Consider the following 90006-nt stretch of genomic DNA (forward strand, 5'->3'; position numbering starts at 1 on the left):
GCGGTTGGCGCGCGGTGATATCAAACAGCGTGTACGCCAGGGTCAAATGCTTCACATCCTTGGGCATGTCGCGATCGACAATGAAGCGCACCGGCATTTCGATGCGCTCACCGGGTTGCAGCACTTGCTGGGTAAAGCAAAAACACTCGGTCTTGTGGAAGTACATTGCCGCTTCGGCCGGGGAAATGCTCGGGATCGCCTGGGCAGTCATCGGCTTGTCGCTGGGGTTGTAGGCCACGAAGAGCATCTCGTTGACCGCGCCCGGGTTGACCACGATCTCATCGGCCTTGGAATGGAACTCCCAGACCATGTCGATGGCATTGGTGGACAGGAATTGCACCCGCACCTGGCGCGACGGATCGACGATCTGCTCGCCTTCATATTGCCCGGCCGTCTTGCCGTTGATGCCGAACGCCTTGCACATCACGTCGTAGATCGGCACGAGGGCAAAGCCGAAGGCGAACATCGCCAACACCAGGATCAGCAGGCGGGTGACCAGGCGCTTGAGCGGCACGGAGTCAGCCATGGCGATCACCCGACGGTGTGGGAGGGGGCTTGCTCCCGATGGCGGCCTTACAGCCAATGAAGGTGTCGACTGACACACCGCTATCGGGAGCAAGCGCCCTCACACAGGGGATTTGTGCAAACCGGTTCATTTGATCTCCGGGGGCGTGGTGAAGGTGTGATACGGCGCGGGCGAGGGCACGCTCCACTCCAGGCCTTCGGCCCCGTCCCATGGCTTGGCCGGCGCTGGCGGGCCGCCGCGGATGCACTTGATCACGATAAACAGGAAGAATATCTGCGTGGCGCCGAACATGAAGGCGCCGATGGACGAGACCATGTTGAAGTCGGCGAACTGCAGGTTGTAATCCGGCACCCGGCGCGGCATGCCGGCCAGCCCGACGAAGTGCATCGGGAAGAACGCCATGTTCATGCCCACGAAAGACAGCCAGAAGTGCAGCTTGCCCAGGGTTTCGTCGTACATGTGGCCGGTCCATTTCGGCAGCCAGTAGTAGGCCGAAGCGAAGATGCCGAAGATCGCGCCAGGCACCAGTACGTAATGGAAGTGCGCCACCACGAAATAGGTGTCGTGGTACTGGAAGTCCGCCGGAGCGATGGCCAGCATCAAGCCGGAAAAACCACCGATGGTGAACAGGATCACGAACGCCACCGCGAACAGCATCGGCGTCTCGAACGTCAGCGAGCCTTGCCACATGGTGCTGACCCAGTTGAACACCTTCACCCCCGTCGGTACGGCAATCAGCAGGGTGGCGTACATGAAGAACAGCTCGCCCACCAGCGGAATGCCGACCACGAACATGTGGTGCGCCCACACGATGAACGACAGGAACGCGATGCTCGCCGTGGCGTAGACCATCGAGGTGTAGCCGAACAGCGGCTTGCGCGAAAAGGTCGGGATGATCGAACTGACGGCGCCGAAGGCCGGCAGGATCATGATGTACACCTCGGGATGGCCGAAGAACCAGAACACATGCTGGAACAGCACCGGGTCACCGCCGCCGGCCGCACTGAAGAAGCTGGTGCCGAAGTGGATGTCCATCAACATCATGGTCACGCAACCGGCCAGCACCGGCATCACCGCGATCAGCAGGAAGGCGGTGATCAGCCAGGTCCATACGAACAGCGGCATTTTCATCAGGGTCATGCCCGGTGCGCGCAGGTTGAGGATGGTGGCGACCACGTTGATCGCGCCCATGATCGAACTGATACCCATCAGGTGGATGGCGAAGATGAAGAAGGTCACGCTTTCCGGGGCGTAGGTGGTGGAGAGCGGGGCGTAGAAGGTCCAGCCGAAATTCGGCCCGCCGCCCGGGGTGAACAGGGTCGAGACCAGCAACAGGAACGCCGCCGGCAGCAGCCAGAAGCTGAAGTTGTTCATGCGCGGCAGGGCCATGTCTGGCGCGCCGATCATCAGCGGGATCATCCAGTTGGCCAGGCCGACGAACGCCGGCATCACCGCGCCAAACACCATGATCAAGCCGTGCATGGTGGTCATCTGGTTGAAGAACGCCGGCTCGACGATCTGCAGGCCGGGCTGGAACAGCTCGGCGCGGATCACCATGGCGAACGAACCGCCGAGCAGGAACATGGTGAAGGCAAACCACAGGTACATCGTGCCGATGTCTTTGTGGTTGGTGGTCAGCACCCAGCGCATCAAACCTTTGGCGGGGCCGTGGGCATGGTCACTGGCGTGGCCATGGTCATCGATCACAGCGCTCATGGCCGTTCTCCTGCAAACGAGTGGGCGGGGCGGTTCAGGGCGCAGCCAATGAAGGTTGTCATTTGCTTTGCGCCTGTTTCAGAGCCAGCACGTCTTTGGGCGTGACCATGTCGCCTTTGTTGTTGCCCCAGGCGTTGCGCTCGTAGGTCACCACTGCGGCGATATCCACTTCCGAGAGCTGCTTGCCGAAAGCCGCCATGGCGGTCCCCGGTTTGCCGAAGTAGACGCGGTGCAGGTGGTCTTCCTTGGTGCCGGTGGCGATCGGCGAGCCCTTGAGCGCCGGGAACATCGGCGGCAAGCCCTGGCCTTCGGCCTGGTGACAGGCCACGCAGGTGGTGTGGTAGACCTTGTCGCCACGGGCCACCAGCTCTTCGCGCGTCCACTCTTTGGAGGTCAGCTCCTTGAGCTTGGCGGCCTCGGCCTTGCGCTCGCCGAGCCAGGTGTCGTAATCGGCCTTGGACTTGACCTCGACCACGATAGGCATGAAGCCGTGGTCCTTGCCGCACAGTTCGGCGCACTGGCCCCGGTAGATGCCGGGCTTCTCGACACGGGTCCAGGCCTCGTTTATGAAACCGGGGATCGCGTCGCGCTTGACCGCAAAGGCCGGCACCCACCAGGAGTGGATCACGTCCGCAGCGGTCACCAAAAAACGCACCTTGGCGCCCACCGGCAACACCAGCGGTTGGTCGACTTCCAGCAGGTAATGTTCGCCCTTGGTGGCCTGGTTATGGATTTGCTCGGCAGGCGTGGCCAGGTTGCTGAAGAACTCCACATCCTGGCCGAGGTATTTGTAATGCCACTTCCACTGATAGCCGGTGATCTGGATATCGATATCCGATTCCGTGCTGTCGTAGATGTTGATCAGGGTCTTGGTCGCCGGGATGGCCATGGCCACCAGGATCAGCAAGGGCACTACGGTCCAGAGGATTTCCACGGTGGTGCTTTCGTGGAACTTGGCTGCCACCTGGCCCGTAGACCGGCGGTGAAGGATCATCGACCAGAACATCGCGCCAAATACGACAATGCCGATCACCACACAGATCCAGAAAATGGTCATGTGCAGGTCGAACACAGCGTGACTGACTTCTGTCGCCCCTGGCGCCATATTCGTTGTCCAGGCGGCATGCGCCTGACCGAATACTGACCACAACAGGAGGCCCATCCAAACATGTGGATGTCGCGTCATTGCGGGTTCCCCTTATCGTTCTTGTTATCCCGCCGGTTTGCACCTGCGGCGAAGGGCGCGGCTTCCATACTGCTTACAACCGCTTAGCCTCACCTGCTTATGCAGTCTGGCGTCATCAGCTAATCGCGTACAAAACCGAGTATAGACAGCACCTGCAACCCCGCAATGTGCGGGGGCAAATGAGCTAAAACAGACGGACGGAGCCCATAAAGTCGGGGACGGAATCGTTTATCCGACGAACGATGGCAATTCGATATAACCGCGGTGCATAACCATGAAATAATTATGACAAATGCGTCTTAGACGCTCGTATAAACGAACTACCTTGTCCTTTCCCTTTTCCTACGCCTGCTTCACTGGAGCTTTCATGAACACCGCCGCATTGCGCGAGCAGATTTCCCTTGCCCATCAACACGAAGCCAGCACTGGCCAACTGGCCCAGCAACTCGAGAAACAATTGCCGCACCTGCATCCGGCCATCACCCTGGCGGAAGGGGATCGCAACATCGTCATGACCCGCTTTGTCACTGCCTACGTCGACCTCGTCCCGGACCTACTGGACGCCGCCAACGACGTAGCCCGCGAGGCCGGCATCGAAAGCCAGGTTAAGCCGGTACTGAAGATCGCCGAGCAATTTTTCCTGCAACCGCCAGCGATTCTGGCGGGGCATATTGGCCTCGACGGCCTGCTGGACGAGGCCTACCTGGCCCATCGTCTGGTTGAAGAGGTCAATGACCTGTATATCAAGCATTTCGGCCAACCGTTGATTCCGGCGGATACGACCGTGGCCAACCTGATTGCCCATCAACTGATCGGCGAGACATTTGCCAACCAGTTGGACGAAGCCGTCCACCATGCGGTGGATGAAATGCTCGACGAAGACAGCTTTGCGCTGGAATCGGTCGAGGCGTATCGCGAGCAGCTCAAAAGCGTTGCAACGGAAGCGGCATGGAAGCGCTGGCCGTGCCTGTCACGCAAGCTGGGCGTTGAGTTGGAGCTGGATCAGCCGGCCTGACGCTAAACAAATGTGGGAAGGGGCAAGCCCCCTCCCACATTTTTGCTCCGGTTCCGTCAGTTGGTAACCGGCGCCGAACCGATCCCCGTCGTCGTCCGCACCCGTCCTTCCAGCCGACGCTTCAACCCCCGCGCCTCAATCACCAGCTTCGCGCCCTTGGCCGCATTGGCCCGGCCCCACTCCTCCAGCAACTCCAGGCAAGAGTGGTCGATGTAACTCAAGTTACTCAGCGGTACATGCACGGTGGTTCCCGCAGGCACCGTCGACAGCACCTGGGTTAACGCCGGCACTTTCAGAAAGGTCGCCGCACCGCTCAAACGCAGCTCCATTTCGCCGATCTGAGGCAAATCGATCAGACTGATTTTCAGACGCGAAGCCTTGAACGCCAGTTTCAGCAACGTCAGCCCGAAGCCAACCAGCACGCCGGTCAGCAGGTCGGTAAAGACGATCGCCAGCGCCGTGGCCGCATAGGTAAACATCGGCATCCGCCCGTAGCGGCCCAAGGCCCGGAACGCCTTGACGTCCACCAGTTTGATCCCGGTGTACACCAGCACGCCCGCCAGACTCGCCACCGGAATGCTTTGCAACACGCTCGACAACAACAGCACGAACCCCAGCAGCCACACGCCATGGAACATCGCCGATAAGCGCGTGGTGGCCCCGGCTTGCACGTTGGCCGAGCTGCGCACGATCACGCCGGTCATCGGCAAGGCGCCGACCAGGCCGCAGAGCATGTTGCCGACACCTTGAGCGGACAATTCCTTATCGAAATCGGAACGCTGACCACTGTGCATACGGTCGACCGCTGCGGCGGAAAGCAGGGTTTCGGCACTGGCGATAAACGCCACGGCGAACGCGGCGATCAACAATTGAGGGTCGGCCAGGTTCAGCAGGTCACTGGGACGCAGCCAATCAATGGCGTCGGCGAGGTTTTCCGGAACCTCCACGCGCTTGACCTGCAACGCCAGCACCAGGCTGGTGACCGTTGCCAGGCCCACCCCCAACAAGGCGCCCGGCACAAACCGCAGCGGTTGCGGGCGGAACTTATCCCACAGGTACATCACGAGCATGGTCGACAAACCCAGCAAACCGGCCTGCCAACCAAGGCCGCCGCCCAGGGTAGGAATCGCCTCGGCCAGCGCGGCCGGGAAGTTCGCCAGGTTATCCAGCCCTGATGGCTTGGGCGCACCGTCGAGCATCACATGGACCTGCGACAGCACAATCAGCACGCCGATCCCCGCCAGCATGCCGTAGACCACCGCGGGCGCCGTGACACGGAACCAGCAACCCATACGCAAACGCCCGGCCACCAGTTGCAGGAAGCCGGCCAGCAGCAGGATCGGCCCGAGCATCAGCATGCCGTGCTGGCGCACCAGCTCAAACACCAATACCGCCAAACCCGCCGCCGGCCCGCTGACTTGCAGTGGCGAACCCGCCATCCAGCCCACCACCAGGCCACCGATAATCCCGGTGATCAGGCCCTTGGACGGCGGCATGCCGGACGCGATCGCGATCCCCATGCACAACGGCAGGGCGACCAGAAACACCACCACGGAAGCCAGCAGCTCCCGAGGTAATACAGCTTTTAATTGAGCAGCACGCATGATGACTCTCCCGAGGCATTCGCCGGGCGCGGCAAAGCCTGGCTGCATCCATGGCAGCCACCGCTTTACCCGGCAGGGAAGTGTGTTAGAAGCGCGCTTTAGGCGTCGCGGAGGGGATCGGCTCGGTGCCGTTCAGCGGTCGAAACGCCGCCTTTTCCGCATCGTAGGCGCGGATTTCACTGGTCTCGATGTCGTAGATCCAACCATGGATATACAAATGACCATTGGCCATGCGCGAGGCCACGGAAGGGTGGGTGCGCAAATGCTGCAACTGGGCGATGACGTTTTCTTCGGTCAGCATCTTCATGCTCTCGCCTTCATTGGCGCAATCGCAGTTGTCGTGAACCATGGTCTTGGCGACTTCGGCGTGACGCAGCCAGGCCTTGACCGTCGGCATCTTCTCCAGGCTCGCGGGGTTGAGCACCGCACGCATCGCGCCGCAGTCGGAGTGCCCGCACACAATGATGTGCTGCACGCCCAGGGCAAGGACCGCGTATTCGATGGCGGTGGAAACGCCGCCGTTCATCTGCCCGTAGGGTGGCACCACGTTGCCGACGTTACGGGTCACGAACAGGTCGCCGGGCGAGCTCTGGGTAATCAGCTCGGGCACGATGCGCGAGTCGGCGCAGGTAATGAACATCGCTCGCGGGTTCTGGGCCGTGGCGAGTTTCTTGAAGAGCTCTTCTTGCTGAGGGAAGACGTCGTGATGGAAATGCAAAAAGCCGTCAACGATGTGCTTTAGCGCTGCATCGGCGGACTCCGCCACTTGAGCGGCTGAAGCCGACGCAGCCAACGGCTGTTTATCCTTGTCACTCATGATGCATCCTCTTGATTAATGCAGGGAGGGTTCAGGTCAATTCGACGCCGGGCCGATGAAATAGTTTTGGAACGCCACAAAGCCGGGTTCCGACTCATCAGTCACTCGCTGGACAAAGTAGCCGTCGAAACTTAACTCAAACTGAATGAACCGCTCTAGATCGCGGGTTTCAGTGATATCAAAACGCGACTATTCCTACAGGGCCGGCGCATATTTGCTCGATAGTCTACAACAACGCCATCTGCCTGCCCGGTGGGCAGAACGCCGTGCAATCCAGGTTGAAGCCTTCCCGACCGTCGAGCCCCAGGCGCTTGATTGCCTTGCGAAAGCGCTGCGCCAATAGATCGGCAAACGGCCCCTCTCCGCGCATGCGCACGCCGAAGCGGCTGTCATACACCTCCCCGCCACGCACCTGGCGCACCAGGCTCATCACATGGGCGGCGCGCTGCGGGTAATGCGCGGCCAGCCACTCCTCGAACAGCGGCGCCACCTCCAGCGGCAGGCGCAGCATCATGTACGCCGCACTTTGCGCACCGGCCGCATGGGCTTCGGTGAGCAGGCTCTCCAGTTCGCTGTCGTTGATCATCGGGATCATCGGCGAGCACAGCACCCCCACCGGGATGCCAGCCTCGCGCATCACCCGGATCGCCCGCAATCGCGCCTTGGGCGCCGCCGTGCGTGGCTCCAGGATGCGCTTGAGCTCGTCGTCGAGGCTGGTGAGGCTGATCATCACCGCCACCAGCCGCTGGCGCGCCAGTTCGGTGAGCAGGTCGAGATCGCGCAGGATCAGCGAGCCCTTGGTGATGATGGTCACCGGGTGCCGATAGCGCAGCAGCACTTCGAGGGTCTGCCGGGTGATCGTGTACTCGCGCTCGATCGGCTGGTACGGATCGGTGTTGGACCCCAGGTTGATCGGCGCACACACGTAGCCGGGCTTGGACAGCTGCTGTTCCAGCACGTCGGCGGCGTTGGTCTTGGCGATCAGTTTGGTTTCGAAATCCAGCCCCGGCGACAGGTCCCAATAGGCATGACTGGGCCGCGCATAGCAGTAGATGCAGCCGTGCTAGATTATACGTACCGATAGGTTACTGAGTTTGCCACCGTGCCTCTATGCTTTCCATATGTTCGCTTTTCCAGCCAGAAACAGAAGGATGGTAACTCCGTCGTTCGCCAATCTGAGCGCATTGAATCCTTTGTCAGTAGGCACAACCTCACGGTTGATACCAGGCTTGAGGATCACGGTATCAGTAGCTTCCGTGGAGCTAATGCTAAAAAAGGTCAGCTTTCGGGATTTCTTCAGAAGGTGCGTGATGGGGAGATCCCACGCGGCAGCTACTTTCTAATTGAGAACTGGGATCGGCTTTCACGTCAGGTGCTCGATGCATCTATAGAGATATTTTCTGACCTGATCCGATCCGGTATCAAGATTGCCGTGTTGGACGAAGATACAGTTTATGACGATCTCACCAGCAACAGCTTCATCCGGGCCATTGTCCAGTTTGAAAGGGCTCACTCGGAAAGCTTACGCAAATCGGATATGTCGAAGGCGTCGTGGCGGGATAAACACAAAGCGATGGCTGAAGGCACGATAGCTACAGAGAAATGTCCCCAATGGCTGGTAGTGAAGGATGGGGCGTGGTGCAAGCTCGATTATATTTGCCTACACATTGAAACAATGTTCTCTCTCGCTCAGACCTATGGAGTGGCAGAAACAGGGAGACGCCTCAACGCTCAATTTGGCACCAGCTATAAGACTCACCAGATTCAATACCTGTTACGCAACCGGCGTCTGCTAGGCGAGCACTCCCCGGTGGAGCGGAGCAAGGAGGACGGTAAAAATGTCCCCACCGGGCAAGTGGTGGAACATTACTACCCTCAGGTAATCCCTCCAGCTACGTTTGAAGAAGTACAGACAATTCTCAAGAGTAGAAAGCCGTTCTCAGGCAGGCAGGATGCAACCAATCTCAATATTTTCCGCAACCTTCTAGTCTGTGCGGAATGCGGCGGCAGCACACGGTTCATGCTCAGGAGCGGTAAGGAATTTTACTACTGCACTGCATCAATGACTGGTGGCTGTGTTGACGATCAGATTAGGTCGATTCGGGGGGAATACCTTCGCCGTGTACTATTTAAATTTGAGCATTGGACTGCAATCCGCGACTATATCGCTGCTGGGTCAGATGTGCTGAAGGCTCTGAAGAAAGAAGAAACCGTAGCCCTTGCAAAACTGACCAGATTGGAAACCAAGGCAGACGGCTTGAGGAATAAATACGCTGCTGAAGATGACGAGGACAAAGCTGAAACCTACGTCAGCCTGCTTACTGACACCCGCAATGCAATTACCACCGCTAAAACTGATATTGATCGTATCAAGCAAGAGCTTGCCAGCCTGGATGGGGCATTTGCTCTGACAGACAGCAATGCCGACTCCTTTGAATCAATGCTGACATCTGATAGTGAACAAGCCCGCACAGACCGACAGCGGCTGAACAGATACCTGCGGGGAATATTCCTAAAGCTTGAGCTTCACTTCCCCACACGCAAGCTAGAGACACAGCCAATCCCCGCTTTGGCGAACAGAATCAGCCCGGTTGTGGCCTACATCGAGCAGCCGAAAGATAATCGTACAGGCGACGACTACGGCCATCACACATGGATCAGCAAGGATCAGCAGACGCTGATAATTAAGAGGATCAAAGCACGCCTGCGCAGGGCCGGCATTCCCTCGCCAACCTTTGAGCTAGTGAAACCAATCTACGACGACGTTGCTCTTTCCCTCCTTCCTAAGAGGAAGCCTCAGTGCAAGAATCGTCCAAAGCTGGCTGACCTTCCAGAAGAATTAAAAGATGTAGTTTGGAAGGCTCCAGACCTATTCCTAAAGTAAAAGGCTGTCCCACGAGCTTTGAGGCGGAGAGAATCCGGTATCTATGCGGTATTTTAGGGTATTCCAGCGACGATCTCTGAAAAGAGCTACTCGTGTAGCCCCTGATACCTACACCTCGACTAGATGCAAGAAAAGCTCGTAGCAGGACTGATGCCACGATACTTATTAGTCACTGAAAGAGAGTCTGGGCCTTGTGGGAATTCGTTGTCCCCAAGATCGTGTGTTGAAGAACGCGTAATACGCGGGTTTACAGTAGTGCCTCCAGCTTTTCGAATTTGAGGATCATCTAAATGCTAAGCAAATGGCTTCCCCTCTCCATTTTAACTTGACAGCATCCAGAACTAGTGTAAACTCAGTGTCGCAGGTTTTTTTAAACATCGCTCAGGCAAATGGTGATCACTCGAAAGAAGACAGATATTTACTCAACGACGAAACATCTTCGTTAATGTCACGCTCTCGATTCTCTAAATGCCGCCCAGTGCGGTTTTTTAATGCCTGAAAATTGGTTGACCACCACTGACGGTTATCGCAAGACCATGAGTAAAGCTTATGACTATTGCAAAAATGCAAAAACTAACAAAAGGCACGGTTATGTAAACAGCTGAATTTTTTTAGATTCCTCCCTGCGGAGATAGCTGAGAGCACATGCCGACCTTGTCGGTTTTTTTACGCCCAGAAATCAGCGGAGGAAATATTAAAATGAATGAGTTACAAGAACAGGCTCGACTTCTAAAGCAGCAAGGCTATACCAACCCACAGATTGTTACTGCACTGCCAGGCATCAAGCTTGACTGGCTGAAACGTAATCTTCCTAACGTAGCTAAGGTAAGCAATGAGGCTGCTGACGAGGCAATATGCATGAAGGTTGCAGGTAGCTCCTACAAGGAAATTGTGCAGGCCCTGTCAGGCACAGGAATTACAGAATACTGGTGCAAAATTAATCTTAAAGATGTACAAAAAAATAAAGCTGAAGCTGATCTAATTCAGTCAATTATTCAGGAAGCTACGAAGCCTGAAGGAGTGACAAACTACGCCCTAAAAGGACTGGTGCTGAATTCAAGTAAAGCTGATAAGGCCACTGACTTCAAATACATTTCATCACTCAAAAGCAAAGCCAAGCGACTTGATGAAAAATGTCTATTTCGACCTTCATGGCTGGCACCCAACCAAGCCTTGGCGAGTAGGGATTCAATGTACGACAAAGCGAACATTGCCTTTGAAAGATTGCAGGAGTTGGCGTTGGAGCATGCAATTCAGTTTGGTGTCACCCAACAGTCCGCCTTGATGGAAATTGTAAACCTGTCCAATTCATGGCTGTACGACGAGTCTATTGAACGACGACTTGAAAGGCACAATACCGCAATAGAGGTGCTAACCCGCCAAGTGGTGCAGATTGAAAGCGCAGAGATCATACCACACGGATCACTCTGCGTCAGTTGGTTAGAGCAAGATGGCGGTGCTGATAGATTTTACGATACGCACTGCATCTAAAAGTGGTACCTGCACTTTTCACCAAAAATACCCATTAGTACTTATGGAGAGAAAAGTGCAATTAGCACTACTACAACAAAAAACAAATCATAATAGGAAAGGAGGGCTGTAAAATGAAATAACTAATACGGCTGTATCAAAAAAAGTAAAAATGTTCACGTAAACCAAAGACCCAATAAGCACTGAATGAATTCAGGGCCTCATGCTGTCAGCATACAAAGGGCGTTGTAGGTTTAAGAGGAACGCAATATGACAAATTAATTTATGATGATAAAGGTATATGAAATGAAAAACCTAACACTGAACGTATATACATACGAAGTAACCCCGCCACATAAAACAACTATCTCATTGCCAGATTACTTGTTCGAACTCTTCGCAATCAGTAAAGGTGGAGCCGCACCAGCTCTAGATTGGATTCAAGACGAGCTAGAGCATAATCCAAAGAAGTACGAAGTAGATACGAGTCAGCAAGTACGTAAAACAATTACCTTATTGCTTACGATTCCATCACTTGCCGCATAAAACTTAAGCTTAGCAAAGAGAGGGGTTCGCCCCTCCTTTTTATGCACTAAACCGAGATCAATTTTTAATTTACCACGTAAAGAGTATAAGTTATGATTTGTTTTACTGATTCATCCTAAAGCTCAACACCCCTGTGGATTGTTTGAGGGGCTTACGGCAAAGCGGTTGAGGACGAACGGCTGGCCCACTGAACAGCAGGTTGTAAAATGTTACAAAGCACAGATTCTGCTATGCTAATCATTGAGCGAAATTTCACACTACAAGAGCTCTGATATAACACCGAATGTAATGATGGGGGATGAAGATGGCCAAGTTTAAACCTGAAGTACTGGGGGTCTTCGGTGAGGATATTGCAATCCGATATCTACAGAGCAAAGGGTTCGAATTAGTTTCTTTCGGAGGGGATAGAAAGTCTGGAGCCTCTGAACTAATGAAGAGCATACCTTCGGTAAATGGATATTGGATCGGCTCATCGAGAGTCGACTTGGCTACGCTCCAATTCTCCAATGACAATGTTTGGGTAAGTGGTACGGTACCATCTTGGGCTGACCTGACAGATGACGACATTGCACTGCTTGCATCAGTTTGTAAGAATACTTCGAAGTGCGATATGCGTGACGACAGTGCCAAGAGGTGTCCATGTGGAAGTGGAGTTGGGTTGTTCAGCCAAGACAATCTTGAGAGAGTATTCCCGAAAGGAGTTTCTGTCTTATATAAGGACGGCGTAAAGCAAAGAAGAAGTGCGATGCACTTTGCCTACGAGTGTTCAAATCGGTTCTCCGAGTTGATTGCCTCGGATCATCGAGGGGATGTACTTCCGTTAGGAGGCTTCATGCGGGATAACCAACTCATTTCCGGTTACATCAGGAAGCTGTGGGAGAAGTATGCAGCAACGGACTTAAGACTCCCCTACAGCGGTGCTGATATTAGAAATGCGGGTATGACAACTCCTGAAGCTGAGGCGATGAAGAACGCCAATCGAGCACGGTTAGCTGCGTTTCCTGCGGGTCATCCGGGCAGGTTTGACTATATAGCAAAAGATGACACGGGGCTTGTTGCCGTCGAGGTTAAGGTAAACACATCAAAGATGTCGTACTGGCAGGAGCTTCGTTTCATGCTGCTGAATAAACTGGGGCACAGAACAATGCTTGTTAACGTCAAGGGCACACACGAAAGTCTTGAAAGGAGTTATTTGAATACCGATTTTGGTGGAGTGACGGTTGAGGTTAGCAATAATCCAGCAGTAGCAGCTAAGGAGCTAGATGGGTACTCGTTCCTAGAGGTTATGGAGACTGTCCCGCGTAACTGGATATACTTCTGAGGGAAAGCAGATCGGTCCCTTCTTTTGTGGCGGGCTACAGCCTCACATATGCTCATACAATATTGATTGCTCTATGAGTCACAATGAGGCAGTCAAAAGTTTACTTTCTGCCGCACAAGTAGGACACTGAAATCGCTATTTATCGTCTTTTTTGATGGCCTTCATTTCTGTTGTAGGCCTTTAAATACAGGTGGTACAGCCTGTCTCAAGGTTCGAAGTGGTGTGAGTTTTTCTAGGTTCTAGTATAGGAAGAGATGTCCGATAAAAAAGGAGTATTACTTTGAGTGAAACCAGCATAGATAAGACAAGAAGAAGGCTTTGTTCTCTGTTCGATCTTTACGATTTCAAATACCAATATTCTTTCTTTTTTCCAGATGGGATAGAGCCTGATTATTTCCTTGAGCAATATTCAAAAATCAAAAGATCACTAGGGAGGAAGTACAGTCAACCAATTTTGTTGAAAGTAAATCTAAGCGCAAAGAGAGAGTTGCACGCCTACATCACTATGTATGCTGAACAGCCGCTTGAGGAGTTTAAAACATTCATGGAGTCCAGATTTCCTGGGGTGGCAAAGAGCAGGGTGTTAACATCAGAAAAAATTGAGTCTACTTTGCGCACAATAAATAATCAAAAGCCGCACAATCTAAACAGCTACTTTAAAAAAAATAAGGTTAATCGATACTCGATGCTTAATGGTGTTTGATTTGTGAAAAAATGCGTCTAAATAAAAGGCGCATTTTTGAGAGGTTCGTCTGTTTTCTTATTTCTTGCTATATCTTTTTGAAAGAAGATCCCCTAGCTTTTTACCTACATCGTCTTTTAGTTTTTCTATGTCCCTATTGGTTACTTTTTGCCCGCATCTCCTGCAGGGGGAATCAATAAAACCTTCTAAGTCTGTAATCTCACACTGAAGCTCGAATTCCTCAGAGCCACAAGCCACACACTTTAATCTAATATCTAATTCCATTTATCGCCTCCGGATGCATGTGTGATGTATCGTTATTCCTAATGGTTGCCTTAAAATAAATAGAGCTTTAGTCACTTTGTTCAAGTCTGTGGGTTGCCTGGGGAGGTGGTTTTCTTAGATTTTTGGAAGAATGAACGTGCACCAAAGTCTCTTCTTGCCTACGTTTCTTCCAGGCTCCCACAGCACCTCACCGCTAATATCTGTTGGAATTCGATATACAATTTTGGTAGGCATAGTGACGAGCGGATTTATGGACTTGAAATAGATGCCATAGCCGCGCTGCATGACGCTTTCAGTCGTATCATATCGAAGCTCTCGTCCATCGCTGGTTTGAATGATCAGACTTCCTTCGCTTGGCAGGCGACCTTCAGTGTCGAGATTTTTAAATCTTGCATCGATTACAACGAATTGTGAGCCATCCCAACGCTCAGGCTCTGAGTGAGGGTTCGAAGTTCCTACAGATGCGCCCACCTTGCAGCTTTCACGCCTAATCTGAAAATTTCCGAATTTAGCATCTTCAACTGATGTCAAAGCATTTACGAACTTCTCAATCATCTCTACTTGAGAAGTGTCAGAAGATTTATACAATGATTGAAGTGAGCAGATAGACCCTGTTCCAGTAAATTTTTTGTATTCTGATGCTTTGCTCAAGTACTTCTGCATCTGTCCCCTGTTGAGCGACTCTTGATAACTGAGATAGCCACGAAGGTAGTCAACTTGTGCGACTTCTAATTTTTTCTTTACGGTGTCTAACTTAGTAATGAACGGGGTATCACCAAAGCTATTTCTCATATCTGCAATGATGGAGTCTTTGCCTAGCAGATAACGCAATGACGATGACATTGCTAGGTGAACGCTCAGATTGTTTATAGCCTTTTTATCTTCAGCGGTGGCTGACGATGGCAGGTAGCTGAGATACGATAAACATGCTTCGTCTGACAAGGGTGTGAATTTTGTATCACTTGCCTCTGTCTCATAGCTTCCAAGCAAAGCCAAAGAGGCAATTGTGTAAGCTTGGAGCTTGTTAGCGAACCGCATCTTATAGCCCCTTAGCGGCAGTAACCTTTCTAATCTCATCGTATATTCCGCTCAGAACGAGCCAGAAGCCTGCAATCACTGATCCTGCGACAAACCCACCCAGCCCACCTAAAGCGCCATAAACTGAGTATCCAGCGAAAGCTATGACCGCGATGGCTAGGTAGCACAGGTAGTCATTGAGCCTAATAATTCCATCCTTCATTCCCGCCCTTCCTTTTATGTGTCGATGTCACGATTAGTGTGTTCACGATTAGAGCACATCAGCACACGATGCGTGAATGCCTTCACCCTCCCTACGTCACCGCTTTGGCCATCGAATTCGTGAGCTTCGTCTTGCTACCGGCATGACTCAAGAAGCCTTTGCGGATAGGTGCGGGTTCGCCCGGACGTACATGAGTCGTATAGAAACCGGTGGGGCCAATCCCAGCTTAGACGCGATCAAGGTTCTTGCTGACGCCTTGAAGGTTGATCTATCGGTCTTGTTTACCGATATCTAAGTCCACGCCTTTACCTCGCTCGATTCAACTCAAATCAGTATCAAAGGACTCTAGTACTCCGGTAGTTCGTAGACCGTCTGTCGCCACCCCAAATTGGCTATCAATAAACTATTCCATAGAGACTAACGATAGTTTATCATTGAGCTATCAAATAGAGACTCTAAAGGATAGCCAGCCATGAACGCCCACCTCTACCTGCGAGCCAGTACCAAGGATCAAGATGCCAATCGTGCAAAAGCTTTGCTTGAAGCGTTCGCGGCAGAAAAGGGGTTGGTCATCGTTGGCATTTATTCAGAGAACATCAGTGGCACCAAACTCAACCGACCTGAACTGCTTGCCTTGCTCGATAATGCCGAGAGTGGAGACGTGCTGTTGGTTGAGTCTGTAGACCGCCTCAGTCGCCTGTCACATGTTGACTGGGACATTCTCAAGGCCACGATCAAAGCAAAAGGGTTGCGTCTGGTAATCGCTGACCTTCCAACAAGCTGGCAAATGGCTACAGATGGTATTGCTGGTGAAGTGATGCGGGTTATTAATGACATGCTCATCGACCTGATGGCTACGATGGCACGACTGGATCAAGACAAACGTGTTGAACGTATAAAGCAAGGATTGGAGAACAAGAAGATTGATGAACCTGAGTGGAAGCCAGCAGGCAAATCCAAGAATGCGGACTTGTGGGCGAAGGTACAAACACTGATGGTCAAGCATCCGACCATGTCAGCCGAACAGGTATCCAAGCTTGCTGACTGTGGTGTTGCCACCGTCTACCGCATCAAGCGTGAGATGAACGCCGCCCAGTGACGACCGCCGAAGCATAAGGTAGAACCCTCTAGAACCGTCTTCTGTGGGCGGTTTCAGGCCCTCTGAGGCGTCCTAGCCCTACTTCCCTCTCCGAGTCAGGGGTAGCCAGTGAGCCACCCCAACGAGCATATTTTAAATTTAACCTTCCTCCACCGCTCATGCTCCAGCTACCTTGCTTGAAAGCACTGAGCCTTCGCTGGTTTAGCAGCGTTTTTCCTACTTCTTCAACCACGCTTTAAACGTGTAGAAAGCCTTCCCGCTGGGTGAAAGGAAGTTGGCAGCGTAGTCGTTCTCCTGGAACACCCTCACCTTCATTCCCGAGCTGATACGGCATTTACCGTCACTGACCATCTTGTTTGCACCGTCCTCGTCCCCGTCTTGAGCAAAGGCCCCGAATTCGTCTAGCGACTTTTGGCTACCGCAGTATATGTATTCCTTTTTCAACGTGGCGTTGTATTCCACGTTGCCCCACTGTGCCAAAGCGATTCCTGAGAAAACAAGCATCCCAACCGCGACAATATTCCGAATCATTCCCTACTCCATATTTCCCACTGTGGCCGCTTGCCACTACGAAGGTATAGCAGTCGAATTTCTAGGGGTGGGAGTAATTTCTGCTTAGTGAATCAATTGCCTCACAGGTATATGCAGGTTCTGTATCGGTTCGAATCACTTACCATAGCCAGCCATGCTCACACCCGCGATAAGGATTGATCGAGCGATCGAACGGCAAGTCCGGCGAGTTGTTGCGCGTGATGATGGTCTTGGCCGTTTCGATACGCACTTCGGTGCCCTGGGTCGGCGGCACTTCCTGATACCAGCCGTCGTCCTCGGCCACGCTGACGGTGGGCGCGAAACGATTGTGCAGGTTGGTCGCCGTGCCCCGGCCACGGGGCGGCAGAGGTGCAGACATGAAAATGCCCCTATACTGTTTTTATATACAGTATAGGGGCGCAAGCGGGAAGACCAGTGCCGTTTGGCGGTCAATGCTTTTGCGTCGCCTGCCCCAGGACGTCGCCCGACAGCGATTCACGATTCTTTGACGCGCCCCTCACACCCCATTGACCCCGCATGACCGACTCTGGACATCACCCACCAACCCACTATCGGTTACGTCGCCCATGTTCAAGCATCAATGGCTACCGGCCCTCAGCCTCGCGTTCCTGGCACTGTTCACCAGCGCGCACGCCTGGGCAGACGACACCGCATCCCTTCGCTCATCCGAATGGGCGCAGCCGGTTGGCAATCAATACAACCTGCACCAGATGACGCCCACGCTCTATCGCAGCGCGCTGCCAGACAGCAACGCGGTACCTCTGCTGGAAAAACTCAAGATCGGCACCGTAATCAACTTTCTGCCAGAGTCCGACAGCGATTGGCTGAAAACTCCTGATATCCGACAGGTCCAGTTGGTTTATCGCACCAACCATGTCGATGACGCTGACGTGCTCGCCGCGCTGAGGGCGATTCGCGAGGCCGAAGCCAACGGTGCAGTGCTGATGCACTGCAAACACGGCACAGACCGCACCGGCCTGATGGCGGCGATGTATCGCGTGGTGGTTCAGGGTTGGAGCAAGGAAGAGGCGTTGAACGAAATGACCTTGGGCGGCTTCGGCAGCAGCAAGGGCCTCAAGGACGGTGTTCGCTACATGATGAAGGCCGATATCGACAAGTTGCGCACAGCCTTGGCGAATGGCGATTGCAGCACCAGCGAGTTTGCCCTGTGCTCAATGAAAAGTTGGTTCAACACGGCTGGTACCACCAGCCCTGTTGAACCCACCAAAGACCCCAGAGCGCTGATTACGCCCTGACAGGATCTCAGTCTTTCTTCAGCTTCGGGTTAGGAAAGAACTGCACCGACTGCACCTTCGGGTCCGGCGCTTTGAGCGCCGAGGTATTGACCCGCGTACCCAGCTCCTTGGGCACCGACAAGCCCTGATCATTCAGCGTGTCGGTATAACCGCAGGCCACGCATTCGCGATGCGGCACGTTGTCCTCGGTCCACATCTTCAACTTGTCCGGCTCGCTGCACGCCGGGCAAACAGCCCCGGCAATAAACTGCTTTTTGGTAATCACTGGCACGTCACTCATGCTGCTGCGTCCTCACTCAGGCCGCTGTGGCGCAAGAGTGCGTCAATGGACGGCGCACGCCCGCGGAAATCGACAAACAACACCATCGGCGCCTGGGAACCGCCACGGGCCAGGATCGCCTCGCGGAAAGCACGTCCGGTTTCGGCATTGAGCACGCCGTCTTCTTCGAACTTGGAGAAAGCATCGGCGGACAGCACTTCAGCCCACTTGTAGCTGTAATAACCCGCAGCGTAACCACCGGCGAAGATATGCGCGAAGCTGTTGGGGAAGCGGTTGTAGGCCGGCGGACGCATCACCGACACCTCGTCGCGCACGCCCTCGAGTACCTGCGCCACACTGCGGCCGTCACCATGGGTGGCATGCAACTCAAAGTCGAACAGCGAAAACTCCAACTGGCGCACCATCATCAGGCCGGACTGGAAGTTTTTCGCCGCGAGCATTTTTTCCAGCAGGTCCTGGGGCAGCGGCTCGCCGGTTTCGTAGTGGCCGGAGATCAGCGCCAGGCCTTCCGGCTCCCAGCACCAGTTCTCCATGAACTGGCTCGGCAACTCCACCGCATCCCAGGCCACGCCGTTGATGCCGGACACGCCGGCATGCTCGACACGGGTCAGCAGGTGATGCAGGCCGTGGCCGAATTCGTGGAACAGCGTCGTCACTTCGTCGTGGGTCAGCAGGGCAGGCTTGCCGCTGTCGGCCGGGGTGAAGTTGCACACCAAGTTGGCCACCGGGCTTTGCAACACACCTTCGACGGTGCGGCGACGGTCGCGGGCGCCGTCCATCCAGGCACCGCCACGCTTGTTGGCGCGGGCGTACAGGTCGAAGAAGAAACGGCCGACGTGCTGGCCGTTTTCCTTGATTTCGAACAGGCGCACGTCCGGGTGCCAGGTGTCGAAGCCTTTCTGCTCGGCGATCTCGATGCCGTACAGACGCTGCACGATGGCAAACAAGCCGCCGAGCACCTTGTCGATCGGGAAGTACGCGCGCAGGGCTTCCTGGGACACGCTGTAGCGCTGTTCACGCAGTTTTTCACCGTAGAAACCGCTGTCCCAGCTTTGCAGGTCGGCGCAGCCTTGTTCGGCGGCGTAGGCCTTGAGCTGTTGCAGGTCCTGGGCGGCAAACGGCTTGCTGCGCTTGGCCAGGTCGCGCAGGAAGCTCAGCACCTGGTCGCTGGAGTCGGCCATTTTGGTGGCCAGGCTCAATTCGGAGAAGGACGCATAGCCCAGCAGCCGGGCCAGTTCCTGACGCAGGTCGAGGATCTGTTGCATGATCGGGCCGTTATCGTTCTGACCGGCATTCGGGCCTTGGTCCGACGCACGGGTGCAATAGGCGGCGTAGATTTCTTCGCGCAGAGCGCGGTCCTGGGCGTAGGTCATCACCGCGTAGTAGCTGGGAAATTCCAGGGTGATCAACCAACCGTCGAGGTCTTTGGCCTGGGCGGCGGCGGCCATTTGTGCCTTGGCCGAGTCGGTCAGGCCGGCGAGGGTGGCTTCATCGGTAACGTGTTTGGTCCAGGCCTGGGTGGCGTCCAACAGTTGGTTGGAGAATTTGCTGCCCAGCTCGGAGAGTTTGCTTTGCACTTCGGCGTAGCGTTTTTGCTGCTCGGGCGGCAGATCGATACCCGACAAGCGGAAATCGCGCAGCGAATGTTCCAGGATGGTTTTTTGCGCCACATCGAAACCGGCAGCTTGCGGGCTGTTGGCCAAAGCCTCGAACGCCTGGAACAGTTCGCGGTTCTGGCCCATCTCGGTGGAGTAGGCGCTCAACGCCGGCAGGCAGCTTTCATACGCCTCACGCAACTCGGCGCTGTTGCACACGGCGTTGAGGTGGCTGACCGGGCTCCAGGCGGCGCCCAGACGATCATTCAGTTCATCCATGGCAAGGACCAGACCGGCCCATGTCGGATTTTTCCCCTGGCTTTGCAGGATGCCTTCGATGGCAAGCCGGTTGTCGGCGAGGATCTGTTCGATGGCCGGCTGTACGTGCTCGGCACGTATCGCCGAGAACGGCGGCAGGTCGTAGGGCTGCAGAAGAGGGTTGTTCGCGCTCACGGTTGGCACCTTGGCTGAAGAAACATGTAAGAACAAAGATGGGGCCATCTTAATTACAATCAACGTCCACCGCAGCTATCAGCAGAAGAGAGAGAGGCTATCGTGACCCTTCGCACCTATCAGAACCACACGCCAACCCTGGGCGCCGGGGCTTTTGTCGATATTTCGGCGGTGGTGATCGGCGATGTAGAAATCGGCGACGACAGCTCGGTTTGGCCGCTCACCGTGATCCGCGGCGACATGCACCGCATCCGCATCGGCGCGCGCACCAGCGTGCAGGACGGCTGCGTGCTGCACATTACCCATGCCGGGCCGTTCAATCCCGATGGTTTTCCACTGCTGATCGGCGACGATGTGACCATCGCCCACAAAGTCATGCTGCACGGCTGCACCGTGGGCAATCGCATCCTGATCGGCATGGGCAGCATCGTGATGGACGGCGCCGTGGTCGAAGACGAGGTGATCATCGGCGCCGGCAGCCTGGTGCCGCCGGGCAAGAAACTTGAAAGCGGCTTCTTGTACGTCGGCAGCCCGGTTAAACAGATCCGCGAACTGACTGACAAGGAACGCGCGTTTTTCACCTACAGCGCCGCGAACTACGTGAAGCTCAAAGACCTGCACCTGGCGCAAGGATTCGATCAATGACCCTGCACTATCCAACCGTACTGTTCGACCTGGACGGCACCCTGACCGACCCCCGCGAGGGCATCACCCGTTCGATCCAGTACGCCCTGGGCAAACTCGGTATCGACGAGCCCGACATCACCACACTCGAACACTTCATCGGCCCGCCGTTGCTGCAAGCCTTTATGCAGTTCTACGGCTTCGACGAAGCCAAGGCCTGGGAAGCGGTGAACTTCTACCGTGAACGCTTCAAGGTCATCGGTTTGTATGAAAACCGCGTGTTCGACGGGGTGATGCCGCTGCTAGAAGCCCTCAACAGCCAGGGTCGCCAGTTGTATGTAGCCACCTCCAAGCCGTGGGAATTTGCCCGCGAGATCGCCCGCCATTTCGATTTTGCCAAGCACTTCAAGGTGATCTACGGCAGCGAGCTGGACGGCACGCGCACCAACAAGGTCGAGCTGATTGCCCACTTGATGCGCGAAGAACGCCTGGACTTGGCCACCACCTTGATGATCGGCGACCGCAAGCACGACTTGATCGGGGCGCGCAGCAATGGGCTGGATTCGGCGGCGGTCGGGTATGGGTTCGGCAGTTTCGAAGAGTTGAATGCTGAAGCGCCGACCTGGCATTTCCAGACGTTGGCGCAGATGCATCAGGCGTTTTTGCAGCGGCCTTGAGGGCGCTATCGGGAGCAAGCCCCCTCCCACATTTGGCCTGCGTACACGGATCAAAATGTGGGAGGGGGCTTGCTCCCGATGAGGCCCTACCGGCCAGCACCTTCCAACTGCCTCAACGCCGCCTTACGCTGTGCCACCGGCAAATGGCCCATCCGCTCCACTGCCGCATAGAACTTCAGCCAATTCCCACCGTCCTGTCGGAACAACGCCGCAAACGCCGGCACCCACTGGTCATACAGCCCGAACGGTAGAAGCCGCGCATTGTTCATCGGCAGATTCACCCAGGCGTCATAACGTTTGTCGCCACCCCACTGACTGTCCCGCACCCGCCGGTATTCGCTGCGCAGGCGCTCGAATTCGGCCGCCTTGGCCCGCCGCATCGCATCGGCTGCCAAGGGCTGGGCGTAGAGTGTTTCCAGACGTTTGCGGGTATCGAGGACCAACCGGGTAAATTGGTCACGCTGCTGCAGCGCCGCGCTGCCGATCGGCGCCAGGCCCCGGGCGACGCGCCATTGGCGCGTGCCTTCCTGTTCGACGAAGGTGGCAAAGGACTCATTGAACTCGGTGTCGTCCTTCACGTAAAAGCGCTGGTGCGCCAGCTCGTGAAAAATCAACGTGGCCAGGCGCTCATCGCCCCAGCTCAGCATCGAACTCATGATCGGGTCATTGAACCAACCCAGGGTGGAATAGGCCTCGACGCCGCCAATCGACACATCCATGCCTTGCTGCTTGAGCAACGCGGCCTCACCCCGCGCCGCACCCTGGCTGTAATAGCCGCGATAGGCGACGCAGCCGGCGATGGGGAAGCAGTGATTTTGCGCCGCCAGGGAAAACTCCTGCGTGGCAAAAACATTCCAGACCACATATGGCCGGCCAATATCGGCGTACAGCCGGTAACTCTGGTTATCCGGCAAGTGCAGTTGCGCGCTGGCGAACGTGCGCGCCTTTTGCGCTTGCACCAAGTGATCACGTAACGGCTGCGGTCGCGCGCGGTCGGCAATCACCTTGGCCACCGGCTCCCTGGCCTGCAGCAACTGCCACTGGCCGCTGGCCAATTGGCCGTAATAACCGACGCTGGAACACCCGCTGAGCAGCACAACCCACAACCCTGGAAGAAAACGCCTGACCATGCCGCGACTGCTCCTTGGGTAATTGGCTCGCCAGCCTATCGTGACTGCCCGGCGTTTTTCCATGGCGTAGCGTGTTTATACTCAAACCTCTCCTTGTGTTGAGTGCCCGCCATGCGCCAGCTAGTGCTTCCCATCGCCGCCCTGTTGCTCAGCGCCTGTGCTTCGCCGCCCATCCCGCCGGTGGACCCGCAACAGGCCTGGGTCGATTTCGCCACCCCGACACCGGGGGCCAAGCTGGTGATGGCCCAACGTCTGGATGGGAAGAACCTCAACGACGGACGCTTCTTCCAGGTCCCGCCGGGCAGTCACGAGCTGATGGTGCGCTTTGATTTCGAAGTGCCGGCCGGCGGCAGCTTTGGCGGATTGGCACAAACCCAGGACCGGACCTGCTTCATGACCTTGCAGTACGACCACTTCGAGGCCGGCCAGCGTTATCGCCTGGAGGGGCGCTCGTTGGCCTACACACCGAGTATCCGGCTGTACAACGCCGCGCGTCAGTTATTGGCGCAAGAGCGCAGCGTGAACTGCATCTGATCAGTCGTTGTTCTTCTGGTAGATGATCGCCTTGGTACCGTTTTCGCAGGAACCGACAATCATCGCGCGGTCGTGGTTCTTGGCTTCTTCGGTAGTGATGACTTCCAGGGTGTAGGACGGAATCGCCTTGGCCTGGATTTTGATCTCGATCTCTTTCCTGAGCTCTTCGCAGTCTTTGGGTGCGGCCACGGCCGATGTGGCCAACACACCGCAGATGATCGCCAAAGCAAAACGTTTCATGTGTGAAGCTCCCTGAATGCATGCGCACGGGTGTGCGCCTAAGGCTGCATAGGCTATAGGACCACATCGGGGAAACACGAGTTCTGATTTAACGCACAACTAAATGTGGAAGGGGGATTGCCCCCGATAGCGGTATTCAGTCGGCTCATCCGATACTGACAGATCGCAATCGGGGGCAAGCCCCCTCCCACATTTTTAAGGCGGTGTCAGTTGACGAGTGTGGCGTCCAGGCTGATTTTCGCGTTCAGCACCTTCGACACCGGGCACCCTTCCTTGGCCTTTTTGCTCAGTTCTTCGAACTGCGCCTGGCTCGCGCCGGGAATCTTGGCCTTGAGCACCAGGTGTACAGCGGTGATCGCAAAACCACCGTCGACCTGGTCCAAAGTCACTTCGGCCTGGGTGTCGATGCTGTCAGCCTTGAGCCCGGCGTCGCCGAGAATCATGGAAAACGCCATGGAGAAACAGCCGGCGTGGGCCGCACCGATCAATTCTTCAGGGTTGGTGCCCTTGCCTCCCTCGAAACGGGCCTTGAAGCCGTAGGGCGCTTCGCGCAGCACGCCGGTTTCCGTGGAAATGGAACCCAGACCTGTCTTCAGATCACCTTCCCAATGCGCGGATGCTTTTTTCACGATACTCATAGCGGTCTCCTCGAACGGTGGTTTTGCTTCAGTAAGGGTTCTGAGGATAGAAGCTTTGCCAAAGTTCACTTGTAAGAAAAACCTAGCGCTAAGGTAGGAAATTTCTCGCGCGCTATTGAATCTCGGGTATATGCCCTCATTGCATAGAACATGCACATGAAGCGGCAGGTTTTGGTTCGTCTAAGAAGCCTGCGCCCTTATTGGAGAAGCAGGCTTATGAAATCGCTGTCCGACGTGAAGTTCTCGACCCTCGACCTGGTGCCCGTGCGGGCCAACGGCAGTCCCGCACAGTCGCTGCGCAATTCCCTGGACCTGGCCCAGCATGTGGAAAAGTTTGGCTACAACCGCTTCTGGGTAGCTGAACACCACAATATGGATGGCATCGCCAGCTCGGCCACCTCGGTATTACTCGGTTACCTGGCCGGCGGCACCTCGACCCTCCGCGTCGGTTCCGGCGGCGTGATGCTGCCCAACCATGCGCCGTTGGTGATCGCCGAACAATTCGGCACCCTGGAATGCCTGTACCCCGGCCGGATCGACCTGGGCCTGGGGCGTGCGCCCGGTTCCGATCAGATGACCGCCCGCGCCCTACGCCGCGAACGCTCCGGCAGCGCGGACGACTTCCCCGACGACGTGGCCGAACTGATGGCCTACCTCGGCCCGCGCACGCCCGACCAACGGGTGATCGCGGTTCCCGGCACCGGCACCAACGTCCCGGTGTGGCTGCTCGGTTCCAGCCTGTTCAGCGCACAACTGGCCGGTGAGCGCGGCTTGCCCTACGCCTTCGCCTCCCATTTCGCACCGCGCTTGATGCATGAGGCGATTCGCGTGTACCGCAATCACTTCAAGCCTTCGGCCGTTCTGGACAAGCCCTACGTGATGCTTGGCATTCCGTTGGTCGCGGCGGATACCGATGAACAGGCCGATTACCTGGCCACGTCGGTCTACCAACGCATCCTGGCGCTGATGCGCGGGCAGAGCCTGGTGCAGCGCCCACCAGTGAACAGCATGGACGGCCTGTGGCTGCCCCATGAAAAAGACGCCGTAGGCAGCTTCCTCGGCCTGGCGATGGTCGGCAGCCCGGCGAAGATCCGCGCCAAACTGGAGGTGCTGATCGAACAGACCGGCGCCGATGAGCTGATCTTTACCTGCGACCTGTACGAACACGCCGACCGGATTCATTCCTACGAACTGCTCGCGCAGTTGATGAAGGGCTAAACCTCGCAGGCGAAAAAAAACCGACGCACCTGCGTCGGTTTTTTATGTCTGCAACGCAGGATTAACCGCGCTTGTAGACAATTTCCTTGGTGCCGCCTTCGCAACTGCCAACTACCTTACCGTCGGCCGCAGCGCCTTTAGCCACCACTTGCAGCGAATAACCCGAAGCGCCCTTGGCGTCGATTTTCGCGGCAATTTCGCTTTTCAGCTCTTCACACGGCTTGCCCGCCGCCAGCACGGTGCCCGCCATGCTCAACAAACCTACCGCTAACAGGAACTTCTTCATCCGTCACTTTCCTTGCGCTGATCGAAACGAGCGTGCCGACGCAGGTCGCATCGGCCCCCATTGGTTGTAGCGCAGGTTATGGCAATCGGCCAGCCGGCAAGTTCAACCGTTTCGATCAACTACTGGCAATTCGGAACCCCACCTTCAACGTAACCTGGAAGTGCGCGGCCTTGCCGTCCTTGATATGGCCTCGGGTTTCGATCACCTCGAACCACTCCAAGTGCTTGATGCTTTTGCTGGCTTCGGCCAAGGCGTTGTTGATCGCCTCTTCGATGCTGGTGGCGGACGAGCCCACCAATTCGACTTTCTTGTAGGTGTGATGATCAGACATGGCGTTTCTCCTGAGGGTCGTCAATAAAGCCTAGCAGTGAAAGTTCATACTGCTTCTGGCGACCATTCCTATTCGAAAGTTCAGATTTACTGCACTTTCTGAAACGGCCGTAGTCGGTATCTACACACGCCACTCAATCATTTCAGGAGAGTCCACATGGCCAACACTTCTTTACGCAAAGCGTCGCTGGAAAGCATGGAAGCCGAGATTTCGAGCCTGCTCAAGTCCCTTGAGGACCTCAAGGACGATGCTTCCGATGAGTCGCGCAAGACCCTGAAGGCCCTGAAAAGCAATGCCGAGAACGCACTCAAGCATTCCCGTCACCTGATCAGCGACGCCTACGAAGAAAGCAAAGTAAAAATCCGCGAAACCGGTGTGGCGACCCGGGACTACGCACAAGAGCACCCATGGACCACAGCCGGCGTTGCCGTTGGCGCACTGGGCCTGCTGGCGGCTTACCTGCTGTGCAAACGCGGTAACTGATTTGCCGGCTATACCGGCTGGCGCAACAGCTCAGCCTTGAGCCATTGCGCCAGTTGCCGAGCGCGCCCATCTGCGGCGCGCTTGGGCAGCCACAACGCCAGGTGCGCCGGGGTTTGCGTGAAGCCCCACGGCGCCACCAGGCGACCGGCGCGCACGTCCTCCGCCACCAGCGGCTCCGGCGCGATCGCCACGCCCAGCCCTGCAACCGCCGCTTCCAGCAAGTAGTACAAATGCTCAAAACCCTGGCCGTGTTTCAACGCGCCGGGCTCGATCCCGTGTTGCTGCGCCCAACTGGGCCAGGCCTGCGGGCGTGACGTGGTGTGCAACAGCGCTTCGCCACACAGCGCCGCAGCCGGTGCGTCGCGCAAGCGCTCGTAACCGGCGAAACGCGGGCTCATGACCGGGCCGATACGCTCGCTGGCCAGCTCGTACACCTGCATATCCGCTGGCCACGGGGGTTCGGCGAACAGCAGCAGCGCGTCCAGACCGGGGCGGCGGGGGTCCAGGTCACCTTCGCCTGCCGACAGGTGCAGGCGCAGATCGGGCAGGTCGGCATTCAAGCGGCCCAGGCGCGGAATAAACCAGCGCGCCAGCAAACTGCCCGAACAGCCGAGGACGAACGGTGCATCGGCGCTGCTTTGGGTGATTTCTGCGCACACGTCGCGCAAGCGCTCGAACGCCTCGGTACTCGCATCGCGCAGACGCACGCCGGCATCTGTGAGTTTGAGGCCGCGTCCTTCCTTGACGAACAGGCTGACACCCAAATGTTCTTCCAGCACTTTAAGCTGGCGGCTCACAGCGCCATGGGTGACGTGCAACTGCTCAGCCGCCTGGCTCACGCTGTTGAGGCGCGCCGTGGCTTCGAATGCGCGTAGGGCGTTAAGGGGCGGAAGGTCTCGGCTCATCTGTGAGTTTTCCTGACAGGTTACGGCGATCTTATCGGTTTTCAGCACCGAACGTCAGGGGTAGAGTGACCGTCATTGCTTCCCACCCGAATTCTTTTCCTGGAGCGTCCCATGACTCAGTCCCAGACCGATCTACGCAACGGCCCTGACGCCAACGGCCTGTTTGGCGCATTCGGCGGCCGCTACGTCGCCGAAACCCTGATGCCGTTGGTCCTCGAACTGGCCCGCGAATACGAAGCGGCCAAGATTGATCCTGCGTTCAACGAAGAATTGGCTTACTTCCAGCGCGACTACGTCGGTCGACCAAGCCCGCTGTATTTCGCTGAGCGGCTGACGGAGTTCTGCGGCGGCGCCAAGATTTACCTCAAGCGCGAAGAGCTGAACCACACCGGCGCGCACAAGATCAACAACTGCATCGGCCAGATCCTGCTCGCGCGGCGCATGGGCAAGAAACGCATCATCGCCGAGACCGGCGCCGGCATGCACGGTGTGGCCACCGCCACCGTGGCTGCGCGCTTCGGCCTCGACTGCGTGATCTACATGGGCACCACCGACATCGAGCGCCAACAGGCCAACGTGTTCCGCATGAAGCTGTTGGGCGCCAAAGTGATCCCGGTAGTGTCCGGCACCGGCACGCTCAAAGACGCGATGAACGAAGCCCTGCGCGACTGGGTGACCAACGTTGATGACACCTTCTACCTGATCGGCACCGTGGCTGGCCCGCACCCGTACCCTGCAATGGTGCGCGACTTCCAGGCAGTGATCGGCAAGGAAACCCGTGACCAGATGCAAGCCCAGGAAGGTCGCCTGCCGGACAGCCTGGTGGCGTGTATCGGCGGTGGCTCGAACGCCATGGGCCTGTTCCACCCGTTCCTGAATGACACCAGCGTCGAAATCATCGGCGTTGAAGCGGCAGGCTATGGCATCGAAACCGGCAAGCATGCCGCCAGCCTCAACGGCGGCGTACCAGGTGTGCTGCACGGCAACCGTACCTTCCTGCTGCAGGACGACGACGGCCAGATCATCGACGCCCACTCGATTTCCGCCGGCCTCGACTACCCCGGCATCGGCCCGGAACACGCCTGGTTGCATGACATCGGCCGCGCCCAGTACACGTCGGTGACTGACCACGAAGCCCTGGAAGCGTTCCACAAATGCTGCCGCCTGGAAGGGATTATTCCCGCACTGGAAACTGCCCACGCCCTTGCCGAAGTATTCAAACGCGCACCGGCCCTGCCGAAAGATCACCTGATGGTGGTGAACTTGTCCGGCCGTGGCGACAAAGACATGCAGACCGTGATGCACCACATGGAACAGTCCCAGCAGGAGAAACACTAAATGAGCCGCCTGCAAACCCGCTTTGCGCAACTCAAGGAACAAAACCGCGCCGCCCTGGTGACCTTCGTCACCGCCGGCGACCCAGGCTATGACACCTCGCTGGCGATCCTCAAGGGCTTGCCCGCTGCCGGCGCCGATGTGATCGAGTTGGGCATGCCCTTCACCGACCCGATGGCCGACGGCCCAGCCATTCAACTGGCCAACATCCGTGCGTTGGAAGCCAAGCAGAACCTGGCCAAAACCCTGCAAATGGTTCGCGAGTTCCGCCAAGACAACAACGACACGCCACTGGTGTTGATGGGCTACTTCAACCCCATCCACAAATACGGCGTGCCGCAGTTCATCGCTGACGCCAAAGAAGCCGGCGTCGACGGCCTGATCGTGGTCGACCTGCCGCCCGAGCATAACGGCGAGCTGTGCGACCCGGCCCAGGCCGCCGGTATCGACTTTATCCGCCTGACCACGCCAACCACCGACGACGTGCGCCTGCCGACCGTGCTCAATGGCAGTTCGGGTTTTGTGTACTACGTGTCGGTGGCCGGTGTGACCGGTGCCGGTGCCGCCACCCTGGAACACGTCGAAGAAGCCGTGACCCGCCTGCGTCGCCATACCGACCTGCCGATCAGCATCGGTTTTGGTATCCGCACGCCGGAGCAAGCGGCCGCCATCGCACGTTTGGCCGATGGTGTGGTGGTGGGTTCGGCGCTGATCGATCAAATCGCCAACGCCAGCAATGACCAGCAAGCCATCGACGGCGTGCTGAGCCTATGTGCAGCGCTGTCAGCAGGTGTCCGTAACGCACGTAAGTAAGCGCCTCGTATACGGTAGGTAAAGTTCCTGATACAGAGGAATCAACCCGCAAAACCGTGGCCTAAACAGCAAGACCAAGGGATTTCGAACCGTGTTCGAAATCCCTTTTTTGTATGCGTGCCCTGAGGAATTCCCGATGAAAATGCCCAAGTCCGTGATTGCTGGTTGTGGCGCGCTGGTGCTTGCCGCCAGCGCCCTGGCGCACGCCGCGCCGCCTGACCAGCGCGACGACGACCGTGGCGGCCCACCAGGCCAGCACGAACAACGTGGCGACGACCATCGCGGCCCGCAGGACGACCGTCGCGGCGGCCCACCCCGGGACTTCGGCCCGGTGCGCCAGATCATCCGCGACAATCACGGCCAATTCGGCCGTGGCGCGCCACCGCCGCCGGATATGCGCCTGGTCCGTGGCCGGCCGATGCCCCACGGCTACTATGGCGAACGCCTCGACAACCGCGCCCTGGCGCGCCTGCCGTACTACGAGGGCTATGAATGGCGCCGTTCGGGCCCGGATGTGGTGTTGATCGCAGTGGGCACGGGCATTGTCTATGAGATTCTGGAAGGCGTATTGAACTGATGCGTCGGTGCCGTAATCCGAAAAAAAGCGCCACCCCAGGGTCGTAATGCCAGTCAATTAAGGAAGAACACTGTCACTGTGGCGAGGGAGCTTGCTCCCGCTGGGACGCGAAGCGGCCCCAACAGAGGGGACTGCTACGCAGTCCAACGGGAGCAAGCTCCCTCGCCACCGGTTACCCGCTCTATCGCTTAACTGACCGGCATTAACCCCGGGGTCGCCGGTTTTTTACAACTCGATCCGCTCGACCTTGCCCACCAACAAAATGTAGGAAAGCGCCCCGAGCAATGCCAGCACCGCGATATAGGTGATTGCCGGCGCGAACGAATCGCCGCTGGCCAGGAAGCCAATCACGATCGGCGTGGTAATCGCCGCCAGGTTGCCGATGAAGTTGAACACACCGCCGGTCAACCCGAGCAAACGGGCGGGCGCCAAGGTCGACACCAGCGACCACGTGATCGACGCCAAGCCATTGCCGAAGAACGCCACCGCCAGGAACGCAATCACCCACGCCGTCGAATCCACGTAGTTGGCGCCAATGATCGCGGTGGAGATCAACAGCCCCCCAATGATCGGCAACTTGCGCGCAAAGCCCACCGACGCGCCACGGCGAATCAGCCAGTCGGAAAAAATCCCGGAACACAGCACGCCGACAAACGCCGCGAGGAAGGGCAGGGAAGCAAGCAGGCCGGATTTGATGAAGTCCATCCCGCGATATTTCACCAGATAGGTCGGGAACCACGTCAGGAAGAACCACAGCGTGGAGTTCAGGCAGAACTGGCCCAGGTAGATGCCCCAGAGTTTGCGCTTGCTCAGCACGATGCCCAGGTCGACCCAACTGAACGGTGCCTTGGTGGTTTGCGCCTGCATGTCCACCAGCCCGCCGCCGGCACGGATCAGTTCGATTTCAGCCGCGTTGGCGCCTTTGAAGTCCTTCGGCTCGCGGTACACCGCGTACCAGATCAGCGCCCAGAGGACGCCGACGCCGCCCGTGGTGACAAACACCATGTGCCAGCCGTACTGGTGCTGCAACCAGGCCAGCACCGGGGTGAGAAACGCCAGCCCGACGAACTGCCCGGAGGTGTAGAAACCAATCGCCGTGGCGCGCTCACGCTCGGGGAACCAGGTGGTGACCACACGGCTGTTGATCGGATAGGCCGGGGCTTCCAGGGCGCCCACCGCCATGCGCAGGACAAACAGCGCGATGAAGCTGGCCGCAAAGCCGAGCATCACGGTGGCGATGGACCACAGCAGCAATGCGACGGTGTAGAGAATGCGCGGTGGCACCCGGTCCACCAGCCAGCCGCCGGGGATTTGCATGGCGGCGTAGGTCCAGCCGAACGCCGAGAAAATCAGCCCGACATGCACCGGGTCGATGCCCAAATCACTGGTCAGGGCCGGCGCTGCAATCGACAGGTTGCTGCGGTCGAGGTAGTTGATCACCACAGTGATAAACAGCAGCACCATGATGAAGTAGCGCTTTCTGCTAGGCGTGACTAAAGAAGCCTGCCCGGTGAGGGATTCAGGGTGCATGGGGTTGTCTCTTCTTATGTTTATTGAGGACGGACTTACTGAATAAACCGGATCAAATGTGGGAGGGAGCTTGCCCCCGATAGGTGAGTGTCAGTCGACATCTTCGGCGGCGGGTTCGCCGCTATCGGGGGCAAGCCCCCTCCCACATTTTTTGCCACATTTTTTCAGGCAGACATCACCACTCGGCAAAACTGCCGTCGGCGTGGCGCCAGATCGGGTTGCGCCAGCGGTGGCCGATGGCCGCGCGTTCGATCACGTATTCCTCGTTGATCTCGATGCCCAGGCCCGGCCCGTTGGGGATCTTCACGAAGCCCTGGTCATAGTCGAACACGCCCGGATCGCGCACGTAGTCGAGCAGGTCGTTGCTCTCGTTGTAGTGAATGCCCAGGCTTTGCTCCTGGATAAACGCGTTGTAGCAGACCGCGTCCAGTTGCAGGCAGGCGGCCAGCGCGATTGGGCCCAGCGGGCAGTGCAGCGCCAGGGCCACGTCGTAGGCTTCGGCCATGTTGGCGATCTTGCGGGTTTCGGTGATGCCACCAGCGTGGGAAGCGTCCGGCTGGATGATGTCGACGTAGCCTTCGCTGAGCACGCGCTTGAAGTCCCAGCGCGAGAACAGGCGCTCGCCCAAGGCAATCGGCGTGCTGGTCAGCGGTGCGAGTTCTTTCAAGGCTTCGTAGTTTTCGCTGAGCACCGGCTCTTCGATAAACATCAGCTTATACGGGTCCAGCTCTTTCATCAGCACCTTGGCCATGGGCTTGTGTACGCGGCCATGGAAGTCGACGCCGATGCCCACGTTAGGGCCGACGGCATCGCGCACGGCGGCGACGTTGGCCAGGGCCAGGTCGACTTTTTCGAAGCTGTCGACGAACTGCAACTCTTCGGTGCCGTTCATTTTCACCGCAGTGAAACCACGCGCTACGGCTTCTTTGGCGGCGCGGGCGGTGTCGGCGGGGCGGTCGCCGCCGATCCACGAATACACGCGAATCTTGTCGCGCACCTGGCCGCCCAGCAGGTCGCTGACCGACACGCCCAGGGCTTTGCCCTTGATGTCCCACAGCGCCTGGTCGATGCCGGCCAGCGCGCTCATATGCACGGCGCCGCCGCGATAGAAGCCGCCGCGATAGAGCACGGTCCAGATGTCTTCGATATTGCGTGGGTCTTTGCCGATCAGATAGTCGGACAGTTCCTCAACCGCAGCCGCCACCGTGTGGGCGCGGCCTTCGACCACGGGTTCGCCCCAGCCGGTGACGCCCTGGTCGGTTTCCACTTTGAGGAAGCACCAGCGCGGTGGGACGATGAAGGTCGTCAGTTTGGTGATTTTCATCTTCTTATCTCTCTTGTCGATGCAGCGCCCAAGGCGCAAAACTTGCGATCAGTTCAGAGCGTTCCAGGCTGCGACATACGCCTGGGCATTGCTCGCCACCTGGGCCACGGACATGCCCGGTTTGAACAACCCGGAACCCAGGCCGAAACCCCTGGCGCCGGCGTCGAAATACACCTGCATGTTGTCCGGGCTCACGCCGCCGACCGGCAGTAACAACGTGCCCGCCGGCAACACCGCCAGCCACGCTTTGATCACCGCCGGGCCCATTTGCTCGGCGGGGAACAGCTTCAATACGTCGGCGCCTTCGGCCAGCGCGGCGAACGCCTCGGTCGGGGTGGCAACCCCCGGCGACAGGTACAGACCGGCAGCTTTCGCGGCGCGCAAGACCTTGGCATCGCTGTGGGGCATCACGATCACCTGGCCACCAGCGGCTTTGACCTGCTCGACCTGCGCAGGCAGCAACACCGTGCCGGCGCCGATCAGGCAATCGGCGGGCAGGCTGTCACGCAGGGTGCGGATGCTGGTGTAAGGGTCCGGCGAATTGAGCGGGACTTCGATCACGCGAAAACCGGCGCGGTACAGCACCTGGCCAATCGCCTCGGCTTCGTCCGGTCGCACACCGCGCAGGATCGCGATCAAACCGTTTTGCGTGAGTGCTTGCTTGAGCATGTCAGGCCTCCATTGCAGGTTGAATGAGCCCGGCGGCCTGGGCCAACTGCCAGAGGCCGCGTTCGGTGGCCTCTTGCGCCAGGCTGACGTGGGCGAAGCCGCAGAGGTCGAGGGCGCGTTGATAACGGGCACAGAGCGGCGCGGCGCCGACCAGAATGATCGGCTGGTGTTTGGCGGCGGCAGGCAAGCCGGCGAGTTCATGGCCGATCAGCAGGCCGGAGAGGTAGTCGGGCTGCTCGTCGGGGGCGAGTTTGCCGGTCAAGCCCAGGGTGCGTGCGCTGAACAGCGTCGACAGCACGCCGCGCTCGCCGTCTACCGACAGCGCCACCTGCACGCCAAGGTCGAAGGCTGCCGCCTGGAAGTGTTCGGCGGGTTGTTGGGTGCGCCCGAGCAGGCTGTGCTTGCTCAACACCGCGAACAGCTCGCCGGTCATGAAGGTGTCGAAATGGGTGATACAGCCGTCGACCACCTCGACCCATTTGGAATGGCTGCCGGGCAGGCCGATCAACACCTCGGCCGCGAGGCCCTGCAGCACGCCGAGCACCTGGGTTTCTTCGCCGCGCATCACGTTGGGCAAACCGACCTGCTCGATCACGCCAGGCACGATATGCACATCGACGCCGCGCACACTGCGCACGCGGTGCAGCGCCTGGCCGAGGCTGGCGACGTCGACCGGGGTGTTGCGGTAGGCCGCTTCGCTCCAGCCCTGGGCGCTGCCGACCATGCCGCAGGCGATCACCGGCAAGCCCGGCTGGGCGTCGAGCCAATCGCCGCAGGCTGCGTCGAACGCCAACTCGAAGCCATCGCTGCAGCGCACGCCAGCAATCTCCCGGGGTTGGCTGGGCAGATGCATGATCCCCAACGCCAGCGCACGTTGTTCGAGCACCACGCCTGCGGGGCCGAGTTTATAAGCACGAAGGGAACTGGTTCCCCAATCGAGCGCGATCAATTGCGCCGGCATCGCTTCACCTGAAATGAGTGGGTGCTGAAAAAAGCAGATGGGCGAATATAAACCTATGCTCGGCGATATCTCAATATATAAATATCAATCCCATATAATGAGACGACGCGAAATAGATCCTACGACCTTCCCGCCTTTTACTGCGGGAATGGCCAGGCTGTATTTGACGAGGGAGGCTAAAAAACCGACAGATCCAGCTCGCGCATCGCACCCATCCAGATCGCGTACTCGGTGTGATCCTTTAGGTCGTTGCCGGTATCAGGGTGCAGAAACACCACCAGACCATTGCGATGCAACGCCAGCCAGGGCAGCACCGCGCCAATGTATTCGGGGTCGAACGCCAACTGGCAGCTCCAGTCCGGGTGCGGGCCCACGGGGCGTTCATGCACGCGGCCCATGTGCAGCGGAAACAGGGTTGCCGCGTCTTCGCACAAGGTGCGCGCCTGGTCGATGGTGTGGGCATCGAAGTAGATGTGGGCGTGATAACCCTTGATACGCTGCATGACAAGATCCAGAACCGCTGTGCGACAAATCCTAGACCGCAATCGACGGCAGAGCCAGGCCGGTCAGTGACTGTGCGCTGCGCGCCTGCTCCGCCACCAGCCAATCGACGAACCGCTCGACCAACTGCCCCCGGCGTTTGCGCTGCGGTTGCACCACGTAGTAGCCCAAGCGTGAGATCACCGTGTCGCTGATCGGCCGGCACAGCCACTTCTGTTCCAGCAGGTTGTCCACCAGGTGGCGCCAGCCGATGGCCACGCCCTGGCCGGCAATCGCGGCCTGGATCAGCAGGGTGTAGTTATCGAAGCGCAGTTGGCCGGGGGTCGGCGCGGTGGTAATGCCCAGCTCGCGGAACACGCCGCTCCAGTCGAACCACTGGCTGTTGTGTTCCTGGCGCAGGTGCAGCAACGGGCAGTCGGGCAAGGTCTGCACGGTCAGCGGCGTGGCTTGGTCCTTGAGCCACTGCGGGCTGCACACCGGGAACACTTCTTCATTGAACAGCCACAGGCTGTCGCCCTGCTTGAAACGGCCGTCGCCAAACAGCACCGCCACGTCGATATCGCTGCGCAACGTGGCGTGATTGCGTTCGCTGGTCACCAGGCTGACGTCGACCTCAGGGTTGGCTGCATGGAAGCGATGCAGGCGCGGCATCAGCCAGTAGGCGGCGAAGGCGAAGTCGGTGGCCACTTGCAGCACTTCGTGCTGGTCCTGCTGGGTGATCGCGCTCAGGCCTTGGTTGATGGTCTGCAAACCGCCCTGGACATGTTCGAACAGCAAGGCACCGGCATCGGTCAACTCGATGCCACGGTAGATGCGATCAAACAGGCGGATCGCCAATTGCTCTTCGAGGCGCTTGATCTGCTGGCTGATGGCCGGCTGGGTGGTGCCCAACTCCATCGCCGCCGCCGTAAAGCTGCGGTGGCGCGCCGCCGCTTCGAAGGCGCGGAGCAAATCGAGGGATACATCGCCGAGGGCTTCATACATAAGCTGTGCTTATCCTAGACATTGCTTTTCATGGGCTTTACCCCATTTTCCATGGGCCGCATGCTCATTCGCATAAACAACGCCTATGGAATGCCGAAGACTCATGAAGCGCAAGAACATTCTTTTCATCATGGCCGATCAAATGGCCGCGCCGATGCTTCCGTTCTACGGACCTTCCCCGATCAAGTTGCCAAACCTCAGTCGCCTCGCCGAACAAGGCGTGGTGTTCGACGCCGCCTACTGCAACAGCCCGCTGTGCGCACCGTCGCGCTTTACCCTGGTCAGCGGCCAGTTGCCGAGCAAGATCGGCGCCTACGACAACGCGGCGGATTTCCCCGCCGATGTGCCGACGTATGCCCACTACCTGCGTCGCCTCGGCTACCGCACCGCGCTGTCGGGCAAGATGCACTTCTGCGGGCCGGACCAATTGCACGGTTACGAAGAGCGCCTGACCAGCGACATCTACCCCGCCGACTATGGCTGGGCGGTGAACTGGGACGAGCCGGGCGTACGCCCCACCTGGTACCACAACATGTCCTCGGTGCTGCAAGCCGGGCCGTGCGTGCGCACCAACCAGCTGGATTTCGACGAAGAGGTGGTGTTCAAGGCCCAGCAGTACCTGTTCGACCATATTCGCGAGGACGGCGACCAGCCGTTCTGCCTGACCGTGTCGATGACCCATCCCCACGACCCGTACACCATTCCCAAACCGTTCTGGGATCTGTACGACGACAGCGACATCCCTTTGCCCACAACGCCGGCCCAGGGCGACCTCGACCCGCACTCCCAGCGCCTGCTCAAGGTCTACGACCTGTGGGACAAGCCGCTGCCGCTGGAGAAGATCCGCGATGCGCGCCGCGCCTACTTCGGCGCGTGCAGTTACATCGACAGCAATGTCGGCAAGCTGCTGCAAACCCTGGAAGACACCGGCCTGGCCGACGACACCATCATCATCTTCTCCGGCGACCACGGCGACATGCTCGGCGAGCGCGGCCTCTGGTACAAAATGCACTGGTTCGAAATGGCCGCCCGCGTGCCGCTGCTGGTCAGCGCGCCGGGGCAGTTCGCGGCGCGCCGTGTGACCCAGGCCGTCTCCACCGCCGACCTGTTGCCAACCCTGGTGGAACTGGCCGGCGGCGCACTCGAACCGCACTTGCCCCTGGACGGCCGCTCGCTGGTCCCGCACTTGCAAGGCCAGGGCGGGCACGACGAAGTGTTCGGCGAATACATGGCCGAAGGCACCGTCAGCCCGCTGATGATGATTCGCCGTGGCGCCTACAAATTCATCTACAGCGAAGACGATCCCTGCCTACTGTTCGATGTACACAATGACCCACGGGAACAGGAAGAACTCAGCCAGTCGCCGCAACACCGGGCGCTGTTTGCAGCCTTTCTGACTGAAGCGCGGGCCAAATGGGACATCCCGGCGATCCACCAGCAGGTGCTCGCCAGCCAACGCCGTCGGCGCCTGGTGTTTGAGGCACTGAGCCAAGGCAAGCTGAAGAGCTGGGATCACCAGCCACTGGTGGACGCCAGTCAGCAATACATGCGCAACCATATCGACCTCGACGACCTGGAGCGCAAGGCACGTTATCCACAACCCTGCCAACACCCATAAAACAGAGGGAAGGCCATGCAAAAGTTGACTGTGGTGCTGGGCGTAGCGGGCATGGTGGCGTTGAGCAGCGCCGCCGTGTACGCAGACGCCCGTTGTGAGACGGTGAAGATGGCCGATCCAGGCTGGAGCGATATCGCCGCCACCAATGCCGTCGCCGGTTTTCTGCTGACAGGCATGGGCTACAAGGCCAAGGTCGACACCCTGGCGGTGCCGATCACCTTCGGCGGGCTCAAGGACGGCCAGGTGGATGTGTTCCTGGGTAACTGGATGCCGGCGCAGCAAGGTTTCTACGACAAGTTCGTGGCCAACGGCGATGTGGTGCAGTTGGCGAAAAACCTCGACGGCACCGAATTCACCCTCGCCGTGCCGGACTATGTGTGGGACGCCGGGGTGCATGACTTTGCTGATCTGAGTAAATTCGCCGACAAGTTCGACAAGAAGATCTACGGCATCGGCTCCGGCGCGCCGGCAAACCTCTCGCTGCAGGAGATCATCAAGAAGAACGACTTCGACCTGGGCAAATGGAAGCTGATCGAGTCCAGCGAACAGGCGATGCTCGCCGAAGTCTCACGGGCGGTGAAGAAACAGCGCTTCATCACCTTCCTCGGCTGGACCCCGCACCCGATGAACGTGCAGTTGAAAATGCATTATCTCAAGGGCGGCGAAAAGTACTTCGGCGACACCGGCAGCGTGTATACCTTGACCCGCAAGGGTTATGCACAGGCCTGCCCGAACGTAGGAAAACTGCTGACCAACCTGAGTTTCACCCAGGCGATGGAGAACAGCATCATGGCCGAGGTGGCCAACAATAAGGTCAGCAATGCGGATGCGGCAAAAGCGTGGATCAAGGCCAACCCGGCAGTGTTGGACAAGTGGCTCGACGGCGTAAAAACCGTGGACGGCCAGGATGCATTGGCGGCTGTAAAAGCCAAACTCTAAAGCCGGCCACTGTCCAAATGTGGGAGGGGGCTTGCTCCCGATAACGGTGGATCAGTCACTACATCATTGACTGTCCGTCCGCGATCGGGAGCAAGCCCCCTCCCACAAAAGCCGGCGTGTACTGATACCCTGAGCCAAACCTTTCTATCCGAGTTTGCGATGCGCCGGCCCAACCGCCACACACTCTTTCCCTTCCTCAGTTGGCTGCCGCGCCAAACCCGCGCCAGCGTCGGTCGGGATGCAATCGTCGGCCTCAGCGGCGCGGTGCTGGCCTTGCCGCAGTCGATTGCCTACGCGCTCATCGCCGGTCTCCCACCGGAATACGGGCTGTACGCCGCGATCATCCCGGTGTTGATCGCTTGCCTCTGGGGTTCGTCCTGGCACCTGATCTGCGGCCCCACGGCGGCGATTTCCATCGTGCTCTACGCCAGCATCAGCCCCCTGGCCGTGCCGGGCTCACAGGACTACATCACCTTGATCCTGCTGCTGACCTTCCTCGCCGGAGTGTTCCAGTGGTTGCTCGGCCTGCTGCGCTTCGGCGCGTTGGTGAATTTCATCTCCCATTCAGTGGTGCTGGGGTTCACCCTCGGCGCCGCCGTGGTGATTGCCCTCGGCCAACTGCCCAACCTGCTGGGCCTGGATTTGCCGAGCCAGGCCACGGCGATCAACAGCTTGCTGGAACTGATCGACCATGGTGCCGAGTGGGACCACGCCTCACTCCTGCTCGGGCTGGGCACCTTGCTGGTGGGCGCACTGCTCAAATACCTGCTGCCGCGCTGGCCGACGCTGTTGATCACGCTCGCGCTGGGCAGTCTGGCCGCCTGGCTGTGGCCGGCGATGTTCGGGCATGTGGCACTGGTCAGCGCATTTATCGGCAAGCTGCCGCCATTCAGCCCGTTGCCGCTGGACCTGGACATGGTCTTGCGCCTGCTGCCCAGCGCCGTGGCGGTGGGCATGCTCGGGTTGGTGACCAGCCTGTCGATCGCCCGCTCGCTGGCGGCGCGCTCGCAGCAATTGCTCGACGCCAACCAGGAAGTTCGAGCGCAGGGTTTATCCAACATCGTCGGCGGATTTTTCTCCGGCTACCTGTCGGCCGGTTCCTTTACGCGCTCCGGCCTCAGCTATGAAGCGGGCGCCTGTTCACCGTTGGCGGGGGTATTTTCTGCACTGTGGGTGGCGTTGTTCGCGTTGTTTGGCGCGGCGCTGATCGCACACATACCGATCCCGAGCATGGCCGCGAGCATCCTGCTGATCAGTTGGGGCCTGGTGGACCATCGGGGCATTCGCGCATTGTTCCGGGTCAGTCGCGCCGAGTTTGTGGTGATGAGCCTGACCTGCATCGCCACCTTGCTGCTGGAGCTGCAAACCGCGATTTACGCCGGGGTGCTCGCCTCGTTGTTTTTCTACCTCAAGCGCACCTCGCAGCCGCGGGTTCAGCAATGGCGCGACGGCGAGGAAGAGGTGCTGCGTGTCGGTGGCTCGATCTTTTTTGGCGCCAGCCATTACCTGCAAGTGCGCCTGCAAAGCCTGCAGTGTGAGCGGGTGGTGATCGAGGCGCAGCAGATCAACTTTATCGACTATTCCGGGGTGGAGATGCTGCATCAGGAAGCGCGGCGATTGAAAGCGCTGGGGCGCAGCCTGACCTTGCGCCGGGCCAGGCCGCAGGTCGTTGAGGAATTGAAAAAGCTGGAAGGCGCCGACAACTGCCCCATCCATTTCGAAGACTGAATACGATCAAAACTGTGGGAGGGGGCTTGCCCCCGATAGCCGTCGTGCAGCCGATGCATGTTTGGCTGACTCACCGCTATCGGGAGCAAGCCCCCTCCCACCTTTCGAGTTGCGTCAAGCCAATTGGCGGCGCAGTTCGGCCAACACCGGCGCCGAATCCGGGCGCACGCCACGCCACAGGAAGAACGCTTCCGCCGCCTGCTCCACCAGCATGCCCAGACCATCCATTGCCACCGCCGCACCGTGTTCCGTGGCCCAGCGGCAGAACGCGGTCGGTTCCTTGGCGTACATCATGTCGTAGCAAAACGTCTTGCCCGGCGCGATCAGGCTGCCCGCAATCGGCGGTACATCGCCCGACAGGCTGGCGGAGGTGGCATTGATGATCACGTCCACCGGCTCACACAGCCAGTCGAAACCACTGGCAGACACTGGGCCCAAATCGTCGAACAACTCGGCGAGCATTTCGGCCTTTTCCACGGTGCGGTTGGCGATGACCAGCGACGCCGGCCACTCGGCCAGCAACGGCTCCAACGCCCCGCGCACCGCGCCGCCAGCACCGAGCAACAGGATGCGTTGACCTTGCAGGCTGAGCCCGGCATTCACCGTCAGGTCGCGCACCAGGCCGGCGCCGTCGGTGTTATCGCCCAGCAGGCGGCCATCGGCCAGCTTGCTCAGGGTGTTCACCGCCCCGGCGCGCTCGGCGCGTGCGGTGAGGGTGTCGGCCAGGCGGTAGGCGTCTTCCTTGAACGGTACCGTAACGTTGGCGCCACGGCCTTGCTGAAAAAACTCACGGGCAAACCCGATGAAGTCCTCCAGCGGCGCCAGCAGAGCGCTGTAGTCCAGTTGCTCGCCGGTCTGTTCGGCGAACATGCGGTGAATCAACGGCGACTTGCTGTGGCCGATGGGGTTGCCGAACACCACATAACGGTCCATCAGACCGCCGCCTTGGGCGCAGCCACGCCGAGCCAGTCGCGGTCTTGCAGGAAGTAGTCGGTGAGGCGTGCTTCTTCGCTGCCGACGTCGGCTTTCCAGTCGTAGCTCCAGCGCACCTGGGGCGGCAGCGACATCAGGATCGACTCGGTACGCCCGCCCGATTGCAGGCCGAACAAGGTGCCACGGTCGTAGACCAGGTTGAACTCAACGTAACGACCACGGCGGAATTCCTGGAATTCGCGCTGCTGTGCGGTATAGGCCTGCGCCTTGCGGCGCTGCACGATCGGCAGGTAGGCGTCGATGTACGCATCGCCGATGGCACGGATGAAGGCGAAGCAAGTGTCGAAGTCCCATTCGTTCAAGTCATCGAAGAACAGGCCGCCGATGCCGCGCGGTTCGTTGCGGTGCTTGATATGGAAGTAGGTGTCGCACCAGGCCTTGTAGCGCGCATAAACGTCGGCGCCGAACGGCGCGCAGGCCTGCTCGGCCACGCGGTGCCAGTGGATGCAGTCGTCTTCGTTGGCGTAGTAGGGCGTGAGGTCGAAGCCGCCGCCGAACCACCACACCGGCTCCTCACCTTCTTTTTCAGCGATGAAAAAGCGCACGTTGGCGTGGGAAGTCGGAACATGCGGGTTGTGCGGGTGAATCACCAGCGACACCCCAAGGGCTTCAAACCCGCGCCCGGCCAATTCAGGGCGATGCGCACTGGCAGACGGTGGCAGGCCGCTGCCAAACACGTGAGAAAAGTTAACGCCGCCTTTTTCGATCACCGCACCGTTTTCGATCACACGGGTGCGACCGCCGCCGCCCGCAGGCCGGGTCCAGGCGTCTTCGATAAAGCGCGTGTCCGTCTCGAAGGTTTCCAGGGCGCTGCAAATACGGTCTTGCAGATCAAGCAGATAGGCTTTAACAGCCTCGGTGCGGGTAGTCATGGCATCACCTTGAATCGGGCAAAGCTACGCGAGGCCATTGGGCGTCGGCGGCAAATGGGCGCACAGGATACCACCGCACTCAGGTCCGTCGCAGTTGACGAAGATCAAGCTAAGGAGTCCGATAGGGCGCTACCCGAATTCGAACCCAGGAGAAGTGCAGATGGCCAAACGTATCCAGTTCAGCGCCCATGGCGGCCCCGAGGTGCTTGAGTATGTGGACTACACGCCAGCAGAACCAGGCCCACAGCAGGTTCGGGTGCGTAACGCCGCCATTGGCCTGAACTTCATCGATACCTACTTCCGCAGCGGCTTGTACGCGCCGCCGGCCTTGCCATCGGGCCTGGGCGCGGAAGGCGCGGGTGTGGTCGACGCCGTGGGCAGTGAAGTCACGCAATTCAAGGTCGGCGACCGCGTGGCCTACGGCAGTGGCCCGTTGGGTGCCTACAGCGAACTGCACGTATTGCCTGCCGCGAACCTGGTTCACCTGCCGGACGACATCAGCTTCGAACAAGCCGCCGGCGCGATGCTCAAGGGCCTGACCACGCAATACCTGCTGCGCCAGACCTACGAGTTGAAGGGCGGCGAAACCATTCTGTTCCACGCCGCAGCCGGTGGCGTGGGCTCCCTGGCCTGCCAGTGGGCCAAGGCCCTGGGCGTGAAGCTGATCGGCACGGTCAGCTCGCCGGAAAAAGCCGCGGTGGCCAAATCCCTCGGCGCCTGGGCAACCATCGACTACAGCAAGGAAAACGTCGCACAGCGGGTGCTGGAATTGACCGACGGCAAGAAATGCCCGGTGGTGTACGACGGCGTCGGCAAGGACACCTGGCTGACCTCGCTGGACTGCGCGGCGCCACGCGGCTTGGTGGTGAGTTTCGGCAACGCCTCGGGCGCGGTGGACGGGGTGAACCTGGGGATTCTGGCGGCCAAGGGCTCGCTGTATGTCACCCGGCCGACCCTGGCGACCTACGCCAGCAACCCCAAGGACTTGCAGGCCATGGCCGATGATCTGTTCTCGATGATCAAGAGCGGCAAGGTGCGCATCGATATCAATCAGCGCTTCTCGCTGAAGGACGCGGCCAAGGCGCAGACGGAGTTGTCGGGGCGGCGCACGACGGGGTCGACCATTCTGTTGCCGTAAGGCTTTGGGTTTCTGGCGTGGTTAAGGGCGCCATCGCGGGAAAGCCCCCTCCCACATTCGATCAGTGTCCGTCATGACAACACGGTCAAATGTGGGAGGGGGCTTGCCCGCGATGGCCACGACCCGGTCTCACGACGGCCGCACAACCTCACCCGTCACCAGGTCGCGGATCAGGCTTGGGTTCTTGCGCCCACCGAGGGCGCCACCTAACACCAGATCGACCTGGCCACGGAAGTACTGCTCGACGCGAATCCGCGTGCGGGCGGCCGGGCGGCCCTGGGGGTTGGCCGAGGTGGAAATCAACGGCCCGACCAATGAGCACAAGTCACGCACCAGCGGATGGTCGCTGACCCGCAGCGCCACGGTGTCATGCACCCCCGTGACCCATTCCGGCAACAGGTTCTGATGAGGCACCAGCCAGGTATTGGGCCCCGGCCAGGTGCTGGCCATGCGGTCGATCCAGTCTTGCGGGAAGTCTTCGAAGAGAAAATCGAACTGGCGGATATTATCCGCGACCAGGATCAGGCCCTTATCCACCGAGCGGTTCTTGATCGCCAGCAGCCGGTCCACTGCCGCTTCGTTCCACGGGTCACAGCCCAGGCCCCAGACCGCCTCGGTTGGATAGGCAATCACCGCGCCTGCGCGAATTTCTCGTGCGGCTTCCAGCACACGCCACCTGTTGACCATTGCTCACTCTCCAGACTAAAGCTCTGCGCAGTTTACCGATCTTCGTTACAAAACCTAGCAGCGCGCGAGCCAGCGCCCGCTTTCGCAGACCACCTGGCCTTCCAGCTCCAACTCGGTGAGTGTCGCCAGCACCTGGGACAACGGCCGCCCACTGGCAATCGCCAAGGCTTCGCTGGTGTGCGGCGCCGCGTGCAGCAGTGCAACCAGCGGATGGGTCACCGGCATCGGCACCGGACGCGACAGCGCCTGCCACCCGCGCAAGCCTTCAAGAATGTGCTCGATGGTTTCCACCAACACCGCGCCATCGCGAATGAGCTGATGACAACCCTTGGCCCCTGGATGATGGATCGAGCCCGGAATCGCATACACCTCGCGCCCTTGCTCGGCCGCGAGCCGCGCGGTGATCAGCGAACCGCTGGCCATGCCGGCTTCCACCACCAGCACGCCGAGCGACAGACCACTGATGATGCGGTTGCGCCGAGGGAAATTGCCGGCCTGGGGCGCGGCGTCCAGCGGAAACTCGGAAACCACCGCGCTGCCCTGGGCAATCATCGCTGCCGCGAGGCGTCGGTGGCGCTGTGGATAAAACTTTTCCAGGCCGGTGCCGAGTACGCCGATTGTCTGCCCGCCGACCTCCAAAGCCGCTTGATGCGCCGCACCGTCAATGCCCAGAGCCAGGCCGCTGGTGATGACAAAACCGGCGCTCGCCAGGCTGCGGGAAAAAGCCGCGGCGGTGTCCATGCCGGGACGCGATGCGCGGCGGCTGCCGACCATGGCCAACTGGGGTTTTTCCAGGATCGAAGGGTCGCCGGCAACGAATAACAACGGCGGTGCGTCATCGATCTGGGCCAGTAGTGCGGGGTACTCAGGCTGGTCCCACATCAGTAAATGCTGGGCCGGACGCGCCAGCCAGGCCAGCGCCACGCTCGCGCCCTCGCGGACTTCATGGCTGCGCCGGGCCTCGGCACTGATGGCGGGCAACCCGAGCGAGCGCCAGGCGCTGGCCGGCGCGCTGAGCGCCTTCGAGGCGCAGCCGAACGCGTCGATCAACAGGCGAAAACGCTTCGGGCCCAGTTCCGGCAGCCGGTGCAAACGTAGCCGGGCTTCCAGTTCTGCCGGGGAAATTTCACTGTTGTTTATCGGATACATCTGATCATCCTTGACCGGAACAAGCTGTGGATAACTCTGTTGGTAACTTATTTAGCAGCCTATTTATTGCGTTTGACGGGCAGTCTCGAAACGGTCCATCACCGCCAGTGGCCGCGAGGCACTGAGGACCAGGCCGTAACTGAGCTTTTCATAGGTGCGAAACACCAGCAGCGTGCCGCCGCGCTCATCGGAAAGTTTTACCTGGGCGCCGCTGAGGGCGTCGCGTACCGTGGCGCCGGTCTTGAGCACGCTCAGCCGTTGGCCTTCGACCAGGCCGTCGCGGCGGCCTTTATTCAGGGTCACGGCATCCAGCACGCCGATCTGTGTAACGCCCCTGGGTACGTCGATGATGTGCCCTTCAATAAACGGCACTGCCTGCGCGCCTTCCAGGCTGGCCAGCGCAACGGGCGGCTCGGTAAGGAGTAAACGGTCGCCGGGGCGCACTTCCTGGGTGACACGCTGCACGGCAAGGGAGGTCAGGTCGCCGGCCATCACCCAGCGCGCGGTGCCGATGTCGTCGGCGTTGATCCCCAGTAGCTCCTGGGTTTGGGGGTCGGTGTAGACCTTGCCTCGGCGGAAGATCCCGTAACTGGGCTGGGCCGGGTCCATGACGCCGCGGGCATACACGCGCTCGCCATCAGCCCCCAGCACACGCCCGGCCTCTGCCGCGACAACGTAGGGCGCGTTATCGAGATCGAGAGGCGAATCGAGGATGCGATTGTGTAACAAAAATTGCTGGATGGCCTGTTGCGTCGGTTGATCCAGGCGCGGGCCAGACGGTGGAAGCAGGGCCAGGGCGAACGGGGCCCAGAGCAGCAAGACGAGTAGCGATTTCCTCATGGGGTCAATCTCCTTTATTATGTACGTTCGCGTGAAACGCCATAGCCTTCGCGGCTTCCGAGCGTTCCACACCGGCCGTGTGGGTCCATCCCAACGCCGATTTGCCTTTACCTCACATGTGCAGCAATTACGCTTATGGCTATTTTGAACATCCTCGAATTCCCCGACTCGCGCCTGCGCACGATCGCCAAACCAGTGGCCGTAGTGGACGACAACGTTCGTCAGTTGGTCGATGACATGTTTGAAACAATGTATGAAGCCCCGGGCATCGGCCTCGCCGCGACCCAGGTCAACGTGCATCAGCGTGTCGTGGTGATGGACCTGTCCGAAGATCGCAGCGAACCACGGGTGTTCATCAACCCCGAGTTCGAAGCGCTGACCGACGAAATGGGCGAATATCAGGAAGGCTGCCTGTCGGTGCCGGAATTCTACGAGAACGTCGAACGCCCGGTGCGCGTGAAGATCAAGGCCCTGGACCGCGACGGCAAGCCTTTCGAGCAGGTTGCCGAAGGCCTGCTGGCGGTGTGTATCCAGCACGAATGCGACCACCTCAACGGCAAGCTGTTTGTCGATTACTTGTCCACGCTCAAACGTGACCGGATCAAGAAGAAGCTGGAAAAAAAGCACCGCCAGCAAGCTTGATGCCCTTCTTCCAAAGGCTTGCTGCGGCAAGCCTTTTTCTTTTGTGACTGCTTTTAACCGAGAACGCCCATGACCGAGCCACTGCGCATTGTTTTTGCCGGCACACCCGAATTTGCCGCCGAACACCTCAAGGCGCTGCTCGCCAGCCCTTATGACATCGTCGCGGTGTACACCCAGCCGGATCGCCCGGCCGGTCGCGGGCAAAAACTGATGCCGAGCCCGGTCAAGCAACTGGCGCTGGAGCACAACATTCCCGTGCTGCAACCGCCGACCCTGCGCAACGCCGAGGCCCAGGCTGAGTTGGCCACGCTGAAACCGGACCTGCTGGTGGTAGTGGCCTACGGTTTGATCCTGCCCCAAGTGGTTCTCGATATCCCACGCCTGGGTTGCATCAACAGCCATGCTTCGCTGCTGCCACGCTGGCGCGGTGCGGCGCCGATCCAGCGCGCCGTGGAAGCGGGCGACAGCGAAAGCGGCGTGACCGTGATGCGCATGGAAGCGGGCCTGGATACCGGCCCGATGCTGTTGAAAGTCAGCACCCCGATCACCGCCGAAGACACCGGCGGCAGCCTGCACGATCGCCTGGCCGAGATGGGCCCGCCAGCCGTGATCCAGGCCATTGCCGGGCTCGCCGCCGGCACCCTGGAAGGCGAGGTGCAGGACGACAGCCTGGCGACCTACGCGCACAAGCTGAACAAGGACGAGGCGCGCCTCGACTGGCGCCGCCCGGCCGTGGAACTGGAGCGCCTGGTGCGCGCGTTCAACCCGTGGCCGATCTGCCACAGCACCCTCAATGGTGAAGCCTTGAAAGTACTCGCCGCCACCCTGGCCGACGGCAAGGGCGCCCCCGGTGAAATCATCGGCGCCAGCAAAGACGGCCTGCTGGTCGCCTGCGGTGAACAGGCGCTGTGTCTGACCCGTCTGCAATTGCCCGGCGGCAAGGCGCTGAATTTCAGCGACTTGTTCAACAGTCGTCGTGAGAAATTTGCCGTGGGCACGATACTCGGGGTGGTCGCCCAATGAACCCGCGTCTGGCCGCCGCCAAGGCCCTGGCCGCCGTACTCAACGGCAAGGCTTCGTTGAACAGTTCACTGCCGACCCAGTTGGATAAGGTCGAAGACCGCGATCGCGGTTTCACCCAGGACCTGGCCTTCGGCACCGCGCGCTGGCAGCCGCGTCTGTCGGCGCTGGCGGCCAAGCTGCTGCAAAAGCCGTTCAAGGCGGCCGATGCCGATGTGGAAGCGCTGCTGCTGGTGGGCCTTTATCAATTGCTCTACACCCGCGTGCCGGCCCACGCCGCCATCGGTGAAACCGTCGGCTGCGCCGACAAGCTGAAAAAACCCTGGGCCAAAGCCCTGCTCAACGCTGTGCTGCGCCGTGCCCAACGTGAAAGCGAAGCGCTGCTGGCCGAACTGGAACATGACCCGGTGGTACGTACCGCGCACCCGCGCTGGCTGCAAAAATCCCTGAAAGCCTTCTGGCCCGAGGAATGGGAAGCCATCTGCGCGGCGAACAATGCGCACCCGCCGATGATCCTGCGGGTCAACCGTCGCCATCACCGCCGCGATGCTTATCTGCAATTGCTGACCGATGCAGGCATCGCGGCCACGCCGTGCGTGTATAGCCCCGACGGCATCGTGCTCGAAGCCGCCACCGATGTGCGTAGCCTGCCGGGCTTCGCCGAAGGCTGGATCAGCGTGCAGGACGAAGCCGCGCAACTGGCGGCCGACCTGCTCGACCTGGCCCCTGGCCAGCGCGTGCTGGACGCCTGCTGCGCACCCGGCGGTAAGACTTGTCACATCCTCGAAGTCGAAAAAGACCTGGCCGGCGTCGTCGCCGTCGACCTGGAAGCCAAGCGCCTGGTGCGTGTGCGGGAAAACCTCGCACGCCTGGGCCTGAACGCCGAGCTGATCGCCGCCGACGGCCGCGACACCGCCACCTGGTGGGACGGCAAGCCGTTCCAGCGCATCCTGCTCGATGCGCCGTGTTCCGCCACCGGCGTGATCCGTCGCCACCCGGACATCAAGCTGACCCGCCAGCCCGACGACATCGCCGCCCTCGCCGTGCTGCAAGGCGAACTGCTCGACGCGTTGTGGCCGACCCTGGAAGTCGGCGGCATCCTGCTTTACGCCACCTGTTCCACCTTGCCCACCGAGAACACCGAGGTCATCGCAGCCTTCCTCGCCCGCACCAGCGGCGCACGGGAGCTGGACCTCGCTACGGCAGCCGGCATCAAGCAGCCCCACGGTCGCCAATTGCTGGCGCAAGAAGGCGGGCACGATGGCTTCTACTACGCCAAGCTGATCAAGATCGCCGCCGCACGCGGCTGAACGGTTTAAAGGGAGTGACCGGATGAAAATCATCATCCTTGGGGCAGGGCAGGTCGGTGGCACGCTGGCCGAACATTTGGCCGGCGAAGCCAACGACATCACCGTGGTCGACACCGATGCCGAGCGCCTACGCAACCTGGGCGACCGCCTGGATATTCGTACCGTACAGGGCCGTGCGTCATTTCCTACGGTGCTGCGTCAGGCGGGTGCCGACGATGCCGACATGCTGGTGGCCGTGACCAACAGCGACGAGACCAATATGGTCGCGTGCCAGGTCGCCCACACGCTGTTCCACACCCCGACCAAGATCGCCCGGGTGCGTGAAGCCGCCTACCTGACCCGCGCCGGCCTGTTCGACAACGATGCGATCCCGGTGGACGTATTGATCAGCCCGGAGCAGGTGGTCACCCACTACATCAAGCGCCTGATCGAAATTCCCGGCGCCTTGCAGGTGATCGACTTCGCCGACGGCAAAGCGCAACTGGTCGCCGTGAAGGCCTATTACGGCGGCCCGTTGGTCGGCCAGCAACTGCGCCAGCTACGCGAGCACATGCCGAATGTGGAAACCCGCGTGGCGGCGATTTTCCGGCGTGACCGGCCGATCCTGCCCCAGGGCGACACGGTGATCGAGGCCGACGACGAAGTCTTCTTCATCGCCGCCAAAGCGAATATTCGTGCAGTGATGAGCGAAATGCGCCGTCTCGACGAGACGTATAAACGCATCGTCATCGCCGGTGGCGGGCAGATCGGCGAACGCTTGGCCGAGGCGATCGAGAGCCGCTACCAGGTGAAGATCATCGAGATGAGCCCGGCGCGCTGCCGGCATTTGTCCGACACCCTCGACAGCACCGTGGTCCTGCAAGGCAGCGCCTCGGACCGCGACCTGCTGATGGAAGAAAACATCGCCGACGCCGATATCTTCCTGGCCCTGACCAACGATGACGAGGCCAACATCATGTCGTCGCTGCTGGCCAAGCGGCTGGGGGCGAAGAAGGTGATGACCATCATCAACAACCCGGCGTATGTCGACCTGGTCCAGGGCGGCGATATCGACATCGCCATCAGCCCGCAGTTGGCCACCATCGGCACCTTGCTCACCCACGTGCGCCGTGGCGATATCGTCAGCGTACACTCCCTGCGCAGGGGCGCGGCGGAAGCCATCGAGGCGATCGCCCATGGCGATTCGAAGTCAAGCAAGGTCATCGGCAAGGCCATCCGCGACATCGGCCTACCGCCGGGTACCACCATCGGCGCGATCATTCGCGATGAAGAAGTAATCATTGCCCACGACGACACGGTAATTGCCACCGGCGACCATGTGATCCTGTTTTTGGTGGATAAAAAACATATCCGCGATGTGGAGAAGCTGTTCCACGTGGGGCTGAGCTTTTTCTGATTAAACGGAGTACACCGACATGCTCGAATCCCTGGAGAAGATGCTGGCCAAGGGTGTGGATAACGCGCTGCTGCGCTTTGGGCTGGGCAAGGGTTATCTGGACCTGAAGGACAACACCAAGGCGGCCGAGCATTTGCACAAGTGTGTCGAGTTTGATCCGAAGTATTCGGCGGCGTGGAAGTTGTTGGGTAAGGCGCAGTTGGGATTGGAAGACCGTGCGGCGGCACGCTTGGCCTGGGAGCAGGGGATTGCGGCTGCTCAGGCCCATGGCGACAAGCAGGCCGAAAAAGAGATGACGGTGTTCCTGAAGAAACTCGACCGCCAGGCCTAAGTAGAACTCAAATGTGGGAGGGGGCTTGCCCCCGATAGCGGTGTGTCAGTCGATGCATATGTGACTGAACCACCGCTATCGGGGCAAGCCCCCTCCCACATTGTTTTGTGTTGCCCTTGAGTCAGTACCAACGCGCCTCACCCGGCGGGCGTTTCTTGAAGCGCTTCATGCTCCACATGTACTGGCTCGGGTAGGCGCCGACATAACGCTCCACCACTTTGCTCATCGCCGCGCAGGAGGTGGCGGTGTCGGTGCTGTACATGTCTTCCGGCGCCGCTTCGAGGATCACTTTGTAGCCTGAACCGTCCGGCAGGCGCAGGGCATGCAGGAACACGCCGACCGCCTTGTGGCCCGCGAGCATGTTCGGTACGAACTTGCTGGTCAGCGCCTGGGTGGCGAAGAACGGCACGAAGATCCCCGCCGATTCAGCCGGCTCCGGGTCGGCCGGAATACCCACCTGGCCGCCTTTGCGCACTTCCTTGATCACGCTGAGGATGCCTTCCTTGGTGGACGCGGCCACGCGGTTACCCAGTTGCACGCGTTGCTTGCGCAGCAGGTCATCCACCGCCTTGAGCTTCGGCGGGCGGTAGAAAATGATCGGTTTGCACTGGCTGCAATAGAAGTGGTTCAACACCTCCCAGTTGCCCAGGTGGCTGGTGATACCGACCACGCCTTTGCCCGAGGCCAGGGCTTCGTGGAGGACTTCCAGGCCTTCGACTTCGCGCACCAGGTCAATGGAGCGTTGGGCCGGCCAGATCCAGGCGCAGGCGCTTTCGGTCAGGGACTTGCCGATGTCCATCAGGCTGCGGCCCACCAGGCGCTCGCGCTCGGCCGGGTCCATGTCCGGGAAGCATTTGGACAGGTTGATCCGCACCGTGTCGCGGGAGCGGTTGGGGGTTTTCCACATGATCCAGCCAATCGTCGAACCTACGGCTTGCACGGCGCGCCAGGGCAGCAGGGCAAATAACCGGAGAGCGCCTACCAGCAAGGCGCCTTTAAACTTTTCCACAGGTCACTCCTGATCGTGTGTGGTGCGCAAAGCACGCATTCTAACCGGCGTTGGCCAAGTCCGCGTAACGGTCGCAGTCCCGGGTGTGGTCCATGACCATGCCCGAGGCCTGCATGAACGCGTAGCAAATGGTCGGCCCGACAAAGGTGAAACCGGCTTTTTTCAGGGCGCGGCTCATGGCCTCGGCCTCGGGCGTAATCGCCGGGACTTCGCTGCGGTCCTTGAAGTGATTGACCTTGGGCACGCCGCCGACAAACGACCACAGCAGCCCCACCGGGTCCTCCAGCGCAAGCCAAGCCGCTGCATTGCGGCGGGTGGCGTTGAGCTTCAGACGATTGCGCACGATGCCCGGATCGAGCATCAACGCTTCGATCTCGGCATCGCTCAGCCGCGCCAGGCGCTGCGCATCAAAACCGAACAAGACCTTCCGATAATGCTCGCGTTTGCGTAAAACGGTGATCCAGGACAGGCCCGCCTGGAACCCTTCGAGCAAAAGTAACTCGAACAAACCCTGCGCATCGCGCAGCGGCGTTCCCCACTCCTGATCGTGATAAGCCATGTACAGCGGATCTTCAGAACACCAAAAGCAGCGTGGCATAAGGCTCCAGGGGATGGTGGCGCGGCCGAATCGGGTATACTCCCGCTCTTTAAATCGCAGCCCAAGTAACAGGTGAATTTCGTGAGCCAGCCTACGCCAGCCGTGCGTACCTTCCAAGACTTGATCCTCGCCCTCCAGCAGTACTGGGCCGAGCAAGGTTGTGTGGTACTTCAGCCCTACGATATGGAAGTAGGCGCCGGCACTTTCCACACCGCTACATTCCTGCGGGCCATCGGCCCGGAAACCTGGAACGCCGCTTATGTGCAGCCCAGTCGACGCCCGACTGACGGCCGCTACGGCGAAAACCCGAACCGTCTGCAGCACTACTACCAGTTCCAGGTGGTACTGAAGCCGAACCCGGACAACTTCCAGGAGCTGTACCTGGGCTCGCTGAAACATGTCGGCGTGGACCCGCTGGTCCACGACATCCGTTTCGTCGAAGACAACTGGGAATCGCCGACCCTCGGCGCCTGGGGCCTGGGCTGGGAAGTCTGGCTCAACGGCATGGAAGTCACGCAGTTCACCTACTTCCAGCAAGCGGGCGGCATCGAGTGCTACCCGGTGACCGGCGAGATCACCTACGGTCTCGAGCGCCTGGCCATGTACCTGCAAGGCGTGGACTCGGTCTACGACCTGGTGTGGGCAGACGGCCCGTTCGGCAAAGTGACCTACGGCGATGTGTTCCACCAGAACGAAGTGGAGCAGTCGACCTATAACTTCGAACACGCCAACGTCGAGAAGCTGTTCGAACTGTTCGACTTCTATGAAAGCGAAGCCAAGCGCCTGATAGAACTCGACCAGCCGCTGCCGTTGCCGAGCTATGAAATGGTGTTGAAGGCGTCCCATACCTTCAACCTGCTGGACGCCCGCCGTGCCATCTCGGTGACTGCGCGTCAGCAATATATTCTGCGTGTACGCACCCTGGCGCGTTCCGTCGCCCAAGCCTACCTGCTGGCACGTGCCAAGCTGGGCTTCCCGATGGCACCCCCGGACCTGCGTGATGAAGTGTTGGCTAAGCTGGAGGCTGCACAATGAGTGCTCAAGATTTTCTGGTTGAACTGGGCACCGAAGAGCTGCCACCCAAGGCGCTGAACACCCTGGCCGATGCGTTCCTGGCCGGTATCGAAAAAGGCCTGCAAAGCGCCGGCCTGAAGTTTGAGGCGAAGCAGGTCTATGCCGCGCCGCGCCGTCTGGCGGTGTTGTTGACCGCGCTGGAAACCCAGCAGCCGGACCGCAGCATCAACCTCGACGGCCCGCCACGCCAGGCTGCCTTCGACGCCGAAGGCAAGCCGACTCAAGCCGCACTGGGCTTTGCCAAGAAGTGTGGCGTCGAGTTGAGCGAGATCGACCAGAGCGGCCCGAAACTGCGCTTCAGCCAGGTCATCAAAGGCAAGCCGACGGCCAGCCTGTTGCCGACCATTGTCGAAGACTCCCTGAACGACCTGCCTATCCCCAAGCGCATGCGCTGGGGTGCGCGCAAGGAAGAGTTCGTGCGTCCGACCCAGTGGCTGGTGATGCTGCTCGGTGACCAAGTCATCGATTGCACCATCCTTGCCCAGAAAGCCGGCCGCGATTCCCGTGGTCACCGCTTCCACCACCCGCAAAGCGTGCGTATCACCGCGCCAGCCAACTACCTCAACGACCTGCGCGCCGCCTATGTGCTGGCCGATGCCAACGAGCGTCGCGAGCTGATCAGCAAGCGCACCGAAGAGCTGGCCCGCCTGCAGGAAGGCACCGCCATCGTGCCGCCAAGCCTGTTGGACGAAGTGACCGCCCTGGTTGAATGGCCAGTGCCGCTGGTGTGCTCGTTCGAAGAGCGTTTCCTCGATGTGCCGCAAGAAGCCCTGATCATCACGATGCAGGACAACCAGAAGTACTTCTGCCTGTTGGACGTGGACGGCAAATTGCTGCCGCGCTTCATCACCGTGGCGAACATCGAAAGCAAGGACCCGCAGCAGATCATCGCGGGCAACGAGAAAGTCGTGCGCCCGCGCCTGACCGACGCCGAGTTCTTCTTCAAGCAAGACAAGAAGCAGAAGCTCGAAGACTTCAACCTGCGCCTGCAAAACGTGGTGTTCCAGGAAAAACTCGGCAGCGTCTACGACAAGGCCGTGCGCGTTTCCAAACTGGCCGCCTACATTGCGCCGCGTATCGGTGGTGATACCGCCTGGGCCGCGCGTGCCGGCCTGCTGTCCAAGTGCGACCTGGCCACCGAAATGGTTGGCGAGTTCCCGGAAATGCAAGGTGTTGCCGGTTACTACTACGCCCTCAACGACGGCGAGCCAGACGATGTTGCCCTGGCCCTGAACGAGCAGTACATGCCGCGCGGTGCTGGCGCCGAGTTGCCGACCACCCTGACCGGTGCGGCCGTGGCCATTGCCGATAAGCTGGACACCCTCGTCGGTATCTTCGGCATCGGCATGCTGCCCACCGGTAGCAAAGACCCGTATGCCCTGCGCCGCGCGGCCCTGGGCGTGCTGCGTATCCTGATCGACAAGAAGCTCGACCTCGACCTGACCCAGGCCGTGGTGTTCGCGGTCGGCCAGTTCGGTGGCAAGGTCAAGCAAGCCGGCCTGGCCGAGCAAGTGCTGGAGTTCGTGTTCGACCGCCTGCGTGCGCGTTACGAAGACGAAGGCGTGGACGTTTCGGTGTACCTGTCGGTACGTGCCCTGCAACCCGGTTCGGCGCTGGACTTCGACCAGCGTGTGCAAGCCGTACAGGCCTTCCGTAAACTGCCGGAAGCCGATGCCCTGGCCGCCGTGAACAAGCGTGTGTCGAACCTGCTGAGCAAGGCCGAAGGCCTGGGCAACGCCGATGTCGACCCTGGCCTGTTCGCCGATGCCAAGGAGTTCTCGCTGAACTCGGCCATCGCCAAGGCGGAAAATGCGGTGAAGCCGTTGATCGCCGAGCGTAACTACGCCGAAGCACTGGCGCGCCTGGCCACGTTGCGTGAGCCGGTGGATGCGTTCTTCGAAGCGGTGATGATCAATGCCGAAGATGCCGGCGTGCGGAAAAACCGCTACGCCATGCTGGCGCGTCTGCGCGGCCTGTTCATCAACATCGCAGACATTTCCGTACTGGGCTGATCATGTTGAAACTGCTGATTCTCGATCGGGACGGGGTGATCAATTACGACTCCGACGCTTACATCAAGTCGGTGGAGGAATGGATCCCACTGCCCGGCGCGATCGAGGCCATCGCGCAGTTGAGCAAAGCCGGCTGGACGGTGGCCGTCGCCACCAACCAGTCCGGCATCGCCCGCGGCTACTACGACATCGCAACCCTGGACGCCATGCACGCGCGCTTGCGCACGTTGGTGGCGGAGCAGGGCGGTGAGGTGGGGCTGGTGGTGTACTGCCCCCACGGGCCGGATGAGGGCTGCGAATGCCGCAAGCCCAAGCCCGGCATGTTGAAAACTATTTCAGAACATTACAACGTGCCCCTGGCTGGGCTATGGTTCGTCGGGGACAGCCTCGGTGACCTGGAGGCTGCCAAAGCCGTCGACTCTCAGCCAGTTTTGGTAAAGACCGGGAAAGGCGAAAAGACCCAGGCGAAAGACCTGCCGGTAGGCACCTTGATTTTTGACGATCTGGCGGCGGTTGCCGCAGAACTTATCAACAACTAGCCACCCTCGACTTCCTGACCAAGGATTGTTCGGGAGTGCGCCTTTAAAAGGCGGGCTGTGTCCCGCAACGGTAAATGCCGCCATGTCGATTTTGCAGGCCATCAGAACCTTCTTCTTTTACCTGCTGTTGGGCACCAGTTCGTTTCTCTGGTGCACCCTGAGCTTTTTTATCGCGCCTTTCTTGCCGTTCAAGGCGCGCTATCGCTTCATCAACGTCTATTGGTGCCGCTGCGCGTTGTGGCTGACCAAGGTGTTCCTGAACATTCGCTTTGAGGTCAAGGGCGCGGAAAACGTCCCGGATCAGCCCTGTGTGATTCTGTCGAACCACCAGAGCACGTGGGAGACGTTCTTCCTCTCGGCGTACTTCTCGCCCCTGAGCCAAGTGCTCAAGCGTGAGCTGCTGTACGTGCCGTTCTTCGGTTGGGCCATGGCGATGCTGCGCCCGATCGCCATCGACCGTGACAACCCCAAGGCGGCGCTCAAGCACGTGGCCAAAAAGGGCCACGAGCTACTCAAGGACGGCGTTTGGGTACTGATCTTCCCGGAAGGTACGCGTGTGCCCTACGGCACCGTCGGTAAGTTCTCACGCGGCGGCACTGCGTTGGCCGTCAACGCCAACCTGCCTGTTTTACCGATTGCACACAACGCCGGCAGGTTCTGGCCAAAAACCGGTTGGTTAAAACGTGCAGGCACCATCACCGTGGTGATTGGGGAACCGATGTACGCCGAAGGTGAAGGCCCACGTGCAATTGCCGCGCTGAATGACCGCGCTGCAGCCTGGAATGAAGCCCAGCAACGTGCCATGGGTTCGCTGCCGCCGGAGCCGGTGGTGGTGGACACGCCGGTCGCCTGAGAATCTGTGGATAACCTGTGTACGGTTTGTTCGAAAAATGGCATTTTTTCTTCGTAACAAGCTGATTTACTTAGATATTTACAGAGCTCATAAAAATACTGAAACCGTGCATAAGTATTTTTTTGCATAAAGAAACCGGTCCTTGAGACCGGTTTTTTATACACAGCGCAAAAGCACGTGTTGTCAGTCTTCCAGCAGCGGCAGTTGCAGGGTGAACGTGGTGCCTTTGCTCACCACGCTTTCGCAGCAGATACGGCCACCGTGACGCTCCACGACGGCCTTGACCATGGTCAGGCCCAGCCCAAGGCCTTCGCTGCCTTGGGCGGAATCGAAGCGGCAATACTGGCTGAACAGTTCCGGCAAGTCCTCTGCCGCAATGCCTGCGCCCTGGTCGCTGATGCGACATTCCAACCAACCTTGCGCGCTGCCGTGGCTCAACCTCACGGTGGTTCCGGACGGCGAGTATTTGATCGCGTTCTCCAGCACGTTGAACAATGCGCGGGTGAGCAGGGATTGATCGGCCGACACCATGCCTTCATCCGCCACATCCAGGTCGTTGACCAACTGGATGCCCTTGAGCTGGGCGATCACCGCCACTTGGTCAAACGCATCCATCACCAGCATGGCAAATAGGGTTGGCTGGAAGTGATAGCCGTCAGCCTCGGCTTTTGCCAGCTGTACGAAAGATTCGGTGAGGCTCAAGGCGCGTCGAACCTGCTGCTCGATCTGGGCAAACACCGGGGACTCACCGTTATGCACATCCAGCAACGCGAGGATCGCCGAGTGCGGCGCACGCAGGTCGTGGGACAGGAAGCGCAGCATGGTTTCGCGGTGTTGCTGGGCTTCGCGTTCCTTGCTCAAGTCGGTCAGGCTAAGCAACCAGCCGAGCGCGATATCACCTTCGGCGGGCAGCAAGGGCGCGATTTCCATGCGCAGGCTGCGTTGGTGGATGTCACGGAACTCGACGAGTTCCAGGGCTGACAGGGCCGGGCGCACGCCGTTATGCAGCGGCGGATAGCCCAGGTCGGCGAGTTGTTCGAGCAGGTTTTCGTTGACCAGATCATTACCGAATACTTCGCGGGCAATGCGGTTGGCCAACAAAATGTTGCCCCGTGGGTCGGTAATTAGGGTCGCCACCGGCAGGCATTCGAGGCCATCGGCCATGAAGCGTCGGGTATCACGGGTCCGGCTAACGGCCTGCTCCAGGGCAAAGATGCGCCCTTGCAACACATCGCCTTTGTTCGCCGGCGCACGGCGGCGCTCGGGCAACACCTTGGGTTCGTTGTCCAGTCGCGCCAGTTCCCAGCCAAAGTAGGCAAGGATCACGCTCAAGCGGCGCCAGTTCCAGATCAGGTAGCTGAGCAACAAGCCGATCAGGCACGCGGCGGGTGACCACCAGTGACCAAGGCGTAACAGCGCCCATGCGCCGAGCAACGCGCCGGCCATGCAACCCAAGGTCATCCACAGGGCGTAGCGCGGACGGTACAACAACAGGCCCAGCAGCAACGCCACCCAGGCGGTTGCAATCAGTGCCGCGAGCCAGCCGGGGAGATCGACAATGCTGCGCTCCTGCAACAAGCCGTTGAGCACATTGGCCTGGATCTCCACGCCCGCAGTGGTATCTGGAGTGGAGGAGAGCGGCGTCACAAAACGGTCACCCAACCCATAGGCGCTCGCGCCCACCAGGATCAGGCGGTCACGCAGCAACTCGGCCGGTACTTCGCCGTGTAATACGCTGACATAGGACACACTGGGAAACGCATGTTGCTCAGACGTGAACGGGACACGAACCCTGAATTCCCGATGCCAGCGCTGAGTGTTGGGTTGCTCGCTGCGCCCAGGCATTTGCGCGGTTTGCCCGCTCAACCTATACGCCTGCCACGCCAACTGCGGGAGGGTGCTCCCAGGCGGGCCTTCGCGCAGATACAGGCTACGGACAGCACCGTCGCTGTCTGCTTCGACATTGATATGGCCCAGTCCCTTGGCACACTTGAGCAGCGGTAACAGCTGCTCGCCTGCCGGGCTTAAGCTCGCGGTGCCATCGCGTTCCAGGGGCAGCAGAACGTTGCCGGCGTTGCACACCGCATCCGCCAGTCGCTGGTCATCGGCGATGTTACCCGCGTCATTGAAGATCACATCGAACAAGATCGCCGTCGGCTGGGCCGCGCTCAGACGGTTGATCAAGTCCGCATGCAGGCTGCGGGGCCACGGCCATTGACCCAGCTTCTTCAGGCTTTGGTCATCGATGGTCACCAGCAAAATACGCGGATCAACCGGCAGGGGAGTCAGGCGGCGAAGGCTGTCATACAACGGGCTGTTAAAGGCAAGGCTCGAGCTTAAAGACAGATACGCGGTGAAGGGCAGCAACACCAGGCCAATCCACAACCACTCGCGGACCAGGCCGTGGAACAAAAGCTGCGCTTGCGTGGGCTGGCGCTTTTCGGCCTTGCGCCACAGCTTCACAGCGCGACCGCCGGGAACCCGCACCGCTGCTGAAAATGGATAGTTGAAGATGTCATAGACCCGGTTTCTCCGTCCAGGTGGTGCGCGGTGTGGTGCTGAACCCAGTGAAGCTCATTTTGATCGCCCCAGGGGTTTTCCTGAATGCGTTGGTTGAAACATACCGTACATCGGGGCGCGGTATCAGCTGCGCGCAGGGCTATGCAATGCCAGTAGCACTGATCCTTTTCCTTACGCACGGGAGTCGGTATCTTTCCCCCTGAGCCACACGGTTTTCAAAGCATTAACGGCCCTTTGATATCAGCGTACCGAGAGATCCCATGGCTCGTTGAATCTGACCACAATTCTTCAGATTCAATGACCGGCATTCGCGCAGCAAGGACGCCCGCTCTTCGACCGGCCGACAGCTGAAATATTTCAAGTTGAAAGGACCTACCCATGCGTGTCGCAATACTGGATGACGAACCCGCTGAATTGCAGCGGGTGGAACAGACACTGCGACAGATCCCCAGCAACCTGGAACAGCACTGGTCTGTGCATTGCTTCGAACGCGGTGATGACCTGCTGCGCCAACTGCGTCGGGAAACCTTCGACCTGCTGATCCTCGATTGGCAACTGCCCGATATCAGCGGTATCGCTTTGCTGCGCTGGACCCGTGAACACATGGAATCGCCCCCGGCGGTGATCATGCTCACCAGCCGCGATGCCGAGGCCGATATCGTCACCGCCCTGAACAGCGGCGCCGACGATTACGTCAGTAAGCCCTTTCGGCCGAATGAACTCAAAGCCCGGGTTAACGCCGTCCTGCGCCGCCATGGTCTGCAAAAGTCGGCAACCTCTGAAGTGCAAAGTTTCAACGACCTGACCTTTGACGACGCCGAACTGACCGTCACCCGTGCGGGCAAACCGATCAACCTGACCGAACGCGAATACCGCCTGGCCAGTTGTCTGTTCGCAAACCTGGCTCGCCCGTTGTCTCGCGAGTATCTGTATGAGCGGTTCTGGAGCCACGAAGAAATGGTCTCGTCCCGCCCGCTGGATACACATATCTATCGGCTGCGGAACAAGCTGGGGTTGACCGCGGATCGGGGTTGGCAACTGTTGACGATCTATGGGTATGGGTATCGGTTGGAGAGTGTGGCCGCAGCATCGGCCGGCTAAAAATACTGATGTTCCACGTGGAGCATTTTTATGGGCAGTGTTCTTTAGCTAATAAAACGGGTCAAACCTCAGCGGAATGGAGTGCTTAAATCGCTGCACGCAATTCACGTGGCGACAGGCCATAGTGTGAGCGAAAGCGCACCGCAAAACGCGAGGCCGAGGCGTAACCGCAGGCACCGGCAATTTCACCAATTGGGCGGGAAGACGTTTGCAACCATTGCAACGCTGTCGCCAGTCGAACGCCCTCCAGAATATGCCTGAAACTGTCCCCCTCATTCGCGAGTTGGCGACGCAACGTCGACTCACCCAGGTTCAGGTGTTGTGCGACGCTCGCAACCGTCCAGTCTCTCTCCGGGCTGCCCATTAATATCTGCTGAACTCGTTCGCAAATGGGGTCGTTGCGCCCCATCAGCAGAGGTCCGAGCTGGCCGTCAAGGCACAGGCTTAGAAGAACCGCTTCCCCATAGAGCGTGCGTAATGCGTCCGGCGCGTTCGCATTGATAGAGGCCAATAGCTGATCCCATGCCTGCGTTGTGTGCCTGTCCAGCGGTACGCATAGATCGGTCTTCAGTACACCGCGACGGCTCATGATCTGCTGGCTATATCGGGCGCTGAAGTTACGCAATGTCGAGACGGGAAACGTCACCGCATGGGCTACGTAGTGACCGTGAAGTCCAGGGAAGTTTGAGATACCAAGCTCGCGTCCGGCCGGCATCAGAATCAGATGTTGTGGCCCCGCGCGCATCTCCCTGTCATCCCATTGCAACAGTTTTTCCCCCTGTCGCACTCGACATAAGGTGGTCACGAGCACCGGCACCCTTGGCAAGGTAATGGGCTGTCGCGCCCGTATGACACACGCATCGATAATGTTTTCCCGGTGCTGTATGCCGTCACAAGGGCGCATTGTTCTTAACGTCCGTAAGTTGCAGTAATGGTCGCTTTGGCCAGGGCATTGGCATTGAGCATGTACCCAACCAAGGCGCCACTGGCCTCACCGTCGAGTGGTAGCTTATCCACTTTCAATGCCCATACGGTGAATTGATAACGATGGGGTTTATCCCCTACAGGAGGGCAAACCCCGCCAAATCCCGGCAGGCCGTAATCGGTTCGCCCTTGTACCGCACCGGCAGGCAGGTTCGCTCCCACTCCTCTCGGCAAGCTATTGGTAGAAGCGGGTAAGTTAACCACCGTCCAATGCCACCAACCACTACCGGTCGGTGCATCGGGATCGTAGACCGTGATCGCGTAACTTTTAGTACCTGCGGGGGCGTGTTTCCAGGAAAGCTCAGGAGACGTATTGCCGCCTTCGCAACCGAAACCTTGGAACACTTCACGACTGCTCAGCGGGCGGTTGTCAGCAATATCCCGGCTGGTCAGTGAGAAGTCGGCAGCGTAACCACTGAGTGCTACTGCCATGGAAAGTGCAGGCAGGACTAATCTGATTTTCATCGCGACTCCATCTGAGTTTTTAGGTGGGCCTCGAGGATAGATTGAACAAAGAGCGGTTACTGTGCCGAAACGCTCGACAAAAGTGCCGAAATGCTCGATTTTTTCAGGCTATCTTTTCGCAGTTGTTACGACCTACGGATGGGCGTCGTCGGAGACCGAATTTTCGAGCACAAAAAAAGGCCAATTCAGAGAATTGGCCTTTTTCCTAAGTTCGTCGATTCATCTATTTGTGAAGATGATCAACTACTTTGAGAACCTACAACTTGGATCAGAAATCCAGGTTAGACACCGCCAACGCGTTGGTCTCGATGAAGTCACGGCGAGGCTCGACCGCATCACCCATCAGGGTGTTGAAGATCTGGTCTGCGCCGATCGCGTCTTCGATGGTCACGCGCAGCATACGGCGCTGAGCCGGGTCCATGGTGGTTTCCCACAGTTGATCCGGGTTCATCTCGCCCAGACCTTTGTAGCGCTGGATGGTGTGGCGCTTGGTGCTTTCGGCCATCAGCCAGTCAAGGGCTTCCTTGAATTCCTTAACCTGCTTCTTGCGTTCGCCACGTTGGATATAAGCGCCGTCGTCCAGCAGAGTGCTCAGCTGTGCGCCCAGGGTGACTACGGTTTTGTAGTCATTGCTGCCGAAGAAGTCGCGGTTGAAGGTGACGTAGTTGGACAGGCCGTGGGAGATCAATTCGACCTCAGGTAGCCACACATTACGTTCACGGTCTTCACGCAGGCTGGCTTTGTAGACCAGGCCGGATTTCTCGACGGTGCGTAGGCGCAATTCGTACTGGGCCAGCCAATCCTGCATTGCTGCGTGATCGCCCAACTGTTCCAGGCTCACGGCCGGCAGGTAGATGAAGTGCTCGGTCAGTTCCTGAGGGTACAGGCGCGACAGACGCTTGAGGGTCTTCATGACCATGCGGAAGTCGTTGACCAGGCGCTCCAGCGCCGCTCCGGAAATGCCCGGCGCTTCGTCGTTCAGGTGCAGGCTGGCATCTTCCAGGGCCGACTGCGTCATGTACTCTTCCATGGCGTCGTCGTCTTTGATGTATTGCTCTTGCTTGCCCTTTTTGACTTTGTACAACGGCGGCTGGGCGATGTAGATGTAGCCGCGCTCGATCAGCTCCGGCAACTGACGGAAGAAGAAGGTCAGCAGCAGGGTACGGATGTGCGAACCGTCGACGTCAGCATCGGTCATGATGATGATGTTGTGATAACGCAGCTTGTCGATGTTGTACTCATCGCGGCCAATACCACAGCCCAACGCCGTGATCAAGGTGCCGACTTCCTGGGAGGAAATCATCTTGTCGAAGCGCGCTTTCTCGACGTTGAGGATCTTACCCTTCAACGGCAGGATGGCCTGGGTGCGACGGTTACGACCCTGCTTGGCGGAACCGCCAGCAGAGTCACCTTCCACCAGGTACAGCTCGGAAAGGGCAGGGTCCTTCTCCTGGCAGTCAGCCAGTTTGCCCGGCAGGCCGGCGATGTCCAGCGCGCCTTTGCGGCGGGTCATCTCACGGGCTTTACGCGCCGCTTCACGGGCACGTGCTGCGTCGATCATCTTGCCGACAACCAGCTTGGCTTCGTTCGGGTTTTCCAACAGGAAGTCGGAGAAGTACTTGCCCATCTCCTGTTCCACGGCGGTCTTCACTTCGGAAGACACCAGCTTGTCTTTGGTCTGGGAGCTGAATTTAGGGTCCGGTACTTTCACCGAAATAATCGCAGTCAGACCTTCACGGGCATCGTCACCGGTGGTGGCAACTTTATGCTTCTTGGCCAGGCCTTCGGCTTCGATGTAGGTGTTCAGGTTACGCGTCAGTGCGGAACGGAAACCCACCAGGTGAGTACCGCCGTCGCGCTGTGGAATGTTGTTGGTGAAGCACAACAGGTTCTCGTTGAAGCTGTCGTTCCACTGCAGGGCGATTTCCACGCCGATGCCGTCTTCGCGCTGAACATTGAAGTGGAACACCTGGTTGACCGCAGTCTTGTTGGTGTTCAGGTATTCAACGAACGCACGCAGGCCGCCTTCGTATTTGAACAGCTCTTCCTTGCCGCTGCGCTCATCCTTGAGGACGATGCCAACACCGGAGTTGAGGAAGGACAGTTCACGAATCCGCTTGGCCAGGATGTCCCAGCTAAAGTGAATGTTCTTGAAGGTTTCAGCCGATGGCTTGAAGTGGATCTGCGTACCGGTAGATTCACTCTCGCCAACGATCCTCATCGGTTCTTGTGGAACACCATGGATGTAGGTCTGTTCCCAGATTTTGCCGCTACGGCGCACCGTTAGGATCAGCTCTTTGGACAGTGCGTTCACCACCGACACACCGACACCGTGCAGACCGCCGGAGACTTTATAGGAGTTGTCGTCGAACTTACCGCCGGCGTGGAGCACGGTCATGATGACCTCTGCCGCCGAAACGCCTTCTTCTTTATGCACGTCTACCGGAATGCCACGACCGTTGTCGCGCACGGTGATGGACTCATCCGGGTGAATGATAATGCTGATGTCGTCGCAGTGACCGGCCAGAGCTTCGTCGATGGAGTTGTCGACCACCTCGAACACCATGTGGTGCAGACCGCTACCATCATCGGTGTCGCCAATGTACATACCGGGACGTTTGCGTACGGCATCCAAACCTTTCAGCACTTTAATGCTGGTCGAGTCGTACGTGTGTTCTTCGCTCATGCCTTCACTCCCGATGGTCGTGGGTCTGGGTGATACGGCCTTGTTCCACGTGGAACAAAGCGACTGGCGTTTCCGTCTGCCAGCCTTCCCTCAATAATTCGTGGTCTACACAGGTGATAAACACCTGGCAGCGTAAGTCTTCCAACAAGCGGCATAACGCACGGCGGTGTTGCTCGTCGAGTTCTGACGGCAAATCATCCACCAGATAAATACATTGACCGCGCCGGGCTTGGCTAACCAAGTGCCCTTGGGCGATACGCAATGCACACACCACCAACTTCTGCTGGCCGCGGGACAAGATATCCGCGGCATTATGTGCGCCTAACCGAAGACGCAAATCAGCGCGCTGGGGGCCGGCCTGGGTGTGGCCGATTTGCTGATCCCGCTGCAAGGACGTGGCGAGCACTGCGCTCAGTTCACGCTCTTTGTCCCAACCGCGGTAGTAGCTCAGCGTCAGCCCTTCGAGGTCTAACAACTCACTCAAGGTCTGCTCAAAGACTGGTTTCAAGGCTTTGATATAGGCACGGCGGTATTCATCTATTTCATCGCTGGCCAGGCACAGTTCCCGGTCCCAGGCTGCTTGTGAAGCGGCGTCAAGTGTACCATGCCGCAGCCATGAGTTCCGCTGCCGCAAGGCCTTCTGCAGGCGCTGCCAAGTGGCCATGAAGCGCGGTTCCACGTGGAACACTCCCCAATCGAGGAACTGCCTACGGATTTTCGGCGCGCCTTCCAGCAAACGGAAACTGTCAGGGTTGATCAACTGCAGCGGCAGGATTTCTGCCAACTGCGCCGCACTGCGGGCATTTTGCCCATCGATGCGGATCTGAAACTCGCCGCCGCGATCACGGGATATCCCCAGGCTGCTGTGGCCACCTTCAGCCAATTCGACCTGACCAAACACCGTACACGCCAATTGTTCGTACTGAATCACCGGTAACAGGCGGGCACTGCGGAAAGACCGAGCGAGCCCCAGCAGATGGATGGCTTCCAGCACGCTGGTTTTGCCACTGCCGTTGGCGCCATGGAGGATATTGATGCGGGGGGAGGGGGAGAAGGTCACCGGGTGCAGATTGCGCACCGCGGTGACCGAGACGCGACTGAGGGACATCTAGCTTCTGCTGAGCATGATTACAGACGCATCGGCATAACAACGTAAGCCGAGTCATCGTTGTCGGATTCTTGCACCAGTGCACTGCTGTTGGAGTCGGACAGAATCAGGCGAACCTGTTCGGTGGTCATCACACCCAGCACGTCCAACAAGTAGCTCACGTTGAAGCCGATTTCCAGCGAACCGCCGTTGTACTCGACGCCCACTTCTTCTTCCGCTTCTTCCTGTTCCGGGTTGTTGGCCTGGATCTTCAGTTGGCCGTTAGCCAATTGCAGGCGAATACCCCGGTACTTTTCGTTCGACAGAATCGCGGTACGGCTGAACGCCTCACGCAGGGCCTGGCGATCACCTACCACTAACTTGTCGCCACCTTTAGGCAGTACACGCTCGTAATCCGGGAACTTGCCGTCAACCAGCTTGGAGGTGAAGGTGAACTCGCCGGTGGTGGCACGGATGTGGTGCTGACCCAGGACAATGCTGACGTTGCCATCCGGCTCGGTGAGCAGGCGCGCCAGTTCGAGGATACCTTTGCGCGGCACGATCACCTGGTGACGGTCCGGCTGACCGATATCGGCCTTCATCGAACACATGGCCAGGCGGTGACCGTCGGTGGCCACGGCGCGAATAATGCCTTCCGATACTTCCAGCAACATACCGTTGAGGTAATAACGCACGTCCTGCTGGGCCATGGCGAAGCTGGTGCGCTCGATCAAACGGCGCAGTTTGCTTTGCTCCAGGCTACAGGTCAGCGAACCTGGGCCTTCTTCAACGGTAGGGAAGTCATTGGCCGGCAGGGTCGACAAGGTGAAGCGGCTGCGACCGGCCTTGACCACCAGCTTCTGCTCATCGACCTTGATGTCGATCAGCGCGTCGTTGGGCAAGCTCTTGCAGATATCCATCAGCTTGCGCGCGGGCACAGTGATCTCGCCAGGTTCTGCGGGCTCTTCCAGCTGAACACGACCCACCAGCTCGACTTCCAGGTCGGTGCCGGTCAGGGACAATTGCTGGCCTTCGACAACCAGTAATACGTTGGAAAGTACCGGCAAGGTCTGTCGGCGCTCGACGACGCCTGCGACCAGTTGCAGGGGTTTCAACAGGGCTTCGCGTTGAATGGTGAAGTGCATGGTCTAGTCCCTTGCCTTAATAAGCTGCGCTGGTGTCATCAAGTAGTCAGTGTACGCAGCAGGTTCTTGTAGTCCTCGCGAATATCCGCGTCGGATTCCTTAAGTTCGTTGATCTTGCGGCATGCGTGCAAGACCGTGGTGTGGTCGCGACCACCAAAGACATCGCCGATTTCCGGCAGGCTGTGGTTGGTCAACTCTTTGGAGAGTGCCATGGCCACCTGGCGCGGACGTGCCACCGAGCGCGAACGGCGCTTGGACAGTAGGTCGGAAATCTTGATCTTGTAGTACTCGGCCACGGTGCGCTGGATGTTATCCACACTCACCAGTTTGTCCTGCAGTGCCAGCAGGTCTTTCAGGGATTCGCGAATCAGCTCAATGGTGATGTCGCGGCCCATGAAGTGCGAGTGCGCGATGACCCGCTTGAGTGCGCCTTCCAGCTCACGCACGTTGGAGCGAATGCGTTGGGCGATGAAGAACGCCGCGTCGTGGGGCAGATCGACTTTCGCCTGATCGGCCTTTTTCATCAAGATCGCTACGCGGGTTTCCAGTTCCGGCGGCTCGACAGCCACGGTCAGGCCCCAGCCAAAGCGCGACTTCAAGCGTTCTTCCAGGCCTTCGATTTCCTTCGGATAGCGGTCGCTGGTCAAGATGACCTGCTGGCCGCCCTCGAGCAGGGCGTTGAAGGTGTGGAAAAACTCTTCCTGGGAACGTTCCTTGCGCGCGAAGAACTGAATGTCATCGATCAGCAAGGCATCCACGGAGCGATAGAACCGCTTGAATTCGTTGATAGCGTTGAGCTGCAGGGCCTTGACCATGTCAGCCACGAAGCGCTCCGAGTGCAGGTACACAACCTTCGCATTCGGGTTCTTCTTTAATAGATGGTTACCCACCGCATGCATCAAGTGCGTCTTACCCAGGCCAACGCCACCATAAAGGAACAGTGGGTTGTAACCATGCTTGGGGTTGTCTGCCACTTGCCAGGCGGCCGCACGGGCCAACTGGTTGGATTTACCCTCGACGAAGTTCTCAAAGGTAAAGGTACGGTTGAGGTAGCTGGTGTGCTTGAGCGCGCCTTCAACCTGCACGGTGCGCTGTTCGGCGCGAACCGGTGCTTGCTGGGAACTGGCACCCGCCATCGGATCGAAGCTGTCGCGGGACGGCTCTACGTTGGCCGGCGCGTTTTTCTGCGCCGAGGCTTTCGAAGCCGTCGACGCAGGAGTCGGCGTGTGGTTGACCGGTGCGGCCGCCGCCTGGGATTGCGACGCAGCCGCGGCCAATGGCGCATTCGGCGCAGCACGAGGCGCGGAGCTACGTTTGCTGCCTATTAACAGAGAGAGCACGGGCGCGAGGCCGTTGCCATGTTCATCGAGCAATTCGAGAACGCGGCTCAGGTATTTCTCGTTGACCCAGTCGAGAACAAAACGATTGGGTGCGTAGACACGCAACTCGTCGCCTTCGGCTTCGACCTGTAGTGGACGGATCCAGGTGTTGAATTGCTGGGCAGGCAGCTCATCGCGCAAAAGCTCCACGCACTGCTGCCAAAGTTCCACTGACACGGATATCCCCTAAGTTGAAAGCCGGTGAGGCAAAAACAGCCGCCATTGTAGCGGTCGGCCGTCCACTTATCCACATGTAGGTTGCGCACAGGCCAGCCAAAATCAACGTGTTAACGCGAATAAAGGCGACCAATGGTCTGTGCATAAGCTCTGTGGATAAGCGCCCCTAAGCTCGTTGCACAAGTGGGGTCGAAAGTCTGTGGGTAACTGGCCTGTGGATAACAACCCATTCCACCCACAGCTTATCCGACAGCGCAGCACAGGCAGAGCACCGTTTCTCCCCCGTGTTGTCATTCTCTGTACATCACGTAGAATATGGCCTTGAGGTAGTTATCCACAGAAGATTGCCTGCCTAGCTTTTATAAGCTTTACAGAAAAGCTTTAAATAACTTCCTTCTTTATTTTTATATCTATGGCATTGCCTCTGTACGGCGGTCGGACAGAAAAGCGCTGATGGCCTGCAAAGAACTAATTCAAGGAAAAGCTGGTTGGAAATTGACCTAGAGGCTTGCTTTCTCTAGAATCGCCGGTCTCTTAAAACGGGGGCCATTCCGGCCCGTTGTGGACGAACCAGGTAACAACGCCATGAAACGTACTTTCCAACCAAGCACCATCAAACGCGCCCGTACTCACGGCTTCCGTGCTCGCATGGCTACCAAGAACGGCCGTGCTGTCCTGTCGCGTCGCCGCGCCAAAGGTCGTGCGCGTCTGGCAGTTTGATAATCCGGTACTGGTGGTGAGTCAGGACTTCAGTCGGGAAAAGCGTCTGCTAACCCCCCGGCACTTCAAGGCAGTCTTTGACTCCCCCACCGGCAAGGTTCCGGGGAAAAATCTCCTGCTCCTTGCGCGTAACAACGATCTGGATCACCCCCGTCTCGGGTTGGTGATCGGCAAGAAGAGCGTAAAGCTCTCCGTTGAGCGCAATCGCCTCAAGCGTCTGATGCGCGAATCGTTTCGCCTCCACCAGGACACTCTGGTTGGTTGGGATATTGTTATCGTCGCGCGCAAAGGCTTGGGGGACGTAGAAAACCCCGAATTGATTCAGCATTTCGGCAAGCTCTGGAAACGTTTGGCGCGTACCCACACGCCAGCACCAGCAGTCAGCACCGAAACTGTAGGGGTAGACAGCACCGATGCGTAAACTGGCCCTCGTTCCGATCCAGTTTTACCGTTATGCCATTAGTCCTCTGATGGCCAACCACTGTCGTTTCTACCCCAGTTGTTCCTGCTACGCGTTAGAGGCCATAGAAAATCATGGTCTTCTGCGCGGTGGCTGGCTGACCTTTCGTCGTTTAGGTCGCTGTCATCCGTGGAATCCCGGTGGTTATGACCCGGTTCCACCTATCCCTACCTCCCGTTCTTCTTCGATGGCCGAGTAATCATGGATATTAAACGCACGATCCTGATCGTCGCCCTGGCAATCGTGTCCTACGTCATGGTTCTTAAGTGGAACCAGGACTACGGCCAAGCTGCCCTGCCGACTCAGAATGTTGCTACCAATCAGGCTGCGCCGGCTATTCCGGACACCCCGCTGGGTAACAATGCGTCCGCGAGTGCCGATGTTCCCAGCGCGAATGGCGAGACCAGCACCCCTGTAGAAACGCCAGTTGTCACCAATAAAGACCTCATCCACGTAAAAACGGATGTGCTCGACCTGGCTATCGATCCACAAGGTGGTGATATCGCGCAGTTGAAACTGCCGCTGTATCCACGTCGCCAAGACCATCCGGATGTTCCGTTCCAGCTGTTCGATAACGGCGGCGAACGTGTTTATCTGGCACAAAGCGGCCTGACCGGCACCAACGGTCCGGATGCACGTGCTACCGGTCGTCCGGTTTATTCGACCGAACAGAAGACTTATCAACTGGCTGATGGCCAGAACCAATTGAACGTCGACCTGAAATTCAGCCTCGACGGCGTCAATTACATCAAACGCTTCAGTTTCACCCGCGGTTTGTACGACTTGAAGGTCACTTACCTGATCGACAACGAAAGCAACAAACCGTGGAGCGGCAACCTGTTTGCCCAGCTCAAGCGTGATGGCAGCTCGGATCCTTCTTCCAGCACCGCCACCGGCACCGCGACTTACCTGGGCGCCGCCCTGTGGACAAGTAACGAGCCGTACAAAAAAGTGTCGATGAAAGATATCGACAAGGGCGCGCTGAAAGAAACCGTTCAAGGTGGTTGGGTTGCCTGGTTGCAACACTACTTCGTGACCGCCTGGATTCCGAACAAGGGTGAAGCCAATCTGGTTCAAACCCGCAAGGACAGCCAGGGCAACTACATCATTGGCTTTACTGGCCCGGCGTTGACCGTCGCACCAGGTGCCAAGGCTGAAACCAGCGCGACCCTGTACGCCGGTCCGAAAAGCCAGGCAGTGCTCAAAGAGTTATCCCCAGGTCTGGAATTGACTGTGGATTACGGCATCCTGTGGTTCATTGCCCAGCCGATCTTCTGGCTGCTGCAACATATCCACAGCATCGTTGGCAACTGGGGCTTCTCGATCATCTTCCTGACGATGCTGATCAAGGGGATCTTCTTCCCACTGTCGGCCGCCAGCTACAAGTCGATGGCGCGCATGCGTGCCGTGGCCCCGAAACTGGCCGCGCTGAAAGAACAACATGGTGATGACCGGCAGAAAATGTCGCAGGCCATGATGGAGCTGTACAAGAAAGAGAAGATCAACCCGCTGGGTGGATGCTTGCCGATTCTGGTACAGATGCCGGTGTTCCTGTCGCTGTACTGGGTACTCCTGGAAAGCGTGGAAATGCGCCAGGCGCCGTTCATGCTGTGGATAACTGACCTGTCGATCAAAGACCCGTTCTTTATCCTGCCGATCATCATGGGCGCGACCATGTTCATCCAGCAGCGCCTGAACCCGACGCCGCCGGACCCGATGCAGGCCAAGGTGATGAAAATGATGCCAATCATCTTCACTTTCTTCTTCCTGTGGTTCCCGGCTGGTCTGGTGCTGTACTGGGTGGTCAACAACGTGTTGTCGATCTCTCAACAGTGGTACATCACGCGTAAGATCGAAGCGGCTACCAAAAAAGCCGAGGCGTAACTTACTCTGTGGATAACCACTCAAGACGCCCCCTAGTGGGGCGTTTTGCTTTCCGTCACTTTTGTTCTGGAACCTGCTGATGAGCGCTCCTCGTGAAACCATCGCTGCTGTCGCTACCGCACAAGGTCGCGGCGGAGTCGGTATCGTTCGAATTTCCGGGCCGCTCGCCGGCATGGCTGCCAAGGCCATCAGCGGTCGTGAGTTGAAGCCGCGCTATGCCCATTACGGCGCGTTTCTGGATGCGGACAACCAGGTGCTGGACGAAGGCCTGGCCCTCTATTTCCCTGGCCCGAATTCGTTTACCGGTGAAGATGTCCTTGAACTGCAGGGCCACGGCGGCCCCGTCGTACTGGATATGTTGCTGCAGCGCTGCCTGCAACTGGGCTGCCGTCTGGCCCGGCCGGGGGAATTCAGCGAGCGCGCGTTTCTCAACGACAAACTCGACCTGGCCCAGGCCGAAGCCATTGCCGATTTGATCGAGGCCAGTTCTGCACAGGCGGCGCGCAATGCCTTGCGCTCGCTGCAGGGGGCATTTTCCCTGCGTGTGCATAACCTGACCGAGCAACTGATCAACCTGCGCATCTATGTGGAAGCGGCAATTGATTTTCCGGAAGAGGAAATCGACTTCCTCGCCGATGGCCATGTGTTGGCAATGCTGGATAAAGTCCGCGACGAGTTATCCACAGTGCTGCGCGAAGCCGGGCAGGGCGCTCTGTTACGTGACGGTATGACCGTGGTGATCGCCGGGCGGCCCAACGCCGGCAAATCCAGCCTGCTCAATGCCCTAGCGGGCCGTGAGGCGGCGATCGTTACTGAGATTGCCGGCACCACCCGGGATATCTTGCGCGAACATATCCACATCGACGGCATGCCGCTGCACGTCGTCGACACCGCCGGCCTGCGTGACACCGACGACCAAGTGGAAAAGATCGGCGTGGAGCGTGCCCTCAAGGCGATAGGCGAAGCAGACCGCGTGCTGCTGGTGGTAGACGCCACCGCGCCCGAGGCCGTGGACCCTTTCGCCCTGTGGCCGGAATTCCTCGAACAACGGCCTGACCCGGCCAAAGTTACCTTGATCCGTAACAAGGCCGATCTCACCGGTGAAGCCATTGCCATGGAAACCAGCGAGGATGGCCACGTTACTATCAGCCTGAGCGCCAAGTCGGCTGGGGAGGGCCTGGAGTTGCTGCGCGAACACCTCAAAGCCTGCATGGGCTATGAGCAGACGTCGGAAAGCAGCTTCAGTGCCCGTCGCAGGCACCTGGAGGCGCTGCGCCATGCCAGCACGGCGCTGGAGCACGGTAGGGCACAACTGACCTTGGCGGGGGCCGGTGAGCTGCTGGCTGAGGATTTACGCCAGGCACAGCAACTGTTGGGCGAGATCACCGGTGCGTTCAGCTCGGATGACCTGCTGGGACGGATCTTTTCCAGCTTCTGTATCGGTAAATAGTCCTTCGTTGTCCACAGACAGGCCATTCGTGCCTGTCTGTTGCTCTTGTTTCAGCCACCTCCCTCTCATTTTTTATTCATAACCAAGCCTTTGGTGGCTTCGCCGTGGGCGCAATTTGCGTTGGCGCGTCTATTTTTGTGGATTAAGCCCTGTGAATAACCGCCCCTGTGCTCGGTTGATAACAGGGCTTGAAACCTGAGTAAAAAACCCTCTGTGGATAACCACCTGTTTAATCCACAGGCTTAGAGCACTTATCCACGCCACTCATGGGCACATGACCACAGACTTTTGAATCTCTGTACACAACGTGAATTAAGGGCTGTAGAGATCTATCCACAGAAAGTAGGCTCAGTAGAAATAAACATAAAAACAAAGATTTAATATATTTCTCTCTTTTAATTTCTATTGTCTGTGATTCATCCACAGCTGGTTAAATTTTGTGCAAAGGGTTCTTTAGGAGGGGCTAAGTCCCTATACTGGCCGCCAAAGCTCTAAAACCAGCTCAACCAATCAATTCCTAATTACCTACATAAGCAGGCACGAGGTGCGTGGTGGATTTCCCTTCCCGTTTTGAAGTGATCGTCATCGGCGGCGGTCATGCCGGTACCGAGGCAGCACTGGCCTCAGCACGCATGGGCGTAAAAACCCTGTTGCTGACGCACAACGTGGAAACCCTTGGTGCCATGAGTTGCAACCCTGCCATTGGCGGCATCGGCAAAAGCCATCTGGTCAAGGAAATCGACGCCCTTGGCGGTGTCATGGCGATGGCCACCGACAAAGGTGGTATCCAATTTCGTGTGCTGAACAGCCGCAAAGGCCCCGCCGTGCGTGCGACCCGGGCACAAGCCGACCGCATCCTGTACAAGGCCGCGGTGCGCGAAACCCTGGAAAACCAGGCGAACCTGTGGATATTTCAACAGGCCGCCGACGACCTGATCGTCGAACAGGACCGGGTACGCGGTGTTGTCACCCAGATGGGCCTGCGGTTCTTAGCGGAATCCGTGGTGTTGACCACCGGCACCTTCCTCGGCGGACTTATCCACATCGGCATGCAGAACTATTCCGGTGGCCGAGCCGGCGATCCGCCGTCGATTGCCCTGGCACAACGCCTACGCGAACTGCCGCTGCGGGTCGGTCGCCTGAAAACCGGGACGCCGCCGCGAATCGATGGCCGTTCCGTAGATTTCTCGGTGATGACCGAGCAGGCCGGTGATACGCCGATTCCGGTGATGTCGTTCATGGGCTCGAAAGAACAGCACCCGAAACAGGTGAGCTGCTGGATTACCCACACCAACGCCCGAACCCACGAAATCATCGCTGCAAACCTCGACCGTTCGCCGATGTATTCCGGGGTGATCGAAGGTATCGGGCCACGTTACTGCCCGTCGATTGAAGACAAGATCCACCGCTTTGCCGACAAGGAAAGCCACCAGGTCTTCATCGAGCCCGAAGGCTTGACCACTCACGAGCTGTACCCGAACGGGATATCCACATCCCTGCCGTTCGACGTGCAAATCCAGATCGTGCAATCGATTCGCGGTATGGAAAACGCGCATATCGTGCGTCCCGGCTACGCCATCGAGTACGACTACTTCGACCCGCGAGACCTGAAATACAGCCTGGAAACCAAAGTGATCGGCGGCCTGTTCTTCGCCGGGCAAATCAACGGCACCACCGGTTACGAAGAAGCCGGCGCCCAAGGTTTGCTGGCCGGGACCAACGCCGCGTTGCGCGCGCTGGGCAAAGACAGCTGGTGCCCGCGTCGCGATGAAGCGTACATCGGCGTGTTGGTTGACGACCTGATCACCCTGGGCACCCAGGAACCGTACCGAATGTTCACATCGCGGGCGGAATACCGTCTGATCCTGCGGGAAGACAACGCCGACCTGCGCCTGACCGAAAAAGGCCGCGAGCTGGGCTTGGTGGATGACGCACGTTGGGCGGCTTTCTGCAAAAAACGCGAAAGCATCGACCTGGAAGAGCAACGCCTGAAAAGTACCTGGGTTCGTCCGGGCACTGAGCAGGGCGACGCGATCGCCGAAAAATTCGGCACGCCGCTGACCCACGAGTACAACCTACTGAACCTGCTGTCCCGTCCGGAAATCGACTACGTCGGTCTGGTCGAAGTGACCGGCGGTGGTGCAGACGATCCGCAGGTCGCCGAACAGGTCGAGATCAAAACCAAGTACGCCGGTTACATTGATCGCCAGCAAGATGAGATCGCTCGTCTGCGCGCCAGTGAAGACATCAAGCTGCCTGTGGATATCGATTACACCGGGATTTCCGGGCTGTCGAAAGAAATCCAAAGCAAGCTGGGGATAACTCGGCCGGAAACCTTGGGCCAGGCTTCACGTATTCCCGGCGTCACCCCGGCAGCCATTTCGCTGTTGATGATTCATTTGAAAAAACGCGGCGCGGGCCGTCAGTTGGAGCAAAGCGCTTGAGTTCGTTGGTCACCTCGCAACACGCCGAAGAGTTATCCACAGGAGCACGCCAGTTGGGCGTCGACCTGAGCGCCGCCCAGCATGAGTTGCTGCTGGGCTACCTGGCCCTGTTGATCAAATGGAACAAGGCTTACAACCTCACGGCAGTGCGCGATCCCGACGAAATGGTCTCGCGCCACCTACTCGACAGCCTGAGCGTGATGCCGTTCATCGAAAACGGCCGCTGGCTCGACGTGGGCAGCGGCGGCGGCATGCCCGGCATTCCCATGGCCATCCTGTTTCCCGAGTCGCAAGTGACGTGCCTGGACAGTAACGGCAAGAAGACCCGCTTCCTGACCCAGGTCAAACTCGAGCTGAAGCTGGACAACCTGCAAGTTATCCACAGTCGCGTCGAAGCCTTCACGCCGCAGCAGCCTTTCAACGGAATTGTTTCCCGGGCTTTCAGCAGCATGGAGAACTTCAGCAACTGGACCCGCCACTTAGGCGACCGTGACACCCGTTGGCTGGCAATGAAGGGCGTTCATCCAAGCGACGAGCTGCTAGCATTGCCGGCAGACTTCCACCTCGATAGCGAACACGCCTTGGCCGTACCCGGTTGCCAAGGCCAACGCCATCTGCTGATACTGCGCCGCACGGCATGATTGGGAACACAAGCAAGAATGGCTAAGGTATTCGCGATAGCGAACCAGAAAGGTGGCGTGGGTAAAACCACCACCTGCATCAACCTCGCAGCATCCCTGGTCGCGACCAAGCGCCGGGTGCTGTTGATCGATCTCGATCCACAGGGCAACGCCACCATGGGTAGCGGTGTGGATAAACACGGCCTGGAAAACTCGGTCTACGACTTGCTGATTGGCGAGTGCGACCTGGGCCAGGCCATGCACTATTCCGAACACGGCGGTTATCAACTGTTGCCGGCCAACCGCGATTTGACGGCGGCGGAAGTGGTGCTTTTGGAAATGCAGATGAAAGAAAGCCGTCTGCGCAGCGCCTTGGCGCCGATCCGCGAGAATTACGATTACATCCTGATCGACTGCCCGCCGTCGCTGTCGATGCTGACGCTCAATGCGCTGGTGGCCGCCGATGGCGTGATTATTCCGATGCAGTGTGAGTATTTCGCCCTCGAAGGCTTGAGCGACCTTGTGGATAACATCAAGCGCATTGCCGAACTGCTGAACCCGAACCTGAAAGTCGAAGGGCTGCTGCGGACCATGTATGACCCGCGCCTGAGCCTGATGAACGATGTATCGGCGCAGCTCAAGGAACACTTCGGCGATCAGCTATACGACACCGTGATCCCACGCAACATCCGCCTGGCCGAAGCGCCAAGCTATGGCATGCCCGCGCTGGCTTACGACAAGTCCTCCCGTGGTGCCATTGCCTACTTGGCATTGGCCGGCGAGATGGTTCGTCGTCAACGCCGCAACTCCCGTACCACTGCAGCCCAGCCAACTTAAGGAAACCCCATGGCCGTCAAGAAACGAGGTCTCGGACGTGGACTGGATGCACTGCTGAGTGGTCCGACTGTCACGACCCTTGAAGAACAAGCGGTACAGGCCGACGAGCGCGAGCTGCAGCATCTGCCGCTGGACCTGATCCAGCGCGGCAAATACCAGCCACGCCGTGACATGGACCCCCAGGCGCTGGAAGAACTGGCCAATTCGATCAAGGCCCAGGGTGTGATGCAGCCGATCGTGGTACGCCCGATTGGCGGCGGCCGCTTTGAAATCATCGCTGGCGAACGCCGCTGGCGCGCGAGCCAACAGGCCGGCAAGGAAACCATCCCGGCGATGGTGCGCGATGTGTCGGATGAAACCGCCATCGCCATGGCGTTGATCGAGAACATCCAGCGCGAAGACCTCAATCCGATCGAAGAAGCGATCGCCTTGCAGCGTTTGCAGCAGGAGTTTCAGCTGACCCAACAACAAGTGGCCGATGCCGTGGGTAAATCCCGCGTGACCGTGTCTAACCTGTTGCGCCTGATCGCACTGCCGGAAGTCATCAAGACGATGCTTTCCCACGGCGACCTGGAAATGGGTCATGCGCGTGCTTTGCTCGGTTTACCGGAAAATCAACAGGTTGAAGGGGCGCGACACGTTGTCGCACGAGGCCTCACCGTTCGTCAGACCGAGGCCCTGGTTCGGCAGTGGCTCAGTGGCAAACCTGCACCGGTCGAAACGGCCAAACCTGATCCGGATATCGCGCGTCTCGAACAGCGCCTGGCCGAGCGCCTGGGCTCTGCGGTGCAGATTCGGCATGGGAAGAAAGGCAAGGGCCAATTGGTCATCGGCTATAACTCGCTTGATGAGCTTCAGGGCGTGCTTGCCCACATTCGCTGAAACAATTGCTTATGTAGCGCGTGATCGGAAATCACTACCTGACAGTTGAATAGGGGCAGAACCGCCCCTATACTCTGCGCGCATTTTGTCGGCACAAATTATGCCAAGTTATTGATTTCCGGCAGCCGACCATTGAGGAGCAAGAGTGGTGGAAACCCGCACGCCAAACACGTCGTCGTTCCATCGCTTGGCGGTTTTCCCGGTGCTAATGGCGCAATTTGTCATTTTGCTGATCGCCGCACTGGCGCTTTGGTATTGGCATGGAGTCGTAGCCGGGTACTCGGGACTCTGCGGAGGCCTGATAGCCTTGCTGCCCAATATGTATTTTGCTCATAGGGCCTTTCGGTTTTCCGGCGCCCGAGCAGCCCAGGCTATCGTCCGGTCTTTTTATGCCGGCGAGGCGGGGAAATTGATTTTGACGGCAGTGCTGTTTGCACTGACCTTTGCAGGTGTGAAGCCATTGGCGCCGCTGGCTGTATTCGGCGTCTTCGTGTTGACCCAACTGGTCAACTGGTTCGCTCCCCTGCTAATGAAAACAAGACTTTCGAAACCTTAGGGCGTTTGAGGCAACCATGGCAGAAACAACCGCTTCGGGCTATATCCAGCACCACTTGCAGAACCTGACCTTCGGTCAGCTTCCCAACGGCGGCTGGGGCTTCGCCCACACCGCAGCAGAAGCCAAAGAAATGGGCTTCTGGGCTTTCCACCTGGATACTTTGGGTTGGTCGGTCGCATTGGGTCTGATCTTCGTCCTGATTTTCCGCATGGCGGCAAAGAAGGCGACTTCCGGTCAACCAGGTGCCCTGCAGAACTTCGTTGAAGTATTGGTCGAATTCGTCGATGGCAGCGTGAAAGACAGCTTCCATGGCCGTAGCCCGGTGATTGCACCGCTGGCACTGACCATCTTCGTCTGGGTGTTCCTGATGAACGCCGTCGACCTGATTCCGGTCGACTGGATTCCTCAGTTGGCCATCCTGATCACCGGCGATCACCACATTCCATTCCGTGCGGTGTCCACCACTGACCCTAACGCCACCCTGGGCATGGCCCTGTCGGTGTTTGCGTTGATCATTTTCTACAGCATCAAGGTCAAGGGCATCGGCGGCTTCATCGGCGAACTGACCCTGCACCCGTTCGGCAGCAAGAACATCTTCGTTCAAGCCCTGCTGATCCCGGTGAACTTCCTGCTGGAATTCGTGACCCTGATCGCCAAGCCGATCTCCCTGGCTTTGCGACTGTTCGGCAACATGTATGCCGGCGAGCTGGTGTTCATTCTGATCGCTGTGATGTTCGGCAGCGGTCTGCTCTGGCTTAGCGGCCTGGGCATTGTTCTGCAGTGGGCGTGGGCTGTGTTCCACATCCTGATCATCACCCTGCAGGCGTTTATCTTCATGATGCTGACCATCGTCTACCTGTCGATGGCGCACGAAGAGAACCATTAAGACCAGTCTCGACTAGTCTGATGTCCTTCCCGGTAAAACGGGAAGGTGGCCTGAAAGGGCTATGAAACGATTTGTTTTACCGCTTTAAAATCTAAAAAACCTAAACCATACGACGTAAAAGTCGGGAGGAAAGATGGAAACTGTAGTTGGTCTAACCGCTATCGCTGTTGCACTGTTGATCGGCCTGGGCGCCCTGGGTACTGCCATTGGTTTCGGCCTGCTTGGCGGCAAATTCCTGGAAGGCGCAGCGCGTCAGCCAGAAATGGTCCCAATGCTGCAAGTTAAAATGTTCATCGTCGCCGGTCTGCTCGACGCCGTGACTATGATCGGCGTTGGTATCGCTCTGTTCTTCACCTTCGCGAACCCCTTCGTTGGTCAACTCGCTGGCTAATCACTCGAATTTTCGAGTTGATTGGGGTGATGGACAACGAATGAGCGAGGTGTTGGCGTGAACATTAATGCAACCCTGATTGGCCAATCCGTTGCGTTCTTCATTTTTGTAGTGTTTTGCATGAAGTTCGTGTGGCCTCCGGTCATCGCGGCTTTGCACGAACGTCAGAAGAAGATCGCGGATGGTTTGGACGCTGCCAGCCGTGCAGCTCGCGACCTGGAGTTGGCCCAAGAGAAAGTGGGTCATCAACTGCGCGATGCTAAAGCACAGGCAGCTGAAATCATTGAGCAAGCCAAGAAACGCGGCAACCAGATCGTCGAAGAGGCTGTTGAAAAAGCCCGCGTCGAAGCTGACCGTGTGAAGGCTTCGGCTCATGCCGAGATCGAACAGGAACTGAACGGCGTCAAAGACGCGCTGCGCGCCCAACTGGGTGCTCTGGCGGTCGGCGGTGCCGAGAAGATCCTCGGTGCCACAATCGATCAAAACGCGCACGCGGAGCTGGTTAATAAACTGGCTGCTGAAATTTAAGCGAGGGCGATCATGGCAGAATTGACCACGTTGGCCCGACCTTACGCTAAGGCAGCCTTCGAGCACGCCCAGGCCCACCAGCAACTGGCCTCTTGGTCAGCCATGCTCGGCCTGGCTGCAGCAATGTCACAAAACGACACCATGCAGCGCGTGCTCAAGGCCCCGCGCCTGACGAGCGCAGACAAGGCCGCCACGTTTATTGACGTGTGCGGCGACAAGTTCGATGTGAAAGTGCAGAACTTCATCCACGTCGTTGCCGAAAACGACCGTCTCCCGCTTTTGCCGGAGATTGCCGCTCTGTTCGACCTGTACAAGGCCGAGCAAGAGAAGTCGGTAGACGTTGAAGTGACCAGTGCTTTTGCATTGAACCAAGAACAGCAAGACAAACTCGCCAAGGTTCTCAGTGCACGACTCGACCGGGAAGTGCGCCTGCAAGTTGCGGAAGACAAATCCCTCATTGGGGGCATTGTCATTCGCGCCGGCGACCTGGTTATCGATGGCTCGGTTCGCGGCAAACTCGCGAGCCTTGCCGAAGCATTGAAATCTTGAGTTTGAAGGGGCAGCAGAGCAATGCAGCAACTCAATCCTTCCGAAATAAGTGAAATTATCAAGGGCCGCATCGACAAGCTCGATGTGACCTCCCAAGCCCGTAACGAAGGCACTGTCGTCAGCGTATCTGACGGCATCGTGCGGATTCACGGTCTGGCCGACGTCATGTACGGCGAGATGATCGAGTTTCCGGGCGGCGTCTACGGTATGGCCCTCAACCTGGAGCAAGACTCCGTAGGTGCCGTTGTATTGGGCGCGTACACCAGTCTGGCTGAAGGCATGAGCGCCAAGTGCACCGGCCGCATCCTGGAGGTTCCGGTTGGTAAGGAACTGCTGGGTCGCGTAGTCGACGCACTGGGTAACCCAGTTGACGGCAAAGGTCCGCTGAACAACACCGAGACCGATGCGGTCGAGAAAGTTGCTCCAGGCGTGATCTGGCGTAAGTCGGTAGACCAGCCTGTACAGACTGGCTACAAGGCGGTCGATGCCATGATCCCAGTCGGCCGTGGCCAGCGTGAGCTGATCATCGGTGACCGTCAGATCGGTAAAACCGCTCTGGCGATCGACGCGATCATCAACCAGAAGAACAGCGGCATTTATTGCGTCTACGTAGCGATCGGTCAGAAACAATCGACCATCGCCAACGTGGTTCGCAAGCTGGAAGAAAACGGCGCCCTGGCCAACACGATCATCGTGGCTGCCAGTGCTTCGGAATCTCCTGCGCTGCAATTCCTGGCACCGTACTCCGGTTGCACCATGGGTGAATTCTTCCGCGACCGCGGTGAAGACGCGCTGATCGTTTATGACGATCTGTCCAAGCAAGCAGTGGCTTACCGCCAGATTTCCCTGCTGCTGCGCCGTCCACCAGGACGTGAAGCCTACCCAGGCGACGTGTTCTATCTCCACTCCCGTCTGCTGGAGCGCGCATCCCGCGTTTCGGAAGAATACGTAGAGAAGTTCACCAACGGCGCAGTGACCGGCAAAACCGGTTCCCTGACCGCACTGCCGATCATCGAAACCCAGGCTGGCGACGTTTCCGCGTTCGTTCCGACCAACGTGATTTCCATCACCGACGGTCAGATCTTCCTGGAATCGGCGATGTTCAACTCGGGCATCCGCCCTGCAGTGAACGCCGGTGTTTCGGTATCCCGTGTGGGTGGTGCCGCTCAGACCAAGATCATCAAGAAGCTCTCCGGTGGTATCCGTACCGCTCTGGCTCAGTACCGTGAACTGGCGGCATTCGCCCAGTTCGCTTCTGACCTGGACGAAGCGACCCGTAAGCAACTTGAGCATGGTCAGCGCGTTACCGAGCTGATGAAGCAGAAGCAATACGCCCCAATGTCGATCGCTGACATGGCGTTGTCGCTGTATGCCGCTGAGCGTGGGTTCCTGACCGACGTTGAAATCGCCAAGGTCGGCAGCTTTGAACAAGCGCTGATTGCTTACTTCAACCGCGATCACGCCGAATTGATGGCGAAGATCAACGTGAAGGGTGACTTCAATGACGATATCGACGCTGGCATGAAAGCCGGTATCGAGAAGTTCAAGGCCACCCAAACCTGGTAAGCCGCAGCGGGAGCCGCAAGGCTCCCGCTTGCTAACCTGATAGGTGTTACATGGCAGGCGCAAAAGAGATTCGCAGTAAGATTGCGAGCATCAAAAGCACGCAAAAAATTACCAGCGCCATGGAAAAAGTGGCGGTCAGCAAAATGCGCAGGGCACAAATGCGTATGGCTGCTAGCCGTCCTTATGCGGAGCGTATCCGCCAGGTAATTGGGCATCTGGCCAACGCCAACCCGGAATACCGCCACCCGTTCATGATCGACCGCGAAGTTAAGCGTGTGGGTTATGTGGTTGTGAGCAGTGACCGTGGTTTGTGCGGTGGTTTGAATACCAACCTGTTCAAGGCCCTGGTCAAGGACATGGCGGTAAACCGCGAAAACGGCGTCGAGATCGATCTGTGTGTAGTTGGTAGCAAGGGTGCGGCCTTTTTCCGCAACTTCGGCGGTAACGTCGTTGCAGCTATCAGCCACCTGGGTGAAGAGCCGTCGATCAATGATTTGATCGGCAGTGTGAAGGTGATGCTGGATGCGTACCTGGAAGGCCGGATTGACCGCCTGTCCGTGGTATCCAACAAGTTCATCAACACCATGACCCAGCAGCCAACCGTGGAGCAATTGATTCCACTGGTGGCGACTCCGGATCAGGAACTCAAGCACCACTGGGACTACCTCTACGAACCAGACGCCAAAGAGCTGCTTGACGGCTTGATGGTGCGCTACGTGGAGTCGCAGGTGTACCAGGCGGTGGTCGAGAACAACGCAGCTGAACAAGCGGCGCGGATGATCGCGATGAAAAACGCTACCGATAACGCCGGTGATCTGATCAGCGATTTGCAGCTGATCTACAACAAGGCGCGTCAGGCTGCGATCACCCAAGAGATCTCGGAAATCGTCGGCGGCGCTGCCGCGGTTTAACGGTTCAAATATTCAGAGGATCCAGCTATGAGTAGCGGACGTATCGTTCAAATCATCGGCGCCGTTATCGACGTGGAATTTCCACGCGACAGCGTACCGAGCATCTACAACGCTTTGAAAGTACAAAGCGATGCAGGCACCACTCTGGAAGTTCAGCAGCAGCTGGGCGACGGCGTGGTTCGTACCATTGCAATGGGTTCTACCGAGGGCTTGAAGCGCGGTCTGGGTGTTCTGGACACTGGCGCTGCCATCTCCGTACCGGTCGGTAAAGCGACCCTGGGCCGGATCATGGACGTACTGGGTAACCCGATTGACGAAGCTGGCCCGATCGACACCGAAGAGCGCTGGGGCATTCACCGTCCAGCACCTTCGTTCGCGGACCAAGCGGGCGGCAACGACCTGCTGGAAACCGGCATCAAGGTTATCGACCTGGTTTGCCCGTTCGCCAAGGGCGGTAAAGTCGGTCTGTTCGGTGGTGCCGGTGTAGGCAAGACCGTAAACATGATGGAACTGATCCGTAACATCGCCATCGAGCACAGCGGTTATTCCGTGTTCGCCGGTGTGGGTGAGCGTACTCGTGAGGGTAACGACTTCTACCACGAGATGAAGGACTCCAACGTTCTGGACAAAGTGGCACTGGTTTACGGTCAGATGAACGAGCCGCCGGGAAACCGTCTGCGCGTAGCACTGACTGGCCTGACCATGGCCGAGAAGTTCCGTGACGAAGGTAACGACGTTCTGCTGTTCGTCGACAACATCTATCGTTACACCCTGGCCGGTACTGAAGTATCCGCACTGCTGGGCCGTATGCCTTCGGCAGTAGGTTACCAGCCGACCCTGGCTGAAGAGATGGGCGTTCTGCAAGAACGTATCACTTCGACCAAGGAAGGTTCGATCACTTCGATCCAAGCGGTATACGTACCTGCGGATGACTTGACCGACCCGTCGCCAGCGACCACCTTCGCCCACTTGGACGCCACCGTCGTTCTGTCCCGTGACATCGCTTCCCTGGGTATCTACCCAGCGGTCGATCCACTCGACTCGACTTCGCGCCAGCTGGACCCGAACGTGATCGGCCAGGAGCATTACGACACCGCTCGCGGCGTTCAGTACGTGCTGCAGCGTTACAAAGAACTGAAGGACATCATTGCGATCCTGGGTATGGACGAGCTGTCGGAAACCGACAAGCAGTTGGTATCCCGCGCTCGTAAGATCCAGCGCTTCTTGTCGCAGCCGTTCTTCGTGGCTGAAGTCTTCACCGGTGCTTCGGGTAAGTACGTTTCCCTGAAAGACACCATTGCTGGCTTCAAAGGCATCCTCAACGGTGACTACGACCACCTGCCAGAACAAGCGTTCTACATGGTCGGCGGCATCGAAGAAGCGATCGAGAAAGCCAAGAAACTGTAATCCCGGCGCCCGGCAACGGGCGCTCATCAGGTTGAGGCAATCAGATGGCTATGACAGTCCATTGCGATATCGTCAGCGCGGAAGGGGAAATCTTCTCCGGTCTGGTAGAAATGGTGATTGCACACGGCGAACTCGGTGACTTGGGTATTGCCATGGGCCACACGCCATTGATCACCAGCTTGAAGCCAGGTCCGATCACTCTGACCAAGCAAGGCGGGGAACGGGAGGTGTTTTACATCTCCGGTGGTTTCCTCGAGGTTCAGCCGAACATGGTCAAGGTACTTGCCGACACCGTGCAACGTGCTGCTGATCTGGATGAAGCCTCCGCTCAGGCGGCCGTTAAGGCAGCCGAGAAGGCCCTGAACGAAAAAGGCGCAGATTTCGACTACGGTTCTGCTGCTGCTCGTCTGGCCGAGGCCGCAGCTCAGCTGCGTACCGTCCAGCAGATCCGCAAGAAGTTTGGCGGCTAAGCCGTTAAGCCTCATGCGTGATTGATTAAAAAGGGTAGCCTCGGCTACCCTTTTTCTTTTTTTGCAAAACACTTCTCTGGTCTGAAGCCGGACCGCCCAGGATTGGTAGCCATTCATGTCTCTAGAAATCGTCATTCTCGCCGCAGGCCAGGGCACCCGCATGCGCTCGGCCTTGCCCAAGGTGCTGCATCCGGTGGCCGGTAACTCCATGCTTGGCCATGTTATCCACAGCGCCAGGCAGCTCGACCCGCAACGCATCCACGTCGTCATCGGCCACGGTGCCGATGTGGTGCGTGAGCGCTTGGCCGCGGATGACCTGAATTTCGTATTGCAAGACAAGCAACTGGGCACCGGCCACGCAACCGCCCAAGCCGTGCCGTTCATCAAAGCCGACACGGTGCTGATCCTCTACGGCGACGTGCCCCTGATCGAAGTGGAAACCCTGCAACGCCTGCTCAAGCACGTCGTGCCTGGCCAGATGGGCCTGCTCACCGTCGAACTCGATGACCCTACCGGCTACGGCCGCATCGTGCGCAACACCGACGGCAAGGTCGCGGCGATCGTCGAGCACAAGGATGCCAGCGACGCCCAACGCGCTATCACCGAAGGCAACACCGGGATTCTCGCAGTGCCGGCCGATCGCCTGGCGGACTGGATGAGCCGTCTGTCCAACAACAACGTCCAGGGCGAGTACTACCTGACCGACGTGATCGAAATGGCCGTCAGCGATGGCTTGCTGGTCGCCACCGAACAGCCCCACGACCCGATGGAAGTGCAGGGCGCCAACGACCGCAAGCAATTGGCCGAACTCGAGCGCCACTACCAACTGCGCGAAGGCCGCCGCCTGATGGCCCAGGGCGTGACCCTGCGCGACCCGGCGCGCTTTGATGTACGTGGTGAAGTCAGCGTGGGCCGCGACGTGCTGATCGACATTAACGTCATTCTCGAAGGCCGCGTGATCATCGAAGACGATGTGGTGATTGGCCCGAACTGCGTGATCAAGGACAGCACCCTGCGCAAGGGCGTGGTGATCAAGGCCAACAGCCATCTCGACGGTGCGGTGATGGGTGAGGGCAGCGATGCCGGTCCGTTTGCACGGTTGCGTCCGGGCAGCGTGTTGGAAGCCAAGGCCCATGTGGGTAACTTTGTCGAATTGAAAAACGCCCATCTGGGCGAAGGCGCCAAGGCCGGTCACCTGACGTACCTGGGCGATGCGGTGATTGGCGCGCGGACCAACGTCGGGGCCGGCACCATCACCTGCAACTACGATGGCGCCAACAAATACCAGACCACTATTGGTGAAGACGTATTTATCGGCTCTAACAATTCGCTGATTGCCCCCGTGACTATTGGCGATGGCTCGAACACCGCTGCCGGCTCAACCATCAATCAGGATGTGGATAAGTCCCAACTAGCCGTAGCCCGCGCCCGCCAGCGCAACATCGACGGTTGGAAACGCCCGGTAAAAATCAAAAAGAGCTGAGTTATCCACAGGCTTATCTGCAACAAATAGCCAATGTGGGAGGGGCTTGCCCCCGATGGCGGAGTTCCAGTCAAAGCACTTAATGACTGACACACAGCTATCGGGGGCAAGCCCCCTCCCACATTAGCCCTCCGCCAGTTTCAAAAATTTGCAGCATGTTGCTTGACGAACTTTCGCCTATAGGTTTCTATTGCCTTCGTTATCTTTCGAAACGAAACTTATAATCACCATGTCGAAACGAAATACACCTCAACGACGCCACAACATCCTGACCTTGCTCAATCAACTGGGCGAAGTCAGCGTGGACGAATTGGCCAAGCGTTTCGAAACCTCGGAAGTCACCATCCGCAAGGACCTGGCCGCCCTCGAAAGCAACGGCCTGTTGTTACGCCGTTACGGTGGCGCGATCACCATGCCCCAGGAACTCGTCGGCGACCCCGCCCAGCCCATCTCGGCCTACAAGCGCGCCATCGCGCGTGCCGCCGTGATGCGCCTGCGCGAGCACGCCCGCATCATCATCGACAGCGGCAGCACCACCGCCGCCATGATCCCCGAACTGGGCCACCAGCCCGGCCTGGTGGTGATGACCAACTCCCTGCACGTGGCCCGCGCCTTGAGCGAGCTGGAACACGAGCCGGTGCTGCTGATGACCGGTGGCACCTGGGACCCGCATTCGGACTCGTTCCAGGGCCAGGTTGCCGAGCAGGTGCTGCGTTCCTACGACTTTGATCAACTGTTCATCGGCGCCGACGGCATCGATCTGCAGCGCGGCACCACCACCTTCAACGAGCTGCTGGGCCTGAGCCGCGTGATGGCCGAGGTCGCCCGTGAAGTGGTGGTGATGGTCGAATCCGACAAGATCGGCCGCAAGATTCCCAACCTGGAACTGCCCTGGAGCAGCGTCCATACCCTGATCACCGATGATCGCCTGCCGCATGAGGCCCGCGACCAGATCCAAGCCCGCGGCATTACGCTGATATGCGCGGCAATCATCTAGGAGAAACACCATGTGTGGCATTGTTGGCGCAGTCGCTGAACGTAACATCACCCCCATCCTGATCGAAGGCCTCAAACGCCTGGAATACCGCGGCTATGACAGCGCCGGTGTGGCGGTCTTCACCAACGCCGGCAAGCTGGAGCGCCTGCGTCGTCCGGGCAAGGTCAGCGAGTTGGACCAAGCCCTGGCCGGCGAACCACTGGTCGGCCGCCTGGGCATCGCCCATACCCGTTGGGCCACCCACGGTGCGCCGTGCGAACGTAACGCCCACCCGCACTTCTCCGGCGACGTGGCCGTGGTACACAACGGCATCATCGAAAACCACGAAGTGCTGCGTGAACAGTTGAAGGGCCTGGGTTACGTGTTCACCTCGGACACCGACACCGAAGTCATCGCCCACCTGCTCAACCACAAGCTCAAGGACTACAGCGACCTGACCACCGCCCTCAAGGCCACGGTCAAGGAACTGCACGGCGCCTACGGCCTGGCCGTGATCTGCGCGAGCCAACCCGACCGTGTGGTTGCCGCACGCAGTGGCAGCCCGCTGGTGATCGGCCTGGGCCTGGGGGAAAACTTCCTCGCCTCCGACCAACTGGCTCTGCGCCAGGTCACCGACCGCTTCATGTACTTGGAAGAAGGCGATATTGCCGACATCCGCCGTGACAGCGTGGCGATCTGGGACGTAAACGGCAATTCCGTCGAGCGCGAAGCCGTGCAATACCGCGACGGCGCCGAAGCGGCCGACAAGGGCGCGTTCCGCCACTTCATGCTCAAGGAAATCCACGAGCAACCGACCGTGGTGCAACGCACCCTGGAAGGTCGCCTTGGCGACAAGCAAGTGCTGGTCAACGCCTTCGGCCCGCAAGCCGCTGAGTTGTTCGCCAAGGTGCGCAATGTCCAGATCGTGGCCTGCGGCACCAGCTACCACGCCGGGATGGTTGCGCGTTACTGGCTGGAAGAACTGGCCGGTATTCCGTGCCAGGTCGAAGTCGCCAGCGAATTCCGCTACCGCAAGGTGGTGGTGCAGCCCGACAGCCTATTCGTGACCATCTCCCAGTCCGGTGAAACTGCCGACACCCTGGCCGCCCTGCGCAACGCCAAAGAGCTCGGCTTCCTCGCCAGCCTGGCGATCTGCAACGTCAGCATCAGCTCCCTGGTGCGTGAGTCCGACCTGACCCTGCTGACCCAGGCCGGTCGCGAAATCGGTGTTGCCTCCACCAAAGCCTTCACCACCCAACTGGTCGGCCTGCTGTTGCTGACCCTGTCCCTGGGCCAAGTGCGCGGCACCCTGGCCCCCGGCGTCGAAGCCACCCTGGTGGAAGAACTGCGCCGCCTGCCGACCCGCCTCGGCGAAGCGCTGGCGATGGACAGCACCGTGGAAAAAGTCGCCGAGCTGTTCGCCGACAAGAACCACACCCTGTTCCTCGGCCGTGGTGCGCAATACCCGGTGGCGATGGAAGGCGCCCTCAAGCTCAAGGAAATTTCGTACATCCACGCCGAAGCCTACCCGGCCGGCGAACTGAAACACGGCCCATTGGCCCTGGTGGATGACGACATGCCAGTGGTCACCGTCGCGCCGAACAACGAACTGCTGGAGAAGCTCAAGTCCAACCTGCAGGAAGTGCGCGCCCGTGGCGGCCAACTGATCGTCTTCGCCGACGAGAAAGCCGGCATGGTCAACGGCGAAGGCACCTACGTCATCAACATGCCGCACATCCACGACACCCTGTCGCCGATCCTCTACACCCTCCCGCTGCAATTGCTGTCGTACTACGTCGCCGTGCTCAAAGGCACCGACGTTGACCAGCCGCGCAACCTGGCGAAGTCGGTGACGGTGGAGTAATACGGCTGGCGCCTGGAGGCCCGCCGGGTCTCCAGGCTCGACCCAGCCCCACGAACGGACGCGAGATTCATGGACACTCCCTTCTCCCCAATCCACGCCCGTTTGAACAATCGCCACTTTACGGTCGCGAACAACGCCCACGGGCTATCCGGTGCCGGCACGGTGTTTCATTACCTTGTCGAAGGCGATGCCATTTCCGGCACTTACCAAGGCGGTCGAATCCGCATGGGCACGCAGGTCGGGCGCGTGACAGGCGCCGATACCATCGATTTGCTGTATCAATGCCTGACGCTTGAGGGCGAGCTGCTGGCCGGCTGGTCGCGTGGCACGGTAGGCGTGGATCAGGCCGGGCGTACCACTTTGAGCTTCGTGTGGGGATGGTTGTCGGGCGCGAAGGGCGGTGGGGAGTCGAGCTACGTGGAGACTAGTGGCCTGAGCGGTTAATCCATTAATTTATTTTTTATCACACTCAGCTTCGCTTTATGTACCGAGCTAATGATGGCCTCAGCCGTTTTATTCCACTTGAACGGCTTGGCTGAATGC

The 90006-nt window shown here is 58.8% G+C and carries 90 protein-coding genes and 2 pseudogenes (1 of these 92 only partly in view); 53 read left to right on the forward strand and 39 right to left on the reverse strand.

The genetic code is table 11. From position 1 onward, the window contains the following. The 3 genes from ACP7CJ_RS21610 to coxB all read right to left on the reverse strand — a co-directional run. Nucleotides 1-526: the 5' portion of a cytochrome c oxidase assembly protein gene (locus ACP7CJ_RS21610; protein ID WP_026140285.1), read on the reverse strand. The gene continues 26 nt to the left of window position 1, outside the view; only the first 526 of its 552 coding nucleotides appear in the window; it begins with the start codon at nucleotides 524-526; its stop codon lies off the left edge, out of view. Nucleotides 527-652: 126 nt separating this feature from the next. Beyond that, on the reverse strand, nucleotides 653-2242 hold the full coding sequence (gene ctaD / locus ACP7CJ_RS21615) for a cytochrome c oxidase subunit I (protein ID WP_276195615.1): 1590 nt from the start codon (nucleotides 2240-2242) through the stop codon (nucleotides 653-655). 58 nt (nucleotides 2243-2300) lie between these two features. Next, entirely contained in the window at nucleotides 2301-3428 is a 1128-nt protein-coding gene (gene coxB, locus ACP7CJ_RS21620; protein WP_276195614.1) for a cytochrome c oxidase subunit II, read from the reverse strand. Nucleotides 3429-3795: 367 nt separating this feature from the next. Between coxB and ACP7CJ_RS21625 the strand changes: the two genes are divergently transcribed. Next, complete coding sequence (locus ACP7CJ_RS21625; RefSeq protein ID WP_276195613.1) at nucleotides 3796-4443, forward strand: hypothetical protein; 648 nt, start codon at nucleotides 3796-3798, stop codon at nucleotides 4441-4443. Nucleotides 4444-4499: 56 nt separating this feature from the next. On the opposite strand, the gene ACP7CJ_RS21630 is transcribed toward ACP7CJ_RS21625, so the two are convergent. The 3 genes and pseudogenes from ACP7CJ_RS21630 to ACP7CJ_RS21640 form a co-directional block, all read right to left on the reverse strand. Further along, the gene (locus tag ACP7CJ_RS21630) at nucleotides 4500-6047 is read right to left on the reverse strand and encodes a SulP family inorganic anion transporter (RefSeq protein WP_426101941.1); all 1548 of its coding nucleotides are present in this window, start codon (nucleotides 6045-6047) and stop codon (nucleotides 4500-4502) included. A gap of 85 nt (nucleotides 6048-6132) precedes the next feature. Further along, nucleotides 6133-6864 (reverse strand): carbonic anhydrase, encoded by a 732-nt coding sequence (locus ACP7CJ_RS21635; protein WP_247400246.1) that lies wholly within the window; start codon nucleotides 6862-6864, stop codon nucleotides 6133-6135. A gap of 226 nt (nucleotides 6865-7090) precedes the next feature. Further along, a pseudogene (locus ACP7CJ_RS21640) lies at nucleotides 7091-7927 on the reverse strand (PA0069 family radical SAM protein); the annotation flags it as partial. A gap of 39 nt (nucleotides 7928-7966) precedes the next feature. Here ACP7CJ_RS21640 and ACP7CJ_RS21645 point away from each other — a divergent pair. The 5 genes from ACP7CJ_RS21645 (at nucleotide 7967) to ACP7CJ_RS21665 (ending at nucleotide 13788) form a co-directional block, all read left to right on the forward strand. Further along, nucleotides 7967-9748 carry a recombinase family protein gene (locus ACP7CJ_RS21645; RefSeq protein ID WP_426101939.1) on the forward strand — a complete coding sequence of 594 codons (1782 nt, stop codon included), beginning with the start codon at nucleotides 7967-7969 and terminating at the stop codon, nucleotides 9746-9748. 645 nt (nucleotides 9749-10393) lie between these two features. After that, complete coding sequence (locus ACP7CJ_RS21650; RefSeq protein ID WP_426101937.1) at nucleotides 10394-11239, forward strand: hypothetical protein; 846 nt, start codon at nucleotides 10394-10396, stop codon at nucleotides 11237-11239. A gap of 285 nt (nucleotides 11240-11524) precedes the next feature. After that, entirely contained in the window at nucleotides 11525-11764 is a 240-nt protein-coding gene (locus ACP7CJ_RS21655; RefSeq protein WP_426101935.1) for a hypothetical protein, read from the forward strand. 304 nt (nucleotides 11765-12068) lie between these two features. Then, nucleotides 12069-13085, forward strand: coding sequence for a hypothetical protein (locus ACP7CJ_RS21660; RefSeq protein WP_426101933.1), 1017 nt, complete (start codon nucleotides 12069-12071; stop codon nucleotides 13083-13085). Nucleotides 13086-13365: 280 nt separating this feature from the next. Further along, on the forward strand, nucleotides 13366-13788 hold the full coding sequence (locus ACP7CJ_RS21665; RefSeq protein WP_426101931.1) for a hypothetical protein: 423 nt from the start codon (nucleotides 13366-13368) through the stop codon (nucleotides 13786-13788). Nucleotides 13789-13845: 57 nt separating this feature from the next. Here the strand turns inward: ACP7CJ_RS21665 and ACP7CJ_RS21670 are convergent, their stop codons facing one another. From ACP7CJ_RS21670 to ACP7CJ_RS21680, 3 genes are all read right to left on the reverse strand, one after another. After that, nucleotides 13846-14052: an ECs_2282 family putative zinc-binding protein gene (locus ACP7CJ_RS21670; RefSeq protein ID WP_426101929.1), complete on the reverse strand. Its 207-nt coding sequence runs from the start codon at nucleotides 14050-14052 to the stop codon at nucleotides 13846-13848. A 114-nt stretch (nucleotides 14053-14166) separates the two neighbouring features. Next, nucleotides 14167-15090 (reverse strand): hypothetical protein, encoded by a 924-nt coding sequence (locus ACP7CJ_RS21675; RefSeq protein WP_426101927.1) that lies wholly within the window; start codon nucleotides 15088-15090, stop codon nucleotides 14167-14169. 1 nt (nucleotide 15091) lies between these two features. Beyond that, a complete protein-coding gene (locus ACP7CJ_RS21680; RefSeq protein ID WP_426101925.1) occupies nucleotides 15092-15292 on the reverse strand; it encodes a hypothetical protein in 201 nt (66 codons plus the stop codon). A gap of 76 nt (nucleotides 15293-15368) precedes the next feature. Between ACP7CJ_RS21680 and ACP7CJ_RS21685 the strand changes: the two genes are divergently transcribed. Further along, nucleotides 15369-15587, forward strand: coding sequence for a helix-turn-helix domain-containing protein (locus tag ACP7CJ_RS21685; protein ID WP_426101923.1), 219 nt, complete (start codon nucleotides 15369-15371; stop codon nucleotides 15585-15587). A gap of 177 nt (nucleotides 15588-15764) precedes the next feature. Further along, nucleotides 15765-16391, forward strand: a complete 627-nt coding sequence (locus ACP7CJ_RS21690; protein WP_426101921.1) for a recombinase family protein — start codon at nucleotides 15765-15767, stop codon at nucleotides 16389-16391. Between the two features lie 216 nt (nucleotides 16392-16607). Here ACP7CJ_RS21690 and ACP7CJ_RS21695 read toward each other — a convergent pair whose 3' ends face one another. Together ACP7CJ_RS21695 and ACP7CJ_RS21700 are read right to left on the reverse strand one after the other, a co-directional pair. Then, complete coding sequence (locus ACP7CJ_RS21695) at nucleotides 16608-16922, reverse strand: hypothetical protein (RefSeq protein WP_426101919.1); 315 nt, start codon at nucleotides 16920-16922, stop codon at nucleotides 16608-16610. A 142-nt stretch (nucleotides 16923-17064) separates the two neighbouring features. Further along, nucleotides 17065-17301, reverse strand: a pseudogene (locus ACP7CJ_RS21700) (PA0069 family radical SAM protein); the annotation flags it as partial. A 208-nt stretch (nucleotides 17302-17509) separates the two neighbouring features. On the opposite strand from ACP7CJ_RS21700, the gene ACP7CJ_RS21705 reads away from it, so the two are divergent. Beyond that, nucleotides 17510-18199, forward strand: a complete 690-nt coding sequence (locus ACP7CJ_RS21705) for a tyrosine-protein phosphatase (RefSeq protein WP_276195610.1) — start codon at nucleotides 17510-17512, stop codon at nucleotides 18197-18199. Between the two features lie 7 nt (nucleotides 18200-18206). On the opposite strand, the gene ACP7CJ_RS21710 is transcribed toward ACP7CJ_RS21705, so the two are convergent. Together ACP7CJ_RS21710 and prlC are read right to left on the reverse strand one after the other, a co-directional pair. Next, nucleotides 18207-18479: a YheV family putative zinc ribbon protein gene (locus ACP7CJ_RS21710; RefSeq protein WP_247400240.1), complete on the reverse strand. Its 273-nt coding sequence runs from the start codon at nucleotides 18477-18479 to the stop codon at nucleotides 18207-18209. After that, entirely contained in the window at nucleotides 18476-20527 is a 2052-nt protein-coding gene (gene prlC / locus ACP7CJ_RS21715) for an oligopeptidase A (RefSeq protein WP_426120571.1), read from the reverse strand. Before prlC ends, ACP7CJ_RS21710 begins: the two co-directional genes overlap by 4 nt. Nucleotides 20528-20629: 102 nt before the next feature. Between prlC and ACP7CJ_RS21720 the strand changes: the two genes are divergently transcribed. Both ACP7CJ_RS21720 and ACP7CJ_RS21725 read left to right on the forward strand, forming a co-directional pair. Beyond that, nucleotides 20630-21172, forward strand: a complete 543-nt coding sequence (locus tag ACP7CJ_RS21720) for a gamma carbonic anhydrase family protein (RefSeq protein WP_247400236.1) — start codon at nucleotides 20630-20632, stop codon at nucleotides 21170-21172. Then, nucleotides 21169-21828: an HAD family hydrolase gene (locus ACP7CJ_RS21725; protein WP_426101915.1), complete on the forward strand. Its 660-nt coding sequence runs from the start codon at nucleotides 21169-21171 to the stop codon at nucleotides 21826-21828. The genes ACP7CJ_RS21720 and ACP7CJ_RS21725 overlap by 4 nt, the downstream gene beginning before the upstream one ends. An 86-nt stretch (nucleotides 21829-21914) precedes the next feature. Here ACP7CJ_RS21725 and ACP7CJ_RS21730 read toward each other — a convergent pair whose 3' ends face one another. After that, complete coding sequence (locus ACP7CJ_RS21730; protein ID WP_426101913.1) at nucleotides 21915-22958, reverse strand: aminopeptidase; 1044 nt, start codon at nucleotides 22956-22958, stop codon at nucleotides 21915-21917. Between the two features lie 111 nt (nucleotides 22959-23069). On the opposite strand from ACP7CJ_RS21730, the gene ACP7CJ_RS21735 reads away from it, so the two are divergent. After that, nucleotides 23070-23492 (forward strand): hypothetical protein, encoded by a 423-nt coding sequence (locus tag ACP7CJ_RS21735; protein ID WP_426101911.1) that lies wholly within the window; start codon nucleotides 23070-23072, stop codon nucleotides 23490-23492. Here ACP7CJ_RS21735 and ACP7CJ_RS21740 read toward each other — a convergent pair whose 3' ends face one another. Together ACP7CJ_RS21740 and ACP7CJ_RS21745 are read right to left on the reverse strand one after the other, a co-directional pair. After that, nucleotides 23493-23732, reverse strand: coding sequence for a DUF1161 domain-containing protein (locus tag ACP7CJ_RS21740; RefSeq protein WP_426101909.1), 240 nt, complete (start codon nucleotides 23730-23732; stop codon nucleotides 23493-23495). 206 nt (nucleotides 23733-23938) lie between these two features. Then, on the reverse strand, nucleotides 23939-24370 hold the full coding sequence (locus ACP7CJ_RS21745; protein WP_247400226.1) for an OsmC family protein: 432 nt from the start codon (nucleotides 24368-24370) through the stop codon (nucleotides 23939-23941). Nucleotides 24371-24586: 216 nt separating this feature from the next. Between ACP7CJ_RS21745 and ACP7CJ_RS21750 the strand changes: the two genes are divergently transcribed. Then, nucleotides 24587-25588, forward strand: a complete 1002-nt coding sequence (locus ACP7CJ_RS21750; protein WP_276195604.1) for an LLM class flavin-dependent oxidoreductase — start codon at nucleotides 24587-24589, stop codon at nucleotides 25586-25588. Nucleotides 25589-25649: 61 nt separating this feature from the next. Here the strand turns inward: ACP7CJ_RS21750 and ACP7CJ_RS21755 are convergent, their stop codons facing one another. Both ACP7CJ_RS21755 and ACP7CJ_RS21760 read right to left on the reverse strand, forming a co-directional pair. Further along, on the reverse strand, nucleotides 25650-25874 hold the full coding sequence (locus ACP7CJ_RS21755; protein ID WP_276195603.1) for a DUF1161 domain-containing protein: 225 nt from the start codon (nucleotides 25872-25874) through the stop codon (nucleotides 25650-25652). 115 nt (nucleotides 25875-25989) lie between these two features. Then, nucleotides 25990-26205, reverse strand: coding sequence for a dodecin (locus tag ACP7CJ_RS21760; protein ID WP_276195602.1), 216 nt, complete (start codon nucleotides 26203-26205; stop codon nucleotides 25990-25992). A 156-nt stretch (nucleotides 26206-26361) separates the two neighbouring features. Here ACP7CJ_RS21760 and ACP7CJ_RS21765 point away from each other — a divergent pair, with 156 nt between their 5' ends. Further along, the gene (locus ACP7CJ_RS21765; protein ID WP_247408555.1) at nucleotides 26362-26688 is read left to right on the forward strand and encodes a DUF883 family protein; all 327 of its coding nucleotides are present in this window, start codon (nucleotides 26362-26364) and stop codon (nucleotides 26686-26688) included. A gap of 8 nt (nucleotides 26689-26696) precedes the next feature. Here ACP7CJ_RS21765 and ACP7CJ_RS21770 read toward each other — a convergent pair whose 3' ends face one another. Beyond that, nucleotides 26697-27593, reverse strand: coding sequence for a LysR family transcriptional regulator (locus ACP7CJ_RS21770; RefSeq protein WP_276195601.1), 897 nt, complete (start codon nucleotides 27591-27593; stop codon nucleotides 26697-26699). 111 nt (nucleotides 27594-27704) lie between these two features. On the opposite strand from ACP7CJ_RS21770, the gene trpB reads away from it, so the two are divergent. The 3 genes from trpB (at nucleotide 27705) to ACP7CJ_RS21785 (ending at nucleotide 30318) form a co-directional block, all read left to right on the forward strand. Further along, on the forward strand, nucleotides 27705-28931 hold the full coding sequence (gene trpB, locus ACP7CJ_RS21775) for a tryptophan synthase subunit beta (protein ID WP_247408049.1): 1227 nt from the start codon (nucleotides 27705-27707) through the stop codon (nucleotides 28929-28931). After that, nucleotides 28932-29741 carry a tryptophan synthase subunit alpha gene (gene trpA, locus ACP7CJ_RS21780; protein WP_426101907.1) on the forward strand — a complete coding sequence of 270 codons (810 nt, stop codon included), beginning with the start codon at nucleotides 28932-28934 and terminating at the stop codon, nucleotides 29739-29741. It begins immediately after the preceding gene. Between the two features lie 136 nt (nucleotides 29742-29877). Continuing rightward, nucleotides 29878-30318: an anti-virulence regulator CigR family protein gene (locus ACP7CJ_RS21785; RefSeq protein WP_276195599.1), complete on the forward strand. Its 441-nt coding sequence runs from the start codon at nucleotides 29878-29880 to the stop codon at nucleotides 30316-30318. A gap of 225 nt (nucleotides 30319-30543) precedes the next feature. On the opposite strand, the gene ACP7CJ_RS21790 is transcribed toward ACP7CJ_RS21785, so the two are convergent. The 6 genes from ACP7CJ_RS21790 to ACP7CJ_RS21815 all read right to left on the reverse strand — a co-directional run bounded on the left by ACP7CJ_RS21790 (nucleotide 30544) and on the right by ACP7CJ_RS21815 (nucleotide 36287). After that, entirely contained in the window at nucleotides 30544-31848 is a 1305-nt protein-coding gene (locus ACP7CJ_RS21790) for an MFS transporter (RefSeq protein WP_426101905.1), read from the reverse strand. 175 nt (nucleotides 31849-32023) lie between these two features. Continuing rightward, entirely contained in the window at nucleotides 32024-33172 is a 1149-nt protein-coding gene (gene dgoD, locus ACP7CJ_RS21795) for a galactonate dehydratase (protein ID WP_003170741.1), read from the reverse strand. A gap of 48 nt (nucleotides 33173-33220) precedes the next feature. Then, nucleotides 33221-33841 (reverse strand): 2-dehydro-3-deoxy-6-phosphogalactonate aldolase, encoded by a 621-nt coding sequence (locus tag ACP7CJ_RS21800; protein ID WP_247407616.1) that lies wholly within the window; start codon nucleotides 33839-33841, stop codon nucleotides 33221-33223. Between the two features lies 1 nt (nucleotide 33842). Continuing rightward, on the reverse strand, nucleotides 33843-34802 hold the full coding sequence (locus ACP7CJ_RS21805; protein ID WP_276195596.1) for a 2-dehydro-3-deoxygalactonokinase: 960 nt from the start codon (nucleotides 34800-34802) through the stop codon (nucleotides 33843-33845). A 176-nt stretch (nucleotides 34803-34978) separates the two neighbouring features. Continuing rightward, nucleotides 34979-35305, reverse strand: a complete 327-nt coding sequence (locus tag ACP7CJ_RS21810; protein ID WP_426101903.1) for a DOPA 4,5-dioxygenase family protein — start codon at nucleotides 35303-35305, stop codon at nucleotides 34979-34981. A 31-nt stretch (nucleotides 35306-35336) separates the two neighbouring features. Continuing rightward, nucleotides 35337-36287 (reverse strand): choline sulfate utilization transcriptional regulator, encoded by a 951-nt coding sequence (locus ACP7CJ_RS21815; RefSeq protein ID WP_276195594.1) that lies wholly within the window; start codon nucleotides 36285-36287, stop codon nucleotides 35337-35339. Nucleotides 36288-36390: 103 nt separating this feature from the next. Here ACP7CJ_RS21815 and betC point away from each other — a divergent pair, with 103 nt between their 5' ends. From betC to ACP7CJ_RS21830, 3 genes are all read left to right on the forward strand, one after another. Next, a complete protein-coding gene (gene betC, locus ACP7CJ_RS21820) occupies nucleotides 36391-37905 on the forward strand; it encodes a choline-sulfatase (RefSeq protein WP_426101901.1) in 1515 nt (504 codons plus the stop codon). Between the two features lie 15 nt (nucleotides 37906-37920). Next, nucleotides 37921-38844, forward strand: coding sequence for a choline ABC transporter substrate-binding protein (gene choX, locus ACP7CJ_RS21825; RefSeq protein ID WP_426101900.1), 924 nt, complete (start codon nucleotides 37921-37923; stop codon nucleotides 38842-38844). A gap of 159 nt (nucleotides 38845-39003) precedes the next feature. Further along, a complete protein-coding gene (locus ACP7CJ_RS21830; RefSeq protein WP_426101898.1) occupies nucleotides 39004-40572 on the forward strand; it encodes a SulP family inorganic anion transporter in 1569 nt (522 codons plus the stop codon). A 114-nt stretch (nucleotides 40573-40686) separates the two neighbouring features. On the opposite strand, the gene aroE is transcribed toward ACP7CJ_RS21830, so the two are convergent. Together aroE and hemF are read right to left on the reverse strand one after the other, a co-directional pair. Beyond that, nucleotides 40687-41505 (reverse strand): shikimate dehydrogenase, encoded by an 819-nt coding sequence (gene aroE / locus ACP7CJ_RS21835; protein ID WP_426101896.1) that lies wholly within the window; start codon nucleotides 41503-41505, stop codon nucleotides 40687-40689. Beyond that, a complete protein-coding gene (gene hemF / locus ACP7CJ_RS21840; protein ID WP_426101894.1) occupies nucleotides 41505-42437 on the reverse strand; it encodes an oxygen-dependent coproporphyrinogen oxidase in 933 nt (310 codons plus the stop codon). Before hemF ends, aroE begins: the two co-directional genes overlap by 1 nt. Before the next feature lie 160 nt (nucleotides 42438-42597). Between hemF and ACP7CJ_RS21845 the strand changes: the two genes are divergently transcribed. Beyond that, the gene (locus ACP7CJ_RS21845) at nucleotides 42598-43575 is read left to right on the forward strand and encodes an NADPH:quinone reductase (protein ID WP_253400248.1); all 978 of its coding nucleotides are present in this window, start codon (nucleotides 42598-42600) and stop codon (nucleotides 43573-43575) included. Between the two features lie 129 nt (nucleotides 43576-43704). Here the strand turns inward: ACP7CJ_RS21845 and ACP7CJ_RS21850 are convergent, their stop codons facing one another. From ACP7CJ_RS21850 to ACP7CJ_RS21860, 3 genes are all read right to left on the reverse strand, one after another. Then, the gene (locus tag ACP7CJ_RS21850; protein ID WP_276195589.1) at nucleotides 43705-44262 is read right to left on the reverse strand and encodes an L-threonylcarbamoyladenylate synthase; all 558 of its coding nucleotides are present in this window, start codon (nucleotides 44260-44262) and stop codon (nucleotides 43705-43707) included. A 54-nt stretch (nucleotides 44263-44316) separates the two neighbouring features. Next, complete coding sequence (dprA, locus tag ACP7CJ_RS21855) at nucleotides 44317-45411, reverse strand: DNA-processing protein DprA (protein ID WP_426101892.1); 1095 nt, start codon at nucleotides 45409-45411, stop codon at nucleotides 44317-44319. A gap of 63 nt (nucleotides 45412-45474) precedes the next feature. Continuing rightward, a complete protein-coding gene (locus ACP7CJ_RS21860) occupies nucleotides 45475-46251 on the reverse strand; it encodes a peptidoglycan-binding protein (RefSeq protein WP_426101890.1) in 777 nt (258 codons plus the stop codon). A 135-nt stretch (nucleotides 46252-46386) separates the two neighbouring features. Between ACP7CJ_RS21860 and def the strand changes: the two genes are divergently transcribed. From def to ACP7CJ_RS21885, 5 genes are all read left to right on the forward strand, one after another. Beyond that, nucleotides 46387-46893, forward strand: a complete 507-nt coding sequence (def, locus tag ACP7CJ_RS21865) for a peptide deformylase (RefSeq protein WP_426101888.1) — start codon at nucleotides 46387-46389, stop codon at nucleotides 46891-46893. 69 nt (nucleotides 46894-46962) lie between these two features. Beyond that, entirely contained in the window at nucleotides 46963-47916 is a 954-nt protein-coding gene (gene fmt, locus ACP7CJ_RS21870; protein ID WP_426101886.1) for a methionyl-tRNA formyltransferase, read from the forward strand. Then, the gene (rsmB, locus tag ACP7CJ_RS21875; protein WP_276195585.1) at nucleotides 47913-49223 is read left to right on the forward strand and encodes a 16S rRNA (cytosine(967)-C(5))-methyltransferase RsmB; all 1311 of its coding nucleotides are present in this window, start codon (nucleotides 47913-47915) and stop codon (nucleotides 49221-49223) included. Before fmt ends, rsmB begins: the two co-directional genes overlap by 4 nt. Before the next feature lie 22 nt (nucleotides 49224-49245). Next, nucleotides 49246-50619: a Trk system potassium transporter TrkA gene (trkA, locus tag ACP7CJ_RS21880; protein WP_247396765.1), complete on the forward strand. Its 1374-nt coding sequence runs from the start codon at nucleotides 49246-49248 to the stop codon at nucleotides 50617-50619. Between the two features lie 19 nt (nucleotides 50620-50638). Beyond that, nucleotides 50639-50950, forward strand: coding sequence for a hypothetical protein (locus ACP7CJ_RS21885; RefSeq protein WP_276195584.1), 312 nt, complete (start codon nucleotides 50639-50641; stop codon nucleotides 50948-50950). A 121-nt stretch (nucleotides 50951-51071) separates the two neighbouring features. Here ACP7CJ_RS21885 and ACP7CJ_RS21890 read toward each other — a convergent pair whose 3' ends face one another. Together ACP7CJ_RS21890 and ACP7CJ_RS21895 are read right to left on the reverse strand one after the other, a co-directional pair. Next, a complete protein-coding gene (locus tag ACP7CJ_RS21890) occupies nucleotides 51072-51959 on the reverse strand; it encodes a lysophospholipid acyltransferase (protein ID WP_276195583.1) in 888 nt (295 codons plus the stop codon). 40 nt (nucleotides 51960-51999) lie between these two features. Beyond that, nucleotides 52000-52557, reverse strand: a complete 558-nt coding sequence (locus ACP7CJ_RS21895) for a DNA-3-methyladenine glycosylase I (protein ID WP_276195582.1) — start codon at nucleotides 52555-52557, stop codon at nucleotides 52000-52002. Between the two features lie 81 nt (nucleotides 52558-52638). Between ACP7CJ_RS21895 and glyQ the strand changes: the two genes are divergently transcribed. From glyQ to ACP7CJ_RS21915, 4 genes are all read left to right on the forward strand, one after another. Next, complete coding sequence (glyQ, locus tag ACP7CJ_RS21900) at nucleotides 52639-53592, forward strand: glycine--tRNA ligase subunit alpha (RefSeq protein ID WP_426101884.1); 954 nt, start codon at nucleotides 52639-52641, stop codon at nucleotides 53590-53592. Beyond that, nucleotides 53589-55643, forward strand: coding sequence for a glycine--tRNA ligase subunit beta (gene glyS, locus ACP7CJ_RS21905; protein WP_276195580.1), 2055 nt, complete (start codon nucleotides 53589-53591; stop codon nucleotides 55641-55643). The genes glyQ and glyS overlap by 4 nt, the downstream gene beginning before the upstream one ends. Then, nucleotides 55643-56182, forward strand: a complete 540-nt coding sequence (gene gmhB, locus ACP7CJ_RS21910) for a D-glycero-beta-D-manno-heptose 1,7-bisphosphate 7-phosphatase (RefSeq protein ID WP_426101979.1) — start codon at nucleotides 55643-55645, stop codon at nucleotides 56180-56182. The genes glyS and gmhB overlap by 1 nt, the downstream gene beginning before the upstream one ends. Nucleotides 56183-56264: 82 nt before the next feature. Then, nucleotides 56265-57035: a lysophospholipid acyltransferase family protein gene (locus ACP7CJ_RS21915; RefSeq protein ID WP_276195579.1), complete on the forward strand. Its 771-nt coding sequence runs from the start codon at nucleotides 56265-56267 to the stop codon at nucleotides 57033-57035. A gap of 183 nt (nucleotides 57036-57218) precedes the next feature. On the opposite strand, the gene ACP7CJ_RS21920 is transcribed toward ACP7CJ_RS21915, so the two are convergent. Next, on the reverse strand, nucleotides 57219-59498 hold the full coding sequence (locus ACP7CJ_RS21920) for a CHASE2 and HATPase_c domain-containing protein (protein ID WP_276195578.1): 2280 nt from the start codon (nucleotides 59496-59498) through the stop codon (nucleotides 57219-57221). A 435-nt stretch (nucleotides 59499-59933) separates the two neighbouring features. Here ACP7CJ_RS21920 and ACP7CJ_RS21925 point away from each other — a divergent pair, with 435 nt between their 5' ends. Continuing rightward, nucleotides 59934-60656, forward strand: coding sequence for a response regulator transcription factor (locus ACP7CJ_RS21925; protein ID WP_276195577.1), 723 nt, complete (start codon nucleotides 59934-59936; stop codon nucleotides 60654-60656). Between the two features lie 85 nt (nucleotides 60657-60741). Here ACP7CJ_RS21925 and ACP7CJ_RS21930 read toward each other — a convergent pair whose 3' ends face one another. The 6 genes from ACP7CJ_RS21930 to dnaA form a co-directional block, all read right to left on the reverse strand. Further along, the gene (locus ACP7CJ_RS21930; RefSeq protein WP_426101882.1) at nucleotides 60742-61560 is read right to left on the reverse strand and encodes a helix-turn-helix transcriptional regulator; all 819 of its coding nucleotides are present in this window, start codon (nucleotides 61558-61560) and stop codon (nucleotides 60742-60744) included. 5 nt (nucleotides 61561-61565) lie between these two features. Next, entirely contained in the window at nucleotides 61566-62105 is a 540-nt protein-coding gene (locus ACP7CJ_RS21935; protein ID WP_426101881.1) for a kinase inhibitor, read from the reverse strand. A gap of 268 nt (nucleotides 62106-62373) precedes the next feature. Further along, the gene (gene gyrB, locus ACP7CJ_RS21940) at nucleotides 62374-64791 is read right to left on the reverse strand and encodes a DNA topoisomerase (ATP-hydrolyzing) subunit B (protein WP_276195575.1); all 2418 of its coding nucleotides are present in this window, start codon (nucleotides 64789-64791) and stop codon (nucleotides 62374-62376) included. 4 nt (nucleotides 64792-64795) lie between these two features. Then, on the reverse strand, nucleotides 64796-65899 hold the full coding sequence (recF, locus tag ACP7CJ_RS21945; RefSeq protein ID WP_010565854.1) for a DNA replication/repair protein RecF: 1104 nt from the start codon (nucleotides 65897-65899) through the stop codon (nucleotides 64796-64798). A 20-nt stretch (nucleotides 65900-65919) separates the two neighbouring features. Beyond that, nucleotides 65920-67023, reverse strand: a complete 1104-nt coding sequence (gene dnaN / locus ACP7CJ_RS21950; RefSeq protein WP_276195574.1) for a DNA polymerase III subunit beta — start codon at nucleotides 67021-67023, stop codon at nucleotides 65920-65922. Between the two features lie 38 nt (nucleotides 67024-67061). Continuing rightward, nucleotides 67062-68579, reverse strand: a complete 1518-nt coding sequence (gene dnaA, locus ACP7CJ_RS21955; RefSeq protein WP_247396743.1) for a chromosomal replication initiator protein DnaA — start codon at nucleotides 68577-68579, stop codon at nucleotides 67062-67064. 585 nt (nucleotides 68580-69164) lie between these two features. On the opposite strand from dnaA, the gene rpmH reads away from it, so the two are divergent. The 22 genes from rpmH (at nucleotide 69165) to ACP7CJ_RS22065 (ending at nucleotide 89907) form a co-directional block, all read left to right on the forward strand. Next, entirely contained in the window at nucleotides 69165-69299 is a 135-nt protein-coding gene (rpmH, locus tag ACP7CJ_RS21960) for a 50S ribosomal protein L34 (RefSeq protein WP_003213577.1), read from the forward strand. A gap of 13 nt (nucleotides 69300-69312) precedes the next feature. Further along, the gene (gene rnpA / locus ACP7CJ_RS21965; protein ID WP_426101977.1) at nucleotides 69313-69720 is read left to right on the forward strand and encodes a ribonuclease P protein component; all 408 of its coding nucleotides are present in this window, start codon (nucleotides 69313-69315) and stop codon (nucleotides 69718-69720) included. Next, nucleotides 69713-69958 (forward strand): membrane protein insertion efficiency factor YidD, encoded by a 246-nt coding sequence (gene yidD, locus ACP7CJ_RS21970; RefSeq protein WP_003213574.1) that lies wholly within the window; start codon nucleotides 69713-69715, stop codon nucleotides 69956-69958. The genes rnpA and yidD overlap by 8 nt, the downstream gene beginning before the upstream one ends. Before the next feature lie 2 nt (nucleotides 69959-69960). After that, nucleotides 69961-71643 (forward strand): membrane protein insertase YidC, encoded by a 1683-nt coding sequence (gene yidC / locus ACP7CJ_RS21975; RefSeq protein WP_276195573.1) that lies wholly within the window; start codon nucleotides 69961-69963, stop codon nucleotides 71641-71643. 79 nt (nucleotides 71644-71722) lie between these two features. Next, nucleotides 71723-73093, forward strand: a complete 1371-nt coding sequence (gene mnmE / locus ACP7CJ_RS21980) for a tRNA uridine-5-carboxymethylaminomethyl(34) synthesis GTPase MnmE (RefSeq protein WP_426101879.1) — start codon at nucleotides 71723-71725, stop codon at nucleotides 73091-73093. Between the two features lie 551 nt (nucleotides 73094-73644). Continuing rightward, the gene (mnmG, locus tag ACP7CJ_RS21985; protein WP_426101877.1) at nucleotides 73645-75537 is read left to right on the forward strand and encodes a tRNA uridine-5-carboxymethylaminomethyl(34) synthesis enzyme MnmG; all 1893 of its coding nucleotides are present in this window, start codon (nucleotides 73645-73647) and stop codon (nucleotides 75535-75537) included. Next, a complete protein-coding gene (gene rsmG / locus ACP7CJ_RS21990) occupies nucleotides 75534-76178 on the forward strand; it encodes a 16S rRNA (guanine(527)-N(7))-methyltransferase RsmG (RefSeq protein ID WP_276195570.1) in 645 nt (214 codons plus the stop codon). The genes mnmG and rsmG overlap by 4 nt, the downstream gene beginning before the upstream one ends. Nucleotides 76179-76196: 18 nt before the next feature. Further along, a complete protein-coding gene (locus ACP7CJ_RS21995) occupies nucleotides 76197-76994 on the forward strand; it encodes a ParA family protein (RefSeq protein ID WP_276195569.1) in 798 nt (265 codons plus the stop codon). Between the two features lie 9 nt (nucleotides 76995-77003). Next, nucleotides 77004-77876 (forward strand): ParB/RepB/Spo0J family partition protein, encoded by an 873-nt coding sequence (locus ACP7CJ_RS22000; protein ID WP_253400231.1) that lies wholly within the window; start codon nucleotides 77004-77006, stop codon nucleotides 77874-77876. Between the two features lie 148 nt (nucleotides 77877-78024). After that, nucleotides 78025-78432 carry a F0F1 ATP synthase subunit I gene (locus tag ACP7CJ_RS22005; protein ID WP_247396726.1) on the forward strand — a complete coding sequence of 136 codons (408 nt, stop codon included), beginning with the start codon at nucleotides 78025-78027 and terminating at the stop codon, nucleotides 78430-78432. A 16-nt stretch (nucleotides 78433-78448) separates the two neighbouring features. Continuing rightward, nucleotides 78449-79318, forward strand: a complete 870-nt coding sequence (gene atpB, locus ACP7CJ_RS22010; RefSeq protein ID WP_128591039.1) for a F0F1 ATP synthase subunit A — start codon at nucleotides 78449-78451, stop codon at nucleotides 79316-79318. 133 nt (nucleotides 79319-79451) lie between these two features. Beyond that, the gene (atpE, locus tag ACP7CJ_RS22015; RefSeq protein ID WP_002555987.1) at nucleotides 79452-79709 is read left to right on the forward strand and encodes a F0F1 ATP synthase subunit C; all 258 of its coding nucleotides are present in this window, start codon (nucleotides 79452-79454) and stop codon (nucleotides 79707-79709) included. 57 nt (nucleotides 79710-79766) lie between these two features. Continuing rightward, nucleotides 79767-80237, forward strand: a complete 471-nt coding sequence (locus ACP7CJ_RS22020; protein ID WP_015886647.1) for a F0F1 ATP synthase subunit B — start codon at nucleotides 79767-79769, stop codon at nucleotides 80235-80237. A 12-nt stretch (nucleotides 80238-80249) separates the two neighbouring features. Continuing rightward, complete coding sequence (locus ACP7CJ_RS22025; RefSeq protein WP_426101875.1) at nucleotides 80250-80786, forward strand: F0F1 ATP synthase subunit delta; 537 nt, start codon at nucleotides 80250-80252, stop codon at nucleotides 80784-80786. Between the two features lie 21 nt (nucleotides 80787-80807). Further along, nucleotides 80808-82352: a F0F1 ATP synthase subunit alpha gene (gene atpA / locus ACP7CJ_RS22030; protein ID WP_010565869.1), complete on the forward strand. Its 1545-nt coding sequence runs from the start codon at nucleotides 80808-80810 to the stop codon at nucleotides 82350-82352. A gap of 50 nt (nucleotides 82353-82402) precedes the next feature. Then, entirely contained in the window at nucleotides 82403-83263 is an 861-nt protein-coding gene (gene atpG, locus ACP7CJ_RS22035) for a F0F1 ATP synthase subunit gamma (RefSeq protein ID WP_154741459.1), read from the forward strand. A 27-nt stretch (nucleotides 83264-83290) separates the two neighbouring features. Continuing rightward, entirely contained in the window at nucleotides 83291-84670 is a 1380-nt protein-coding gene (gene atpD, locus ACP7CJ_RS22040) for a F0F1 ATP synthase subunit beta (RefSeq protein ID WP_247406935.1), read from the forward strand. A 44-nt stretch (nucleotides 84671-84714) separates the two neighbouring features. Then, the gene (locus tag ACP7CJ_RS22045; RefSeq protein WP_247406932.1) at nucleotides 84715-85140 is read left to right on the forward strand and encodes a F0F1 ATP synthase subunit epsilon; all 426 of its coding nucleotides are present in this window, start codon (nucleotides 84715-84717) and stop codon (nucleotides 85138-85140) included. A 115-nt stretch (nucleotides 85141-85255) separates the two neighbouring features. Then, on the forward strand, nucleotides 85256-86623 hold the full coding sequence (gene glmU, locus ACP7CJ_RS22050; protein ID WP_426101873.1) for a bifunctional UDP-N-acetylglucosamine diphosphorylase/glucosamine-1-phosphate N-acetyltransferase GlmU: 1368 nt from the start codon (nucleotides 85256-85258) through the stop codon (nucleotides 86621-86623). Nucleotides 86624-86852: 229 nt separating this feature from the next. Then, nucleotides 86853-87620, forward strand: coding sequence for a DeoR/GlpR family DNA-binding transcription regulator (locus tag ACP7CJ_RS22055; protein ID WP_426101871.1), 768 nt, complete (start codon nucleotides 86853-86855; stop codon nucleotides 87618-87620). A gap of 10 nt (nucleotides 87621-87630) precedes the next feature. Then, nucleotides 87631-89463 (forward strand): glutamine--fructose-6-phosphate transaminase (isomerizing), encoded by a 1833-nt coding sequence (glmS, locus tag ACP7CJ_RS22060; protein ID WP_426101869.1) that lies wholly within the window; start codon nucleotides 87631-87633, stop codon nucleotides 89461-89463. A gap of 69 nt (nucleotides 89464-89532) precedes the next feature. After that, the gene (locus ACP7CJ_RS22065; protein WP_426101867.1) at nucleotides 89533-89907 is read left to right on the forward strand and encodes a hypothetical protein; all 375 of its coding nucleotides are present in this window, start codon (nucleotides 89533-89535) and stop codon (nucleotides 89905-89907) included. Nucleotides 89908-90006 lie beyond the last annotated feature (99 nt).

Origin of the sequence: Pseudomonas sp. PSPC3-2, assembly GCF_049897085.1 — a bacterium.
Classification (GTDB): Bacteria; Pseudomonadota; Gammaproteobacteria; order Pseudomonadales; family Pseudomonadaceae; genus Aquipseudomonas; species Aquipseudomonas paraveronii.

Coding starts and splice junctions, on each gene's coding strand:
- ctaD (WP_276195615.1), bottom strand. CDS start 2,242: ATGAGCGCTGTGATCGATGACCATGGCCACGCCAGTGACCATGCCCAC.
- coxB (WP_276195614.1), bottom strand. CDS start 3,428: ATGACGCGACATCCACATGTTTGGATGGGCCTCCTGTTGTGGTCAGTA.
- ACP7CJ_RS21625 (WP_276195613.1), top strand. CDS start 3,796: ATGAACACCGCCGCATTGCGCGAGCAGATTTCCCTTGCCCATCAACAC.
- ACP7CJ_RS21630 (WP_426101941.1), bottom strand. CDS start 6,047: ATGCGTGCTGCTCAATTAAAAGCTGTATTACCTCGGGAGCTGCTGGCT.
- ACP7CJ_RS21635 (WP_247400246.1), bottom strand. CDS start 6,864: ATGAGTGACAAGGATAAACAGCCGTTGGCTGCGTCGGCTTCAGCCGCT.
- ACP7CJ_RS21650 (WP_426101937.1), top strand. CDS start 10,394: ATGCCGACCTTGTCGGTTTTTTTACGCCCAGAAATCAGCGGAGGAAAT.
- ACP7CJ_RS21655 (WP_426101935.1), top strand. CDS start 11,525: ATGAAAAACCTAACACTGAACGTATATACATACGAAGTAACCCCGCCA.
- ACP7CJ_RS21660 (WP_426101933.1), top strand. CDS start 12,069: ATGGCCAAGTTTAAACCTGAAGTACTGGGGGTCTTCGGTGAGGATATT.
- ACP7CJ_RS21670 (WP_426101929.1), bottom strand. CDS start 14,052: ATGGAATTAGATATTAGATTAAAGTGTGTGGCTTGTGGCTCTGAGGAA.
- ACP7CJ_RS21675 (WP_426101927.1), bottom strand. CDS start 15,090: ATGCGGTTCGCTAACAAGCTCCAAGCTTACACAATTGCCTCTTTGGCT.
- ACP7CJ_RS21680 (WP_426101925.1), bottom strand. CDS start 15,292: ATGAAGGATGGAATTATTAGGCTCAATGACTACCTGTGCTACCTAGCC.
- ACP7CJ_RS21685 (WP_426101923.1), top strand. CDS start 15,369: ATGCCTTCACCCTCCCTACGTCACCGCTTTGGCCATCGAATTCGTGAG.
- ACP7CJ_RS21690 (WP_426101921.1), top strand. CDS start 15,765: ATGAACGCCCACCTCTACCTGCGAGCCAGTACCAAGGATCAAGATGCC.
- ACP7CJ_RS21695 (WP_426101919.1), bottom strand. CDS start 16,922: ATGATTCGGAATATTGTCGCGGTTGGGATGCTTGTTTTCTCAGGAATC.
- ACP7CJ_RS21705 (WP_276195610.1), top strand. CDS start 17,510: ATGTTCAAGCATCAATGGCTACCGGCCCTCAGCCTCGCGTTCCTGGCA.
- ACP7CJ_RS21710 (WP_247400240.1), bottom strand. CDS start 18,479: ATGAGTGACGTGCCAGTGATTACCAAAAAGCAGTTTATTGCCGGGGCT.
- ACP7CJ_RS21725 (WP_426101915.1), top strand. CDS start 21,169: ATGACCCTGCACTATCCAACCGTACTGTTCGACCTGGACGGCACCCTG.
- ACP7CJ_RS21730 (WP_426101913.1), bottom strand. CDS start 22,958: ATGGTCAGGCGTTTTCTTCCAGGGTTGTGGGTTGTGCTGCTCAGCGGG.
- ACP7CJ_RS21735 (WP_426101911.1), top strand. CDS start 23,070: ATGCGCCAGCTAGTGCTTCCCATCGCCGCCCTGTTGCTCAGCGCCTGT.
- ACP7CJ_RS21740 (WP_426101909.1), bottom strand. CDS start 23,732: ATGAAACGTTTTGCTTTGGCGATCATCTGCGGTGTGTTGGCCACATCG.
- ACP7CJ_RS21745 (WP_247400226.1), bottom strand. CDS start 24,370: ATGAGTATCGTGAAAAAAGCATCCGCGCATTGGGAAGGTGATCTGAAG.
- ACP7CJ_RS21750 (WP_276195604.1), top strand. CDS start 24,587: ATGAAATCGCTGTCCGACGTGAAGTTCTCGACCCTCGACCTGGTGCCC.
- ACP7CJ_RS21755 (WP_276195603.1), bottom strand. CDS start 25,874: ATGAAGAAGTTCCTGTTAGCGGTAGGTTTGTTGAGCATGGCGGGCACC.
- ACP7CJ_RS21760 (WP_276195602.1), bottom strand. CDS start 26,205: ATGTCTGATCATCACACCTACAAGAAAGTCGAATTGGTGGGCTCGTCC.
- ACP7CJ_RS21765 (WP_247408555.1), top strand. CDS start 26,362: ATGGCCAACACTTCTTTACGCAAAGCGTCGCTGGAAAGCATGGAAGCC.
- ACP7CJ_RS21770 (WP_276195601.1), bottom strand. CDS start 27,593: ATGAGCCGAGACCTTCCGCCCCTTAACGCCCTACGCGCATTCGAAGCC.
- trpB (WP_247408049.1), top strand. CDS start 27,705: ATGACTCAGTCCCAGACCGATCTACGCAACGGCCCTGACGCCAACGGC.
- trpA (WP_426101907.1), top strand. CDS start 28,932: ATGAGCCGCCTGCAAACCCGCTTTGCGCAACTCAAGGAACAAAACCGC.
- ACP7CJ_RS21785 (WP_276195599.1), top strand. CDS start 29,878: ATGAAAATGCCCAAGTCCGTGATTGCTGGTTGTGGCGCGCTGGTGCTT.
- ACP7CJ_RS21790 (WP_426101905.1), bottom strand. CDS start 31,848: ATGCACCCTGAATCCCTCACCGGGCAGGCTTCTTTAGTCACGCCTAGC.
- dgoD (WP_003170741.1), bottom strand. CDS start 33,172: ATGAAAATCACCAAACTGACGACCTTCATCGTCCCACCGCGCTGGTGC.
- ACP7CJ_RS21800 (WP_247407616.1), bottom strand. CDS start 33,841: ATGCTCAAGCAAGCACTCACGCAAAACGGTTTGATCGCGATCCTGCGC.
- ACP7CJ_RS21805 (WP_276195596.1), bottom strand. CDS start 34,802: ATGCCGGCGCAATTGATCGCGCTCGATTGGGGAACCAGTTCCCTTCGT.
- ACP7CJ_RS21810 (WP_426101903.1), bottom strand. CDS start 35,305: ATGCAGCGTATCAAGGGTTATCACGCCCACATCTACTTCGATGCCCAC.
- ACP7CJ_RS21815 (WP_276195594.1), bottom strand. CDS start 36,287: ATGTATGAAGCCCTCGGCGATGTATCCCTCGATTTGCTCCGCGCCTTC.
- betC (WP_426101901.1), top strand. CDS start 36,391: ATGAAGCGCAAGAACATTCTTTTCATCATGGCCGATCAAATGGCCGCG.
- choX (WP_426101900.1), top strand. CDS start 37,921: ATGCAAAAGTTGACTGTGGTGCTGGGCGTAGCGGGCATGGTGGCGTTG.
- ACP7CJ_RS21830 (WP_426101898.1), top strand. CDS start 39,004: ATGCGCCGGCCCAACCGCCACACACTCTTTCCCTTCCTCAGTTGGCTG.
- aroE (WP_426101896.1), bottom strand. CDS start 41,505: ATGGACCGTTATGTGGTGTTCGGCAACCCCATCGGCCACAGCAAGTCG.
- hemF (WP_426101894.1), bottom strand. CDS start 42,437: ATGACTACCCGCACCGAGGCTGTTAAAGCCTATCTGCTTGATCTGCAA.
- ACP7CJ_RS21845 (WP_253400248.1), top strand. CDS start 42,598: ATGGCCAAACGTATCCAGTTCAGCGCCCATGGCGGCCCCGAGGTGCTT.
- ACP7CJ_RS21850 (WP_276195589.1), bottom strand. CDS start 44,262: ATGGTCAACAGGTGGCGTGTGCTGGAAGCCGCACGAGAAATTCGCGCA.
- dprA (WP_426101892.1), bottom strand. CDS start 45,411: ATGTATCCGATAAACAACAGTGAAATTTCCCCGGCAGAACTGGAAGCC.
- ACP7CJ_RS21860 (WP_426101890.1), bottom strand. CDS start 46,251: ATGAGGAAATCGCTACTCGTCTTGCTGCTCTGGGCCCCGTTCGCCCTG.
- def (WP_426101888.1), top strand. CDS start 46,387: ATGGCTATTTTGAACATCCTCGAATTCCCCGACTCGCGCCTGCGCACG.
- fmt (WP_426101886.1), top strand. CDS start 46,963: ATGACCGAGCCACTGCGCATTGTTTTTGCCGGCACACCCGAATTTGCC.
- rsmB (WP_276195585.1), top strand. CDS start 47,913: ATGAACCCGCGTCTGGCCGCCGCCAAGGCCCTGGCCGCCGTACTCAAC.
- trkA (WP_247396765.1), top strand. CDS start 49,246: ATGAAAATCATCATCCTTGGGGCAGGGCAGGTCGGTGGCACGCTGGCC.
- ACP7CJ_RS21885 (WP_276195584.1), top strand. CDS start 50,639: ATGCTCGAATCCCTGGAGAAGATGCTGGCCAAGGGTGTGGATAACGCG.
- ACP7CJ_RS21895 (WP_276195582.1), bottom strand. CDS start 52,557: ATGCCACGCTGCTTTTGGTGTTCTGAAGATCCGCTGTACATGGCTTAT.
- glyS (WP_276195580.1), top strand. CDS start 53,589: ATGAGTGCTCAAGATTTTCTGGTTGAACTGGGCACCGAAGAGCTGCCA.
- ACP7CJ_RS21915 (WP_276195579.1), top strand. CDS start 56,265: ATGTCGATTTTGCAGGCCATCAGAACCTTCTTCTTTTACCTGCTGTTG.
- ACP7CJ_RS21925 (WP_276195577.1), top strand. CDS start 59,934: ATGCGTGTCGCAATACTGGATGACGAACCCGCTGAATTGCAGCGGGTG.
- ACP7CJ_RS21930 (WP_426101882.1), bottom strand. CDS start 61,560: ATGCGCCCTTGTGACGGCATACAGCACCGGGAAAACATTATCGATGCG.
- ACP7CJ_RS21935 (WP_426101881.1), bottom strand. CDS start 62,105: ATGAAAATCAGATTAGTCCTGCCTGCACTTTCCATGGCAGTAGCACTC.
- gyrB (WP_276195575.1), bottom strand. CDS start 64,791: ATGAGCGAAGAACACACGTACGACTCGACCAGCATTAAAGTGCTGAAA.
- recF (WP_010565854.1), bottom strand. CDS start 65,899: ATGTCCCTCAGTCGCGTCTCGGTCACCGCGGTGCGCAATCTGCACCCG.
- dnaN (WP_276195574.1), bottom strand. CDS start 67,023: ATGCACTTCACCATTCAACGCGAAGCCCTGTTGAAACCCCTGCAACTG.
- rpmH (WP_003213577.1), top strand. CDS start 69,165: ATGAAACGTACTTTCCAACCAAGCACCATCAAACGCGCCCGTACTCAC.
- yidD (WP_003213574.1), top strand. CDS start 69,713: ATGCGTAAACTGGCCCTCGTTCCGATCCAGTTTTACCGTTATGCCATT.
- yidC (WP_276195573.1), top strand. CDS start 69,961: ATGGATATTAAACGCACGATCCTGATCGTCGCCCTGGCAATCGTGTCC.
- mnmE (WP_426101879.1), top strand. CDS start 71,723: ATGAGCGCTCCTCGTGAAACCATCGCTGCTGTCGCTACCGCACAAGGT.
- ACP7CJ_RS21995 (WP_276195569.1), top strand. CDS start 76,197: ATGGCTAAGGTATTCGCGATAGCGAACCAGAAAGGTGGCGTGGGTAAA.
- ACP7CJ_RS22000 (WP_253400231.1), top strand. CDS start 77,004: ATGGCCGTCAAGAAACGAGGTCTCGGACGTGGACTGGATGCACTGCTG.
- atpB (WP_128591039.1), top strand. CDS start 78,449: ATGGCAGAAACAACCGCTTCGGGCTATATCCAGCACCACTTGCAGAAC.
- atpE (WP_002555987.1), top strand. CDS start 79,452: ATGGAAACTGTAGTTGGTCTAACCGCTATCGCTGTTGCACTGTTGATC.
- ACP7CJ_RS22025 (WP_426101875.1), top strand. CDS start 80,250: ATGGCAGAATTGACCACGTTGGCCCGACCTTACGCTAAGGCAGCCTTC.
- atpA (WP_010565869.1), top strand. CDS start 80,808: ATGCAGCAACTCAATCCTTCCGAAATAAGTGAAATTATCAAGGGCCGC.
- atpG (WP_154741459.1), top strand. CDS start 82,403: ATGGCAGGCGCAAAAGAGATTCGCAGTAAGATTGCGAGCATCAAAAGC.
- atpD (WP_247406935.1), top strand. CDS start 83,291: ATGAGTAGCGGACGTATCGTTCAAATCATCGGCGCCGTTATCGACGTG.
- ACP7CJ_RS22045 (WP_247406932.1), top strand. CDS start 84,715: ATGGCTATGACAGTCCATTGCGATATCGTCAGCGCGGAAGGGGAAATC.
- glmU (WP_426101873.1), top strand. CDS start 85,256: ATGTCTCTAGAAATCGTCATTCTCGCCGCAGGCCAGGGCACCCGCATG.
- ACP7CJ_RS22055 (WP_426101871.1), top strand. CDS start 86,853: ATGTCGAAACGAAATACACCTCAACGACGCCACAACATCCTGACCTTG.
- glmS (WP_426101869.1), top strand. CDS start 87,631: ATGTGTGGCATTGTTGGCGCAGTCGCTGAACGTAACATCACCCCCATC.
- ACP7CJ_RS22065 (WP_426101867.1), top strand. CDS start 89,533: ATGGACACTCCCTTCTCCCCAATCCACGCCCGTTTGAACAATCGCCAC.